The organism is Bordetella saccharivorans, assembly GCF_045862855.1.
Taxonomy (GTDB): Bacteria; Pseudomonadota; Gammaproteobacteria; order Burkholderiales; family Burkholderiaceae_B; genus Bordetella_A; species Bordetella_A petrii_F.
Map to the genome: position 1 here is coordinate 2,169,263 of NZ_BAAFZO010000001.1, position 111,225 is coordinate 2,280,487.

A 111,225-nucleotide genomic window follows, 5' to 3' on the forward strand; every position below is an offset into this window, starting at 1 on the left:
CTGCCTGTTTCCCGAGGCCGACGAAGTCGAAGACGCCAATTGCGCCACCATGGGGGTATTCGCGCCGCTGGTCGGCATCATCGGCGCCATGCAGGCGGCCGAGGCCCTGAAACTGCTGGCCGGGGTCGGCGAAAGCCTGTCCGGCCGCCTGTTGTGGCTGGACGTGCGCAGTATGCAATGGCGCAGCGTCAATGTGCAGCGCGACCCGGAATGCCCGGTCTGCGCCCGGCGCGGCCACGCCGCCGCAGCGGCCTAGCGGCCCTTTTCCTGTCTGCGGCTTGCCTGGCCGCGCGCCCCGCTATACATTCGTCCAAATAGTTGAACCCTAAACTAACGGAGACAGCGCCATGGGCTACCGCATTCCCGCATTCGAGCCGCGCAAGACGGCCTTGCTGGTCATCGACATGCAAAACGACTTCCTGTGCCCCGGCGCGCCGCTGGAAACACCGGCCGGCCGCGAACTGGTCCCCTTGCTGCGCGACACCATCGCGACGGCCCGGCAGGCCGGCGTGGCCATCATCTATACCGCCCACGTGCACCGCCGCGACGGTTGCGACATGGGGCGCTTCCGCGACATCTATCCACCCATCGCCGCCGGCCGGGCCCTGATCGACGAGACGCCGGGCGTGGATATCTACGTCGAGTGCGCGCCGCAGCCGGGCGACCTGCTCATCAAGAAACACCGCTACAGTGCGTTTTTCCAGACCGACCTGGAGATGATCCTGCGCGGCCGCGGCATCGACACTGTCGCCGTGGCGGGCGTCACCACCGAGGACTGCGTGCACGCCACCGCGCGCGACGCCATGTTCCGCGATTTCCACACCACGGTGTTGTCCGATTGCTGCGCCACCTATGATCATCCCGACCTGGGCCAGGGGGCGATGAGCTGGCGCCAGGTGCACCAGGCCACCCTGGTAGTCCTGGCGCAGTCCACCGCGGACGTGCGCACCGCGCGCGAATTCACGGCGGCATTGGGCGCCTGAGGCATCCGGGATAGCGGGCCGCGCGGCCCGCCCGAAACTCGTATCCTACGCCAAAAGTTTTCAGATAACCTGATAAATGCCTATAATCGGCGGATGCTGACCAAGTCGCTCACCCTCACCGAACAGGTCGCCGGCAAGCTTGCCGGCGATATTGCCGCGGGCGTGTACCCGGTGGGCGGCAAGCTGCCCACCGGCAAGGCGCTGGCGCAGTTGTATGGGGTCAGCGCGGCGGTCATCCGCGAGGCCACCGAGCGGCTGCGCGCCCAGGGCCTGGTGGCAAGCCGCCAAGGCGCCGGCTGCACGGTGGTGTCGCGCACCGCCAGCCGGGGGTTCCAGGTGCCCGGGCGCATTGCCCTGGACCGCGTCCAGCTGGCCAGCGTGTATGAACTGCGCATGGAACTGGAAGGCGGCGCCGCCGCCCTGGCCGCCACGCGCCGCACCGACGCCGACCTGGCCACCATGGCGCGCTGCCTGGCCGACCTGGAAAACCACCTGCGGCATCCGGACGAGGGCGTCGAGCAGGACATCGGTTTTCACGCCGCCATTGCCGTGGCAACCCACAATACCTATTACCAGCAGCTGCTGCAGTACCTGAACCTGCAGGTGCGGGCGGCTGTGCGCATGGCGCGCGAGAACACCCTGCAGCACCAGGCTGGACTGGTCGGCGACGTGCAGCGCGAACACGTCGCCCTGTACGAGGCCATCGCGGCGCGCGATCCGCAGCGCGCGCGCCAGGCCGCCGTGTTTCACCTGCAGCGCGCGGCGGCGCGCCTGCGGCTCGATTTCGCTTCCCTGGATACCCCGTCTTCGTCATGAACCCTACCGATTTTTCGCAGCGCCTGGTGCAGAAACTGGGCCCTGATACTGTTGTCACCAACCCCGCGGACATCGCGCCCTGGCTGTCCGACTGGCGCGGCCTGTACACCGGCCAGGCGCAGGCCGTGGTGCGCCCGCGCCGCACCGAAGAGGTCGCCCAATGCCTGGCGCTGTGCCAGCAGGCGGGCGTGCCGGTGGTGCCGCGCGGCGGCAACACGGGCATGTGCGGCGGCGCCACGCCGGACAGCGGCCCGGCCAACGTGGTGCTGAGCCTGGACCGCATGAACGCGGTGCGTTCCATCGATACCATCGCCAACACCATGGTGGCCGAGGCCGGCTGCATCCTGGGCAACCTGCGGCGCGCCGCCGACGAGGCGGGGCGGCTGCTGCCGCTGAGCCTGGCGGCCGAGGATTCCTGCCAGATCGGCGGCAACGTCTCGACCAATGCCGGCGGCGTGAACGTGGTGCGCTACGGCATGACGCGCGAGCTGGTGCTGGGCCTGGAGGCCGTGCTGCCCACCGGCGAGGTGTTCAACGGCCTGCGCACCCTGCGCAAGGACAACACCGGCTACGACCTGAAGCAACTGCTGATCGGCGCCGAAGGCACGCTGGGCGTGATCACCGCGGTGGCGCTGCGGCTGTTCCCCCGCACCGGCGTGCGTTCGGTCGTGCTGGCGGCCGTGCAGTCGCCCGCCCAGGCGCTGCAATTGTTCGAGCTGGTCTACGAGCAGTGCGGGCCGCGCCTGCAGGCCTATGAATTCTTCACCGGCGCATGCGTCGACCTGGTGCTGGCGCACGCCCAGGGCGTGCAGGAGCCGTTCGCGCAGCGCTATCCCGGCTATGTGCTGATGGAGCTGGCCGACACCGCCGACGAGGCCGCGTTGAACGCGCTGCTGGAAAGCGTGATCGGCGCGGCGCTCGAGCGCGAGCTGTGCCTGGATGCCGCCGTGTCGTCGTCATTGGCGCAGTTGCAGGCGCTGTGGAAGCTGCGCGAGGAGATTTCCGAAGCCCAGCGCGCCGACGGCCCGCACCTGAAGCACGATATCTCGCTGCCGATCGAGCGCATTCCCGAGTTCATGCAATCGGCCGAGCAGCGGCTGCGCGCCCTGCACGCCGGGCTGCGGCCGTTCATCTTCGGCCATTTCGGCGACGGCAACCTGCACTACAACCTGTCGCGCCCGGCCGGCGCGCCGCGCGAATGGGCGGCCGAGCATGGCGCGGCCATCACCGACGCGGTGCTGGACGAGGTCAACCGCTATGGCGGCAGCATCAGCGCCGAGCATGGCATCGGCCAGCTCAAGCGCGACCATTTCCTGCACAGCAAAGACCCGCTGGAACTGCGGCTGATGCGCGACATCAAGCGGCTGCTGGATCCGGCGGGCATCCTGAATCCCGGCAAACTGCTGTAGCCGGCCCGTTTTTCACCACCATCATTTCACGGAAGAGACACATGCATGCGAACTACATAGGCGGGAACTGGGTCGACGGCGTCGACGTCCGCGCCAACATCAACCCCTCCAACCTGGCCGACGTCGTCGGCGAGTATGCGCAGGCCGACGCCGCCCAGGCCGGCCAGGCCATCGCCGCCGCCCACGCGGCCGCCTACGAATGGGCCCGCACTACCGGCCAGCGGCGCGCCGATATCCTGGACGCGGTCGGCAACGAGATCCTGGCGCGCAAGGAAGAGCTGGGCCGGCTGCTGTCGCGCGAAGAGGGCAAGACCCTGCCGGAAGGCATCGGCGAGGCCACCCGCGCGGGCTACATCTTCAAGTTCTTCGCCGGCGAGGCGCTGCGCATCCCGGGCGAGAAGCTGCCGATGGCGCGCCCCGGCATCGAGGCCGACGTGACGCGCGAGCCGGTGGGCGTGGTGGGCATCATCGCGCCGTGGAACTTCCCCATCGCGATCCCGGCCTGGAAGATCGCGCCGGCGCTGGCCTACGGCAACACGGTGGTGTTCAAGCCGGCCGACCTAGTGCCGGGCAGCGCCTGGGCGCTGGCCGAGATCCTCAGCCGCGCCGGCCTGCCGGCCGGCGTGTTCAACCTGGTGATGGGCCGGGGCAGCATCGTCGGCCAGGCCATCCTGGACGACAAGCGCGTCGATGCCATCAGCTTCACCGGCTCGGTCGCCACCGGCCGCCGCGTGGCCCAGGCGGCCATGAACCGCATGGCCAAGGTGCAGCTCGAAATGGGCGGCAAGAACCCCATGGTGGTGCTGGACGATGCCGACCTGAAGGTGGCGGTGGAAAGCTGCGTCAACGGCGCGTATTTCTCCACCGGCCAGCGCTGCACGGCGTCCAGCCGCCTGATCGTGCAGAAGGGCATCTACCCGCGTTTCGTGGCCGCCGTGCAGGAGCGCCTGCAGGGCCTGAAGATCGACGACGCGCTGCTGCCGGGCACCGACATCGGCCCCGTGGTCGACGACAGCCAGCTGGCGCAGAACCAGAAGTACATCGGCATCGGCCGCGACGAGGGCGCCAGCCTGGCCTATGGCGGCGAGCTGGTCAAGCGCGCCACCGAGGGCTACTACATGACGCCCGCGCTGTTCGTGGACTGCGGCAATGACCTGCGCATCAGCCGCGAGGAAATCTTCGGCCCGGTGGCCGCGGTGATCCCGGCCGACTCGTTCGAGCACGCGCTGGAGCTGGCCAACGACACCGAATTCGGCCTGTCGGCGGGCATTTGCACCACGTCGCTGAAGTACGCCACCCAGTTCAAGCGCGACGCGCAGGCCGGCATGGTGATGGTCAACTGCCCGACCGCGGGGGTCGACTACCATGTGCCGTTCGGCGGCCGCAAGGGTTCCAGCTATGGGCCGCGCGAGCAGGGGCGCTACGCGGCCGAGTTCTACACCACCGTCAAGACGGCTTATACCGCGGCCTGATCGTGCCGTTGCTCGTGGCGTAGCGGGGTAGTGGGCGTTGTCGTCCTATTGACGTCGTTGCGGGCGGGCGGGGGGCGGCGGGGCTTCCGGGGCCGCCCGGGCGCCCTGCGCGCCCGGTACCGCTTCGTCAACCTCGTCGCTGCGCTCCTTCGGTTTCCCTCGCTCGGCCCCGAGGCGCCCCGCCACCCCCCGCCCGCCCGCAACGACTCACGATAGGTCGTTATCGTCACATCGCCGGGGCGAGCCGCGTTCTTCTGCTTCGTGGCCGCGGTGGGGTGAACAGGAACAATGTAGCGGGCCGCGCGGACGGGCCGCCCCGCGCGGCCCGTCCGCGCATCTGGTTTTCGCATGCTACGGCCTGGAGCCACGGCATCCCGTCTCGTTGGTAGCGCGCCGTTACCACTTCCATTCACGCCGCGCGACCACCGAATGGCCGGACCAGCCGCGCAGGGCGGCTTGTCCGGCCGGCCCCGCACCATGTTCTTCTTTTAGTTGGAGTTCCCACGAAGCTGAAGAACCCTATCCGTCCCGCCGGCGTGTGGGATTGAGTTGCAATGAGTCGAGGCGTGGCGCTGGCTGGGGCGGGGCGCCTCGGGGCCGAGCGAGCGGATGTCGAAGGGAGGGCCGGACGGCCCGGACGAGACGAGCGAAGCGGTGCCGGGCGCGCAGGGCGCCCGGACGGCCCCGGAAGCCCCGCCCCAGCCAGCGCCACGCCTCGACGCCGCAAGAACCCAACCTCAGCCCGCCCGATAGGCAGGCCTAGGCCTTACGTCTGGTGGTAAATCTCCGCCCCTTTCTTCACGAACTCCACCGCCTTCTCCTGCATGCCCTTCTGCAGGGCGTCTTTCTCGTTCACGCCTTGCGCGGCTGCGTAGTCGCGCACGTCCTGGGTGATTTTCATGCTGCAGAAGTGCGGCCCGCACATGGAGCAGAAGTGCGCCACTTTCATCGAGTCCTTGGGCAGGGTCTCGTCGTGGAACTCCTTGGCGGTGTCCGGGTCCAGGCCCAGGTTGAACTGGTCGTCCCAGCGGAACTCGAAGCGCGCCTTGGACAGCGCGTTGTCGCGGATGGCGGCGCCCGGGTGGCCCTTGGCCAGGTCGGCGGCGTGGGCGGCGATCTTGTAGGTGATGATGCCGTCCTTGACGTCCTTCTTGTTGGGCAGGCCCAGGTGTTCCTTGGGCGTCACATAACAGAGCATGGCCGTGCCGTACCAGCCGATCAGCGCCGCGCCGATGCCCGAGGTGATGTGGTCGTAGCCCGGCGCGATGTCGGTGGTCAGGGGGCCCAGCGTGTAGAACGGCGCTTCGTGGCAGTGTTCCAGCTGCAGCTCCATGTTCTCCTTGATCATCTGCATCGGCACGTGGCCCGGGCCTTCGATCATGACCTGCACATCGTGCTTCCAGGCCACCTGGGTCAGTTCGCCCAGCGTCTTGAGCTCGGCGAACTGGGCCTCGTCGTTGGCGTCATAGCCCGAACCGGGCCGCAGGCCGTCGCCCAGCGAGAAGCTGACGTCGTAGGCCTTCATGATTTCGCAGATTTCCTCGAAGCGCTCGTACAGGAAGCTTTCCTTGTGGTGCGCCAGGCACCACTTGGCCATGATCGAGCCGCCGCGCGACACGATGCCGGTCATGCGGTCGGCCGTCATGGGAATGAACGGCAGGCGCACGCCGGCGTGGATGGTGAAGTAGTCCACGCCCTGTTCGGCCTGTTCGATCAGCGTGTCGCGGAAGATCTCCCAGGTCAGTTCCTCGGCCTTGCCGTCGACTTTCTCCAGGGCCTGGTAGATGGGCACGGTGCCGATCGGCACCGGCGAGTTGCGGATGATCCACTCGCGGGTTTCGTGGATGTGCTTGCCGGTGGACAGGTCCATCACCGTGTCGCCGCCCCAGCGGATGGCCCAGGTCATTTTCTCGACTTCTTCGCCGATGCCCGAGCTGACCGCCGAGTTGCCGATGTTGGCGTTGATCTTGACCAGGAAATTGCGGCCGATGGCCATCGGCTCGACTTCCGGGTGGTTGATGTTGGCCGGGATGATGGCGCGCCCGCGCGCCACCTCGTCGCGCACGAATTCAGGCGTGATGGCGGCCGGGATGGCGGCGCCGAAGGATTGCCCCGGGTGCTGGCGCAGCAGGCGGCGCGCCAGCTTCTCGCCGTCCGGACCGCTGGCCCGTAGTGTTTCCAGATACTGCTCGCGGCGCAGGTTCTCGCGGATGGCGACGAACTCCATTTCCGGGGTGACGATGCCGCGCCGGGCATAGTGCATCTGCGACACATTGGCGCCCGGACGGGCGCGGCGCGGCGGGCGCTGCAGGTCGAAGCGCATGGCCGTCAGCTTCGGGTCGGTCAGGCGCGCCTTGCCGTAGTCGCTGGTGGGGCCGGCCAGCACTTCGGTGTCGCCGCGCTCTTCGATCCAGGCCTTGCGCAGGGCCGGCAGCCCGCGGCGGATGTCGATCTTGACGTCCGGGTCGGTGTACGGGCCGCTGGTGTCGTACACCGTCAGCGGCGGGTTGCGTTCGCCGCCGAACATGGTGGGCGTGTCGTCCTGCGAGATCTCGCGGAACGGCACGCGGATGTCCGGGCGCGAACCGGTCTCGTAGATCTTGCGGGATTTGGGCAGCGGCGCGACGGCGGCGGCATCGACCTCGGCCGTGGCTGCCAGGAACTTCGGATTGGCGTTCATGAGGAAAGCTCCAAGAAATAGTCTGGAGCCGAATCGGGATGGATTCCGGGCCGGGCGGGGCCGCGCGCGAGGCGGGGCGGGCACGGAATACGCTCCCAGCATCGGCATTATCCGTACTGGTACGAAGGGACTCTCTCAACACGTCGGGCGCGGATTGCGCCGACGAGTACCCCTGCGTGAACCCGCAGTATAGGCCGGATTGCGGCTTACATCTGTATACGCTTGGGACTATCGGGGGACGCGCTTGCCCTGTAAACTTTTTTGTAACGCCGGGAGTACGTTGCCTGGCATGCCTGTCCCCAGTCATTTGAAGAAGGAATCGAATCATGCAACTGACCCTCCGCAAGCTGGCTCCGGCTTTCGCTGCCCTGGCGCTCGTGCTGGCAGGCTGCAAGACCGCTCCCACCCAGAAGGCCGAGACCGATGCCGCCGGCACCACCCAGCCTCAACCGTCGCAGCAGGCCTCGGCCGCCGCGGTCGAGTTCTACGTGGCCCAGCCCGACCAGGCTCCGGGCCTGATGGAAGTGAAGATTCCCGACGGCGCCCTGTACATGCAGCGCCAGCCCGTGCTGACCCGCAGCGACCTCACCGAAGCCGCCGCGCTGGTCGACCGCCAGGGCCAGAATTTCGTCGGGCTGCGCTTTACCGAAGAAGGCGCGCGCAAGCTGAACGACATCAGCAGCAAGAACATCGGCAACATGCTGGCCCTGGTCATCGACCGCGAACTGGTGGCCGCGCCGCGCATCGCCGAGCCGCTGAACCGCGGCGTGCTGGCCTTCAGCGTGCCGTCGGCCCAGGCCGCCTCGGAAATCGCCGCCAAGATCCGCGGCGACCAGCCCGCGCCCGCCAATGGCGCCACGCCGGCCGCTCCCGGCGCCGGCACGGGCGCCACGCCGCCGTCGCCGGCCGCGCCCACCGCGCCGGCTTCCAAGACGCCCTGAAAGGCAGGTAATCAGTAATCAGGGATTCCCGCCCGGCGCTGCCGGGCGGGCCACCGCGCCGGGGCCCGTGGAGAACCGGCCCTAGGCGCCGCCGCGGCGCTTGCGGCCCTTGGTGTCGGCGTAGCCGCGCAGATAGCCGTCGACGATCATGCGCAGCCACTTGTCCACTTCGTTCCGGTCGCTGGTCGACAAGGTCTGGATCAGGCTGGGCGGCACCGTGGGAAACGGCCACGGGGCGGGGGTTCCGGCTGGTCCCGCGGGGGCGGCGGGCTCCGTCAGCACGTGCGGACCGGGCGCGCCGGGCAGGCTGTAGGCTTCCCGTTTTTCCATGGGGCCCTTGCCGGTTTCCAGCCAATCCAGTTCGATGCGCAGCACGCTGGCGATCTTGCGGCTCGACCGGCTGGAACGGCGCTGTCCGCTTTCGTAGCCGGCGATCGAGCTTTGCGACAGACCGCAGGCGCGCGCCAGGCTTTCCTGCGTATGGTGGCGCAGCGTCCTGGCGTATTTCAATCGGTCCGAAAATGTCTTCACGAAGCGATTGAACCGTGCGTTCAGATTACTTTGGCGATACTCGAAATTACTTTTGTGGTTTTCGCCGAGGAAATTCATGCACATTGCGTCCGACGCCATCGTCATCCAATGCGGCACATCCCGTCGCCCGCACTTGCCGGAAGCACTCTCCGCCGTCGGCTGGTCAGTTCGCGGCTGCAACGCCATTGCCCAGCTCGGAGCCCTGGCGGAGCAGGGCACTGCGCAACTGCTCGTCCTGGAAGCTGCCACCGAATTGCTGTGCACGCTGGCGGGCATCGCCCGCTTCACGGTGCCTGGCGCCGTACTCATTGCCCTGGTCGACGCCGAGGCGGTCGGGCCGCGGGTCCTTGCCCTGGAGGCTGGCGCCGACGCCTGCTGCACCGTCCAGGTCGACATCCGCGAGCTTTCCGCGCTGGCCCGGGCCCTGTACCGACGGCGCGAAGACCGTGCCCCGCGGCCAGACGGGCGCGGGCCGGCCTGGCAGTTGATTGGCGGGGGCAGGGTGCTGGCGGGGCCGGCAGGCCAGCGCCTGCCGCTGACGTTCACCGAAAGCGCCTTTCTGCTGCGCCTGTTGTCCACGCCGGGTCATCGCCTGCCGCGCGAGCGGCTGATCGCCGCCGCCAACGGAGCGGCCCATATCGGGCAGTCGCCCCGCAGCGTCGATGTCATGGTGTCGCGGCTGCGCGCCAAGGCGCAGCGGCTGGGCGTCGAGCTGCCGCTGCTGGCCGTGCGTCAATGGGGGTACATGTTTCTGGCCGACGAGCCTGGCGCGGACGGCCCGGCCACGGGCCCCGATTGCGCGGCGACTGGCGGCCGGGGCGCTTTCTAGCGGGAACAGGTCCTAGGTCACCACCAGGTTGTCGCGGTGCATCAGTTCCGGGTCGGTCATGCTGCCGAGAATCTGCGCGATGCGCGACGAAGGCTGGCGCAGGATGCGGCGCGTATCGGCGGCCGAATAATTGATCAGGCCGCGCGCGCATTCGGCGCCCTGGGCGTCCACGCAGGCGACCACGTCGCCGCGCTCGAACTCGCCCTGCACCTCGACCACCCCGATGGGCAGCAGGCTCTTGCCTTCGTGCAGCAGGGCCCGCACCGCGCCGTCGTCCAGCACCACGCGACCGCGCAGCCGCAGGTGGTCGGCCAGCCATTGCTTGCGCGCCGACCATACCGGCAGCACCGCGCGCAGTTCGGTGCCGATGCACTCGCCCTGTGCCAGGCGCGTCAGCACGTTGCGCTCGCGCCCCGAGGCAATGACGGTGTGCGCGCCGCTATGCGCCGCGCGCTTGGCCGCCAGGATCTTGGTCAGCATGCCGCCGGTGCCGATGCCCGAGCCCGCGCCGCCCGCCATGGTTTCCAGCGCGGTGTCGCCCGCCTGCGCATGCGCGACGAATACCGCGGCCGGGTTCTTGCGCGGGTCGGAATCGTACAGGCCGCGCTGGTCGGTCAGGATGACCAGCGCATCGGCCTCGATCAGGTTGGTGACCAGGGCGCCGAGCGTGTCGTTGTCGCCCAGGCGGATCTCGTCGGTGACGACCGTGTCGTTCTCGTTCACGATGGGCACCACGCCCAGGCGCAGCAGGGCAAAGATGGTGCTGCGCGCATTCAGGTAGCGGCGCCGGTCGGCCAGGTCTTCGTGGGTGAGCAGGATCTGCGCGGTGCGCAGCCCGTGCTCGGCGAAAGCTGCTTCGTAGGCCTGGCACAGCCCCATCTGCCCCACCGCGGCGGCGGCCTGCAATTCGTGCATGACCGACGGGCGCTTGCGCCAGCCCAGCCGCGCCATGCCTTCGGCGATGGCGCCGCTGGAGACCAGTACGACTTGCTTGCCCTGCTGGCGCAGCGCGGCGATCTGGGCGGCCCAGTGCGCCACGGCGGCGCGGTCCAGGCCGCGGCCTTCATTGGTGACCAGGGATGAACCCACCTTGGCCACCAGCCGGGTGGCGGAGGCGATGACGGAAACGGCGGTATTGTCGGCAGTCATGGCGATGACCGGTGTTGCGATATACGGATGCCGCGAGGCGCGGCCGGCGGTGAACGAGAGTGCGATTATGGCTTATTCGTCACCGCCATGCGGCGCATTGGGCGCCGGGCCGTCTTCGCGCGTGGCGTCGAAGCGCGGGTCTTCGGCCACGTAGGTGCCGTCGGCCTGGTCCTGCGCCAGGTGGTCCTTGCGCTGTTCGGCGTCCAGGTAGTCCTGCAGCGCCCAGATCAGGTCCTGGGTGCCGTCGCCGTTCAGGCCCGAGATGGCGAACACCGGGCCCTGCCAGTTGAACAGCTCGACGAAGCGCTGCCGCGCGGCGTCCGGGTCGGCCACCATGTCGAGTTTGTTCAGCACCAGCCAGCGCGGCTTGGCGGCCAGTTCGGGGTCGTAGCGGCGCAGTTCCTCGACGATGGCGCGCGCGTCGGCCACGGCCTGCCCGATGGGATCGGCGTCCGGGTCGGGCGAGGCGATGTCGACCAGGTGCAGCAGCACCCGGGTGCGCGCCAGGTGGCGCAGGAACAGGTGGCCCAGGCCGGCGCCTTCGGAGGCGCCTTCGATCAGGCCGGGGATGTCGGCCACCACGAAGCTGCGCGACGGCGAGGTGCGCACCACCCCCAGGTTGGGGTGCAGGGTGGTGAACGGGTAGTCGGCCACCTTGGGCCGCGCATTGGAAATGCGGCTGATGAGGGTGGACTTGCCGGCATTGGGCAGGCCCAGCAGGCCGACGTCGGCCAGCACCTTCAGCTCGAGCCGCAGGCGGCGCTGCTCGCCTTCCTTGCCGGGGGTCCACTGGCGCGGCGCGCGGTTGGTGCTGGACTTGAAATGCAGGTTGCCCAGGCCGCCCTGGCCGCCGGCGGCCAGGGTGACTTGCTGGCCATGGCGATTCAGGTCGAACAGCAATTCGCCGCTGTCGGCGTCGTGCACGATGGTGCCCACCGGCACGCGCAACGTGATGTCGGGCGCCGCGGCGCCGTATTGGTCCGAGCCCCGGCCGTTCTCGCCATTCTTGGCGCGGTGCAGGCGGGCGTAGCGGAAGTCGATCAGCGTATTGATGTTGCGGTCGGCCACGGCGTAGATGCTGCCGCCGCGCCCGCCGTCGCCGCCGTCCGGGCCGCCCTTGGGAATGAATTTTTCGCGGCGAAAGCTCGCCACGCCATTGCCGCCCTTGCCGGCGATGACCTCGATGGTGGCTTCGTCTACGAATTTCATGGAAGTACTCGAATGCTGAAGCAAAAAAGCCCTGCCGCGTGCGACAGGGCTTTTGCCGTCATGGGTAACGGCGGGCCGTTACTCGGCCGCCACGACCGACACGGTCTGCTTGTTCAATGCGCCCTTGAAGCCGAATTGAACCTTGCCGTCGACCAGCGCGAACAAGGTGTGGTCCTTGCCGATGCCGACGTTGGTGCCGGGGTGGAAACGGGTGCCGCGCTGGCGCACGATGATCGAGCCAGCCGGGATTTGTTGGCCGCCAAAAACCTTGACGCCCAGTCGCTTCGATTCTGAGTCGCGACCGTTACGCGTAGAGCCGCCGCCCTTTTTCTGTGCCATGTTGATAGCTCCTGCTAATCAATAACCGGGATGATCGTTAGGCCGTGATGGCTTCGATGCGGATCTCGGTGTAGTTCTGACGGTGGCCCTGATGCTTCTGGTAGTGCTTGCGACGGCGCATCTTGAAGATCTTGACCTTGTCGTGCCGGCCATGCGCAAGAACCGTCGCCTTGACCACGGCGCCAGCGACGAGAGGAGTGCCAACCTTGAGTTGGTCGCCTTCGCCCACCGACAGGACCTGGTCCAGGGTGATTTCTTGCCCGATGTCAGCAGGTATCTGTTCTACCTTGAGTTTTTCGCCAGCGGCAACGCGATACTGCTTGCCACCGGTTTTTACGACCGCGTACATGGGTTTTTCCTTGAGGGTTTCGTACTTAAAACGTACTAAGAACTTCGTGCCGACTTCGCCCAGCTTCGCAAGCAACGCGGGCTGCGAACGGGTTTCCGTATCGACCGAACCATAAATTCTAGCCCGTGCCTGTGGAAAAGTCAAAAACCCCTTACAGGGCAGGCGCTTAGCGGGCTTCCGGCGCCAGCGCCACGCGAGCGGCGATGGCCCGGGCGGCGCGCCGCACCCCCTGGGTCACCGCCTGCACGTGCGCGGTGTCCAGGCGGTCGGCCGGCACCGACGCGCTGACGGCCACCCGCTTGCCCAGCGCCGTCTCGCCCACGCAGGCGGCATAGCAATACAGGCCGGCGGCCACTTCTTCGCGGTCGTACGCCAGGCCGTCGGCGCGCACCTGCGCCAGTTCGCGCAGCAGGGCCTCGCGGTCGGTCTGGGTGCGCTCGCTGACCGCCGCCAGGCGGGCCGGCAGCGCCCCGGCCAGGGTGTCGTCCGGCAAGCTGGCCAGCAGGGCCTTGCCCAGGGCGCAGGCGTGAGCCGGCAGGTGCGACCCCAGTTCGGATACCAGCCGCACCGGCCGGCGCGCGTCCTCGCGCGCCAGGTAGACCACCTCGGCGCCGTCCAGCACGGCCAGTTGCATGACTTCGTTGTGGCGCTCCACGAATTCGGCGGCGGCGGCGCGGAAGGCCGCTTGCAGCCCGTCGTGGCGCAGGTAGGCCGCGCCCAGCGCCATGAGTTCCAGCCCGATGACATAGCCGTCGCCGGCGCGGTCGACCCAGCGCCGCTGTACCAGCGAGTCCAGCAGCAGGTACAGCGAGCTGCGCGGCATGGCGCAGGCGCGCGCCAGGTCGGCCGCCCGCAGCGGTTCGCGCTGGGCGGCCAGGGCCCGCAGGATGTCGTGCGCGCGGCGGATGGCGGGCACTTCGTAGTCGGTCGTTGCCATGCTGTCCAATATATTGGAATAAAAGTCATTATATTGGACATTCCCTGCCGGCGTTTCTAGACTTGCCGTCATACGACGGGGCGATCCGCCGCCCCGCGACCCGGAGACACCCGCATGCCCCTGTCCAATGATTTGCCCGTAGACCTCGACCGCGCCTTGCTGGTAGGCCGCGTCTGGCGGCCCGCCCCCATCGACGGCCCGAGCGTGGTGGCCGTGCGCGACGGCCAGGTCGTCGACCTGACGGCCATCGTGCCCACGCTGGCCGACTTGCTGGACCGCCCCGATCGCCTCGACATCGCCCGCCATGGCGAAGGGGAATCGCTGGGCCCGGCCAGCGAGTTGCTGCGGCGCAGCCTGGCCGGCGCCGCCGGCGAGGGGCCGACCCCGCTGGCGCCCTGCGACCTGCAGCCCGTCAAGGCGGCCGGCGTGACCTTCGCGGTCAGCCTGCTGGAGCGCCTGATCGAAGAGCAGGCCGGGGGCGACGCCAGCCGCGCCGAGGAGGTGCGCGCGCGCATCCATCGCCTGATCGGTTCCGACCTGTCGCAACTGCACCCGGGGTCGCCGCAGGCCATGGCCCTCAAGGCCGAGCTGCAGGCGCGCGGCCAGTGGTCGCAATACCTGGAAGTGGGCATCGGCCCCGACGCCGAGGTATTTTCCAAGGCGCCGCCCATGGCGTCGGTCGGTTCGGGGGCCTGGATCGGCCTGCTGCCGCAGTCCGAGTGGAACAACCCGGAGCCGGAAATCGTGCTGGCCGTCGACAGCCGCGGCGAGGCGGTCGGCGCCACGCTGGGCAACGACGTCAACCTGCGCGATATCGAGGGCCGCAGCGCCCTGTTGCTGACCAAGGCCAAGGACAACAACGGCTCGTGCGCCATCGGGCCGTTCGTGCGCCTGTTCGACCCGCATTTCACCCTGGACGACGTGCGCGGCGCCGATGTGTCCCTGCGCATAGAAGGGGAGGACGGCTTCGTGCTCGACGGCGTCAGCCACATGCGCGAGATCAGCCGCGACCCGCTCGACCTGGTGCGGCAGGCCTGCCAGTATCACCAGTACCCGGACGGGTTCATGCTGTTCCTGGGCACCATGTTCTCGCCCACCCAGGACCGCGCCGGGCAAGGCAGCGGCTTCACGCACCGGCAGGGCGACGTGGTGCGGATCGCCTCGCCGCGGCTGGGCGCGCTGGTCAACCGCGTCGGTTTGTGCGACGGCATTCCACCCTGGAACTTCGGCGTGCGCGCCCTCTACGCCCATTTGCGCCAGCGCGGGTTATAGCGCGATTGGCGGCGCGGACGGGGACGCATACCCCGTATAATTCGGCAGACCCCGGTTCCGGCACGGCGCGCCCGTGCCGCGGACCAAAGAGCCAAGGGTCGGCTCCCCTGTTATCTGCCGGATACGTTTTGAATCTCCCAGAGCTGATCGCCCCCATTGCCGATGACATGAAGGCCGTCGACGCGGTTATCCGCGGACGCCTCGATTCGGAAGTCGTACTCATCCGGACGATCGCCGACTACATCATCGGCGCCGGCGGCAAGCGCATGCGGCCGGCCATGGTGCTGATGATGGCGCGCGCCCTGGGCTACCAGGGCGAGAACCACCGGCTGCTGGCCGCCGTGGTGGAATTCATCCATACCGCCACGCTGCTGCACGACGACGTGGTCGACGAATCCGACCTGCGCCGCGGCCGCGAGACGGCCAACGCCATGTTCGGCAACGCCGCCAGCGTGCTGGTGGGCGATTACCTGTATTCCCGGTCGTTCGAGATGATGGTCGAGGCCGGTTCGATGCGCATCATGCAGATCCTGTCCGAGGCCACCACCGTGATCGCCGAGGGCGAGGTGCTGCAACTGCTCAACGTGCACGATCCCGACGTCTCGCAAGACCGCTACCTGCAGGTGGTGCGCTACAAGACCGCCAAGCTGTTCGAGGCCGCCGCCCAGGTGGGGGCGGTGCTGGCCGGCGCCACGCCGGCGCAGGAAGAAGCCGCCGCCGCCTACGGCCGGCACATCGGCACCGCCTTCCAACTGGTCGACGACGTGCTCGACTACAGCGGCGACGCCCACGCGCTGGGCAAGAACGTCGGCGACGACCTGCGCGAGGGCAAGCCCACGCTGCCGCTCATCCGCGTCATGGAAACCGGCACCCCGGCCCAGCGCGAACTGATCCGCAATGCCATCAAGGAAGGCGACGCCGACTTCGCCGCCGTCGCCGAGGCCATCCAGGCCACCGACGCGCTCGAACACGCGCGCCGGGCGGCCGATGCCGAGGCCGATGCGGCCCGCCAGGCGCTGGCCGCCTTCCCCATTTCCGTTTATCAGAAATCCCTGTTAGAATTCTGCGCTTTCGCGGTGAATCGTGACCGCTGAAAAACCGGGGCGTAGCTCAGCCTGGTAGAGTACTGCGTTCGGGACGCAGGAGTCGGAGGTTCGAATCCTCTCGCCCCGACCATTCATTTGGTCGAATTCCTGGCGGTGTTTCCCACGCCGCCGCAAGAAGCCGGTATCGCGCAAGCGGTGCCGGCTTTTTTGCGTGGCGGGCGCGAGGCCGCCCGCAATCAATAGCCGGCGGGGTAGCCGTCCTTGCGGTGATCCGACGCGGCCAGATAGCCGCCTTGATCCAGCCTCATGGCCAGTTGGGCGCTGCCGAACTCCAGGTCGAAGCGCGGCGCCACCTCGACGGGGTGGCCGTACTCGCGCAGTTGCTCCACCGTCTCGGGCGGGCAGTTCCATTCGACCGCCACGCCGAGGTTGTCGTCTTTCACGCGCCAGCGCGGCGCATCGCTGGCCGCCTGCGGGTTCTGGCCGAAGTCGGCGACCCGGCTGGCGATTTGTACATGGCCCTGGGCCTGCATGGAGCCGCCCATGACGCCGAAGCTCATCAAGGGCTGGCCATTCTTCATCAGGAAACCGGGAATGATGGTGTGGAACGGGCGCTTGCCGGGCGCCACTACATTGGGATGCCCGGGGCGGGTGGAGAAGCCCCAGCCGCGGTTCTGCAGCGCGATGCCGGTGCCGGGCACCACCACGCCGGAGCCGAAGCCCTTGAAGTTGGACTGGATGAACGACACCATCGTGCCGCGCCGGTCGGCGGCCGTCAGGTAGACGGTGCCGCCGCTATGCGGGTTGCCGGGGCGCGGCGCGCCGGCGCGCGCCGGGTCGATCAGCCTGGCGCGCTCGGCCAGGTAGGCGGGGTCCAGCAAGTGCGCGCTGGATATCTGCATGTGTTCCGGATCGCCCACGTGCGCATAGAGGTCGGCGAATGCCAGGCGCATGGCCTCGATCTGCAGGTGCAGGGTGCGCCCGGTGTCGCGGCCGGTGCCGGACAGGTCGAAATGTTGCAGCATGCCCAGGGCCATGAGGGCGCCGATGCCTTGGCCGTTGGGGCCGATTTCGAACAGTTCGTACTCGCGGTAGCGCATGCTGATCGGCTGCACCCAATCGGCCTGGTGACGCGCCAGGTCCGCTTCGGTAATGTAGCCGCCCGTGCCGCGCGCGTGCGCGGCGATGGCGGCGGCGAGTTCGCCGCGATAAAAACTCTCGCCTTGGCTGCGGGCGATGCTTTCCAGCGTGGCCGCTTGTCCAGGGCAGCGGAAGCGCTCGCCGGGCAGCGGCGCGCGGCCGCCCGGAGCGAACGATTCGGCGAAGCCCGGCTGGCCGCTCAACTTGGCGATTTGCTTTTGCCACTGGCGGTGTACCGTGGGCGAGACCAGGTAGCCATCGCGGGCGTAGCGGATGGCCGGCTCGAACAGGTCTTCGAAGGGCAGCGAGCCGAATTTTTCCCAGATGGCGCGCCAACCCGATACCACGCCGGGTACCGTCACGCTGCCCCAGCCGATCGGGTCCATGCTGTCGAGATGGGCGAACTTCCCGGTTTCCCAGGCGGCCGGTGCGCGGCCCGAGGCATTCAGGCCATGCATCTGCCCTTCATGCCAGACGATGGCGAACATGTCGCCGCCGATGCCGTTCATACAGGGCTCGACCACCGCCAGCGTAATCGCGGTCGCCAGCGCCGCGTCGATCGCGTTGCCGCCGCGGGCGTACATTTGCAGGCCGGCGGCGCTGGCCAGCGGCTGCGAGGTACTGACGACGTTGTCGGCCAGCAGGGGCATGCGTTGCGACGGGTAGGGCAACTGCCAGAAGGGGTCGGTGGGAATGGGCATGGATACGGGATCGTAGAGGCGGGCCGCCGCCAGGCGGCCCGGAAAAGGAATGGCGTCGCCTATTTGCCGAGCTGGATGTCCAGCGACTTGACCTTGTCGCGCCAGAATGCCTGCTGGTCCAGGATGAATTGCGGCAGCGCCTGGCCGGAGATCTCGCTCACCTGGAAACCCTGCGCCTCGATGGCCTTGCGAAATCCCGCGTCGCCCTGCGCCTGGTCCAGCGCCCGGGCGACGATGTCCAGGCGGTCGCGAGGCGTGCCCTTGGGCGCCATCAGCGCGAACAGGTTCTCGGCTTCCAGGCCCTGCACGCCCAGTTCCTTGAGGGTGGGCACCTCGGGCATGACGGGCAGCCGCTTGGCCGAGGCCACGCCCAGCACGTTGATGCGCCCGCCTTCTTTATGGGGCAGCGAGCTGGTCACACTGTCGAACATGAAGACCGAAGAGCCCGCGATCACTTCGGGCAGCGCCTGGCTGCTGCCTTTGTAGGGGATCTGCAGGGCCTGCACGCCGGCCTGTTCCTTGAATATTTCGCCTTCCAGGTTCGACAGCGTGCCGGCTCCCATCGACGCATAGTTGTATTTGCCGGGCGCGGCCTTCAGGTAGGCCACCAGGCCGGCGTAGTCCCGGATGCCCAGGCTGGACGGGGTCACCAGGATGTGCGGCGCGCTGGCGATGGCGCCCACGGCGTCGAAGTCGCCGTCCAGCGAGACCTGCTGCTTGCCGTTGACGGCCTCGTAAATGGAATTGGACATCACCGACGAGATGTACAGCGTGTAGCCATCGGCAGCCGAGCGCGCGGCCGCCTGCATGCCGATGAGCCCGCCGGCGCCAGGGCGGTTCAGCACCACCACCGATTGTCCCAGGGTATCGCCCAGTCGCTGGCTGAGTTCGCGGGCCAGCACGTCGGTGGCCCCGCCGGGCGGGAAGGACAGGATCAGCTGGATGGATCGCTGCGGAAAATCGGCGGCCCAGGCGGCGGCCGCCGCGGCCGACAGCGCGAGCGCCGCCGCGGCGCGCAGGAACCAGCCGCGTCCAGGCGCGCGCGTCACGATCCGGTCTGGTTGGTGAATTTGAATGGCCATGCGCTTTCCCCTTGATTAGTCAGTGGCGGGTCGGCGCGGGATCTGGGCCCCTTCGTCACGGCCGCCGGATAGGTCAGATCATTCTAGGAATTGCTGTTTAGGCAATCAAGTTCAATAATTAGCAGGCCAATTGCCTTTTTAGGAACCAGTGCCATGCTCAGTACGGCGCATCGTCATTTCCTGGAAGTCGTGCGTGCCGGCAGCATCAAGGATGCGGCGGCGGCGCTGCACGTGGCGCCATCGGCGGTCAGCCGCCAGATCGCCAAGCTCGAGCACGGCTGCGGCGCCGCGTTGTTCGAGCGGCGCCCGCACGGCATGGTGTTGACGCGCGCCGGCGAGATACTGGCCGACTACGTGCGGCGCGTCGCCATGGACGCCGATCACGTGCTGCGCGATATCCGCAGCCTGCGCCAGGCCGAATTGACCACCGTACGCATCGGCTCGAACGAGGCCGTGGCGCGCAATGTGCTGCCGGGCATCCTGGGTGCGTATCGTGTCGAACATCCCGATGTGGCGTTCCAGGTGCACATCGCGTCGCCAGGCGTGGTGGCGCAGCGCCTGCGCGACGGCTTGATCGACGTGGGCCTGGCGTTCAGTCTCAAGCCGGGCGGCGGCATCGACGTGCGCTACGAGATCGTCTCGCCGGTGCGCGTCATCATGGTGCCCGATCATGACCTGGCCGGACGGGCCAGCGTGTCGCTCGATGATTTGCGCCATTACCCCGTCGCCCTGACCGATTCGGGCACGACCGTGCGCCTGCTGTTCGACAATTCCGTCGCGGGCGGCGACGGCCCGCCGTTCGACGTGGCTTATTCGAGCAATTCTTCGTCCGTGATCCGGGCCATCGTCGAGGCCGGCCATGCGGTCACGCTGGCCGGGGAGATCACGCTGGCCGAGCCGTTGCGGCGCGGCGCGCTGGTGGCCGTGCCCCTGCAGCAGCCGGCATTCGCCGAACGCACCCTGCAGGTCCAGACCGCCAGCCGGACCCTGCCCGAGGCGACCGAGCGCTTCGTCCGCCGCCTGATCGCCGTGTTGTCCGGCGACGCCGGCGCGCCGGCGCGAGCCTGAGCCGCGGCGGCAGAATGGCCGGCGCGCGCCGGCGGCCTTATCATGTGCCGACAAGGAGGCGCCCCATGTCCGTCATTCAATCGGTGGAGATCTTCCAGGTCGACCTGGCTCCCAAGGTCGTGCGCACGGATGCCGTGCAGAGCTTCGAGCGGCAGGAAACTCCCATCGTCCGCATCACCGATGCCGATGGCGTGGCCGGAGTGGGCTACAGCTACACCATCGGCACGGGCGGTTCGTCGGTGCTGCGCTTGCTCGACGACCACCTGGCGCCGCTGCTGGTGGGACGCGAGGCCGATCATATCGAGCAGATCTGGCGCGACTTGTTCTTTCGCGTGCACGCCACCACGGTAGGGGCGCTGACCTCGATCGCGCTGGCCGCCATCGACACCGCGCTGTGGGATCTGCGCGCACGACGGGCCGGGCTGCCGCTGCACCGGCTGGCCGGCGGCGCCAAGGACAGTATTCCGCTTTATTCGACCGAAGGCGGCTGGCTGCACCTGGAGCAGGCGCAACTGGTGGACGAAGCGCTCAAGGCGCGCGAGGCCGGTTTTGGCGGCACCAAGCTGAAGGTGGGGCGGCCCCACGTGGCCGAAGACGTGCGGCGCATCGCAGCGGTGCGCGACGCGGTGGGCGATGGCTGGGACATCATGACCGATGCCAATCAGGGGTTCTCGCTGGACGAGGCGATTCGCCGGGTGCGCCGCTTCGAGGCGCTGGACATCGCCTGGTTCGAGGAACCCGTCCATGCCGATGATGTCGATGCCCATCGCCGGCTCAGCCAGTCGACCAGCGTGCCCATCGCGGTGGGCGAATCGCTGTACAGCCTGTCGCAGTTCAAGGATTACCTGCAATGCGGCGCGTGTTCGATCGTGCAGGTCGACGTGGGCCGCATCGGCGGCATCACGCCATGGCTGAAGGTGGCGCACCTGGCCGAGGCCCACAACGTGCCCGTCTGCCCGCACTTCTTGATGGAGATCCACGTGGCGCTGTGCTGTGCCGTGCCCAACAGCCGTTGGCTGGAATACATCCCCCAGCTCGACCTGGTCACCCTGCAGGGCATGCGCATCGAGAACGGGCGCGCCGTTCCCTCGGCCGAACCGGGCCTGGGCATTTCCTGGGACTGGCAGCGACTGGACAAGCTGACCCTGCACCGCAGCCGGCATGCCCGGACTGGCCCGCGCTGAGTATCGCCGCACTCAGCCCACGAAGGTGCGCGATTACGGCGCGCCCTGACCGGCAGTGGGCGCGCCGAGTACCTGGGGTTGTGCCCGTTGCGCCGCTTGCAGCACGCGATACGCGAAACGCACCCGCGCCTCGATCGGATGGCCCTTGTTCGCCAGCACCACGATGCCGATGCGGCGCGCCGGCACCAGCGCCGCGTAGGCGCCGAAGCCGTTGGTCGAGCCGGTCTTGTTGATCAGCACGTCCTGCCGCGGCGGTTGCGGCGGGTCCAGCGCGACGACTGGCTTGTCTTCGAACACCATGTCCGGGCCGTTGCCCCGCAGCAGGGCGTCAAGCGTGACGGGATACGCATATTGTTCCCATACCAGGTCCTGGGTCATGGGCCCGTGCCGGAAGTATCCGGCGTGCGTGGCGGCGATGGCGCGGTCGAGCGTCGGCCCGGCCGTGCGCACGCCCAGGTTCAGTTCCACGAAGCGCAGCAGGTCGCGGGCGCTGGTCTTGACGCCGTAGGCTTCGTCGGCCAGCACCGCCGGGTTCAGGCGCACCGGCGCGTCCTGGCGGTTGTATCCCTGTGCATAGCGTTCCATGGCTGCCGCCGGCACGGCGATATAGGTACTGGACAGGCCCAGTTGGCCGAACAACCCCGCCGCCGCGGCGCGATAGGGCTGGCCCAGGCTGCGCGCCGCGGCCACGCCCAGCATGCCGATGCTCGGATTGGCGTAGGTGCGGTGCGAACCGGCCGGGTAGCGCGGCTGCCATGCCCGCAAGTAGTCATAGAGCTGGGCGGTGTCCCGCACCTCATCCGGCACTTGCAGCGGAAAGCCGCCCGCCGTATGGGTGGCCAGGTGCAACAACGGTACGTCGCCGAAGCGGCTGCCGGCCAGTTCCGGCAGGTGCCTGGCGATGGGGTCGCGCAGCGACAGCTTGCCGGCGGCCTGCGCGTAGGCCGCCAGCGTGGCGGTGAAGGTCTTGCTGATCGAGCCGATCTCGAACAGCGTGTCGCCAGTCACCGGCCGGCGCGTGGCCTTCGAGGCCACGCCGTAGTGGTAGAGCCGCGCCTGGCCGCCGATGCTCACCCCGACGGCCAGGCCGGGAATATCCTGCTCGCGCATGAACTGCCGCGCCGCGTCGCGCACCGCCGCGTCGAGTGCCGCCAGGCCGGCGTCCTCGGCGGCCGCCGGCCTGGCGGCGACCCCCGTGCCGGCGATGCACAGGCACAGCGCCGCCAGCATGCACTGCCGGCGCCGCATGGCGGGCCGCGAAGATGGCGCGACACGCGACCGATCGAAGCCGGGCGCGGTCATGCGGCCTGGCGCCCGTCCGGCGGCACGCAGTAGCGGCCCTCGCGATACGCCCAGCTCGGCCACAAGGCATGGGCCAGGGCTTCTTCGGCCAGCGCCGGGTCGACGGCGACGGGCTCGTAGGTCTCCGGCACGCCGTAGCGGAACTGCACGGGCGCTTTGCCGGGCAGCAGCACCAGCAGGTCGTCGCCTTTCAGATAGCCGTAGTTGTTCTCGTACTGCATGATGGCCCGGTCGGGGATGCCGCGCGTCAGGTCGCGCCCGATCATGGGGTGCGTGCAATCCACCCCGGCCAGCGACAGCAGGGTGGGCGGCAGGTCGATCTGGCTGACCAGGCCCGCGTCGCTGCGCGCCTCGATGCCGCCGCCCAGGATGACCGCGGGAATGTGGAAGTGGCGCACCGGCACCAGCGTGTCGCCGAACACGCGCGAGTCGTGGTCGGCCACCACCAGGAACACGGTGTCGTCCCAGTAGGGCGCCTGCCGGGCCTGCTCGAAGAACTGGCCGAGCGCCCAGTCGGCATAGCGCACGGTGTTTTCCACCGTGGCGGGGTTGCCGTCCACCGTGATGCGCCCGGCCGGGTATTCCCAGGGCGAGTGGTTCGACACGCTGAAGGCCAGCGTGAACGACGGCCGGTCGCCGTCGGCGCGCAGACGGGCGTCCAGCTGGGTGAACATGTCTTCGTCCGAGGCGCCCCAGGTGCCCACGAAGGCGGGGTCGGTGAAGTCCGGGCGGTCGACGATCTCGTCGAAGCCATTGCCCAGGAAGAACGCCTTCATATTGTCGAAGTGCGACTCGCCGCCGTAGATGAAGCGCGAGTGGTAGCCATGGCGGCCCAGCACGTCGGCCAGGGTGAAAAAGCCGCGTTGCGCCGCCGGCAGCTTCAGCACGGCCTGGGCGGGCGTCGGCAGGAAGCCGGCAGTCACTGCCTCCAGGCCGCGCACCGAGCGCGTGCCGGTCGCGTAGGCGCGCGTGAAGGCCCAGCCCTCGCGTGCCAGCGCGTCCAGGCGCGGCGTCAGGTTGGCGCCGCCCAGCGCCGCGCTGTATTGGGCGCCCAGGCTTTCTTCCAGGATGATCACGATCTTGGCAGGGCGCTGGCGCGCGCGCGACGGCGCCTGGTTGTGCACGCTGGGGTGCGACGCGACGGCGGGCGGCTGCGGCAGGCCCGCGCACGACAGCACGACCTCGTGCATGCGCGCCTCGGGCATGCGGCCATAGACGGCCGCGGCGGATTTCTCGTGCTTCATGCTGTAGACCGCGTAGAACACGTTGTACAGCGAGTTCAGCGGCAGCGTGTTGAGCATGCCGTCGTTGCAATAGGCGACCGTCGACGGGTTGATGGGCCGGTGTCCCAGCGTGCCGCGTATGGCCAGGATCACCGCCGCCAGGATCGCCAGGCTGCCCAGGGCCATCTGCCACCAGGCCCAGCGCGCGCCGGCGGCCGGCGCGCCGAACAGCGCATGTCCGACGACCGCCAGCACGACCAGCGCCACCAGCGCGCCGGCCAGTTCTGCCTTGTAGCCGCGCCACAGCATGCCCGACACCTCGCGCGGATGCTTCAGGTATTCGACGAACAGGCGGTTGGGCCGGGTGTCGTATTCGTTGATGAAGGCCGGGGTGGCGACTTCGAGGAAACCCAGCAGGATCCAGCAGACCTGCAGCCAGATGCCGGTGGCCGCGGCGGCGGCAGGCAGGTGGCCCAGCCAGGGCGACAGCACCGCCGGCAAGGCCGCCAGCACGGCGATCTGGTGCGTGTCGATGCGCAGCCCGCCCAGCAGGATGGGCGCCAGCCCGCCGGCTTTCTTGACGCGGCGCCACTGCCAGGCCGCCAGCGCCAGGCGGCTGCCGGTCAGCAGCACATAGGCCGCGATGATGAACACTAAGGTCGAATATCGCATAGAGAGTCCGCGGCCCGGTCGCCTGGCGCCCGGGCGGAAGGGGCAGATTACAGGGAGGACCCGGGCGGCAGGTTGGCCCGCACCAGGCGGCCGGCGATGGACTCGCGCATGGGGATGTCGGGCAGTGCGTCGCCGGGGCCGAACCAGCGCGCCTCGGCGATTTCTTCTTGCTGCAGGCGGAGCTCGCCGCCGGCGTATTCGGCCGTGAAGGCGATCATCAGCGAATGCGGGAAGGGCCAGGACTGGCTGCCGAAATAACGCAGGTCGGTCACGCGCAGGCCCACTTCCTCATAGACCTCGCGGTGCACGGCGTCCTCGATGCTCTCGCCCGGCTCGACAAAGCCGGCCAGGGCAGTGTGGCGCGCCGTCGCATAGGTGGCGTGGCGCGCCAGCAGGATGCTGTCGCCCCGGCGCACCAGCACCATCATCGCGGGCGAAATGCGCGGATAGGACGACAGGCCGCAGGCCGGGCAGCGCATGCAGAATTCGTGGGCCGCCGGCTGCATCGGCGTGGCGCACACGCCGCAGTATTTGTGCGTCCGGGCCCATTCGGCGATCTGGAAGGCGCGTCCCGCCATCGCCGTCCGGTCGCCCAGCTCGGCCAGCAAGGCGCGCAGCTTGCGGAATGCATAGCCGGGCGGCGCTTCGGCCGAGGCCGGCACATGGGTGGTGCGGTATTGCGGGTCGCCCAGCAAGACCGGCTGCAGCGCGTCGGGCCGCAGGCCCAGCACCGCGCAGGCAGTCGCATCCGGCAGGTCCAGGCTGGCCTCGTGCACCAGCAACTCGTTGCCACGGAAGATGAAATTCAAAGGGCTTCCTTGCAAGGGGGCGTTATTTACGGAAGGCAGTTGTCGCAGTTCAGGCGCTACTTTACCGCCAGAATGCGACGCAGGCGCATCCGCCCGGCGGGCCGCCGCCGGGATCTGGCAAGCCGCGCGGGCGCGCCCGCCGGGCGGGCGCGCCCGCCGGGCGGCGCGTCCCTTGGCGGCGGTTCAGTCGGCCTCGGGCTCGCGCTGCGGCGGCTTGAGCGGATCGAAGTCGGCCCAGCGATTGTCGCGCCACACGCCTTCGGCGCGTTCGACATCATGGCCGTGCGTGGCGCGCAGCAGGCGGCAGGCCTGGCGTTCGTGCTGGCTGTCCGTATGCAGCGCCAGCAGCAAGCCGGCCGGCCGCACTTCCGCGTGTTCTTCGACGGCCTGGCCGCCGAGCCGCTTGCGCACGTGGCCGGCCACCCACAGGGCGCCGATCAGCGAACCGATATAGGCGCCGACGCCGGCGGCCGCCAGCACGGCCACGGCCGATTCGGCCAGCAGCCACACGATGAGTCCGCCGGCTACCGCGAACACCAGGCCGAAGCCGGCGCCGCCCAGCAGGGCGCCCAGGTGGGCCGGGCCGGCATCCGGGTCGGATTTGCGATCGCCTCCATAGGGGTACCTGGCATGTTCTCCCGCGCTGTTGACGTAGAACACGTGGACGTCCTGTTTCTGGAACCCTTCGGCAAACAGGCGCTCGGCGGCGCCTTCTACTTCCGGGAAGCTGTCGAAACGGGCTGCGACGATGAGGGACATGGCAATCTCCTTGCGCCTGGCTTAGGCAGATTGACATGTATTGATGCTACTACCGCGCGTTGCGCGCGGCGCAGCGTTTTGCAACGCCTTTTTTCAGGCCCGCCCCGCCAGCCGCGCCACCGCCAGTTCCAGCGGCCAGGCCAGGGTTTCGACCAGGTCGGCGACGGCCTCGCTGTCGTCCAGCGATACGCGCGGCAGCGGCGCGTGGGCCGGCGCGGTGTCGCTCGCGATGGCGCCGATGCTGGGATCGTCCGGGAACAGCCAGGGCTTGCCGTTGGCCTGCCGGTGGACTTCGATCTTGATATGGGCGTTGCGCTTGAAGCCTTCGACCAGGATGAAATCCACCGGGCTCATCCGCGCCAGCAGCTCGCCCAGTTCGGGCTCGGCGGCGCCGCGCAGTTCGTGCATCAAGGCCCAGCGCGCGGACGAGGCGACCAGCACTTCGGTGGCGCCCGCTTCGCGATGCCGGTGGGAATCCTTGCCCGGCGTGTCGATGTCGAAGGCGTGGTGCGCATGCTTGAGGGTGGAGACGCTGTAGCCGCGCGCCTTCAGGGCCGGGATCAGCTTGGCGAGCAGGGATGTCTTGCCCGCGCCGCTCCAGCCGGCAAATCCTATGATTCTGGTCATTCGGGGCTCGTGGGTGGGGGCTTCAGATCAGGCCGTCGAAGGGCAGCACGTCGACCAGTTGGCCTGCCGCGACCTCGCCCTGGTCGTGGTGCAGCACCACCAGGCCGTTGGCCTGGCTCATGCTGCGCAGGATGCCCGAGCCCTGCGAGCCCGTGACGGTGGCCTGCCAGCCGCCGTCGGGCGCCGGCGCGACGATGGCGCGCTGGTATTCGGTGCGGCCGGGCTTCTTGCGGATGGCGCGCGTGGCGGCGCAGCGCAGCAGCGGCAGGGTCTGCGGGGCGGCGCCGGCCATGGCGAGCAGGGCGTCGCGCACCAGGGCGTAGAAGGTCACCATGACCGCCACCGGGTTGCCCGGCAGCCCGAACAGGATGGCATCGCCGTGTTCGGCGCGGATGCGCCCGATGGCCATGGGCCGCCCGGGCCGCATGGCGATGCGCCAGAACAGGACGTCGCCCAGTTGCGCCATGACGGTCTTGGTGTGGTCGGCCTCGCCGACGCTGACGCCGCCCGAGGTGATGACGGCGTCCGCATTGGCGGCCGCCGTGCCGAAGGCCTCGGCCAGGGCCGCCGGGTCGTCGCGCACCACGCCCAGGTCGAGGATGTCCACCCCCAGGCGCTGCAGCATGCTGTAGAGCGTGTAGCGGTTGCTGTCGTACACGCAGCCCTCGTCGAGCGGTTCGCCGATGGAGCGCAGTTCGTTGCCGGTGGAGAAGAAGGCCACGCGCAGGCGCCGCACCACCGGCACTTCGGCCTGGCCCAGCGAGGCCAGCAAGCCGATGTCGGCGGGGCGCAGGACGCGGCCGGCCGACAGCGCGCTGTCGCCGGCGGCGAGGTCCTCGCCGGCCAGGCGCCGGTTGTCGCCGGTGCGCACCGCGCCGGCCGGGATGACGATGCGGCCGCCTTCCTGGCGCACGAATTCCTGGGGCACGACGGTGTCGAGCCCGGCCGGCATGACGGCGCCGGTCATGATGCGCACGCACTGGCCGGCGGCCGCCTGGCCGGTGAACGGCGTGCCGGCCAGGCCGCTGCCGGTTACCTGCAGCACCGTATCGGCGTCGGCGGCCAGGTCGCGACCGGCGAACGCGTAGCCGTCCATGGCGGAGTTGTCGTGGGCCGGCACGTTCAGGTGCGAGATCACGTCGCGTGCCAGCACGCGGCCCAGCGCCGAGCGCAGCGCCACCATTTCCACGGCGCGCAGGCGCGGCACGAGCTGGTCGATGAAGGCGCGGGCCTGGGCCACCGGCAGGGCGTCGGGATCGTAGCCGCTGATGCACGAGGCGATGGCGGCCAGGCTGGGAGGCAGGGGTCGGGTCATGGCTGCAGCTGTTGCAATTCGGCCAGGGTATTGGCGCCGGCGAACGCATGGGCATCGTCGAAACGGACCTCGGCGCAGCGGTGCTGGGCGGTCCAGGCGTCGATCTTGCGCTGCCCGCCGTGCAGGAAGGCCAGCAGGCTGGCCAGCAGCGAGGTCTTCAGCAGGCAGAACACCGGCTGGGTGCGCAGCGCGCCGCCTTGCGGCGTGGCCGCCATGGCGATGTCGGCGTCCTGTTCGGCGAGCCCCTGCGCCAGGCGCTCGACCAGGTCCGCCGGAAAGCGCGGGCAGTCGCAGGGGACGGTGGCCAGGTAAGGGGTTTCGCAGCGTTCCAGCCCGGCCGCGAAGCCGGCCAGGGGGCCGGCGAAGTCGGGCAGGGTGTCGGGCCAGACGGGCACGCCCATGGCTTCGTAGGCGCCCAGGTTGCGGTTGGCGTTGATCATGACCTGGCCGACCTGCGGGGCCAGCCGCAGCAGCGCATGCAGGGCCATCGGCATGCCCAGGTAGTTCTGCAGGCCCTTGTCGACGCCGCCCATGCGGCTGCCGCGCCCGCCCGCGAGTATCAGGCCCGTGATGTCGGTGGTATCGATCATGAGACTCGATAGTGTGAGGCCGCGTTCCAGCATCGCGGTACGCCGGCCAGTATAGACCAGCCCCGCGCCCTGCCCGCGCCGGCATGCGCCGGCGCATGCGGCATCGCAAAGGGCGGTGCTAAGATCGTCCGAAGGGGCCGCCGCGGGCGGCCATCATTCCATTCGCCGACTCTCATATAGAGACCCCATGGTCGCTTCCGATACGCTATTGCAGGCCTTGCAGGCCGTCATCGACCCCAACACGGGCAAGCCGCTGGCGGGCCCGAAGGCGGTCAAGAACCTCCAGATCGACGGCGCCGACGTCGCCTTCGATGTCGAACTGGGCTACCCGGCCAAGAGCCAGGTCCCGGCGCTGCGCAACGCCCTCATCGCCGCCGCCCGCGGCGTGCCCGGCGTGGGCAACGTCTCGGTCAACCTGCGCACGGCCATCGCCGCGCACGCGGTGCAGCGCGGCATCGCGCTGCTGCCCAACGTCAAGAACGTGATCGCCGTCGCCTCGGGCAAGGGCGGGGTGGGCAAGAGCACCACCGCGGTCAACCTGGCGCTGGCCCTGGCCGCCGAAGGCGCGCGCGTGGGGCTGCTGGACGCCGACATCTACGGCCCCAGCCAGTCGCTCATGATGGGCATCGACGCGCGCCCGCAGAGCGAGGACGGCAAGACCATGGAGCCGCTCGAAAACTACGGCGTGCAGGTCATGTCCATCGGCTTCCTGGTCGATGCCGACGAGGCCATGATCTGGCGCGGCCCCATGGCCGTGCAGGCGCTCGAGCAACTGCTGCGCCAGACCAACTGGAAGGACCTCGACTACCTGGTGATCGACATGCCGCCCGGCACCGGCGACATCCACCTCACGCTCAGCCAGAAAGTGCCGGTCACCGGCGCCGTCATCGTCACCACCCCGCAGGACATCGCCTTGCTGGACGCGCGAAAGGGCGTCAAAATGTTCGAAAAGGTCGGGGTACCGATCCTGGGCGTGGTCGAGAACATGGCGGTGCATGTCTGCAGCCAGTGCGGCCACGCCGAACATATCTTCGGCGCCGGCGGAGGCAGGAAAATGGCGGCTGACTACAACCTGGCCTATCTGGGCGCCTTGCCGCTGGACATCAACATCCGCCTGCAGGCCGACAGCGGCCAGCCTTCAGTGGTGGCCGACCCGGACGGCGAAGTCGCCGGCCTGTACAAGGCCGTGGCGCGCCAGGTCGCCATATCGGTGGCGGACATGGGCAAGGACTACTCCTCCAAGCTGGCGTCCATCGCCATCAGCCGCGAACGCTGAAGCCATGACAGACGCCCTGCCCACCTGCCTGGATGTCGCCGTGGTGATGCGCAAGGAGCGCGTCACCGGGCCGATGCGCCGCTGGCAGGAATGGCGCTGGGTGCTCGACGACGTGGTGGTCGACGAGCCCTCCTTCGGCGCGCAGCCGCGCCTGCTCTACAAGGACGACTCGCACGAGCGCTGGCTGCACCCCGGCCACGTGGTGCGCCTGTTCAAGGACGACGCCGAGGGCTACGTGCTGAACGCCACGACCCCGGCGCCCTGCTGGTTCGTGCTGTGGCGCATGCACGATCCCGACGACGGCGGCGAGCCGGTGGCGCGCCCCGAAATCGTCACCCTCAGCTACCACGACGCCGGCCGCTGGCTCGACGCCCAGGAAACGGTCGAGCAGGTGCCCGCGCCGCCGTTCGTGGTCGATTGGCTGAATGCCTTCATCGCGGCGCACTATGTGCCCGAGCCCAAGCGGCGCAAGCGGCCGGCCAGCTTCCAGTCGCTGCAGGACCGCTTCGGCAACCCGGCCTCGGTGTCCACGCTCAAGAAGTTCGGCGGTGGTGCGCCATGACGGCCGACGAGCGCGCCGGGTTCCTGCAACGCTGGTCGCGCCGCAAGGCCGAGGCCCGCGAAGGAGGCGTGCGCGACGACGAGCTGCCCGACCAGCCCTTGCCCGAGGCGGCGGACGCCGCCGTGCCGGCCCCTGCAGGCGAGGCGTCCGAGCCGGCCGAGCCGCCGCCGCCCACCCTGGATGACGTCCGGGCCTTGACGCCCGAGTCCGACTTCGCCCCCTTCGTGGCGCGGCGCGTCGCGCCCGAAGTCAAGAACGCCGCATTGAAGAAACTGTTCTCCGACCCCCATTACAACGTGATGGACGGGCTGGATACATATATAGACGATTATTCCAAGCTCGAGCCGCTGCCGGCGCCGCTGCTGCGACGCCTGGCCAGCGCGCGGACGCTGGCGCTGTTCGACGACGAGGCCGATCCGCCCGCCGCCGGGCCACCGGCCGGCGCCGCCGCCGCGCCGGGCGCGCCCGAACCGTCCGCCAGCGATCCCGCCGCCATGCCCGACGCCGCTTCCGGGCCCGCCCCGCTGCCCGACCCCGGCCCGGCCGGGCCGGACGCGGAGGTCGCCGACCCCGCCATGCCGCCCGCCGCGCCGGCGGACCGGCGCAACTGATCCCGCCCACGCGAGTGCCCATGACCACCCTGATCTGCGACTGCAACCGCACCATGCCGCTGGCCCCCGATGAGCTGGGGCGCGCGCTGGGCGAAACCCTGGCGCCGCATTCCCTGTTGTGCCGCGGGCAGGCGGGCGATTTCCAGCGCGCCGTGCGCGGCGCCGAGCCGGTGGTGGTCGCCTGTACCCAGGAAAAGCGCCTGTTCGGCGAGTTGGGGCAGGCCACCGAAGGCGCCGTGGCGCCGGTGCGCTTCGTCAATATCCGCGAAACCGGCGGCTGGAGCCGCGATGCGGCGCGCGCCATGCCCAAGCTGGCGGCGCTGCTGGCCGCGGCGCACCTGCCCGAGCCCGATCCGGTCGCCACGGTGACCTACCGCAGCGCGGGGCGCCTGCTGATCATCGGCCCGCTGGACCGCGCCGAGCAGGCCGCCGGCCTGCTCGACGACGCGCTGCAGGTCACCCTGTTCGTGCAGGGCGAAGGCCGCGACGGCGGCGCGCAGGCGCGCCGCTACCCCGTGCTGGCGGGACGGCTGGAGCGCCTGCAGGGCCGCCTGGGGGCATTCGAACTGACCTGGTCGCAGGACAACCCGATCGACCTGGACCTCTGCACGCGCTGCAATGCCTGCGTGGCCGCCTGCCCGGAGGGTGCCATCGGTTTCGACTACCAGGTCGACCTGGCGCGCTGCGCCTCGCACCGCGCGTGCGTGACAGCCTGTACGGTGGCGGGCGCCATCGACTTCCAGCGCCCGCCTCGCCAGTTCACCGAACAGTACGACCTGGTACTGGACCTGGGCGCCACGCCGCAACTGCGCCACCACCAGCCGCCGCAGGGCTATTTCACCTGGGACGGCCGGGACCCGGGCACGCTGCTCAAGCTGCGCGAACTGGTCGGCGAGTTCGAGAAACCCAAGTTCTTCGACTACAAGCAGTCGCTGTGCGCCCACAGCCGCAATGAAACCGTGGGGTGCAACGCCTGCGTCGACATCTGCTCGGCCGAGGCCATCCGCGGCGACCGGCGGCGCCAGCAGATCGTGGTGGACCCGCACCTGTGCGCCGGCTGCGGCGCCTGTACCACCGTGTGCCCCACCGGCGCGATGAGCTACGCCTATCCGCGCAACCCCGACCAGGCCCTGAAGCTGCGCACCTTGCTGTCCACCTATGCCCAGGCGGGCGGGCGCGACGCGGTGCTGCTGCTGCACAGCCAGCAGGGCGGCGAGCGGCTGGTCGAGACGCTGGGCCGCGCCGCGCAGCTCAAGCTGGCGCACGGCGTGCCCGCCAACGTGATCCCGGTGGCCCTGTGGCACACCGCCAGCCTGGGGCTGGATCTCTGGCTGGCCGCGCTGGCGTTCGGCGCCGCGCAGGTCGCGGTGCTGGCCACCGACGAAGAAGCGCCGCAATACCTGGACGGGCTGGAAGCCCAGATGGAAACCGCCCGGGCCATCCTGAACGGCCTGGGCTACGAAGGGCGCCACTTGCACCTGCTGCGCGCCACCACGGCCGAAGCCCTGGACGAGCAGCTCCAGCAGGTGGCCGCCGGGCAGCCGGGCGTGCCCGGACAGGCGGCGCGCTTCGCAGCGGCGCCCGAGAAGCGCGCCACGCTGGCCCTGGCGCTGGACCACCTGGCCGCGCATGCGCCGGGCCCGCTGCCGGAAGCCATCGCCCTGCCGAGCGGCGCGCCCGGCGCGGGGGCGCCGTTCGGCGCGGTGGTGGTCGACAACGCCGCCTGTACGCTGTGCATGAGTTGCGTCAGCGCCTGTCCGGCCAATGCGCTGCAAGACAACATCGCGCGCCCGCAACTGCGTTTCATAGAAAAGAATTGCGTGCAGTGCGGCTTGTGTGAAAAAACCTGTCCGGAAGATGCCATCCAGCTGGTGCCGCGCCTGCTGCTGTCCGAGCGTCGCAAGGAAGCCGTGGTGCTGAACGAAACGGCGCCCTTCCACTGTGTGCGCTGCGGCAAGGCGTTCGGCACCGAGAAGGGCGTGCAGGCGATGCTGCAGCGCCTTGGCGGCCACGCCATGTTCCAGGGCGCGGCGCTCGAACGCCTGAAAATGTGCGGTGACTGCCGCGTCATCGACCTCTATTCCTCGTCCGACGAAGTCCGCATCACCGACCTATGAACGCTACCGTGCCGACCGCAGTTGCCCCAGGTTTCGACGAAGACGCCGCGCGCGCCGAACTGTACGGCGTGCTGGCGCACTTGTTCTATGCCCCGCCGTCCGCCGACTTGCTGGCGCAATTGGGCGCCACGCCCGCCGCGCCCGACGGCTTGCTGGCGCCCGCCTGGAACGCCCTGGCGGCCAGCGCGGGCGAACTGGACGCGGCAGCGGTGCGAGCCGAGTACGACGCCCTCTTTGGCGGGGTGGGCAAGCCCGAGATCTACCTGTTCGGCTCGCACTACCTGGCGGGCTTCCTCAATGAAAAGCCGGTGGCGCGGCTGCGCGAGGACCTGGCCGGGCTGGGCCTGGCCCGCGACCCGGCCATGCCGGAGACCGAAGACCATATCGCCTACCTGTGCGAGGTCATGCGCTGCCTGATCGCCGGCGCGGGGGCGGCGCCGGCCGACCTGGCCACGCAGCGGACTTTCTTCGCCACGCATATCCAGCCGTGGGTCGAGACCCTCTGCGACACCATCGCGGCGCATCCCGCCGCCCGGTTCTACGCGCGCGCCGCCGATTTCACCCGTGCGTTCGCCAGCGTCGAGGCCCAGGGCTTCGACATGCTGCCGTAGGCCCAGCGTTCCGGAGCCGGGGCGCGGCACGGTGCAGTGCGGCAATTGGGGACATTGCCGGAACCAGGGTGTAGGGGTACAGTATGCAAAGCATTTCATATCTGGTTGCCTCCAAGGAGACGGACACATGCCGCAGAAATCTCCCCCACTTTCGCGTCGGATGTTCCTGGCCGGCACCACTACGGCTGCTGCCGCGGCGGCCGGCGCGGCGGTCCTGCCGTCCGCGCGCCCGGCCGGGCAGCCCGCCGCGGCGCCGGCGGCCGCTCCCGCCAAGGGCGGCGGCTACCGGCTGAGCGAACACGTCAAGCGGTACTACAAGACCACGCTGGTCTGAACCGGAGCCAGCCATGCTGCTTACCAAGAAAACAGACGCCGCGTGCGACGGCGTGGCCGAGTCGCATTTCGTGCAGAGCCTGCGGCGGGGCCTGTCTCAGGCGCTGCCCACCATGGACCGCCGGGCCTTCCTGCGCCGTTCCGGCATCGGCGTGGGCGCCAGCCTGGCGGCCGCGCCGCTGGCGCTGGTCAAGCGCGCCGAAGCGGCCGAAGAACGCAAGATCGCCGTGGGCGACACCAAGACCGAAGTGCGCCGCACCGTCTGTACGCACTGTTCGGTGGGCTGTGCCATCGACGCCGTGGTCGAGAACGGCGTCTGGGTGCGGCAGGAGCCGGTGTTTGATTCCCCCATCAACCTGGGCGCGCATTGCGCCAAGGGCGCCGCGATCCGCGAGCACGGCCACGGGGAACACCGCCTGCGCTATCCCATGAAGCTGGTCGACGGCAAATACCAGCGCATCAGCTGGGACACGGCGCTGGACGAGATCAGCGCCCACCTGATGAAGCTGCGCAAGGAAAGCGGGCCGGACTCGGTCTACTGGATCGGGTCGTCCAAGCATGGCAACGAGCAGTCGTACCTGATGCGCAAGTTCGTCAGCTACTGGGGCAGCAACAACTGCGACCACCAGGCGCGCATCTGCCATTCCACCACGGTGGCGGGCGTGGCGAACACGTGGGGCTACGGCGCCATGACCAACTCGTACAACGACATGCAGAACGCCAAGGTCGCCTTGTACATCGGGTCGAACGCCGCCGAGGCCCACCCGGTTTCCATGCTGCACATGCTGCATGCCAAGGAAACCGGCTGCAAGATGATCGTGGTCGACCCGCGCTTTACCCGCACCGCCGCCAAGGCCGACCAGCATATCCGCATCCGTTCCGGCACCGACATCCCGTTCCTGTTCGGGCTGCTGTACCACATCTTCAAGAACGGCTGGGAAGACCAGGCCTACATCGACGCGCGCGTCTACGGCATGGACCAGGTCAAGGCCGACGTGCTGGCCAAGTGGACGCCGGACAAGGTGCAGGAAGCCTGCGGCGTGGACGAAGCCACCATGTACGGCGTCGCCAAGACCCTGCACGAGAACCGTCCCGGCACGCTGGTGTGGTGCATGGGCCAGACCCAGCACTCGATCGGCAACGCCATGGTGCGCGCGTCCTGTATCGTGCAGCTGGCGCTGGGCAATATCGGCGTGTCGGGCGGCGGCGCCAACATCTTCCGCGGCCACGACAACGTGCAGGGCGCGACCGACATCGGCCCCAACCCGGATTCGCTGCCGGGCTACTACGGCCTGTCCGAAGGCTCCTGGAAGCACTTCGCCAAGGTCTGGGGCGTGGACTACGAATGGATCAAGAGCCGCTACGCCTCGCCCGACCTGATGACCAAGCCCGGCATCACGGTGTCGCGCTGGATCGACGGCGTGCTCGAAGACCCCGATGTCATCGACCAGCCCACCAACCTGCGGGCGGTGTTCTACTGGGGCCACGCGCCCAACTCGCAGACGCGCGGCCTGGAAATGAAGCGCGCGATGGACAAGCTCGACCTGCTGGTGGTGGTCGACCCCTACCCGTCCGCCACCGCCGCCATGGCCGCCATGCCGGGCAAGGCCGAAGACCTGAACCCGAACCGCGCGGTGTACCTGCTGCCGGCGGCCACGCAGTTCGAGACCAGCGGGTCTTGTACGGCGTCCAACCGCTCGCTGCAATGGCGCGAAAAAGTCATCGAGCCGCTCTGGGAAAGCCGCACCGACCAGATGATCATGTACCAGCTGGCCGAGAAGCTGGGCTTCGGCAAGGAGTTCGTCAAGAACTACAAGCTGCAGAAGGTCAAGGGCATGGACGAGCCCATCATCGAGGACGTGTTGCGCGAGGTCAACCGTTCCTGCTGGACCATCGGCTACACCGGCCAGAGCCCCGAGCGCCTGAAGGCGCACATGCGCAACATGCACGTGTTCGACGTCAAGACCTTGCGCGCCAAGGGCGGCAAGGACGCCGAGACCGGCTATGACCTCACCGGCGACTACTTCGGCCTGCCGTGGCCCTGCTGGGGCACGCCCGAGCTGAAACACCCGGGCACCGCCAACCTGTACAACACCAGCCTGCACGTCATGGACGGCGGCGGCAACTTCCGCGCCAACTTCGGCGTGGAGCGCGACGGCGTCAACCTGCTGGCCGAAGACGGTTCGCATTCGAAGGGCGCCGACCTGACCACCGGCTATCCGGAGTTCGACCACGTCCTGATGAAGAAGCTGGGCTGGTGGAGCGAGCTGACCGACGCCGAGAAGGCGGCGGCCGAGGGCAAGAACTGGAAGACCGACTCCTCCGGCGGCATCATTCGCGTGGTCATGAAGAACCATGGCTGCTACCCGTTCGGCAATGCCAAGGCGCGCGCGGTGGTGTGGAACTTCCCCGATGCCATCCCGCAGCACCGCGAACCCATCTACGGCACGCGGCCCGACCTGGTGGCCAAGTATCCGTCGCACGACGACCTCAAGGCGTTCTGGCGGCTGCCCACCTTGTACAAATCGCTGCAGCAGAAAAACGTGGCGGACAAGCTGTACGAGAAATTCCCCATCATCCTCACGTCGGGGCGGCTGGTGGAATACGAAGGCGGGGGCGACGAAACGCGTTCCAACCCGTGGCTGGCGGAACTGCAGCAGGAAGCCTTCGTCGAGCTCAATCCCAAGGCGGCGGCCGACCGCGGCATCCGCAACGGCGACCGGGTGTGGGTCTCCACGCCCACCGGCGCGCGGCTGAACGTGCAGGCGCTGGTCACTGAGCGGGTCGGGCCCGACACGGCTTTCATGCCGTTCCACTTCGCGGGGCGCTGGCAGGGGGCGGACCTGCTGTCCAGCTACCCGGAAGGCGCGGCGCCGATCGTGCGCGGCGAGGCGGTCAACACCGGCACCACATACGGCTACGACTCGGTGACGATGATGCAGGAAACCAAGACCACCATCTGCAACATCGCGAAGGCCTAGATCCAGGAGAGCGCCATGGCCAGAATGAAATTCGTCTGTGATGCAGAGCGCTGCATCGAATGCAATAGCTGCGTCACCGCCTGCAAGAACGAGCACGAAGTGCCGTGGGGCGTGAACCGCCGCCGGGTCGTGACGCTGAACGACGGCGTGCCGGGCGAGAAGTCCATCTCGGTCGCGTGCATGCATTGCAGCGATGCGCCGTGCATGGCGGTCTGTCCGGTGAACTGCTTCTACCGCACCGAGGAAGGCGTGGTGCTGCACAACAAGGACACCTGTATCGGCTGCGGCTACTGTTCGTACGCCTGTCCGTTCGGCGCGCCGCAGTTCCCGTCCGAAGGCACGTTCGGCGTGCGCGGCAAGATGGACAAATGCACCTTCTGCGCCGGCGGCCCGGAAGAGCACGGCAGCGCCGCCGAATTCGAGAAGTACGGTCGCAATCGCCTGGCCGAGGGCAAGCTGCCGGCCTGCGCGGAAATGTGTTCCACCAAGGCCCTGCTGGGCGGCGATGGCGATGTGATCGCCGATATTTTCCGGACCCGCGTCCTGCATCGCGGCAAGGGCGCCGAGGTGTGGGGCTGGGGCACGGCCTACGGCTCGCAACAGGCCGGCCAGCCGCCGCAGCAGCAGGCGCCGGCCGCCGACACCAAGGGGAAATCATGAGCGCGCGTACCTGGCTGATGGCGGCGCTGGCGCTGGGGCTGGCGGCCTGTACCGAACAATCGCAGGAACTTCGCACCGGCAGTTATACGGGCGAGCCGGCCTATGCCGGCACGGGAAGTCATTTCGTCGCATCGGGCTGGACGCCCGGCGACAAGAACAGTTGGCTGAGCGAGCTCAAGGTGCGCACCCAGCGCGGCCAGAACGAGTACAACAAAGTCAACTGACCGGAGGCTGCCATGGTACGGTCATTCTTCGCGATGCTCTTGATGAGCGCTTCGCTGCTGGCGCCGGCGGCGGCACAGAATGCGGCCGCGCCGGCCGACGGCGGGCTGGGCGGCATCAAGAGCGCCAACATCTTCGAAGTCAAGCCGGACGCCAATGAATTGCCCGGCTACGCCGAGCAGACCAATGCCCAGCGTGCCCGCGTGCAGCCCGGCAACAACGCCCCCATGTGGCGCCAAGTCAATTCCGGCGAGCCAGGCTACAGCAGCCTGCCGGCCAGCCAGGCGCCCGAGGCGGGTGTGCTGATCCAGCGCTTCGTGCAGTATCCGGGTTCGCACTACACCACCGCCGGGGAAGCCTGGCGCCAGGTGCGCAACCACTGGCTCATTCCGTACGGCGGGGGGCTGCTGCTGATCGTGCTGGTGGCCATTGCGCTGTTCTACCTGGCCAAGGGGCCCATCAAGATGCACGGGGCCGAGACGGGTCGCAAGATCGAGCGCTTCACCTACTTCGAGCGCGCCGCCCACTGGGTCAACGCCACTGCGTTCGTCATCCTGGCCATATCCGGCATAGTGATGGCGTTCGGCAAGTTCTTCCTGCTGCCCTGGATGGGCGGCGCAATATTCGGCTGGCTGACGTGGGTCCTGAAAACCGTGCACAATTTCGTCGGACCGGTCTTCGCCGTGTCGCTGGTGGTCGTGCTGATCACCTTCGCCAAGGACAACCTGCTGCGCCGCTATGACCTGACCTGGCTGCGCAAGGGCGGCGGCCTGCTGCGCGCGCAGCATGTGCCGGCCGGCCGCTTCAACGCCGGCGAGAAACTGATGTTCTGGGTCGGCATGTTGGTCCTGGGCCTCGTCGCCGTGGGCTCGGGCCTGTTCCTGGACCGCGTGGTCCCGGATCCCCTGCTGTACACGCGCGGCAACATGCAGATCGCGCACATGATCCACGCGGTGTCGGTGATCCTCATGATGTGCATGATCATGGGCCACATCTACCTTGGCACCATCGGCATGCAAGGCGCCTTCCGCGCCATGAAGACCGGCTACGTGGACGAGACCTGGGCGCGCGAGCACCACGACGTGTGGTACGAGGATATCCAGGCGGGCCGGGTGCCGGCCCAGCGTACCGCCGACCGGGCCGCCAAGCGGCGCGGCAAGGCCACGCCGGCCGGCGTCTGAGCCGGCATTCAAGGAGCACGCCATGAAGATCATCGTTGCCCTGTCGCTGGCCGCCCTGGCCGCCAACGCTTACGCGACCCTGCCGCCGCTCAGCCCGGAGGCCCAGGCCAAGGCAGCCGAGGCGAAGGCCAAGGCGGCCTGGAGCGCCAGCGTGGCGGCCTACCAGTTGTGCCAATCGCAGGACAAGGTCGTGGCCGAATATTTCGCGGAGGCCAAGATGGCGGGCAAGCCGCTCGGCCAGCCCGTGGCCACGCCCGAGTGCAAGGACCCCGGGCCCTTCGTGTATGCGCCGGCGCCGGTGCAGGCGCGCGAGGGGTCCGGCGCGCACTCGCCGGCCGAAACCGCCAGCCAGCCGCCCAGTTCGCCGCAGCCCGATGCCGAGGGCAAGCCCGCCAAGTGACCGCGTCCAGCCTGTCCCTGCCGCGCCTGACCCAGGCCCGCGCGCCGCTGACGCGCGCCGTCACCGTCGTCAACGAGCACGGCGCGACCGAGGCCGTGTCGATCCCGGCCGAGCGGCCGCTCACCATCTATGTGGACCGGCGTGAGCTGGTCACGCTGATGACGCTGGGCGCCATGCCGGAACTGCTGGTGCTGGGCTATTTGCGCAACCAGCGCCTGATCAGCGAAGTGAGCGACGTGCTGTCGATCATGGTCGACTGGGAAGTCAACGCCGCCGCGGTCGAGACCCGCCACGGCATTGCCGACCTGGAGGCCCGCACCGCCCAGCGCGTGGTCACCACCGGCTGCGGGCAGGGCAGCGTGTTCGGCGGCCTGATGGAAGAGCTGGACCACATCCGCCTGGCGCCGCAGGCCAGCGTCACGCAGGCGCAGCTCTATGGCCTGCTGAATGCCATCCGCGTGCAGGAAACCACCTACAAGTCGGCCGGCTCGGTGCACGGCTGCGCGCTGTTCCGCGGCGCGGACATGCTGATGTTCGTGGAGGACGTGGGGCGCCACAACGCCATCGACACGCTGGCCGGCTGGATGTGGATGCAGCCCGAGGCCGGCCAGGATGGCGCCGACAAAATCTTCTACACCACCGGGCGGCTGACCAGCGAGATGATCATGAAGTCGGCGCAGATGGGGGTGCCCATCGTGGTGTCGCGCAGCGGCATGACGCAAATGGGCTATGAGATCGCGCGCGGTCTCGGGCTGTGCGCCATCGGGCGGGCGGTGAACCGGCATTTCGTGTGCTACACCGCGCCCGAGCGGCTGCTACTGCAGCCCGAACTGGCGGCCGCGCGGGCGCCGGCGTCGGCGCCCTGAAATCCGGCAATGATGGGATGCGGCGAGGTGTCCGACACCCCGCGCGACGGTGATCGCCTGCGCAAGGCACTTTGAAAGGGTGTCAGACACCTGGCTACAACGAGCCGGATCGGCTGCGCCGTGGCTTTTTTGCGGGGAAGCTCCACCACGGCAGCACGCGCCGCATTGATAGCACCTGGCCGCTGTTGGGAGCCGGCGCGTAGCCCGGCATGGCGGCCAGCGCCGCCTGCCAGCGTTCGCTGCGCAGAATGGCCAGCAGGGCTTGGGTGGAGGGGTGGTCGAGCGAGGACTTCAGGCAGACCAGGAAGTAGTTTTCCGACACCAGCGGCACGAAATCCAGATGGTGGTGGCGCGCGGCCGGGGCGATGCCCAGGCCGGCGTCGGCGCTGCCGGCCGCGATGGCGTGCGCCACGGCGGCGTGCGAGGGTTCGGTGCGGGCATAGCCGTCGATGGCGCTGGCGGCCAGGCCGGCCTGTTCCAGCAGTTCGTCGAACAGCACCCGGGTGCCGGTGCCCAGCGCGCGGTTCACGTAGCGCACGCCGGGGCGGCGCAGGTCTTGTACGCCGGCCAGCCCCTTGGGATTGCCGCGCGCCACGATCAGCCCCTGCTGGCGCTGCGCGAAGCCGATCAGCTTGTGCAGGCCGGGCTTGAGAAGCGGCTTGTAGCTGCGCTCGGTGAGCGAGCCCGGCACGGGGTCGCGGCGCGTATGAAAGCCTGCCATCACGCAACGCCCCTCGTTCAACCCGCGGATCGCATCGACGCTGCCGGTGAAGCGGATGTCCAGGTGCAGTTTGTCGCTGGCCACCGCGTGGCCGCGCAAGGCGTCCAGCGCGTCGTCGTGGCTGGCATATAGCGACACCACGTGCGCGGCGTCGTCGAAGGCGACCGCGAAGGCGCGTTCCAGTTCGGCGCGCAGCGCGTTGATCTGCGGAGCCAGCCGCGCCTGCGCGTGGCGCTCGGCCCACAGCAGCTTTTCGCCGAACTCGTTCAGGCGCGCGGGCTGGCCCTTGTCCCAGACGATCAGGGTGCGGCCCAGGGCTTGCTCCCATTTCTTCAGCTCGCCCCAGACATGCCGGTACGACAGGTTGAGCGCCTTGGCCGCGGCCGAGATCGAGCCCTGTTCGCGCACGGCGAACAGCAGGTCCATCAGCGCGTTGCCGATGACGCTCGGAGGGGCGTCGGTGCCGCCCAGCTGGTAGGAAAGGTCGATGCGATGCACGCCAGCGAGTATGCCCGAAATGGCCGCGCCCGGGCTGCCGCGCGGCCTATGAAAAGCTATTCATATGGTTTGCATGATACTGCTGGGCTACGCTCTTCCCCAGCCCAGGGAAGAGACGCCATGAACACTATGACCGAAAGCGCGACGACAGCGCTGCGCCTGATCGCCGCTGCCGATCCGGCACTGCTTGCCATCGTGGCGCGTTCCCTGGCGGTCAGCGCCTGTGCCTGCGCGCTGGCCTGCGCGCTCGGCATGCTGGCCGGCTCGTGGCTGGCGGTGGCCCGGTTCCGGGGCCGCGGCATCGTGCTCACCCTGCTCAATACGTCGCTGGCCCTGCCCTCGGTGGTGGTGGGCCTGGCGGTCTACCTGCTGCTGTCGCATTCCGGCCCGCTGGGGTTCCTGGGCTGGCTGTTTTCGTTCCAGGCGATGGTGCTGGCCCAGGCGGTGCTGGTCTGTCCGGTGGTCACCGCGCTGGTGCGCCAGACCATCGAAGACGCCGACCGGCGCCATGGCGAACAACTGCGTTCGCTGCGCGCCCGCGCGCTGGTGCGCAGCCTGCTGCTGTTGTGGGATGAACGCTTCACGCTGCTGACCATCGTCATTACCGGCTTCGGCCGCGCCATCTCGGAAGTCGGCGCCGTCATGGTGGTGGGCGGCAACATCGAGGGCTACACGCGCGTCATGACTACCGCCATCGCGCTGGAGACCAGCAAGGGCGACCTGCCCCTGGCCTTGGCGCTGGGCCTGCTGTTGCTGCTGGTGGTGCTGCTGCTCAACACGCTGGCCGGGCTGGTGCGGCGCTGGCGCGAGCGGCGCGACGCCGGGCTTTCCGGCCTGTATGGCGGGGCGGCATCATGAAGGCGCCCGCCTGCGACACCGGGCCGGTGGCGGCCGGCGCTGCCGAACGCCGCGCGGCTCGCGTCGCGTCCGATATCCTGTTCGACCTGCGCGGCGTCGATGTCGACTACGGCGGCGTGGCCGCATTGCGAGCGGTCTCGCTGACTATCCGCGCCGGCGAATGCGTGGCGCTGGTGGGGGCCAACGGCAGCGGCAAGAGCACGCTGCTGCGCGTGCTGCACTGCCTGCTGCAGCCGACGCGCGGCCAGGCCCGCTGCGTGGCGCGCCGGCGCCAGGCCATGCTGTTCCAGCACCCTTACATGCTGCGCACCTCGGTGCTGAACAATGTCGCGCTGGGGCCGTGGCTGCGCGGCGTGCGCTGGCGCGAGGCGCGCGCCCGCGCGCTGCAGGCCCTGGCACGGGTCGACATGGACGGACTGGCCGCGCGCAATGCCAAGGCCTTGTCGGGTGGCCAGCAGCAGCGCCTGGCCATGGCGCGGGCCTGGGCGTTGGCGCCCGAGGTGCTGCTGCTGGATGAACCCACCGCCAGCCTGGACCCGCACGCCAAGCGCGAGGTCGAGCAGATGATGCAGGACTTCGCGCAGCCGGGCGCGCAGTGCGCACCCGCGATGATGTTCAGCAGCCACAACCTGGGACAGGTCAAGCGGCTGGCGCGCCGCGTCATTTACCTGGAACGGGGGCGCGTCGTGGCCGATCTGCCGGTGGACGATTTTTTCTACGGCCCGCTGCCCGAGGCGGCGAGCCTGTTCGTCAAAGGAGAACGCATACCATGAAGATCCTACCCATGCCATGGCGGCGCGCCGTCATGCCGGCCGTGCTGGCGGTGGCGGCGCTGGCCGCGCCGGCCGCGGGCGCCGAGACCATCGTCATGGCCTCGACCACGTCCACCGAGCAGTCGGGCCTGTTCTCGCACCTGCTGCCCGCCTTCAAGCAGGCCAGCGGCATCGACATCAAGGTGGTGGCGCAGGGCACCGGCCAGGCGCTCGACATGGCGCGTCGCGGCGATGCCGACGTGCTGTTCGTGCACGACCAGGCGGCCGAGGAGAAATTCGTGGCGGAAGGCTATGCCACGCGGCGTTATCCGGTCATGTACAACGATTTCGTGCTGATCGGCCCGGCCGCCGACCCGGCCGGCGTCAAGGGCAACGACATCGTGCGCGCGCTCGCCAGGCTGGCCGAAACCGACAGCCCGTTCATTTCGCGCGGCGACAAGAGCGGCACCCACGCGGCCGAGCTGCGCTTCTGGAAGGCGGCCGGCGTCCAGGATCACGGCAAGGGCTACAAGGCCTGCGGCTGCGGCATGGGGCCGGCGCTGAACATGGCATCGTCGATGGACGCCTATGTCTTGTCGGACCGCGGCACCTGGCTCAGTTTCAAGAATCCGGGCGGCCTGAAGGTGCTGGTGGAAGGCGACAAGCGGCTGTTCAACCAGTACGGGGTGATGGTGGTCAACCCCGCCAAGTACCCGCACGTCAAGGCCAAGCCGGCGCAGCAGTTCGTCGACTGGGTCACTTCCAAGGCGGGGCAGGACGCGATCGCCAGCTACAAGGTCAACGGCCAGCAGTTGTTCTTCCCGAATGCGGGCAAATAGCGCGCCGCGCGCGCTACCACGTGATGTAGAACATGGCCTTGGCCAGCAATACGATCAGCGCGACGTGGCAAAAGACGCTGATATGAATGCGCCGCGAATTGCGGGTATTGAGCCGTCCGCGGCGCTGCAGCGCCATGGCCGCGAGGAAGTGGCCAAACACGCTGAGCGCCAGCAGGATCTTGATACCGAGCAGCAGCCCGAAACTGCCGGCCAGCGGATCGGCGAGTGCGGCGCGGTGTTGCCAGGCCAGGCCGGCTCCCGCGCCGTACAGCACCAGCAATACCCAGGGGATGACGCGCCGCGCCCGGGCGCCAATGGCGCTTTCGACCAGGCGCAGCGCCTCGCGCGGCACGTGCCTGCGCACGCCGTCCAGCATCACGACTTCGAAGAACACCGTGCCGGCGAACGCGATGGCCGCGATCAGGTGCAGGGCCAGTAGAACGGGATAGCTCATGATGCTGTAACGAGAATTGTTTTCTCTCAGATGGTGGCATCATGATCGACGCTGTCCAATGACAAGAATCAAGGCCAGCGCTATTGAGGGTCTTGCGGAACAACCAAAGCGGCCGCGCCGGCCCACAGTGCGGCCCGGCGCGGCGGACTTCAGCGGCTGCCGGTCTGCTCGCTTTCGACCACCATGTCCAGCACGTAGGCGTAGCGCGAGGCGTCGGCCGGAACATTGGTGCGCTCGTAGCGCTTGATGCGCAGCACGTTGCGCACGCCGGGCTCGTGGGTGTAGCCGTCGATTTCGCTGTAGAAGGCCTGCCATTCGCCCTGGCGGGTCTTGACGCCGTTGGCGTCGTACTGGATTTCGCGCACTTGCAGACACTGCATGTTGGGGATCAGCGGATGCGAGCAGGCCACCCGCTGCGGCGCCACTTCCAGGAACATGGTCTGGCCGGCCGAGCCGTAGCGGGTTTCGTCGGTGGGCGTGCCCGTCAAGGTCCATTGCGCGCCATCGTCGAAGCCGACCGTCAGGGTGGGGTTGTCCGCGCCATCGGCGATGCGCCAGGTCGTCGCCTGCGGCAGGCGGCGGGCCACGTCGTGCTCGTACTGCATCACGGCTGCATCGCCGCAGGCCATCATGGTGCCCACCATCTGCGAAATCTTCAGGCGGTCGCCCTCGGTCTGGTAGCCGCCGCCGAGCCGGTTGCACAGGCCGGCCACCGAGACGCGCTGATCGGCGAAGGTCAGGCGCAGCGGCGCGCCGCGCAGCGTCTTGGGCGGCACCCAGCGGGTTTGCGTCGCGCCGGCGGCGTCTTGCGCCTGGGTCAGGTCCCAGTGGTAGGCCGACAAGGTGGCGGCGGCAGTGGCCGGCTTGCCGGCGTGAGTGGATGATTGATCGTTCATGGTGCAGGCGGCCAGCGCGCCCAGCGCGCCGATCAACAGGAGACGGGGGACGAGATGCTTCATGGTTCGGATCCTGGCTGGATGACCCCTGCATTATCCCCGCTGCGGCGGCCCGGCAGGCCGGCGCAATGTAAACAAACGCAAAGAGCGGCGGCGCGGGCGGGCGGCCGCCTCAGCGCGGCCAGATGCCGGAACTGCCGCGGCGGTGGCTGTCGACCAGGTGCGTGTCGATCATGCCGGTAGCTTCCATGAGCGCGTGCATGGTGGTCGGGCCGACGAACTTGAAGCCGCGCCGGCGCAGCGCCTGGCTCAGGGCGGTCGAGGCCTCGGACACCGTGGGAATGTCGCGCACCGTGCGCGGCGTTGGTGTCTGGGCCGGCTGGAACGACCAGATGAACTGCGCCAGCCCCCCGTCGGCCCGCAGCGCGATCGCGGCCGCGGCATTGTTGACAGTGGCGAGGATTTTCGCGCGGTTGCGCACGATGCCCGGGTCGGCCAGCAGCCGCTCGATGTCGCCCTGCGTGAATGCCGCCACGGTGTCCACGTCGAACTGCCGGAAGGCGGCGCGGAAGGCTTCGCGCTTGCGCAGGATAGTGGCCCATGACAGCCCCGACTGGAAGCACTCCAGGCTGAGCCGTTCAAACAGCCCGCGCTCGTCGCGCACCGGCATGCCCCATTCGGTGTCGTAGTAGTGGCGCAAAAGCGGGTCGTGCGCGGCCCAGGGCGGCCGCGCCAGGCCGTCCGCGCCGATGATGACGCCGGTGTCCGCGCTCATGCCGCCAGCTGCCCCTGTCCGCTTTCCAGCGCCAGCAGCAGCGCCTTGGCGCGCAGCCCGCCGGCGAAACCGGTCAGCTCGCCGGACGCGCCGACCACGCGATGGCAGGGCGCCACGATGGAAATCGGGTTGCGCCCGTTGGCCGCGCCTACCGCGCGCACGGCCTTGGCGCGTCCGATCTGCGCCGCGATGTCGCTGTAGCTGCGCGTCTCGCCATAGGGAATGGTCAACAGCGCCGACCACACCTGCTTCTGGAATTCCGTGCCGGCGAACTCCAGCGGCAAGTCGAACCGGTCGCGGGTCCCGGCGAAATATTCGCCGAGCTGGCGCTCGGCTTCCAGCAGGACGGGGCGCTGCGGCTCTTCCTGCATGGGACCGAGACGCACCCGGTCGGGGCGGTCGTTTTCCCAGAGGATGGCGGCGAGCTTCGCGCCGCTGGCCACCAGCTTCAACTGGCCTACCGGGGTGGCCACGGTCTTGTATGCGTATGACATGTCCGGATTCCTTCACACGAGGGTAAATGCGCCTGTCGCCGCCGTTGCCAGGCGCTGGCGGCGCCGGCGTCGAGCGCGAGGCTCCATGATGCGCAGTCTACGTCCGCGCCGGGATGTTCCGCACTCGTCTTCTTGCCCCTGAATTGCCGTTCCGGTCAGTTCACTGCCGGGGCGGCCCGAACAGCCCGTTCAGCGCGTCGCCGGACGCCGCATCGGCGAAGGCGATATCGAAGCGCCCCTGCGCGACAGCCTGGGCCGCCTGCATGAACCCCGCCCAGGCCGCGCGGGCCAGCGCGCCGCCCACGCTGATGCGGCGCACCCCCAGGGCGGCGATGTCGGCCAGGCTGAGTTCGCTGGTGGCGCCGACCAGCAGGTTCACCGGCTTGGGCGCCACCGCCGCCACCACCGCCGCGATCTGCTCGCTTGTGCGGATGCCGGGCGCGTACAGGCAGTCGGCGCCCGCTTGGGCATAGGCGCGCAAGCGGGCGATGGTGTCGTCCAGGTCGGGGCGGCCGGCGATGAAGTTCTCGGCGCGGCCCACCAGCAGGGTGCCCGTGCCCGCGGTGTCGATGGCGCCGCGCGCTGCCTTCAGGCGGGCGACCGCGACATCGATGGGAAATAGCGGATCGGCCGGGTTGCCGGTGGAGTCCTCGATCGACAGGCCGGCCACGCCGGTGTCCACGGCCAGGCGCACATTGCGCGCCACGCCTTCGGCGTCGGGCGCGTAGCCGTTCTCGAAGTCGGCGTTGACCGGCAGGTCGGTGGCCGCCACGATCTCGCGCAAGTGCTGGAGCACCAGGTCGAGCGGCGCGCCGCCATCGGGCCGGCCGTGCGACCAGGCCATGCCCGAACTGGTGGTGGCCAGTGCCTTGAACCCCAGGCTTTGCAGGTAGCGGGCGCTGCCCGTGTCCCAGGGGTTGGGCAGGATGAAGCAGCCCTGCTGGTGCAGGGCGTGGAAGGCGGCGCATTTGTCGACGGCGGGCGAGGGCATGGCGCATTGCTCCGGGCAGGATGGGGCTACACAGTCTACTGCGCGGCGGGGCGTCGGGATGCATGCTTCGGCGCGGATCGAATAATATCGACGCCATCAAGAACCACCAGGAGACAAGCGTGCGCAGGATTTCCCTCGCGTGGCCGGCATTGCTGGCGCTGGGCCTGTCGGCGGGCGCCCCGGCGGCAGCCGATACGTTCCCGTCCCAGCCGATCAAGTTCATCGTGCCGTATGCGCCGGGCGGCACGACCGACCTGGTGGCGCGCACGGTCGGCAAGCAGGTTGCCGATGCGCTCGGCCAGCCGGTCATCGTCGAGAACAAGCCGGGCGCCGGCGGCAACATCGGCATGGCGCAGGTGGCCCAGGCCGTGCCCGATGGCTATACCGTGGGCATGGGCGCCATTTCCACCAATGCGGTGAACCCGCACCTGTACCAGGAAATGAAGTTCGACCCGACCAAGGACTTCACCCCCATCACCATGCTGGGCATGTCGACCATCGTGCTCGAAGTGAACCCGTCGGTGCCGGTGGCCAATGTGCAGGAGTTCATCGCCTATGCCAGGCAGAACCCGGGCCTGATCTACGGCGCGGCGGGCACCGGCACTTCGATGCACCTGGCGGGCGTGCTGTTCGGCCAGATGACGGGCACCGAGCTGGCGCATGTGGCCTACAAGGGCAGCGCACCGGCGCTGACGGACATGATGGGCGGGCAGATCCAGGTGATGTTCGACAATCTGCCGGCCTCGCTGCCGCACATCAAGGCTGGCAAGCTCAAGGCGCTGGCGGTGGCGGGGTCGCGCCGCAATGCCCAGTTGCCCGAGGTGCCGACCATCCAGGAGGCCGGCGTGGCGGGCTATGCGGTGGATCCCTGGTTTGCGCTGTACGGGCCGGCGGGCATGGCGCCGGACGTGGTGGCCAGGCTCAACCAGGCGTTTCGCGCGGCGCTCGAGTCCGCCGAGGTGAAAACGACGCTGGAGAACGCCGGCTTCAGCCCGCAGGCGTCTACGCCGCGTGAACTGGCCGAACTGTCCAGTGCCGAATACCAGCGATGGGGCGAGATTGTCGATCGCGCGCAGCTCCGCAACTGAACCGCTGGCGCTGACCGACGGCCAGGCGCGCCGCATCGCGCTGGCGGCCCAGGGTTTCGGCGGGCCGCGCGACGGCCCGGTGGGCCGCCGGCAGTTGACGGCGTTGCTGGGCCGGCTGGGCGTGATCCAGATCGATTCGGTCAACGTGGTCTGCCGCACGCATTACCTGCCGGCCTATTCGCGGCTGGGGGCGTATCCGCAGAACCTGCTGGAAGAACTGGCCTGGGGCCGCAAGCGGCCGCTGTTCGAGTACTGGGCCCACGAAGCCTCGCTGTTGCCGCTGGCCAGCCAGCCGCTGCTGCGCTGGCGCATGCAGGATGCCCGGGCCGGCCTGGGCACCTGGAAAGGCATCGCGCGTTTCCTGCATGAGCGGCGCGGGTTCATCGACAGCGTCCTGGACGAGATCGCCGGACGCGGCCCCCTGTCGGCCTCCGAACTGCAGATGGGGCACAAGGGGCAGGGCGGCTGGTGGGGCTGGAGCGAGGCCAAGCGCGCGCTCGAATGCCTGTTCTGGGCCGGCGAGCTGACCGCCGCCACGCGCCGCGGCACCTTCGAGCGCGTCTACGACCTGCCCGACCGGGTCCTGCCCAAGGACGTGCGTGACATCCCGACCCCGCCGCGCGCCGCCGCGCAGCGCGACCTCTTGCGCATCGCCGCCCGCGCCATGGGCATCGCCACCGAGCGCGACCTGCGCGATTATTTCCGCATGGGCGTGGACGAAACCCGCGCGCGCCTGCGCGAGCTGGTCGAGGCCGGCGACCTGTTGCCGGCCTCGGTGCGCGGCTGGCGCGAGCCTGCCTACCTCGATCCGGCGGCGCGCCGGCCGCGCCGCATGGAGGCCACGGCCCTGCTGTCGCCGTTCGACAACCTCATCTGGTTCCGCGACCGCGCCGAGCGCCTGTTCGGCGTGCGCATCCGGCTCGAGATCTACACGCCGGCGCACAAGCGCGTGCATGGCTACTACGTGCTGCCCTTCCTGGAGGGCGATGCCCTCACCGCGCGGGTCGACCTCAAGGCCGACCGCAAGGGCTCGGTGCTGATCGTGCAAGCCAGCCATGCCGAACCGGGCGCGGGCACGGCGACCCCGGCGAAGCTGGCGGCCGAGCTCGAGCGCATGGCGGGCTGGCTGGGATTGCGCCGGGTGCGAGTGGAAAAGCGCGGCGACCTGGCGGCCGCGCTGGCCGCGGCGCTGTAGGCGGACGGCGGGTCGCCGGCGGCGCGGCACGGCAGCTCTGTTATTAATAACAATTCTCATTTATTATTGGGTGCGCCACAACCATGCCGAGGAGGCGTGCTTGGATAACCCGATTCACACGATCGAGGCCCTGGAGGCCCGGATCGGCGCGCGGCCCGCTGCCATTGACCTGAAGGTGATCGACCACCTGGACGCGCACGCCCGGCGCTGGCTGCAGGCGTCGCCGCTGGCGTGCGTGGCCACCAGCGATACCCGGCAGGTCGAGGTCACGCTGGCCGGAGGGTCGCCCGGTTTCGCGGCGCCGCTCGACACGCAGCGCCTGCGCCTGCCGTGCGCGGCGCTGGACGATCCGGCGCACGCGCAGCCGGGCCGTGGCGTCGGCCTGCTGTTCCTGGTTCCCGGCCTGGGCGAGACCTTGCGCGTGAACGGCCGGGTGGCGGCGCTAGAGGCCGGCGACGCCATCGTCGCGGTGGACGAATGCTATGCGCATTGCGCCAAGGCCCTGCTGCGCTCGGATTTCTGGCGGCCGGCCGCGACGCCCGCGCCCGGGGCGGCCGCGGACCCGGCCGCCTTCCTGGCGGCGAGCCGCTTCATGGCGCTGGCCACTGCGGACGACGCGCTGCGCACCGACCTGAGTCCCAAGGGCGATCCCGCCGGCCTGCTGGTCCGGCCTTGCGATGGCGGCATCTGCTTCGCCGAGCGGCCGGGCAACCGGCGCACCGACAGCCTGCGCAACATGCTGGCTCGCCCTCGCGCGGCCGTCATGTTGCTGGTGCCCGGCAGCAGCCGGGTCGCGCGCGCGCAAGGCAATGCGCAGATCAGCGCCGACGCGGCGTTGCGCGAGGAATTCGCCGTGCACGACAAGGTGCCGAAGCTGGTGACCCGCGTGGCCGCGCCATCGATCGAATGGCGCGACAGCGCGGCGCTGGCGCGCGCGCGGCCGTGGGACGCGCCGGCCCCGCCGGCCGATATCGACCCGGCCGAGATCTTCGCCGCGCATGTGCGGCTCAACAAGACGCGCGGCCTGGCGGCGGCGCTCGCCAGGAGCGCCGTGTCCGTTCCCGGACTGATGCGCAAGGGGCTGGAGCAGGACTACAAGCGCAACATGTACTAGCGCGTCGCTGCGCTGCCTTGGCAACGCCCTCAGTCGTCGCCGAAGCAGTGCAGCGCGACTTCGCGGAAGCGCTGCGCCGCCGGGCTGGACGGTTCCGGCAGCAGCAGCGCCAGGCCGATCTCGGCCGCCGGCGAAAGGTCGGCGATGGCTCGGTAGGCGACGCGCGGGCTGGGGTTGTATTGCATGACGGCCGGCACCAGCGCCACGCCCAGGCCGCTTTCGACCAGCGACAGTACGGTCTGCACCTGGGTGGCTTCCTGGGTCACGCGGGGCAGGAAGCCGGCGCGCTGGCAGGCCAGCATGGCGGTCGCGTGCAGGCCGGCGGCGTCTTCGCGCGAGTAGAAGACGAACGATTCCGCCGCCAGCTCTTCCATCTTGATCTCTGGCTTGTGCGCCAGCGGATTGCCCAGCGGCAGCGCCGCCACGAAGCCCTCCGCCAGCAGCGGCGCCAGGCGCGCGCGCGAGGGCGCCAGCAGCGGCGTGCGCACCAGCCCGACATCCAGGTCGCCGCTGTCGACCCGTTCGGCGATACGCACCGACGTGCCTTCCTTCAGCACCAGTTCGACAGCGGGATACTCGGCCCGGAACAACCGCACGATGCGCTGCAGGACGCCATTGGTGGTGGAGCCGACAAAGCCTACCCGCAGCGCGCCGCCCGTGCCGGTGGAGGCGGCGCGCGCGGCCGCCCGCAACTGCACATTGTGAAAGAGCAGGCGCCGCGCTTCGGCCAGGGCCGCCTGGCCGGCGGGCGTCAGGGACACCCCGCCCGCGCCGCCGCGCTCGAACAGGCGGGCGCCGAGGTCCGTTTCCAGTTTCTGGATCGCCACGGTCAGCGGCGGCTGCGTCATGTGCAGCCGGTCGGCGGCGCGCCGGAAATTCAGCGTCTCGGCCAGCACCACGAACTGGCGCACCCGTCGCAGGTCGAGCATGGGATCGGGCGCGGCGTCGCCCTTGCCGGCTGGCTTGGTTGGCACTGCCATGGCGTCGGCCTCAGTGGTCGAACCGGGGCGCGCGCTTTTCCAGGAACGCCGCTACCGCTTCGGCGTGTTCGGGCGTCTTGTGGGCCAGCGCCTGGTAGGCCGCCGAAAGCTCCAGCAGCGTGTCCAGCCGGGTATGCAAGGCCTCGCGCATGAGCCGCTTGGTCATGCGCATGGCCTGCGGCGGATGCACGGCGATGCGCTCGGCCAGCGCGCGCGCCGCGTCCATCAGTTCGTCGTGCGGCACCACGCGCGACACCAGCCCCCATTCCAGCGCGCGCTGGGCGTCGATTACCTCGGCGGTGAAGGCCAGTTCGGCGGCGCGCGCCATGCCCAGCAGGCGCGGCAACAGCCAGGCGCCGCCATCGCCCGGAATGATGCCGAGCTTGACGAAGCTCTCGGCGAACTTGGCCTTCTCGGACGCGATGCGCAGGTCGCACATGCAGGCCAGGTCCAGGCCGGCGCCCATGGCCGGGCCATTGACCGCGGCGATCACCGGCACTTCCAGGTTGAACAGCGCCAGCGGCAGCCGCTGGATGCCGGCGCGGTATTCGTCGCGGATGTGGGCGGGCCCGACCGACGGATCGGCCTGCCGCCGCATGGCCCGGATGTCGCCGCCGGCCGAGAAGGCCGGATCGGCGCCGGTGAGGATCACGGCGCGCACGCCCGGATCAGCCTCGATGCGGGCGATGGCGGTCACGAACTCGTCCACGGCGGTATTGCCCGTGAGCGGGTTGCGCGTCTCCGGCTGGTTCATGGTCAGCGTCACCACGTGGCCTTGCTGGGTATAGGAAAGGAAATCGCTCATGGAGAAGCCTCCAGGGGTCGACAGCATCTGCCGTGACTATCGTTTGGGTGGACTTGATATTCGCGTGGCCGCCCGGCTGCCTCAGCCCGAGCGCGGCATTGATCGTGCGAGTGTACGGGGCCCGCTATTTGATATGCAACGTATATCGAAATTCACACAAATAATATTGGACGCAGAAGAAGCCGCGACCCTAAGCTGAGCCCGAACGAATCACGGAGGCAGCGAGAAACATGAGCACGGCGCTTGGACACCTCAAGGTCCTGGACCTGACCCGCATCCTGGCAGGCCCCTGGGCGACCCAGAACCTGGCGGACCTGGGCGCCGAGGTGATCAAGGTCGAGCGTCCGCGCGTGGGCGACGACACGCGCGCCTGGGGGCCGCCGTTCCTCAAGGACGAAGCCGGCCGCGAGACCGCCGACTCGTCTTATTTCCTGGCGGCCAATCGCGGCAAGAAATCTATCACGGTCGACCTGGCGCACCCGGAGGGGCAGGCGCTGATCCGCGAACTGGCCGCCACGGCCGACGTCGTGGTCGAGAACTACAAGGTCGGCACCCTGGCGCGCTACGGCCTGGACTACGCCAGCCTGAAGGCGGTCAACCCGCGCCTGGTGTATTGCTCGATCACGGGCTTTGGCCAGGACGGCCCGTATGCCGCGCTGCCGGGCTACGACTTCGTGTTCCAGGGCATGGGCGGGCTGATGAGCATCACCGGGCAGCCCGAAGGCGCGCCGGGCGACGAGCCGATGAAAGTCGGCATCGCCATCAGCGACCTGCTGACCGGCATGTACGCCACCACCGCGATCCTGGCGGCGCTGGAGCACCGCCATGTGAGCGGGCACGGGCAATACATCGACATGTCGCTGCTCGACTGCGTGGTCGGCATCAGCTCGTACCAGGCGATCAACCATTTCCTGTCGGGCAAGGTGCCGCGCCGCATGGGCAACGCGCATTCGAACATGGTGCCGTACCAGGTCTTCCGCTGCAAAGAGGGCGACGTCATCGTGGCGGTCGGCAACGACGGCCAGTACCGCGCCTTCTGCAAGGTGATAGGGCGCGACGACCTGGCCGCGGACGAGCGCTATGCCACGCCCGGCCAGCGCAACCGCAATCGCGACACGCTGATCCCGGAGATCGCCGAGGCGATGCTGGCGCGCTCCATGCAGGAGTGGGTCGCCCTGATGGAGGCCGCCAACGTGCCGTGCGGGCCGATCTACAACATGCAGCAGGTGTTCGAGGACCCGCAGGTGCGGCATCGCGGCATGCGCCTGGCGCTGCCGCACGGGGCGGGCGTGCAGGCGCCGGCGGTGGCCAACCCCATACGCATGTCCGATACCCCCATCCAGTATGGCGGCTCCGCCCCGCTGCTGGGCGAACACACCGACAGCGTCCTGGCCGGGCAGCTTGGCCTGGCGCCGGAGCGGATCGCCGCGCTGCGCGCCGCCGGCGCGATCTGACGGCGCGGCGCCGTCGCGCGCCGGGCCGCTTTCTTTTCATAAAACAACAGGAGACAACACCATGCCGCGTCGTTCATTGTTCCATAGTGTCATCGCGCTCGCCCTGGCCGCCTGCTGCGGTGGCGCGCTGGCGCAGGCCCAGCCTTCTTCCATCCGCTACGTGGTGCCATACCCGGCCGGCGGCGCGGCCGACCAGATCACCCGCCTGGTGGCCCACGATGCCGCCGCCATCCTGGGCGTGCCGATCGTGATCGAGAACAAAGGCGGCGCGGCCGGCATGATCGCGGCCGAGACGGTCCTGCAGGCGCAGCCCGACGGCGCGACCTTCTTCGTCGGTTCCAATGCCCCGATCGTCATCAACCAGGCGATCTACAAGAAGATGTCGTACGACCCGGCCAAGGACTTCATCCCCGTGGCGGGCATGGGCAAGGCGCCGCTGCTGCTGGTGACCCGCAAGGACCTCGGCGCCGCCGACCTGCCGGCGCTGGTGGCGCTGGGCAAGCGGGAGGACGGCAAGCTGACCATGGGCTCGGCCAGCAGCGGCAACATCACCCACCTGGCGGGCGAGCACGCCGCCAGCCAGATGGGCTTCAAGGTGACCCACGTGCCGTTCAAGGGCAGCGCGCCGGCCATCACCAGCCTGATGGGCGGCAACATCGACATCATGTTCGACGCGCTGCCCTCGTGCATGGCCCAGGCCGAGGCGGGCCGCATCGTGCCGCTGGCCATCCTGGATGACCAGCGATTCCCGCAACTGGCGGACGTGCCCACCGCCCGCGAGCTGGGCTTCCCCGGGCTGGAGGCCGCCGCCTGGTTCGGCGTGATGGCGCGCGCCGGCACGCCGCAGCCGGCCATCGAGGCCATGAACCAGGCCATCAACCAGGCGCTGCGCCAGCCCGCGCTAGTCGAGAAACTGCGCCGCATCGGCGCCCAGCCCATGCCCGGTTCGCAGCAGCAGTTCGCGGGTTTCATCGATGCCGAGCGCAAGCAATGGATGCCATTGGCCAAGTCGTTGGGCGTGCAGGCGGACTGACGGCCATGGGAAAGACCAGCTTCGATTCCATTGCGGCCCTCAAGGCCTTCGTCGGCCGGCCGCCGGTGGTGGGGCGCCCCATCGTGGTCGACCAGGCCGCCATCGATACCTACGCCGAGGTGGTGCATGATCGGCAGTGGATCCACGTGGACCGCGCCCGCGCCGCGGCCGAGTCGCCGTTCGGCACCACGATTGCCCACGGCCTGCTCACGCTGTCGCTGATCACCGGCTGGTATCACCAGCTGTTCGAGTTCCCGGGCCGCAAGCTGGCGCTGAACTACGGTTTCGACAAGGTGCGCTTTCCGGCGCCGGTGCCCAGCGGCTCGCCCCTGGTGGGCAGCTTCCGGCTGGCCCGGGTCGACGACCTGGGCGATAACGAGGCGCGCTGCATGTGGCACGTGGACGTTCGCGTCGAAGGGGCCGAACGGCCCGCGATGGTGGCGGAATGGTTGATGCAGCTGCGTTATTGATGGCCCCGGGAGTGTCTGCGCCCTCCAATGCTCAGGTGTCTGACACCCTTTGCGGCAGCGCGGCAGTTTGGCGGCCGTCTCGCCAGGGTGTCAGACACCGATGAACCCGATCTGTCTATTTGAGAAACCCCATGTCCGTACTCGAACTTTCCCGCGTGGGCGCGTGCGCGGTGTTGACCATGAACCGGCCGGCTGCGCGCAATGCGCTGGACCTGGAACTGCGCGGCGCATTCGCCGCGACGTTGCCGGCCATCCGTGACGACGAGTCGGTGCGCGCGGTGGTGCTGGCCGGCGCCGGCGGGCACTTCTGCGCCGGCGGCGACATCCGCGCGATGGCGGCGGGGCAGGGCCGCACCGATGTCTTCGAGGGCCGCAACCGCATCCTCGGCATGCAGCGCTGGTTCGACGAACTGGTGGACCTGGAAAAGCCCGTCATTGCCGCCGTCGACGGCGTGGCCTACGGCGCCGGGCTGTCGCTGGCGCTGGCGGCGGACTTCGTGCTGGCCTCGCCGCGCGCCACTTTCTGCGCGGTGTTCGCCCGCATCGGCTACGTGCCGGACCTGGGCGGCATGTACTTGCTGCCGCGCGCGGTGGGCCTGGCGCGCGCCAAGGCGCTGGCCTTCTCCGCCCGCGTGGTCGATGCGCGCGAAGCGCTGCAGCTCGGCATTGTCCATGAGGTGGTCGAGCAGCAACCGGTGCTGGACGCCGCCATCGCGCTGGCCGCGCGCTTCGAGCAGGCGCCCGCGGGGGCGCTGGGCATCATGAAGTCGGTGATGAACCACGCCTTCGAGTCCGACCGCCGCACTGTCTACATGCAGGAAGCCATGGCGCAGTCGCTCTGCCGCGAAAGCGCCTTCCACCAGGAAGCGGCGCGCCGCTTCCTCTGCAAGCAACCCCCTTTGTACCAATGGCCACAGGAGCAACCATGACCGAGCACCCGCCTTCCGCATCCGGCCCGCTGCCGCAGCAGGAGTACTTCGCCCACCTGGCCGAGGGCCGCTTCATGATCCAGCGCTCGCGCGGCAGCGGCGAGTATGTGTTTTATCCGCGGGTGGCGGCGCCGCGCACCGGCGCGCTCGACCTGGAATGGGTGGCGGCGTCGGGCCGGGGCACGGTCTATGCCACCACCGTGATGCGCGTGCGGCCGCCGGCGGAACCGTACAACGTCTGCCTGGTCGAGCTGGCAGAAGGGCCGCGCATGATGAGCCGCGTGGAAGGCATTGCCCCGCAGGATGTGCGCGTCGGCATGGCGGTGCGCGCGCGCATCGCCCGCGACGCCGACGGCCAGCCGCTGGTGGTATTCGACCCGGTCAAACAGGAGCAGGCATGAACCAGGAGCATTTTCCGCGCGGCAAGACCGCTATCGTCAGTTCGGCCACCTACGGCATCGGCGAGGCCCCCGGCCTGTCGTCACTGGACCTGGCGGTGCGCGCCAGCGTGCAGGCGCTGGCCGGCGTGGGCCTGGCGCCGGCCGATGTCGACGGCCTGTTCATCGGCTTGCCGGACGATTACCTGTCGGGCCTGAGCTTCACGGAATACCTGGGCATCGCGCCGCGCCTGACCGACAACAACCGCACCGGCGGCTCGTCGTTCCTGACCCACGCCATCCACGCGGCACTGGCGCTCGAGGCGGGCCTGTGCGACGTGGCGCTGATCGCCTACGGCAGCAACCAGCGCAGCGCGGCGGGCAAGCTGGTCAGCTCGTTGCGCCCCTCGCCCTACGAAGGGCCCTACAAGCTGGCGCGGCCGCTGGGCGCCTACGCGCTGGCGGCCTCGCGCTACGCGGCCCAGTACGGGCTGAAGAAAGAACAGCTGGGCGCGGTGGCCCTGGCGGCGCGGCAATGGGCCCGCAAGAATCCCGACGCCTTCATGCGCGACCCGCTGACCATGGACGACTACCTGGCCTCGCGCCTGGTGTGCGACCCGTTCTCGGTGCGCGACTGCTGCCTGGTCACCGACGGCGCCGCCGCCGTGGTGATGGTGCGCGCCGAGCGCGCCCGCGACCTGGCGGCGCGTCCGGCCTATCTGCTGGGCGGGGCGGCGGCGGCCTGGCACAGGGACATCACCAACATGCCCGACCTGACCGTCACCGCCGCATCGCTGAGCGGCCCGCGCGCCATGGCGCAGGCGGGCGTGAGGCCGGCCGACTTCGATGTGGTCGAGCTGTACGACGCCTTCACGTTGAACACCATCCTGTTCCTCGAAGACCTGGGCTTTTGCGCCAAGGGAGAAGGCGCCGCGTTCGTCGAGGGCGGCCGCATCGCCCCGGGCGGGCAACTGCCGGTCAATACCAACGGCGGCGGACTGTCGTGCGTGCATCCCGGCATGTACGGGCTGTTCACCATGGTGGAAGCGGCCCAGCAACTCGCCGGCACGGCGGGCGAGCGGCAAGTGGCGGGCGCCCGGCTCGCCCTGGCCCACGGCAACGGCGGCGAGTTCTCCAGCCAGGCCACGCTCGTGCTGGGCGCCGAGGAAACGATCTGACCACGGAGCATACACAGATGCAGGACAAGCTTCTCACACTGGAAAACCGGCAAGTCATCGTGACCGGGGCCGGGCAGGGCATCGGACGGGCCCTGGCCACCGCCATCGCCGACCTGGGCGGCCGCGTGGTGGCGGTCGACCTGAACGCCGACGCGCTGGCCGGGCTGCGCGCCGCGCTCGGCGCGGAACGCTGCGTGACGCTGGCCGGCAACGTGGCCGACCCGGCCCTCGCACAGCAAGCCGTGGATGCCGGCGTGGCCGCCTTCGGCGAGGTCAACGCGCTGGTCAACAACGCCGGCGTCACCCGCACCGCGATGATCGACAAGATGTCGGCCGCCGACTGGCAGCAGGTCATCGACGTGCATCTGTCGGGCTCGTTCTTCTTCCTGCAGGCGCTGGGCCGGCACCTGCTGAGCCGTGCCAAGGCCGGCGGCGACGGCGCGGGCTCGATCGTCAACATCTCTTCCGACGCGGGCCGGCGCGGCACCATCGGGCAGATCAACTACGGCGCGGCCAAGGCCGGCGTGCTGGGCCTGACCATGTGCGCCGCGCGCGAATGGGCCCGCTACGGCATCCGGGTCAACACCGTGGGCTTCGGCGTGGTCGAGACGCCCATGACGGAGACCATCCGCGGCGAGAAATTCCGCGACACCTACCTGAGCCAGATCCCGCTGGGCCGCTGGGGCGAGGCCGACGAGGTGGCGCGTCCCGTCTGCTTCCTGCTCTCGGACGCGGCGTCCTACGTGACCGGGCAGCACCTGTCGGTCAATGGCGGCTACACCATCGGACTGTAATCGTGACTACTTTGATCGACCGCTTCGAGCTCGCCGCGTTGCCCCCTGCGGCGGAGGCATTCCGCCAGGATGTGCGGGCATTCCTGCGCGCCGAAATGCCGCCCCTGCCGGCCGACCAGCGGGCCCGTTCCTGGATGGGCTTCGACGCCGCCTTCAGCCGCAAGCTGGCGGCGCGCGGCTGGGTCGGCGTCACCTTGCCGCGCGCCTACGGCGGCGCCGAGATGGACGCGTTCTCGCGCTTTGTGCTGATCGAGGAACTGCTGTGCGCCGGCGCGCCGGTCTCGGCCCACTGGATCGCCGACCGCCAGAGCGGGCCCTTGATCCGCAAGTTCGGCAGCGAGGCGCAGCGCCGCTTCTACCTGCCGCGCATCTGCCGCGGCGAGGCGTTCTTCTGCATCGGCATGAGCGAACCGAACTCGGGTTCGGACCTGGCCAGCGTCGGCACGCGCGCCACGCCCCGCGCCGATGGGGGCTGGACGCTGGCGGGGCGCAAGATCTGGACGACCAATGCCCAGCATTGCCAGTACATGATCGCGCTGGTGCGCACTTCCGGCACGCCGCAGGACCGCAACCAGGGGCTGTCGCAGTTCATCATCGACCTGTCGCTGCCGGGCATAACGGTGCGCCCCATCACCGACCTGGCGGGCGATGCGCATTTCTCGGAAGTGTTCTTCGACGACGTGCAATTGTCCGAGGACGCGCTGATCGGCCGCGAGGGCGGCGGCTGGGAGCAGGTCACCGCCGAGCTGGCCTTCGAGCGCAGCGGGCCGGAGCGCATTTACTCCAGCATCGTGCTGCTGGACCGCTGGATCGAATGGCTGCGCGGCCGGGGCGAGACCGCCCTGGCGCCGGCGGTCGGCCGCTACGCCACTCACCTGGCGGCGCTGCGCAACCTGTCGCTGTCGGTCACGGCGCGGCTGGCCGCCGGCGAGAGCCCGGCGGTCGAGGCCGCGCTGGTCAAGGACCTGGGCACCACCTTCGAGCAAGAGATACCGTCCGCCATCGAGGCAGCGCTGGGCGCGGACCCGGGCGCCGATATCGATGGCGAGCTGTTGCGCACCTGCGCCTACGTGAACCAGGTGTGTCCCACTTACTCGCTGCGGGGCGGCACGCGCGAGATCCTGCGCGGCATGATCGCCCGCGGCCTGGGCCTGCGTTGAAGGCGGGAGCATGACTGCAATGTATAGCGAAGCTTTTGAAGACCTCCTGGAAGGCCAGTGCGGGCCGGCCGTGGTGCGCGCCATCGATGCCGGCGGCGCGCACGACGCGCTGTGGCGCCAGATCGGGCAGTCCGGGTTCCTGGAATTGATGGCGCCCGAAGACGCCGGCGGCGCCGGCGCGGACCTGGCCGACGCCCTGCCGCTGTTCATGGCCCTGGGCGCCCATGCCGTGCCGTTGCCGGTGGGACAGGCGATGGCGCTGCGCACCTTGCTGCCCGCCGGCATGGCGGCGCCGGACGGCCTGCCCACTTTCGCGCCCTGCCTCGCCGAGACCGCCGACGGCGCGCTGGCGGCGCCGCGCGTGCCGCATGGCATGCGCGCCGGCCTGGTGCTGGCTGAACTGGACGGCGCGCTATGGATGCTGGACGCAGGCGCCGCGCAACGCCGCGGTTGTGGCCTGCATGGCGAATCCACCGCCGATCTGCGCTGGGAGGCCGGCGCGCGCGGGCAAGCCGCCCGGCGGCTGGGCGCGGCCGGCCGGCTGGCGGCCTGGGGTGCGGCGCTGCACGCCGCGCTGCTGGCGGGCGCGATGACCCGCTGTTTCGAACTGACCCTGCAGTACGGCAACGACCGCACCCAGTTCGGGCGTTCCATTGGCAAGTTCCAGGCCATCCAGCATCAACTGGCGGTGATGGCCGAGCACGTCGCCGCCGCGCGCATGGCCACGGCGGCCGCGTTCCGCGCCGGCGCGATACAGCCCGGCCTGCTGCCCGCCGCCATCGCCAAGGCGCGCGCCAGCGAGGCCGCGGCCCTGGTCGCGGCGACCGCCCATGCGGTGCATGGCGCCATCGGCATCACTGAAGAGTACGACCTGCAGCTCTATACGCGCCGCCTGCATGCCTGGCGGCTGGCGCACGGGTCCGAGGCGCATTGGCACGGCGTGGTGGGCGCGGCCCTGCTGGACAGCCGCGCGGGCGCCGCCGAGTTCGTGCGCGCGTTGTGAGCGCGGGTGGGCCGGCCATTTCAACCTGGAGCAGGGGAGGACGATGCTGCACAAGACATATGAATCCGCCGACGAGGCGGTGAGCGTGGTGAAGAGCGGCGCGACCATCCTGGTCAGCGGGTTCGGCGATATCGGGCTGCCGTTCGGGCTGCTGCACGCGCTGGCGCGCACCGCCGTCAAGGACCTCACCATCGTCTCGAACAACGCGGGGACGGGCGAGCTGGGATTGTCGCGGCTGTTCAAGAATGGCCAGGTTTCCCGGCTGATCGCGTCTTTTCCCTCGCAGCCGGATTCGCACCATTACTTCGCCGCCCACCAGGCCGGCCAGGTAGAGGTCGAACTGGTCCCGCAAGGCACCCTGGCCGAGCGCATCCGCGCCGGCGGCGCGGGCCTGGCGGGCTTCTTCACGCCGACCGGCTACGGTACCGAGCTGGCCCAGGGCAAGGAATGCCGGACCATCGATGGCCGGGGCTACGTATACGAGGAGGCGCTGGTGGGGGATTTTGCCTTCATCAAGGCGGATATCGCCGATGGCTACGGCAACCTGCGGTACCGGCTCGCCAGCCGCAATTTCAATCCCATCATGGCCATGGCGGCGCGCACGACGATCGCCCAGGTCAAGCGGATGGTGCCGGTCGGCGCTATCGATCCCGACGATGTCCACACGCCGGGCGTCTATATCGACAGGATGGTGGAGGTGGTAGATGAATAAGGGCTGGTCGGACGATGAGCTGGCGCGCCGGGTGGCCGCGGACCTGCCGCCATGGTCGGTGGTCAACCTGGGCATTGGCCTGCCCGTGCTGGTGGCGAACCACATTCCTGCAGGCAAGACCATCTTCTTTCATTCCGAGAACGGCATCATCGGCCTGGGCGCGGCGCCGGAACCCGGGCATGCGGACCCGGATGTGGTGAACGCCGCCAAGAAGCACGCCACCCTCATCCCGGGCGCTGCCATCGTGCATCACGCGGATTCGTTTTCGCTGATCCGCGGCGGACGGCTGGATTATTCCATCCTGGGCGGCCTGCAAGTGGCGCCCAATGGCGATATCGCCAACTGGAAAGTGCCGGGCCAGAAAGGCGGGGGCGGCGTGGGGGGCGCGATGGACCTAGCCGTGGGCGCGCGCAACGTCCTGGTCATGATGCGCCACCAGGACAAGGCCGGCGCCTCGAAGCTGGTCACGTCCTGCACATTTCCGCTGACGGCGGTCAATACCGTGACGCGTGTCTATACCGAGCTGGGCGTATTCGAGTGCGCGGGGGATGCCTTCGTCGTGCGCGATTGCGCGCCCGGCATCGGCCGCGACGAGCTGGCGCAGAGGACCGATGCCGCGCTGCGGTTCCCGTAGCGGCGCGCCGGCGGCCATATAAAAAACCAAGGAGACACCATCATGATCAGAACCCTGTGCCTGGCCTTGTGCCTGTTTTCCGCGGCGGCCTGCGCGGCGCCGTTTCCCAGCAAGCCCATCAACCTGATCGTGCCCTATCCGCCGGGCGGCGCGGTCGACCCGATCGCGCGCCTGTACGCCGAGAAGATCTCGCAGAACTGGGGCGTGCCGGTCATTGTCCTGAACCGCCCGGGCGCGGGCACCACGATCGGCCTGAACCAGGCGGCCAAGGCCGAGCCGGACGGCTATACCGTCGTGCTGGCCACCGCCAGCATCACCAGCAACGCGCCGCTGTACCGGTCCCTGCCGTACGACACGCTGAAGGATTTCACCTATCTCAGCATGGCCGGCATGATCCCGCTCGCCATCACGGCCAATCCGCGCACGCCCGTGAACAGCCTGGACGAGCTGGTCGACCGGCTCAAGCGGCAACCCGGTTCGCTGACCTACTCGTCCTCGGGCAACGGCACGATCATCCACCTGGGCGGCGAGCTGTTCAAATCGCTCGCCGGCGTCGACATGGTGCATGTGCCCTACAAGGGCAGCGGGCCGTCGGTCATGGCGGGCGTGGCGGGCGAGGTCGACCTGACATTCGACTCGGTTTTCCTGATAAACCCGCAAGTGCAGGCCGGCAAGCTCAAGTACATTGCGGTGGCCAGCGCCAAGCGGCTGAAATCCCTGCCGGACGTGCCCGCCATCAGTGAAAAGTACCCCGGGTACTTCGTGACCTCGTGGGTCGGGTTCATGGGGCCGGCCGGCATACCGCAGGACATCGCCGATGCCTGGGCCAAGGAAATCGCGCGGGTCGCGGCCCTGCCGGATGTCAGCGACCGGCTGGCGTCCCTGGGCGTCGAATCCGTTTCCAGCACGCCGCGGGAGTTTGCCGCTTTCGTGGAAAGCGAAATCCGCAAATGGGAAAAGGTGGTCCGCGATGCGCGGATTCCGCCGGTGCAGTAGGCCGCCGCATGCGCGCCGGCCTGGCCAGTCATCCCGGATGTCCAATGTCAATTTATATTCACTATAAGAATAGCTTAACTTAGTCTGATTTCTCGCCTAGATTCACGTGGTTTCTTAGTATTTCCGATAGGAGACCACATGGGCGCGCTGAAGAACGATTCCAGCCTGGATATACGCATGCTGCGCATATTCGCCGCGGTGGCGGCGGCCGACAGCCTGTCGGCCGCCGCCACCGCCCTGAATGTGACGCAGTCGGCGGTATCGCAAGCCGTCACGCAGATCGAGCACATCCTCGGCATGCGGGTGCTCGACCGCAGTTGCCGGCCCTACAAGCTGACGCCGGCGGGCGTCGCGCTGCAACGGCATTCCCGCCAGATCGTCGACGACGTCGACCGCCTGATCGCCCAGGTGCGCGAAGCCGACCTCATGAACCGGCCGGCTATCCGCATCGGCATGATCGATTCGTTCGCCGCCACCACCGGCCCCGCCATCGTCAAGCGGCTGACCCAGAGCGCCAGCCAGGTGCTGGTGTGGTCCGGCCTGGCCTATGGCCATGCGCAGGCGCTACTGAACCGCCAGGTCGACATCATCGTCACCACCGACGCGCTGGAAGACGTGGACGGCCTGGCGCGCCGACCGATCCTGAGCGAGCCCTTCGTGCTGGTGGTGCCGGCGGCGCGCGCGGACGCCTTCGCGGCCATGGACCTGCGCCAGCTGGCGCAGGCGGCGCCGCTGATCCGCTTCAGCGGCCGCTCGCACTTCGGCGCCATGATCGAGCGCCACCTGCGCCGCTGCGGCGTCAGCGCGCCGCCGTACCTGGAGATCGACACCAGCGACGTGGTCATGGCGATGATCGCCGCCAACCTGGGCTGGGCCCTGGCCACGCCGCTGTGCCTGCTGCAGGGGCGCGCATGGCTGGACCAGGTGGCCGTGCTGCCGCTGCCGGGACCCGGGCTGGCGCGCACCCTGCACCAGGTGTCGCGCCACCAGGAATTCGAGGAAATGGCCGAGATGTGCTGGCAATTCAGCCGCAGCGCCCTGCAGGCCGAGATATTCCCGCAGATGACGGCCCGGCTGCCATGGCTGGGCCGGCAGATGCGGCTTTGTTGAAAGCAACGATAAGGAGAGGAGCATGGGCACAACCAGAAGACAACTCATCAAGGGCATGGCGCTGGGCGCCGCGGCGTTGGCGCTGCCGATGGCCGGCCGGGCCCTGGCGGCCGACGCACAGGCCGTGCGCTACGGCGGCTCGGCCTGGCTGGGCCACTACCCCGCCTGGCTGGCCATCAAGGCGGGCTATTTCAAGGAACAGGGCCTGGAGGTGGGCTGGGAATCGTTCGGCACCACCTCGGCGCGCGTCAGCGCGCTGTTGTCGGGCAATATCGACATGGCAGTGACCGCGGCGCCGGCGGCGCTGGCCGTGATGTCGCGCGGCTCGCGCCATTTCGCCATCATCGGCGTGCCGGAGAACTTCGGCCGGGTCGAGGGCCTGATCGTGCGCGAGAGCGTGCAGCAGCTGGCCGACCTGAAGGGCAAGAAGATCGGCGTCACCTTCGCCTCCAGCGCGCACCTGCTGGTGCTGAACCTGCTGGACCAGGCTGGCCTCAAGCCGGACCGCGACGTTACCGTGCTGAACGTGCCGGCGCCCGAAATGCCGGCCGCCTTCCAGTCGGGGCAGATCGACGCCGCCGCGGCCTGGACGCCGCAATTCAACGCCATCAAGGCCATGCCGGGCGTGAAAGTGCTGGCCGATGACACGGGTTTCGCGCTGTACAAGGCCTATGGCGTGACCCCGGGGCCCGACGTGCTGGTGGCGCGCCGCGCCTTCCTGGATGAACATCCCGAGGCGGTCAAGCGTTTCCTGAAGGCGTATTTCCGCGCCAACGAGCAGCTCAAGTCGAAGCCCGACAGCGCCGTGCCGGCGCTGGCCGAGCTGACCAAGTTGACGCCGGCCGAGCAGCTCGAGATGGTCAAGGGCGCGGACTGGTACAGCGCCGCCGAGCAGAGCCAGTTGCTGGGCGCCGGCAGCAAGTACATCGACGGCCTGCAGAAGCTGGCCGAGATGATGGTGCAGTACGGCCAGATCGACAAGGCGCCGCCCGTGCGCGAGTGGATCGACCCCGCCTACCTGTAAGCCCGCCCGCACCGACGGCGGGCCCGCGCCCGCCGTGCTCTCGTCTGGAATTCAAGCATGAATGCACAACCTCATCGGCGCCGCCCGGACCTGATGCTGATCAGCAGCGTGTCCGTGATCGTGCTGCTGCTCTTCTGGGAAATGGTCTGCCGCCTGCAGTGGGTGGACCCGCTGTTCCTGCCGCCGCCGTCGGCGGTGTTCGCGCGCATGGCCGCCATGTGGGGCCAGGACGCGCTGTTCGGCCACATCCTGGCCTCGGCCCGCCGCGTGATGGTGGGCTTTGCCGCCGCGACCGCGCTGGCCATCCCGCTGGGCATCTTCCTGGGCACCTCGCAGCGCGCGCGGGCGGCCTTCGACCCGATCCTGTCCTTCTTGCGGCCGCTGCCTTCCATGAGCTGGATCCCGCTGTCGCTGCTGTGGTTCGGCATCACCGAAACCCAGAAGTACAGCATCGTGTTCATGGGCACCTTCGCGCCAGCGCTGCTGTATGTGATCGAGGCCACCCGCAACATCGACCCGCTGCTGATCCGCGCCGCCCGCAACCTGGGCGCCAGCAGTTCGCAGGTCATGCGCTCGGTGATCCTGCCGGCCAGCCTGCCGCAGATCTTCAGCGGCTTCAAGGTGATCCTCGGCCTGTCGTGGACCTGCGTCATCTCGGCCGAGCTGGTGGCGGCCAAGGAAGGCCTGGGCTTTCTCATCATGAACGGCAAGGAATTCTTCCAGACCGACACCGTCGTGCTGGGCATGGCGCTGATCAGCGTCACGGTGCTGGTCACCGACGTGGTGTTCCGGGTCATTGAAAACAGGGTGCTGGCATGGTCGCGATGAATGACTCCATGATCTCCATCGAGGGCGTTTCCAAGGCCTTCGGATCCTTCAAGGCGCTGGACGGCGTGGATCTGCAGATCCCGCGCGGCGAGTTCCTGGTGGTGCTGGGCGCATCGGGCTGCGGCAAGTCGACGCTGCTCAACCTGATCACCGGCTTCGAGCGGCCCAGCGCCGGGCGCATCGTCGTCAATGGGCGCGAGGTGCGCGACGTCGATCCGCATTGCGGCATGGTGTTCCAGCAGTACGCGCTGTTCCCCTGGCTGACGGTGGCCGAGAACGTGGCGTTCGGCCTGAAGATGAAGGGCGTCGGCGCCGCCGAGCGCCGCGCCACGGCGCAGAAGTTCATCGAGATGGTCGGCCTGAAGGGCTTCGAGGACGCCTATCCCAAGGCGCTGTCGGGCGGCATGCGCCAGCGCGTGTCGATCGCCCGCGTGCTGGCCAACGACCCGGATGTCATCCTGCTGGACGAACCCTTCGCCGCGCTGGACGCCATGACGCGCCAGGTGCTGCAGGAGGAGTTGACCCGCATCTACGAGCAGAGCGGCAAGACTATCGTCTTCATCACGCATTCCATCGACGAGGCGCTGCTGCTGTCGACCCGCATGGTCATCATGAGCGCGCGGCCGGGTCGCGTGGCCTGCGACCTGGCCAACGACTTGCCGTACCCGCGCAATGCCAGCGTGCAGCTGTCGCCGCGCTACATCGAACTGAAGTCGCAGATCTGGGACACCGTGCAGGGCGAAGTCATGCGCAGCCTGCAGGCCCGTGCCGACCAATGATTTGTTCAACGCCACATCGCATCCATCATGTCTTCCCCCACAGGGCAATCGCGGACTTACCCCATCTACCAGAGCGGCTCCGGCTGGAATGCCATGCTGCCGCCGCGCGCGGCGCGCAGCGCGGCGCCGCCTGAGCGCCGCGTCAAGTACCTGGTCGTCGGCGCCGGGTATACGGGCCTTGCGGCGGCGCGGCGCATCGCCGAGTTGCGCCCGCAGGACCGCGTGCTGGTGGTCGACGCCACCGTCGCGGGCGAGGGCTCGGCCGGCCGCAATTCCGGCTTCCTGATCAACTTGCCGCACAACACGCGCATGAGCGGGCACCACAGCCCGCTGCAGGTCGCCCGCAAGCAGATCGCCATGTTCCAGGCCGGCCTCGACTGGCTGGCGCAGCTGTCGCGGCAGGGCGGGTTCGATTGCGGCTGGGACGTGGCCGGCAAGTATCACGCGGCGGCCACGCCGGGCGGCGAGCGCAACCTGCGCGCGGCGCTGGCGCAATACCGCGACTGGGGCGTCGACTACGCCGAGCTTGACCGCGACGCGCTGCGGGCTGCCCTGGGGACCGGCTATTACCGGTTCGGCTACCACTCCATGAACAACGTGTTCGTGCAGCCCGCCGCGCTGATCCGCGGCCTGGCCGATACGCTGCCGGAGAACGTCTGGCTGATGGAAGACAACCCCGTGCTGTCGATCGCCGGCGCGGGGCCGTATCGCGTCGGCACGCGCGCCGGCGAGTACGTGGCGGACAACGTCATCCTGGCCAACAACGCCTTCGCCCGGCGCCTCGGCTTCCTGCGCAGCCGGCTGATCACCATCTATACCTATGCCGGCGTCACGCCGGTGCTGGACCCGGCCCGCCAGGCGCAGCTGGGCCAACGGGACCAATGGGGCGTCATCCCGGCCAACCGGCTGGGCACCACGCTGCGGCGCATCCGCGGCGGGCGCTTCATGGTGCGCAGCGCCTATTCGTACGAGGCCGAGCAGCCGATGGTGCGGGTGGCGCAGATGCTGCGCGCCGCGTTCGAGCGCCGCTATCCGGACCTGGGCGCCTACGACTTCGAGTACGTGTGGAGCGGCTCCACCGCGTTGACCCGCAACGGCGCCTCGTTCGTCGGCCAGGTGCGGCCGGGCCTGTATGCCTCGGTCGGCTGCAACGGCGCGGGCGTGATCAAGGGCACCATCTACGGCAAGCTGCTGGGAGAGCTGGTGGCCGGCCAGCGCAGTTCCATGCTGGACGACCTGGCCGCCTTCGAGAAACCCAACTGGCTGCCGCCCGACCCGCTGCGCCGCCTGGGCGTGCTGGGCGCCATCGCCCTGCAGGCGCGCAAGGCGGGGCTGGAACGCTAGGCGCGGGCAGCGGCGGCGCCTTAGCCGGTGTCGCCGCCCAGCGCCTGGTAGAGGGTCGCCTGGTTGATCAGCCGGTCGAGCGTGTTCTGGTCCAGCTCGATCTCGGCGGTGCGGCGCTTTTCCTGCGCGTCGAGCCAGAAGCGCAGCGACACCGCGCCGCTGCGGTAGCGCACCTCGTACAGGTCCTCGGCCTGTCGCGCCGCGGCCAGCGACTGCCGCAGCAGCTCGCCCTGCGAGGCCAGCTGGGTGCGGTCCGACAGTGCGTTCTCCACGTCGGCCATGGCCTGGTACAGCGCCTGGCGGAACTCCACCACGCGCAGCGCGTACTCGGTTTCGGAAACGCGGATGTTCAGCCGCATCTGGTTCCAATTGAGGAACGGCAGCGTCAGCCCGGCCCCCAGCGTGGCCACCGGGTTCTGCAGCAGGCTGCTCAGCGCCGTGCTGGTGCCGCCCAGCGCGCCGGTGAGCGTCAGCGGCGGATAGAAACTGGCGCGCGTGGCGTCGGTCTGCGCCAGGGCTTGGCGCAGCCGCAGTTCGGCCGCGCGCAGATCGGGCCGGCGCGCCAGCAGGTCGGCCGGCACGCCGGCCGGCACCGTCGGCAGGGTCGTGGGCGGCAGGCGGAGCGGATCCGCCATGATGCGGTCCGGCGGGCCGTCGAACAGAATGGCGAGCGCATTGAGGTTTTCCACGCGCTGCTGCGCCATTTCGGTGCGGGCGGCCTGCTGGGCGGCCAGGTTCTGGCGCGCCTCGGCCACTTCGAGCCCCGAGGCGCCGCCCGCGTCGTACTGCGCCTGCACCAGTTCGAGCGTGCGCCGCGCATAGGCAATGCTCTGGTCCGCGCTGGCCAGCCGCTGGTTGATGAAGGCGATGCGCCAATACAGGGTGGCGGTGGTGCCAACCAGCGACAGCGCCGCGCTGGCGCGGTCCTGCTCGGTGGCGGCCGCCTCCCATTCCGCCGCGTCGCGCTGCGCTTGCAGGCGGTCCCACAGGTCGAGCTCGTAGCTCACCGACAGGCTGGCGCTATTGCTGCGCACGATCGTCTGGTCGCGGCGCAGGTCGCGCTGGCGGCTCAGGTCGACGTTGCCGCCCAGGGTGGGGAACTGGTCGGAGCGCGCCAGGCCTGCCTGCAACTGGGCCTGGCGCACCCGCAGGGCGGCGGCGGCCAGGTCGTTGTTGCGCTCGAGCGCCAGGTCGATCAGGCGCGTCAGCGTGGGGTCGTCGAAGTTGCGCCACCAGACGCCGCCGGCCGCGGCCGCGTCGCGCGCCGTGGCGTGCGTCCAGGCCGGCGGGTTCCGCACAGCCGGGCGTTCGTACGAAGTGCGCATCAGGCCGCAGCCAGCCAGCGCCAGCGGCACGGCCAGCAGGCACCAGAGGACGGGGCGGGGCATGGAGGACAGGTTATTCATTCTCTGGCCAGGGATTCGACCGGGTCTAGGCGGGCGGCATTGCGCGCCGGCAGGTAACCGAAGCCCACGCCGATCAACGTGGAGCAGACAAAGGCGGCCACCATGGAGGCGCCGGAATAAATCAGGTGGAAGCTGCCGCCGGACGCCTGCGCCACCACCACGCCCAGGCCCAGCGACAGCAGGATGCCCAGCATGCCGCCGATCAGGCAGACCAGCACCGCCTCGATCAGGAATTGCTGCATGATGTCGCTGCGGCGCGCCCCCACCGCCATGCGTACCCCGATCTCGCGGGTGCGCTCCGTGACCGACACCAGCATGATGTTCATCACGCCGATGCCGCCCACCACCAGCGAAATGATGGCAATGGCCGACACCAGCAGCGTCATGGTGGCGGTGGTGCGCTCGATGGTCTGGCGGATGGTGTCGGTATTGAAGACGAAGAAGTCCTTGGTGCCGTGGCGCTGCAGCATGAGGCGCGTGATGGCCTGCTCGGCGGCCTTGGTGGGCACGGTGTCGCTGACCCGCACCGTGATGCTGCGCAGGTGCTGCTGGCCCAGCACGCGGCTGAGCGCGGTGGTGTAGGGAATCCAGACATTGAGCGTCTGGCCGTCGCCGAACATGCTTTCCTTGCGCTCCGTCACGCCGATGACGCGCGCCGGCACCGTACCCAGGAAAATCACTTGCCCGACCGGGTCGGTGTGGTTGCCGAACAGCGTCTTGCGGGTGTTGTCGTCGATCACCACTTCCTGGGCGCGCCGGGTCACCGCCTCGCCGTCGAAGAACTGGCCTTGCGCCAGCTTCAGCCCGCGCACGCGGAAGAACTGCTCGCCCACGCCCTGGATCGAGCCGTTGACCGACACGTTCCGATAGCGCAGCGAAGCCGTGGTCGATGCCACCGGGGTGACGCTATCGACGTAGGCCTGGCGCGCCAGGGCGTCCGCGTCGGCCGGCACCAGCGTGCGGATGGTGGCGGCTTTCTCGTCGCCGAAGTCCTTGCCCGGGTAGATGTCCACCGTATTGGTGCCGATCTCGCTGATGTCGGCCAGGATCTTCTGCCGCGAGCCTTCGCCCAAGGCCACCACCGACACTACCGCGGCAATGCCGATCACGATGCCCAGCATGGTCAGGAAGGTGCGCAGCCGGTGCGCGTTCATGGCCAGCAGCGCCATGTGCAGCGACTCGTTGGCCCGTTCCAGCAGGGCCTGCCACGGGCGCGTGCGTTCGCGCGGCGCTTCGGCGCGCACCGGGTCGCCGGGCGCCGCCGGCGGCGCCGGCGGCACCTCGGCGTGGCGGCGGTCGGACACGATCCGGCCGTCGCTGATCTCGATGATGCGGCGCGCGTGCTGCGCCACGTTCATGTCGTGGGTGACGATCACCACGGTGTGGCCGGCGCCGTTGAGCTCCTCCAGGATGCGCAGCACCTCCTGGCCGGTCTGGGTGTCCAGCGCGCCGGTCGGCTCGTCGGCGAGAATGATGCGCCCGCCGTTCATCAGCGCGCGCGCGATACTTACGCGCTGCTGCTGGCCGCCGGACAACTGGCCGGGCCGGTAATCCAGCCGGTGGTCCAGCCCCAGCCGGCGCAGCAGCGCCTGGGCCCGCGCGCGCCGCGCGCCGCGGGCGGTGCCGGCATAGATCGCCGGCATTTCCACATTGCCCTGCGCGGTCAGGTCGGCCAGCAGGTGATAGCGCTGGAAGATGAAGCCGAAATGCTCGCGCCGCAGTTCGGCCAGCTCGTCCGGGTCCATCGAGTCCGTGGAGCGGCCGTCCACTTCGTACACGCCGCGGCTGGGCCGGTCCAGGCAGCCCAGGATATTCATCAGGGTGGACTTGCCCGAGCCCGACGCGCCCACGATGGCCACCATTTCGCCGGCCTCGATCCGCAGGTTGACGTCGCGCAGCACCGCCACGGTCTGGTCGCCGGCGGCGAACTCGCGCCAGACGCCGTTCAGGCTGATGAGCGGTCGGCTGTCCGCGGGCACCGGCATGACCTGCTCCGTCATTGCGGCGCCGCGGGCGCGGCGGCCTCGGCCGAGACCACCTTCTCGCCGGCCGACAGGCCTTCCAGGACCTGCGCGGTGACGTTGTTGTTCATGCCTACTTTGATCTGGCGCTCGACCGGCTGGTTGTCCGCGCCGACCACCCGCACCGTATAGCGGCCGTCCTCGCCGCGCTTGCCGAGCGCCGACGATGGAATGACCAGGGTCTGCTTGGCCTCTCCCAGCACGATGAAGACTTGCGCGGTCATGGAGATGCGCAGCGTCTCGTCCGGGTTGGGCACTTCGAACAGGCCGTTGTAGTAGACCGCCGCGCTGGTGCCGCTGGCGGTCGAGCTGGCGCCGGTCAGGACGCTGGTGCTCTCGTCGCGCTGGATCGAGTCCGGCGCCGGCTCGATCGCGCGCAGCGTGCCGTAGTAGCGCTTGTCGGGTTCGCCCAGGATGGTGAAGTACACCTTCTGGCCGGGCCGCACGCGCGTCACGTCGGCTTCGGAAATCTGCGCCTTGACCGTCATGGTGTCGACCTGCGCCACCTTGATGATGGTGGGCGCGGTCTGGATCGAGTTCACCGTCTGGCCTTCCTTGGTGACGATGGCCACCACCTTGCCATCCATTGGCGACGAGATGCGGGTGTAGCCGAGATTGACGCGCGCCTTGTCGACCTCGATCTCGGCCTGGGCGATCTGCGCGTCCAGCGCGGCGATCTCGGCGCGCGTCACCTTCAGGTTGGCCTCGGCCTGCTCGAAGTCCTCGCGCGAGCTGGCGTCGCGCGACAGCATCTGGCGCTGGCGCGCATACGCCAGCTCGGCCTGCTTGAGCGTGGCCAGCTTGGCCTGGCGCTCCGCCTTGCGGGTCGCCAGCGCCGCCTGGGCGTTGCGCAGGTCGTTCTGCTGGGTCATGTCGTCGATCTCGGCGACCAGCTGGCCTTGTTGGACTTCGTCGCCCAATTGCACCTTGAGCGACTTGAGCTGGCCCGACACCTGGGCGCCCACGCTGACCTGGCGCACCGCTTCCAGCGTGCCGGAGGCCAGCACGCTGTCCTCCATGTCGGCCAGCCTGGCCTCGGCGGTGGCGAAATCGGGCTTGGGCGGCGCGCTGAAGAACAGCACCTTGCCCAGCAACAAGATGGCCGCCACGGCCACGGCAATCCAGATATAGCGTTTTTTCCTGCTTTTGCCCGGAGGCTGTCTGGTGGGTTCGGACATGCGATGCGTTGGAGACGGTTGGAGCAGGCATGGAGGGCCGGATCGCAAGCCAGGCGGGGAGGGCCGGCAGGCGGCTCATGCCAACGCGCAATCGTACTCGATCGCGCATGACACCATGGCGTGCCGCCCTTGGGGACTGGCCGGGACATTAAAACATGCCGCCCCGGACACGCCGCCGCGCCGGCCGCGCGGCGCGCGGGTATGCAGGCCGGCCGGATCCCGATCAGGCCGGCGCGGGCCGGCGCACCAGCGGCCAGGCCAGCAAGAGCAGGGCGCCGGCCAGCAGCGTCCCGCCCGCCACATAGAAGATGAAGCGCGCGTGCGCGATCATCTCGGCCTGCCGGGCCGGCAGCGTGTCGATGTTGCGCATCAGCAGCGCCCGCAAGTCCGGCGGCGTCACGATATAGGCGAACACCAGCAGCGTGACGCCGATCAGCGCCAGAAGCAGGCCCGTCCAGCCCAGCCATGCCATGCGGCGCGGCCCGGGTTCGGCTGATGCGGCCTTGGCCGGCTTGGCCGGTTTGGCGGTTTTCGCGCTGGAGCGGCTTGCCGCCGCGGCGGTGGCCGGCTTGGCGGCTGGATCCGGCTCTTGCCTGGGCCGCAGCAGGCGCGGCAGATAGGCCAGCAGTCCCAGTGCCGCGATCGCCCCCAGCAAGGCAGCGGCCGAAATCCGGCCGTCGCCCGCCAGCCAGTGCGGCATGCTGCCGGCCAGCGCGCTGCCCAACAGGTCGTACAGAAGGTGGCCCGCCAGAAAGCAGCCCAGCAGGATGAGCACGACGGTGATGAGTATCGCGACGCCGTTGGAGACATCCTGCCGGCGCTCATCGGCTTCGGCATGCAAGGTGCGGCGGACAAAGGCCAGGCACACCGCCGTGGCGGCCAGCAGAATGGCGGCGGCGCTCAGCGTGACGCCGAAGCCGAAAAGAAAGCGCGCTAGAACCAGGAGCATGTAGGGGGACGGGGCAGCGAATCTCGCAGTCGTTGCGAATTGTGCCATGAGGCCCGCCGGCCCGTCCGGAATCGATCATGCCGCGCGCCGGCGCGCCGCTACTTCTTCGCATCGATGATGTTCAGCAGCTCGCCCAGCGAACGATAGAGCTCGTACTGCTTGCGGGTGAATTCGCGGGTCTCCTGCGGCGGCATGACGTGGGGAATGGAGCCGGTCTGCGCGGTCATGGCGCGCCACTTCGGGTCCTTGCCGATAGCCTGCATGGCCGCCACCAGCTTGGCGGTGACATCATCAGGCAGGCCGGGCGGCCCGAATATCGCGCTCCAGCCCACCACGGCTTCCATCTCGGCGTAGCCCAGTTCCCGCGCGGTCGGCACGTCCGGCAGTTCGGCGATGCGCTGTTCGGTCGTGACCATCAGCGCGCGCAGCGCGCCGGCCTTGATCTGCGACAAGAATGGCCCCAGGCTGCCGCAGGAAAACTCCGTTTCGCCGGCCAGCAGGGAGGTGACCGTGTCGCCGGTGCCCTTGTACGGAATCTGCGTGGGTGTCTGGTCGGTCAGCTTGAGCAGGCGGAACAACTGCCGCGGGCCCATGTCGTTGGTGGTCAGCACGCCCGCCGTGCCGTAGTTCAGCGACTTGCCGCGGGCCTTGATTTCCTGGACCAGGTCGCCGAAGGTCCGGTACGGCGACTTGGCGTTGACCACGCAGCCATAGGGGTTGAGCTCCAGCGTCCCGATGAATGTGTAGTCGTCCCACTTGTACTTGGTGGTGCCCGGCATGATGGCCGGCATGATCGCCTGCGAGCCGGTGCGGGCCAGCAGCAGGGTATAGCCATCGGGCGGCGCGGCGATGGCCTGCGCCGAGCCGATCACGCCGCTGGCGCCGGTCTTGTTCAGCACGACCACGGGCTGGCCCAGTACCTTGGCCGCCGCGGCGGCGAACGAACGCGCCGCCAGGTCGGCATCCCCGCCGGCGCTGAACGGCGAGATCAGGGTGATGGTCCGGTCGGGATAGGCGGCCTGCGCCGTCCCCAGGCCGGCGCCCAGCAAGGCGGCGCCGAGCAGGTGCCGAAGTACTCTGGAAAAGCGGGAATGGGTCTGCATCTTGTGTCTCCTTCATGCCTCGTGGAAGAAGGGCGCCGCCGTTGCGGCGGCGCCCGGAAGGGACTACGCCTGCGGGTCGCGCAATACCATCACACAATCGACCGCCACCGGCCCGGCGGGGCCGACGCGCACTGGATTGAGGTCGAGCTCGGCCAGCCGCGGCGTGGCCGCGGCCCAGCGCGACAGGTCCGACAGCAAGCGCGCCACCGCCCCGCGATCCACCGCCGGCTGGCCGCGCACGCCATCCAGCAATGCGCCCATGCGCAACTCGGCCAGCATGGCCAGGCCCGTGTCCAGGTCGAACGGCGCGCGCCGGAAGGCGACGTCCTTCAGCACTTCGACCAGCACGCCGCCGCTGCCGACCATGACCATGGCGCCGAACACCGGATCGCGCTGGACGCCGACCACCAGCTCGATGTGGCCGTCGGCCATGGGCTGGACCAGCACACCCTCGATGCGCGCGTCGGGGGCGTGGCGCGCGGCGTTGGCCAGCAGCGTGGCCACTCCGGCGCGCACCGCCGCCGCGTCGTCCAGCTTGAGCAGCACGCCGCCGACCTCGGTCTTGTGCGCGATGTCGGGCGACTCGATCTTGAGCGCGACCGGGCGCCCGAAGTGGCGCCAGGCGGCGATCGCTGCGTCGGCATCGCGCGCCAGCGTGGCCGGTGCCATGGGGATGCCGGCCGCCTGCAGCCAGGCGGTCGCCGGGACGCTCGGCACCATGCCGTCCCGGTCCGGGTCGAGTTCCGGCGGGCAGGGCACGGCGGCGGCGACCGGCTCCGCCGCCGCCGCACGGCCGGCGTGGTAGCGGGCCAGCGCCGCGGCGGCTTCCACTGCGCGCTCGCCGGCGCCGTAGACCGCGATGCCGAGTTCGCGCAGGCGCTGCAGCGCCGCCGGCGGGGCGGCGACCCAGCACACGAAGAAAGGCTTGTCGGTGCGCGCCTGGATTTCGGCGAAGATGGCGACCAGCGTGTCCACATGTGCCGTCATCAGTTGCAGCCAGACGATCGCCACGTGCACCTGCGGATCGTCGAGCAGGGCGATGACGGATTCGCGTAGCAGCTCCGGGCGGGCGACGAACTGGCCGGTCACGTCGACCGGGTTGCCGGCCGCGCCGAAGGCCGGCATGAACTCGGCCAGCCGGCGCTGCGTGGCGGCCTCCAGCGCGGGCACCGTCAGCCCGACCTCTTCGGCGCGGTCCGCCATCATGACGCCGGCGCCGCCCGACTGGGTGGCGATGCCCAGGCCGAAACCGGCGCAGGCGCGCGGCTGGGCCAGCGCTTCCAGCATGTCCAGCATCTGCTCCTCGTTGCGCGCGCGCAGCACGCCATATTGGCGGATGACTGCATCGAAGACCGCGTCCTGCACCGCCAGCGCGCCCGTGTGCGAGGCGGCCGCGCGCGCGCCGGCGGCCATGCGCCCGACCTTGGTCAGCACCAGCGGCTTGCCCAGTTCGCGGCAGCGCCGCGCCAGGCGCACCAGGCCGTCGCCGTCCGTCAGCCCTTCCAGGTAGCCGGCCGCCACGCGGATGCGCGGATCCTCGATGACCGCCAGCATCAGCTCCGTGAACGCCAGGTCGGCCTCGTTGCCGGTATTGATGAAATAGCCCAGGCCCAGGCCGCGCTGGCGTACCAGTGCGGCGATCGCCGTACCGAAGGCGCCCGACTGGGTGACGAACGCGATCGGGCCGGCGCCTGTCTCGCCGTCCGCATACTGGCTGAAAGTGGCGTAGACGTTCTCGAAGGCATTGATGAAGCCCAGGCAGTTCGGGCCGCACAGCAGCACCCCGGCGCGCCGGGCGGCGGCGGCCAGGCGCTGTTCGAGCGCACGGCCCGCGGTGCCCATTTCGCCGAAGCCCGAACTGAACACCACGGCGGCCGGCACGCCGCGCGCGCCGAGCGCTTCGACGCTGGCGGCCACTTCGCTGGCGGGCACCGCCACCACCGCGACATCGACGCCATCGGGCAGGCTGGCGATGTCCGGGTAACACGCCAGCCCGGCGATCTCGCGATACTTGGGGTTGACCGGCAGGATGCGGCCCGTGTAGCCCTTGTCGATCAGGTGCTTGAGCGGACGGCCGTTGACCTTGGACAGGTCGGCCGAGGCGCCGATGACCGCGATCGCGCGGGGATGGATCATGCGCTGGATTGCGTCGGTGCGAGTGGAATCGGTCAGGTTCATATCCGTGGTTCGAGGGTTGAAACGCACAAAGTGAAACCGAAAAAGCCGTCGCCGTGTCGCGCCTGCGCCGCGCGGCCGTGGCGCTGCGCGCCGGCCGCCGCCGGCGCGCGCGTCATGCAAAAGCCGAAATGCCAGTCTGCGCCCGGCCGAGCACCAGCGCGTGGATGTCGTGGGTGCCTTCCAGCGTGTTGACCGTCTCCAGGTTCAGCACATGGCGGATGACGTGGAAGCCGTCCGAAATGCCGTTGCCGCCGTGGATGTCGCGCGCCATGCGGGCGATCTCCAGCGCCTTGCCGGCGCAATTGCGTTTCATGAGCGACACCATTTCCGGGCTGGCCCGGCCGGCGTCGCGCAGGCGGCTCAACTGCAGGCAGGCGTGCAGGCCCAGCGTGATCTCGGTCTGCATGTCGGCCAGCTTCTTCTGGATCAGCTGGTTGGCGGCCAGGGGACGGCCGAACTGCTTGCGGTCCAGGGCATACTGGCGCGCCGCGTGCCAGCAGAACTCGGCGGCCCCCATGGCGCCCCAGCAGATGCCGAAGCGGGCGTTGTTCAGGCAGGCGAACGGCGCGCCGATGCCCTTGGCGGCGGGCAGGCGCTGCGACTCGGGCACGAACACCTCGTCCATCAGGATCTGGCCGGTCGGCGAGGCGCGCACCGAGAACTTGCCGTCGATCTTGGCCGTTTCCAGGCCCGGCATGCCCCGCTCCAGGATGAAGCCGCGCACCGCGCCCGCGTCGTCCTTGGCCCAGACCACCATCAGGTCGGCGATCGGCGCATGGGTGATCCAGGTCTTGGTGCCCGACAGGCGCCAGCCGCCTTCCACCTGCCGCGCGCGCGCCGCCATGGAGCCAGGGTCGGAGCCGTGGTCCGGCTCGGTCAGGCCGAAGCAGCCCAGCAGCTCGGCCCGCGCCATCGCAGGCAGGTAGCGCTCGCGCTGCGCCTGGCTGCCGAACAGGTAGATCGGCATCATCGACAGGGTGCTCTGCACCCCCAGCGCCGAGCGGAAGGCCGTGTCCACCCGCTCGAACTCGCGCGCGATCAGGCCGTAGCCCACATAACTGATTCCCGCGCAGCCGTAGCCGTCGATGGTGGCGCCGAGCAGGCCGAGTTCGGCCATTTCTTTCATTACCGCGACGTCGAAGTCTTCGTGGCGGTGCGCCAGCAGGATGCGCGGCATCAGGCGCTCCTGCGCATAGGCGCGCGCGCTGTCGCGGATCATGCGTTCCTCGCCGGTCAGCAATTCATCCAGGCACAGCGGATCCTCCCAGTTGAAGGACGCGTCGCGCATGGCGGCCTTGCGCAGCGTCTGCGGATCGGGTTCCGGGCTCATGGCGTCAGTCCAGGGGATGGAACTTGGGAATGCCGGCGTCTTCGCTGATCGTCTCGAAGTGCACGCCGACCCGCATGCCGATGCGGATGTCCTCCGGAGCGCAGCCGGTCACGTGGCCATACAGGCGCGCGCCGTCGTCCAGGTCGATCAGGCACAGGATCAGCGGCAGGTCCTGCTGCCAGCCCGGGTAGTTCATGGCGACCGAGCGCGAGACCGTATGCGAATACACCGTGCCGGTCGGCCGCGCCTCGGTCCAGCGCAGTTCGCGCGAGCCGCACTCGATGCACCAGGGCTTGGGGTGGAAGTTGAACGTGCCGCAACGCTGGCATTTCTGCAGCACCAGGCGGCCCTCGCGGGCGGCGCTCCAGAACGGGCGCGTCTGGTCGGTGATGGCGGGCAGCGGCTTGTGCAGGGGGGAATCGGTCATGGTCAAGGCCCTCAATCGTCGTTGCCGAGCACGACGGCGACGCAACTGCGCCCCGGCCGGCCATAGGGAATGCCGCCGAAGCCGCACGCCGCGCCGATGCGCGCATTCTTTACCTGGCGCTCGCCGGCTTCGCCGCGCAGCTGCGTCACCGCCTCGATCAGCGGCATGAAACCGCCGATGGCCCCGCCCGGCTGGCCGCCGGAGAGCTGGCCGCCGTCGGTGGAAAGGGGAAAGTCGCCGTCGAAGCGCAGGTCGTGCTCGTCGATGAAGCGCCCGCCTTCGCCTTTCTTGCAGAATCCCCAGTCCTCGATGGTCATCAGCGAAATAAAGGGGTAGTCGTCATAGGGCTGGAAGAAATCGATGTCGGCATGCGAGACGCCGGCCATCTTCAGCGCGGCCGGCCCGGACTGCGCAAAACCGGTGGTGGTGATGTCGGGCAAGGCGCGCGCGCCATGGTAGTAATTGTTGGCCTCGCCGAAACCGCGCAACCAGACCGGCTTGTCGCACAGGCGCCGCGCCGTCTCGCCCGAGGTCACGACATAGGCCAGCCCGCCGTTGACAATGGGCACGCAGTCCAGCAGCCGGATCGGGTCCGACAGCACGCGCGAGGCCAGGTAGTCCTCGACCGTGAAAGGCGTGCGATAGATCGCGCCGGGATGCAGCGAGGCATGGAAACGGTTGCTGGCCGCGATCTTGCCGAGCGTCTCGAAACGCAGCCCCGGGAACTGGTGCATATAGCGCGTCAGCACCAGCGCGAATTGCGCGGTGGCGCCCATGACGCCGAACGGGCCCTGGAAATCCCAGTACACGCCGCGCGAGCGCTCGGGCGACAAGGGCAGGCCGGGCGCGGCCGAAGGAATATTCAGCGGCGTGTCCGCGCCGACCACCAGCACGCGGTCCACCACCCCCGCGCGGATCAGCGCCGCCGCGCGGATCAGCATGGCCGTGGCGGAAGCGCCGCCCTGGTCGGCGCGCAGCAGGATCTGCGGGCTGATGCCCAGGTTCTCGGCCGTGGCGGCCGACCAATTGACGGTGTGCGCCGTCTCCGCGTGCGCCACGCCCAGCCCCTGGCCGTCGAAATCGTTCTTGGACATGCCGGCCTGCTGCAAGGCCAGGTCGGCTGCCCAGGCGATGTACTCGTCGACCGTGTAGAGGGTTTCGCCCGGCTTGGCGCGGCTGTAGGGCGTGCGCCCGGTGCCGATGATCGCTACATCTTGGGACATCGAGAACTTCCTCGCGTGGTGGGGGAATCTTCAGCGCCCGGTGAAGACCGGCGGGCGGCGTTCGGCGAAGGCGCGCATGCCTTCTTTCTGGTCCTGCGTGTCGAACAGCAGCTCGAACGCCTGGCGTTCGAGCTGCAGGCCGGTGGCCAGGCTGGCGTCGGCGCCGGCCAGGGCGACCCGCTTGATCTGGCGCACCGCGATCGGCGGTCGCGAGGCGATCAGCCGCGCCAGCTCCAGGGCGCGCGCATCGAGGCGGTCGTCGTCGACGACCTCGCTGGCCAGGCCGATGGCCAGCGCCTCTTCGGCCGATATCGGCTCCCCGGCGAGCATCAGCCGCATCGCGCGCCAGTACCCCAGCGCGCGCACCAGGCGCTGCGTCGCCCCGCCGCCGGGCATGATGCCCACATTGACCTCCGGCTGGCCGAAGCGCGCGCTGCGCGCCGCCAGGATGATGTCGGCATGCTGCGCCAGCTCGCAGCCCCCGCCCAGCGCGGGGCCGGCCACGGCGGCGATCAGCGGCTTGCTGAAGCCGGCGATGACCCGCCAGGTCTCCAGCACCGGCAGCCGCGCCACCGCGCCGGCGTCGAGGCCGGCGATCTCCTTGAGGTCGGCGCCGGCCGCGAAGCAGCCGTGGCTGCCCCGCAGCACCACGCAGCGCACCGCCGCGTCCTGCTCCAGCGCCTCGAACGCCTGGCGCAGCGCCTGGCGCAAGGCCGAGTTGAGCGCATTGCGCGCCGCGGGCCGGTTCAGGGTAAGCTGCGCCACGCCCTGGTCGGGGCGGTCCAGCAGCACCAGGTCGTTGTCGCGCGCCGGCCCATCCATGCCTGTCTCCCGTGTTGTGATGGGCTTCATTGTTGTAAGCTCGGGAGCCATTCGACAACTTTATATATGGAATACTGAAAATTCAGATTCCAAATAAAGGGGCGCGCATGAACCTGCGGACACTGGATCTGAACCTGTTGCTGGTCTTCGATGCGATCTTTACCGAGCGCAATATCTCCAAGGCCGCCGCCCGCTTGCACCTGTCGCAGCCCACGGTCAGCAACGCGCTGGCGCGCCTGCGCGAGCGGCTGGAAGACCCCTTGTTCGAGCGCAGCGCGCAGGGCATGGCGCCGACCGCCCGCGCCAAGGCCCTGGCCGAGCCCGTGCGCCAGGCGCTGGCGCTGCTGGAAAGCGGGTTGCGCGGCGCCGACGATTTCGATTTCGCGCGCGCCGAGCGCGAGTTCGTGGTCGCGGTGGAGGACTACGGCGAGACCGTGGTGCTGCCGCGCTTCATCGACTGGCTCGGCACGGCCGCGCCGGGCATCCGCATCACCATCCGGCCCGAGCCCGGCCTGCAACTGCAGGGGGAACTGCGCGAGGGCACCGTGGACCTGGCGCTCAACTATTTCCCGCTGCAGCAGCCGGCGGTGCACAACACCTGCGTGCTGACCGAATCGCTATTGACGCTGACGCGGCGCGACCATCCGCAGGTGTCCGAGCGGCTCAGCCTGGAGGTGTTCCTGTCGCTGCGCCACGTGGTGCTGGCGCATCACGGCAACTCGCGGCCGATGATCGACCTGGCATTGGCCAAGCGCGGCCTGGAGCGCCAGATCGCCGTGACGGTGCCGCATTTCCTGTCGATGCCGGTGCTGGTGCAGAACAGCGACCTGGTCTGCACCCTGCCGCGCCGCATGGGCCTGCTCTACGCCGACCACTTCCGGCTCAAGTCGCATGCGGTGCCGCTGCGCACGCCGCAGTTCCCGGTTTATTTATCCTGGCACCGGCACGCCGACAGCGATCCCGGGCACCGGTGGTTCCGGGAAAGGCTGGTGGATTTTTGCCAGCGGCTGTAGGGGCCCTGCCGAGGCAGGGATGCGGGACCTACCGGGCGGTTCCGCGACGGTCCCTCACGCAGTTGAAGGCCAGGGCGCGGCTAGCGTTTTGCCGCTTCGGGGTAGACCAGCTGGCTCAGCGTCTCGCGTAGCTCCTGCATGCGCCGGGCGCCCAGTTCGGCCTCGTACTCCTGCTCCACGGCCTTGATTGCCGCATGAATGCTCAGCAAGTATTCCACGCCCCGTTCAGTGAAGAAGATGACCTGGGCGCGGCCATCCGACTGGTCTTGGGAACGGGTGACCAGGCCGGCCTCTTCCAGTTCTTTCAGTAGTTTGGTGACTGCCTGCTTGGAAATACCCGAGCGTCGCGCCAACTCCGTGCTGCGCGTGCCTTCCAGGTCCAGGAAAGGCAGGATCGAGCCGCCCAGGATAGCGTTGCCGGTTTCTTCGAACTTGCCGTTCATCTTCTGGGACAAACGCGCCGAGAAATCGCGGCGCGCAAGCAGGAACAAACGCCCGATCCCGAACGATCGGGCCGAGCGCAGTTGATCCAGTTTCCGAGCAGAGATCATGTGAGTCGGCAATTAGTCAACCTGGTTGACTTTATTTTCAAAAGGGCAGAACATTCTAGCAAACGAAAAATCAGCCTTTCGGCAATGCCGCCGAGGCATGAGGAGACGAGACGTGAAGATTCTACGCACCATGGCGGGGGCTTTGCTTTGCTGCTTCTCAGCGACCGCGCTGTCGGCCGGATACCCCGATAGACCGATCCATTTGATCGTGGCGTATCCCGCCGGGGGCAGCACCGACATGATCGCCCGCGTGTTTGCAGAAAAATTGGGAGAGGAACTGCGGCAGTCGGTGGTGATCGAGAACAAGCCCGGCGCCGGCACGAATATCGGTGCCAGCGTGGTCAACAAGGCCAAGCCCGATGGCTACACCATACTGTTCGGCGGCGGCACACCTACTATCAACTCGGTATTCGGCCCCGTGCCGCCCTTTGACCCCGTCAAGGGGTTCGAGCCGGTCAGCATGATCACCCGGGTGCCGTTCATGGTAGCGGCGGGCAGCAAGGCGCCTTTTGCCTCCTTGGCGGAAATGCTGGCCAAGGCCAAGGCATCGCCAGACACCTACACCATCTCCAGCGCGCAATTGCATTTGTATGTGGAACTGATGAAGGTGCGCGCCCAGGCGCCGATCATGCACGTCCCCTACAAAGGAGGTGCGCAGGCCTCTACTGACGCCATCGGCGGGCAGGTGGATGCGGTGTTTTCCCTGGTGCCGGTATTGCTGCCGCATATCCAATCGGGACACCTGAAGGCGCTCGCGGTCTCTGCGCAGCACCGCGTGGCCGTCCTGCCGGCGGTGCCCACTTTCAAGGAAAGCGGCGTGGACTACGACATCGGTGTCTGGTTCGGGCTTCTGGCTCCTCCCGGCACCCCGCAGCCCATCGTGGACAGGCTAGCCGAGGCGACGCGGCGCATTGTGGCGCAGCCGTCCTTCGTGGCCCGGCTGGACGAAATCGGCGCCGAGGCGGTATCCACCACGCCGGCCCAACTGCGCGACCACATGGAAGCCGAGCTACAGCAATGGCGGGCGCTGGGCGATTCGGTTCCCGAGCTGCGGCGCGCCGTGGGAAAACGCTAGGCCCATTTCAGATTCATGGAAGCAGACATGTTTGAAAAAGCTATCGAAGAACATGAAAACCGTCGGCGGCAGGCGCTCGCGATGGGTGGCAAGGAAAAATTGGCCAAGCGCGCCGCCGAAGGCATCCTGAATGCGCGCGAACGCATAGACCGGCTGGTGGACCCTGGCAGTTTTCATGAGGCCGGCCTGTTCGCAACCAGCATCCGGCCGGAGATGCGCGACCGCTCTCCGGCAGACGGCAAGATCGCGGGATACGGCAAGATCGGCGGGCGGGAAGTCGCCGTGGTGTCCAATGACTTCACGGTAATGGGCGCATCCAGCAGCAAGGTCAATTCGGCCAAGATGGGGCACGTCAAGCGTATTGCCACCCAGCGCGGCCTGCCGCTGGTGTTCCTGGGCGAATCGACTGGCGCGCGCATGCCCGACGTCATGGGCGCGGAAGGCGTGGCCAGCGGAGACCGCCCCACCCAATACCGGCGCACGCGCGAAACGCCGTGGGTGTCGGCCGTGCTGGGGCACTGTTATGGTTCGTCATCCTGGTACGCGGCGCTGGCGGATTTCGTCGTGATGCGCAAGGGCGCAATTACCGCGGTGTCCAGCGTCAAGCTCACGTCCCGCGCGATAAACGAGGCTGTCGACCCAGAAGCCCTGGGCGGCTGGAAGCTGCATACCGAGGTGACCGGCATGGTCGACCTGGCTGTAGAAACCGATGAACAAGCCATCGAAGCGGTGCAGAAGTTCCTGTCTTATCTGCCCAGCCACCATAACGAGGCGCCGCCAGTGCATCCGGTGCCGGAAGGCTCGGGCGCGGAGAGCCACCGCATTCTGGATATCCTGCCTGAATCACGGACGCAGGTTTATGACGTGCGGCGGATCCTGGCGCTCATCTATGACAAGGATTCGATCTTCGAGCTCAAGCCACGCTATGGCCGTTCTGTCGTGACGGCGCTGGCGCGCCTGAATGGGCGCACCGTGGGCATCGTGGCCAGCAATCCGATGCACAAGGGTGGGGCCATCGATCCCCAGTCCTGCGAAAAAGTCGTCAGTTTCCTGGTGCTGTGCGATTCGTTCAATATCCCGCTGATATTCATGGTGGACCAGCCGGGTTTCCTGATCGGCGTGGAAGGCGAACGCCAGGGAGCTATCGGCCGCGTGATGAATTGGATGAACGCTATATCGTTGGTCACGGTGCCGAAGATATCCGTGATCATGCGCAAGACCTATGGCCAAGCGGTACTGAACATGGGCGGTGGCGGCAATGCGGATGAGGTCATCGCCTGGTTCACCGCCGAAGTGAACTTCATGGACCCGCGTTCCGCCGTTTCTATCGTACATGGCGTCGACCCGGAGACAGAACCCGAGCGCTACGCGGAACTGCTGGCGGAGATGGCCAAGGGCACCAGTGCCTACGACGCCGCCGCGGTCTACAACGCGCATGCGGTGATACATCCCGCGCAGACCCGCGATCACCTGATACGTACGCTGGAAGTGCACCAGATGCGACTGTCGGGCGGCGTGGGCGAGCACTTGATGCGGACCTGGCCCACCAGTTACTGAAATCCTTGCGCTTGTCTCCGGCATGGCACCGGCTTGCCGCTGCCAATGGGGGCCCTGCGCGCTGCGTTGCGAACTCAGGAGATTCGACCGTGTTCAAGAAGGTGCTGGTTGCGAATCGGGCCGCTATCGCCGCCCGGGTCTTGCGTGCCTTGCGCATCATGGGGATTCCCTCCGTGGCGGTGTACTCGGAAGCCGATGCCCGGTTGCCGTACTTGGCTGAGGCAGACCAGAGCTACTGTATCGGCGGAGCCGAGCCAGTCCAGAGCTATCTCAATCAAGACGCCTTGCTGCGCGTGTTGCGCGAATCGGGCGCCGATGCGGTGCATCCAGGCTATGGATTTCTTTCCGAAAATCCCGAATTCGCCCGCCGGGTGCAGGCCGCCGGCGCGGTGTTCATTGGGCCGAGCCCGCAATGGATTGACGCCATGGGCCACAAGACCCGCGCGCGGGACCTGATGAGGCGGCATGGCATGCCGATGCCGCCTTGCTCGGAACTGCTGGACGGAGATCCGGCGCAAGCCCGGCGCCTGGCGCGGCAGATCGGCTATCCGGTCATGGTCAAGCCCGCCTCGGGCGGCGGCGGAATCGGCATGATGGCCGCGCGCGACGACGCAGAGCTGCTGAAGGCCATCGACCAGGCCGCCTCGATGGCGCGCCGCAGTTTCGGCGACGCCGGCTTGTATCTGGAACAGCTGCTGGAACGACCCCGCCATATCGAGTTCCAGGTGCTCGCTGACCGTGCCGGCAACGTGTGCCATCTGTTCGAACGGGATTGCTCAGTGCAGCGCCGCCACCAAAAGGTGATCGAAGAGTCGCCGGCACCGCTGCTGCCGCGGGGCCTTGTCGAGGCCGCGGGCCAGCAGATTGCCGGCGTGCTGGGCAAAATGGGCTACGACGTCATTGGTACGGTGGAAACACTCTACGCGCAGGACGGCGGATTCCAGTTCCTCGAAACCAATACCCGGCTGCAGGTGGAACACGCGGTTACCGAGGAGATTACCGGTATCGACCTGGTGCAGGCGCAGATCCGCTTGGCTGCGGGGGAACCGCTGCATCATGTCATCGACAGGCCGGTGGCGGTCGACGGCCACGCCATCGAGGCGCGCATCTACGCGGAAGACCCAGTGCGCTTTTTTCCTTCGCCCGGCACGCTCAAGGCACTGGAGTTTCCCAGCGGCGCGGGCATCCGTATAGAGACCGGTTTCGAGCAGGGCAGTACCGTTACGCCCTACTACGACCCCATGATCGCCAAGCTCATCGTGCATGCGCCGACGCGCGGTGCGGCGATCGCGCGACTGCAGGAAGCGTTGTCCGCGACCTGCATAGAAGGCGTCAAGCACAACATTCCATTCATCCAGCGAGTGCTGCAGGATCCAGCGTTCCGGCTCGGCAACGTGCACACGGGCCTGGCTGCGCAAGTACTGGCGGCTTGAGCGCTACGCACTCGGTAGCACGAATCCTTGGGAGCAAGAAGCATGGCAACTGCCAATCTGATCGCGGAAGTGACCGGAAAAGTATGGAAGATCCTGGTTGAAGTGGGCGGCGAGGTGAGGCCGGACGAACCTGTATTGATCGTCGAGTCCATGAAAATGGAGATCCCCGTGCTGAGCACCGGCGCCGGCCGCCTGTCGGAACTGTATGTCAAAGAAGGAGACGTAGTCGAGGACGGCCAGACAGTTGGCCAGATTGTCCTGGATGGCCAAGGATAAGGGGGAACATGCCATGAATACTGACACTGCCAGTCCGGCTCGCGACCATACTCCCCTGTCCGGCATCCGCGTCGTCGAGATCTGCACCACCATTGCGGGGCCCGCCTGCGGCAGACTGCTTGCCGATTTCGGCGCGGACGTCATCAAGATCGAGCCTCCTGACGGCGACCCGGTACGGCAGTTGGGCAGCCACGTGGACGCAGTGTCGCTTTATAGCGCGTCCATTCTGCGCAATAAGCGTTCCATTGCGATCGACCTCAAGACGGAAGAGGGGCACGAACTGGCGCGAGCCCTGATCCGGCGCGCCGACGTGGTGCTGGAGAACAACCGGCCCGGCGTACTGGAGCGCCTGGGCCTGGGCTACGAAGCTATCGCGGCCATCAAGCCCGACATCATCTATGCGCGCATCAGCGGCTATGGCCAGGACGGCCCCTGCGCGCACTTGCCCGGGTACGGCGCGATCTGCGAAGCCTACGGCGGCGTCCGCCACATGACCGGGGACCCCGACCGCCCGCCCTCGCGCGTGGCGCTGGCGACCACGGATTACCTCACCTCAGTCTATACGGCATTCGGGATCCTGGCGGCGCTGCGCTATCGTGACCGGACCGGCGAGGGGCAGGTGGTTGACGCGGCGCTATACGAAGCCGCCTTTACCCAGATGGAAGCGGTCGTCACGGCCTACGACAAACTGGGCAAAGTGCCGATGCGTCAGGGGCCGAACCTGCCGTCCATGGCGCCCAACAGCCTGTATTCCACCGCCGATGGCGGTTACGTACTGATCGCCGCCAACAGTAATGCCACGTTCGAACGGCTGGCCCGGGTGATGCAGCGCCCTGATCTCTTGACCGACCCCCGCTATTCGACAATACGGGCGCGCGGCCAGGCAGACAATATGCGCGCGATGGACACCCTGGTGGCCGATTGGGCGCGCCAGTACGACGGGCGTGAACTGGAAGCCATGCTGCAAGCTGCCGGAGTCCCCGTGTCCCGCGTCCTGACCGTGAAGGACATCTTCGAAGAAGAACACTATCGCGCGCGCGACATGATCGTGCCGGTGCCGCACGCCAGACTGGGCAGCATCAGCCAGATCGGAGTCGTACCCAAGCTGAGCCAATCGCCTGGCCGCATCCGGCATACCGGGCCTGAACTGGGCGGCAATACGCGCGAGATTCTGAGTGCCGAGCTTGGTCTGGAAGCGGCCCAGATAGCGAGACTGATTCAAGCCGGCGTCGTGCGCCAGGCCGGAGGCAAGGAATAAACGGCCGGCCACATGAAATGGTCAGACGCCCCTGTCCGGCCGGCCGCGCCGCCCTTCAATCCGGCAGTGCATACGCCACCAGGTAATCGCCCATCTTGGTGCCGAACGAGCCGTGGCCGCCGGCCATGACCACCACATATTGCTTGCCGTCGACGGCATAGGTCATCGGCGTGGCCTGCCCGCCGGCTGGCAGCCGCCCCTCCCACAGCAGATCGCCATCGGTGACGTCGAACGCGCGCAGGTAGTTGTCCTGCGTGGCCGCCACGAACATCAGGTTGCCGGCGGTCGAGATGGGGCCGCCCAGGCCCGGCACGCCGATCTTCAGCGGCGGCAGTTGGAACAGGTGCGGCAGGCTGTCGCGGATGGTGCCGATGCGCTTCTTCCACACCACCTCGTTGCTCTGCAGGTCCACGCCCACGACATAGCCCCAGGCGGGCGCCTTGCACGGCAGGCCCAGCGGCGACAGGAACGGATTCAGCTCCACGCCGTATGGCGTGCCGTACATGGGCTGAACGCCGCTTTCGGTGCCGGCGCCCTTTTCCTTGATGGGGCGGTTGGCGTCCTCGGGCACCAGCTTGGACACGAACGGCAGGCCGATCGGGTTCATCAGCGCCACCTGGCGATCCCGGTTCACCGACATGCCGCCCCACTCGAACACGCCCAGGTTGCCGGGGAACACCAGGGTGCCGTTCTCCGACGGCGGCGTGTAGATGCCGTCGTAATTCAGGCGCTTGAATATCACGCGGCACATCAGCTGGTCGAGCATCGTGGCGCCCCACATGTCCTTGTCGGTGAGCTTCGCCTGGGGAGCCAGGTTCAGCGCCGAGAACGGCTGCGTGGGGGAATAATGTTCATCCCGGGTCTGGGGGCCGCGCGCCACGCTCTGCGGCACGGCCTTCTCCGTCACCGGCACGATGGGCTGGCCATTGCGGCGATCCAGCACGAATACATTGCCGGTCTTGGTCAGCACATAGATCGCCGGCACGGTCTGGCCGTTCGCCAGCTTCACGTCCATCAGCGAGGGCTGCGCCGGCACGTCCATGTCCCACAGGTCGTGGTGGGTGGTCTGGAAATGCCAGATCAGGCGCCCGGTGGTGGCGTCCAGCGCCAGGATGGCGTTGGCGTAACGCTCCTTCAGCGGATCGCGGTCGCCGCCCCAGATGTCGGGGGTGCCCACGCCGGTCGGGACATAGACCACGTCGGCCTGCGCATCGTAGGCCAGCGGCGCCCAGGCATTGGGCGAATTGTGCACGAACTTGGTGTGTTCGCCCGGCATGGCGTTCGGATCTTCCGCCCCGGTGTCGAACACCCATTTCAGTTCGCCGGTGCGCACGTCGTAGCCGCGAATCACGCCGGAGGGCTCTTTGTTGGAGAAATTGTCCGTCACCGAGCCGCCGATGACGATGGTCGTCGCCGTCACCACTGGCGGCGAAGTCGGGTTGTAGCCGCCGGGATAGGCGTGCGGCATGCTTTCCTGCAGGTCGATCTCGCCATCGTCGCCAAAATCGCCGCATTTCTGGCCGTTGTCGGCATTCACCGCGACCAGGCGGCCATCGTTGGTGGGCAGCAGCACCTTGCGCGGGCACGCAGTCGACGCGGCGCCGCCCGCCTTGGCCAGGCTGGCCGGGAACCGCTCGGTGTTGCCGGCGTCGTGATAGGACACGCCGCGGCAAGTCAGGTGCTGGAAGGTCTTGTCGGCCTTGAGTTGCGGGTCGTAGCGCCACAGGCGCTTGCCGGTGGCGGGGTCGAGCGCGTCGAGGAACTGGTGCGGCGTGCACAGGAACAGCTTGTCGCCGACCTTGATGGGCGTGACCTCGTTGGTGGTCTCGGCGGAGTCGTTCTCGGTGCGGAAGTCGCCCGTGCGATAGGTCCACGCCACCTGCAGGTTCTTGACGTTCTCGTCGTTGATCTGCGCCAGCGGCGAATAGCGCACGCCACCTTCGGTGCGCCCGTAGGACGGCCAGTCCTCATCCGCCACGCCGGGCACGGGCTGCGCCTGGGCCGGCTGCGCGCGGCTCAGCGTGCCATTGATTTCCTGCGGGTCATTGAATATGCCGTAGCCCAGCACCGCCAGCATGCCCGCCATGGCGGCGCCCATGGCGAACTTGGCGGGACGCGGCGCCGCAAAGCCGCGCGTGGCGGGCGGCAGCAAGAGCCACAGGCCGAACAGGAACAGCAGGCCGTAGCGCGGCGCCAGCGCCCAGAAATCGGCGCCGACCTCCCATACCCCCCAGGCCAGCGTGGCCGCCAGGGCCAGCGCATAAAGCCACAGCCCCGGCTCGCGGTGGCGCCAGAGATATGCCGCGCTGGCCAGTAGCCCGATGCCCAGCAGGGCGTAATACCACGAGCCCCCCAGCGCCGCCAGCCAGACGCCTCCCAGTAGCGAATAGAGTGCAATGAGGAGCAGGACCACCCAGCCTATGACCTGGGACACGCTCCTGTGTTGATTGTTGGCATTCATGGAAGTGCTCCTTAATCAACGTGCAGCAGCCTACTGGTTGCCACAATACCACCGCTAAACGCTATTTGCAGTGTCATCGGGCCGGGCGCGCGTCTCGCTGCGCGCCGCCCATGTCCGATGCCGCCGGCACAACCGAAATCCACGAAATGGCCCTGCAGGGCGATGTCATGAAAATGCGGCAGATCGATGGGCTGGACCTGCCAGCCGGACAGGATGTGGAGCTCAAGCCGGGCGGCTACCACCTGATGTTGCTGGAGCTGAAGCAACAGGTCCGGGTCGGCGAGCAGATCCCGATATCGCTGGTTCTCGAGGTCGGAGGCAAGCGCCAGACCGTGCGGCTGCAAGCGCCCGTCCGGCCGCTGGCCAGCCGCGTGCCGTCGTCCCAGCCTGGTCATGGTATGCCTGGCCATGAAAACGGGAAAGGACCCAACTGATGAGTGCGAGGCCGGCTCCTGCGGCGCGCTGGGGCCGGCGATGGTGGGTGTCCGGTTCCCCTATTTGGTCACGAATGACTGCTTCGCCCACCGATCCTTGTAAATCGCGGTCCATCCGCGATGCGGACAAGTTACTGCGGTCCGCCACCATGACCCTGGAGCGGTGTGCTGCCTCGTGCGAGACCTGCGTCAATATGCAGGACGCGGCCGCAAGACGGCTCATTTTGAACTGAGCGCCTGCGCAGCACTGATGACCAAAGGCCCGAAACGCTGGGCAAAATCTTCCGGCGTCCATTGCGACAGCTGGCCATAGATGTGAATGGCGGCTGTCGGTAGCCCGGTGTGGTCTATCACGGCCGCGGCTACGGCCAGCTCGCCCAGCAGGGATTCTTGTACGGTCATGGCATACCCGTCGAGGCGTGCCTGGGCGATTTTCTTGCGGATTTCACTAGGTTCCACAATGGTGTGCGGCGTGGCCGCTACCAGGTCGGATCGGGCAAGAATATCGTCGACGCGTTCGTCGGGCAGGCTCGCCATGATGGCCCGGCCCGAGCATGTGCGGTACACCGGCATGGTGCGGCCCACCAGGGTGGCGAAATAATAGCGGCGCCGTGTCTGGCGGCGTAGCGCATACACGATGTTCAGATCGTCGTGCAGGCTCAGGTCCACGCCTTCCTCGGCTTCTTGCTGCAGCTCGATCAGAACCGGATTCGCGCGCTCGATCAGGGGGTTGCTGCGCAGGTAGTCGAAGGTGCGGTGCAGGAACTTCTTGCCGAGCACATAGCCGCGCTGGTTCGGGCCGCGCTCCAGATAGCCCAGCGCCGTCAGCGTATGCAGCATGCGCAGGGTGGAGTTGCGGTCCAGATTGGAAATCTCCATCAGTTCATTCAGGCTCAGCGGGCCGGGCCGCACAGCGAAGGCTTCGATGATGTCGAACGCCTTGGCCACGGATTGATTGAATCGGGTGTCCATACGGACCATTGGCTTACCTCAATAGCGTTTGGCAGGGATGCCCCATGTTAGGGAAATCTCTGCCTTGTCGTGCCTTGTCAGCATCTATCTAAGACCCTATTATGTCATTAATCGACTTTTAAGTATCAATATTTGATCCTTATGGGATTGGGCCGGTAATCCACCCACGCAGTCATTGGCAGATTGCGACATGGCTGGCCGTCTCAACGGCCGACGGAGTGCGAAATGAGCGAAGTGCAAACACGTACATTACCCGCCCAGGCCATTGAGGCCGCAGTTGACGGGTTGGAGCACTACCTGACCGACACTTTGTCGCGCTTCGTCCAATGCCGCAGCCTGCCGGGACAGGAAACTCCCGCGGGCGAGTTCTTGGAGGTCGAACTGGCCAAGCTGGGTCTGCGGAGCGAACGCATTGCCTTGCGTACCGAAGATATCGAAAACCTGCCGCTTTATTCGCCCGCCTGCTGCCCCGACGGCGGCCGTTTCAATGTGCTGGCTTGCCATGAGCCTGCGCAGGTCACCGGTCGTTCGGTACTGTTCAATGGTCACCTGGACGTCGTGCCGACCGGGCCCGAAGAGTTTTGGAGCGAATCGCCTTTCAAGGGCGGCTTGCACGATGGCTGGTTGTACGGCCGCGGCGCGGGCGACATGAAAGCCGGTATCGTATGCGCGTTGGCGGCTTTCAAGGCGCTGCAAGAGCTGGGCGTGCAACCAGCCGGAGTGGTGGGGTTCAACGGCGTGCTCGAAGAAGAAAGCACGGGCAACGGCACCTTGGCAACCGTGTCGGCGCTCAAGAGCGCCATCGGGGCCGCGCGGCTCGCTTCATTCGACGCAGTTCTCATTCCCGAGCCTACGCAAGAGGGCCTGATGTCAGCCCAGCTGGGGGTGTTCTGGCTGTACGTCGAGATCGTCGGCAAGCCGGCCCACGCATCCCTGATGACAACGGGCATCAATCCGGTGAACATAGGCCTGCGCATCGTCGATGCCATCAAGGGCATAGAGCATGAATGGAACCTGCCCGAAAATCGTCATCCCGCGTACCGCGATCATGCGCACCCCATCAACTTCAACCTTGGCCAGATTCATGCCGGCGACTGGAATTCTTCGGTACCCAGCGTATGTACCCTCGGCCTGCGCCTGTCGTGTTATCCCGACATGCCTATCGAAACGGCCAAGGCACGCATCGAGGCGTGCATACGCCAAGTAGAGCAAGAGCTCGCCCAGCCCGATACCCAGGTCCGGATCCGCTATGAAGGCTTTCATGCTCCCGGTTGCGAGTACGACCTCGATGTGCCGCCGCTGCGGCTGCTGGCCGAGGCGCACCAGCGCGTCACCGGCGAGGCACCCAGGTCGGTAGCGCTCACGGGCACGACCGACGGGCGGCATTTCCGCTTGATGATGGACGTGCCCGTCACCTGCTATGGGCCGGTGTCGCGCAATTATCACGGGTTCAATGAGAGTGTCAGCGTGCATAGCATGTTGCGCGTGGCCAAGACGTATGCGTTGTTTCTGAACGATTGGTGCGGAGTTCAGCCCAGACTGGGCTGAACTCCGCCATACATCCGAGATCGTCGAGGGGGTAATCATGCAACTGGTCAATCAGGCCCGTAGGGCCATCGTCAAATGCGCGCTCGCGGCGGCGGTCGCCACCGCCACGTTCGCCAATCTGCCCGCGCAGGCTGCCGAAACGCCGCAGTACGGCGGCGTGCTCACGGCGATTCTGCATCCCGAGCCGCCCAGCCTGATTCTGGCGCTGCAGCAAGTGGCGGGCACGCAGATGGTGGGAGGCAAGATCTTCGAGAGCCTGCTGACCTATTCGTTCGACCTCAAGCCGCTGCCCAGCCTCGCCAAGTCGTGGGAAGTGTCCGACGACAGGCTCACGTACACGTTCCATCTGCAGCCTGGTGTGACCTGGCACGACGGGAAACCGTTCTCGTCGGCGGATGTGGTGTTTTCGTATGAAAAGGTGTTGTCCAAGACGCCGCGCACCCGTGGGCTGATGGAGAACGTCGAATCGCTCACCGCGCCGGACGCGGATACCGTAGTCTTCAAGCTAAAAGAGCCGTATGCGGCCTTTTTGTATGCGTTCGATATCGGCGGCGGCGCCATCTTGCCGAAGCATCTGTACGATGTGGACACGCCCATCGCCCAGAATCCGAACAATGCGCATCCCATCGGCACCGGACCGTTCAAGTTCAAGAAATGGGAGCGCGGCTCTTACATAGAACTCGTGAAGAACGAGAACTACTGGAAGCCGGGCCGGCCTTACCTCGATGGCATCACGTATCGCATGATACCCGACGCCGCCTCGCGCCGGTTGGCCATCGAGCAGGGCACCGTGATGCAGGCATGGCTGCATGACCTCGAGCCGGTGGATGTGCCTCGCGTGGCTAAGCTGCCCAACTTGAAGCACACCAACAAGGGCTACGAGTACTGGTCGACAATGCAGTGGATCGAACTGAACAACACGCGCCCACCCTTCAATGACAAGCGCTTTCGCCAGGCGCTGATGTATGCGATCAATCGCCAGTTCATCGCCGACAAAATCCTGTTCGGCCAGGGAGTGGTGGCAAGCGGGCCCATTCACCACAACACGCGCTTCTATGACGCCAACGTCAAGAAGTACGACTATGACCCCGAGAAGGCGGTGGCTCTGCTCGACGAAATGGGCCTCAAGCCGAACGCCGACGGCGTGCGCGTGTCGGTCAGCATGATTCCGACGCCGTATGGCGAGATGCACCGCCGCGTGGCCGAGTACATCAAGCAGAACTTGTCCAAGGTCGGCATCGCGCTCAATCTGGAAAGCACCGATGTGGGTGGTTGGGTATCGCGCGTGGGAAACTGGGATTTCGATATGGCCGGCAATGGCGTGTTTCAGTACGCTGATCCCGCCATAGGCGTGGCGCGCACTTATATGGGAAGCAATATCCGCAAAGGGGTGATGTTCAGCAACACCTCTCAGTACAACAACCCGAAAGTCGACGAGTTGTTCGATCTGGCGGCCAAGGCGGGTGACGATGCGGACCGGCAGAAGTATTACTCGGAAGTGCAGCGCATTCTCGTCGAGGACGTGCCGTTGGTGTGGTTGATCGACACCAAGTACGGCACCGTCCTGAACAAGCGCGTACACGGCGCCATTACCACGGCCCTGGGCGCGGCGGACACCTATAGCGACGCCTGGTTGTCGAAAGAATGAGCAAGCTGGCCGGCTTCCTGGGCAGGCGCGTGTTCAAGAGCATTTTGGTGCTCTTGATGATCGCCATGTTCAATTTCTTCCTGGTCCGGGCGGCGCCCGGCGATCCGGCCGAGATCCTGGCGGGCCAGTCGGGGGCGGCCGACGCCGAGTACATCGCCAAGCTGCGCCAGGATTTCGGGCTGGACAAGCCCTTGCCCGTGCAACTGGTGTCCTACTTGAAAGACATCGCTTCTTTCGACCTGGGTTATTCCCATCGTCAGCAGGCGCCGGTGGCGACACTCATCATGGAGCAATTGCCGGCCACCCTGGTGCTTACCCTGACCTCGTTCGCCTTCGCACTGCTCGTGGGAGTGGCGTTGGGCGTGCAGGCGGCGCTGCGGGTGGGCAAATGGGGCGACACCATCATCACCACGCTGGCCATGCTCGCCTACGCCACGCCGATTTTCTGGGTGGGGCTGATGCTGGTGCTGGTGTTTTCGGTGCAGTTGCAATGGCTGCCCGCGTTTGGCTACGAAAGTGTGGGGGCAAACCTCACGGGCTTTGCGCGGTTCGCTGATATTGCACGCCATTTGATGCTACCCGCCCTTACGCTGGGCATGTTCTATATGGCCGTCTATGCGCGCCTCACCCGCGCGTCCATGCTGGAGATCCGCCAGCTAGATTTCGTCAAGACCGCCGTCGCCAAGGGGCTGTCCGAACGCACGGTAATCGTGCGCCACGTACTGCGCAACGCCTTGCTGCCCATCATTACCTATGCGGGCATCCAGGCTGGCCATCTCATCGGCGGGTCTTTGCTGGTGGAGACGGTGTTCGCCTGGCCCGGGATCGGACGGCTGGCGTTCGATGCCCTGGTGCAGCGCGATTACAGCGTGCTGCTCGGCGTCTTCTTTGTCGCCTCCGTCGTCGTCGTGGTGGTCAACCTGTTCACCGACATTCTCTATACGATCGCCGACCCCAGGATCGAACTGAAATGAAGCGCTTCTTTCATGGATTCTGTCACAACAAGGGCGGTTTCATCGGCTTGAGCGTTCTTGTCCTCGTGACCCTGCTGGCCGTTTTCGCTCATTGGATTTTTCCGGACAGCCCTTGGGACATCGTCAACGCGCCCTACATGCCGCCGCTGTCCGACGATGCACTGCTGGGCACGGACACCTTGGGCCGGGATATTGCCACCGGCATCGCCTATGGCGCGCGGGTAACCCTGGTGCTGGCCCTGGTGTCGACTGCTGTGTCCATTCTGCTGGGCATTACCGTGGGGTCGGTCGCTGGCTTCTACGGCGGCAAGGTCGATCAGGTCATCGTCGGGTTTATCGAGCTGTTCCAGACCATTCCGGGGTTCTTTCTGGCAGTGGTGCTCGTGGCCATTCTCACCCCCAGTATCGGCACCGTGATCCTGGCGATCGCGCTGGTTTCGTGGCCGCCGCTGGCGCGCCTGGTGCGCGCCGAGTTCATGAGCATGAAACACCGCGAGTTTGTCGAAGCCGCGATACTGAGCGGCCAATCCAACGTTCGCATCATACTCACGCAGATCCTGCCCAACAGCCTTTCGCCGGTGATTGTGTCAGGATCGCTGATGGTGGCCAGCGCCATCTTGCTGGAGTCTGCGCTGAGCTTCCTGGGGCTGGGCGATCCCAACACCATGACCTGGGGATACATCATTGGCGCATCGCGAAGCGTGCTGCGTGACGCATGGTGGATGAGCGTGTTTCCGGGCATTGCCATTCTGGTGACCGTCCTGGCCCTCAACTTGGTGGGCGAAGCGCTCAACGATGCGCTCAACCCCAAACTGGCGCGCAAGCGAGCAAGCTCATGAGCGTACTGCTGGAAGTCCGCGACTTGGTTATTTCTGTCGTGCAGGATGAGCAGCCTGTTGTGAAAGGCGTTACCTACAGCGTCAACCAGAACGAAATTCTTTGCGTCGTCGGCGAGTCGGGTTCGGGCAAGTCGGTCACGGCGCATGCGCTGATGGGGTTGCTGCCAGCAGGCGAGCTGCGGGTAAAGAGCGGCAGCATCCGTTATCGCGGGCGGGAGCTGACCGGGCTCGTGTCCAAGGACTGGCAGGACCTGCGCGGCAAGTCGTTCGGCATGGTGTTCCAGGAGCCGATGACGGCCCTGAACCCCATCATGCGCATCGGCCGCCAGGTCGACGAGGTGCTCGAGCGTCATACCGATATGCCGGTCGAGGCGCGTCGCGCCAAGGTGCTGCAGCTGTTTCGAGAGGTGATGCTGCCCGATCCCGAGAAGCTCATCGACGCCTACCCTTTCCAGCTGTCGGGCGGCCAGCGCCAGCGCGTGGTGATTGCCATGGCGCTGGCGATGGAGCCCGACATACTCATTGCCGACGAACCTACCACGGCGCTCGATGTCACGACTCAGGCCCAGATCCTGGCCATGATCAAGGACATCCAGGCGCGCATGGGCATAGGGGTGATTTTCATCACTCACGATTTCGGCGTGGTGGCCGAGATCGCCGACCGCATCGTGGTAATGCGCCATGGCCAGGTGGTAGAGCAGGGCGCTGCGGCAGACATCCTGAATCGTCCGCAGGCGGCCTATACGCGCCAGTTGATTGCCGCCGTGCCGCACAAACCCGAGGGCAAGGTGGTGGCATCGCCCACTTCGGCGCTGATGGTGATCGAGAACCTGCGCAAGACTTTTCGTACCGATCGGGGGCGCCAAGTGCAGGCGTTGAAGAATATTTCGCTGGCTATTCAGCGAGGCGAAACCGTAGGTCTTGTGGGCGAATCGGGGTCGGGCAAGTCCACCCTGGGGCGCGCGCTCACCGGACTGATCCCTCCCGACGGCGGCAGCGTAAAACTGGATGGCCACGAGCTCGTGGGCCTGTCGCCCCGCGACTGGCACAAGTATCGGCGCCAGATCCAGATGGTGTTCCAGGACCCTTATGCCTCGCTGAATCCACGCCACCGCATCGTTGACGCGGTAGCCCAGGGGCCTATTGCCTACGGCGAGCCGCGTACCAAGGCCCGCGCCGATGCGCGTGCGCTGCTTGAGCTCGTGGGCTTGGGCGGGGATGCCGCCGATCGCTATCCGCACCAGTTTTCCGGGGGGCAGCGCCAGCGCGTGGGTATTGCCCGCGCGCTGGCCTTGCGCCCGCGTCTGCTGGTGGCCGACGAGGCCGTCTCGGCGCTCGACGTGTCCATTCAGGCACAGGTGCTCGACCTGCTCAAGACCGTCAGCGGGCAGTTTGACCTGGCTGTCCTGTTCATTACCCACGATTTGCGAGTCGCCGCCGAGATCTGCGACCGCATTGCCGTGATGCGCCAGGGCGAACTGGTGGAGCTGGGGCGCGCGACCGACATTTTCTATCGTCCCCAGCACGAGTACACGCGACGCCTGATCGACTCCATTCCTGGCAGGCAATGGTCCAAGCCGGACCTCGCTCAACCTGACTCCTTGCAAGGACCTATAGCTTATGCAACATGATGAGTACGAATCCCTGGACGGCCTGGGTATGGCTGCCCTGCTCAAGTCGGGCGATATCACTACCGAGGACCTGATGCGCTGCGCCGTGGAACTGGGGCGCAGCAGGGGGAGCGCCCTCAATGCGCTGTGCTACGAGCAATACGAAGGCTCGCTTGAATTGGCGCGGAACTGGCAGCCGCGCGGCGCATTTCGCGGCATTCCGTTCTTGCTGAAGGATTCGGGGCTGCCGTCCACGCGCTTTCCGTCCAGCCTAGGTTCGCGCCTGCTCAACGACACCACCTACGAGTGCAACGGCACCGTGACGGACCGCTTCGAGCAGGCGGGCCTGATTGCTTTCGCGCGCTCTACCGTGCCGGAGTTCTGCATGGGCGCCACGACCGAGGCGGTGCGCAACGGCGGGCCCACCCGCAATCCCTGGGACCTCGACCGCTCCGCGGGGGGGTCGAGCGGCGGCGCGGCGGCGGCCGTGGCTGCGCGCATCGTGCCGCTGGCTCATGGCAGCGATGGCGGCGGTTCGATCCGCATTCCGGCAGCGTGCTGCGGCGTGTATGGCCTGAAGGCCTCGCGCGGCCGCGTTCCGATGGGGCCGTTGCGCGGCGAAGGTTGGGGCGGCATGGCCACCGATGGCGTGCTGAGCCTGAGCGTGCGCGACACCGCCGCCGCCATGGACGCCATTGCGGGCTATGAGCCCGGCGCTCCCTATGCTTGCCCGCCCCAGACTGGCTCGTATCTGGATGCTGTGGCGGAAGCGCCCGTCAAGCCATTTCGCATCGCTGTCTGGCGGTCAGCCTGGAACGACATCGCGGTGGCTCCGGAGCCATTGCAGGCGGTGGAGGGTGCGGCCGAATTGTTGCGCGACCTGGGGCACACCGTCGTCGATTCCGCGCCTCCGCCCATCGATTACGAGGCATTCGTGCGCGCGCACGCGTGCATCTTGGCCAGCAATATCGTGCTGTCGGTGGATACGCGACTGAAGCTGGCCGGCAAGTCGCTGCAGGCCGACGATCTGGAACCCGCGATGATATCGGGCTACGAGTTCGGCAAAACCATCGGTGCCGACGAATACATTGCCAGCGTGAACCGGCTGCATGCCATCGGCCGAGCCATGGAAACCTATATGCAGGAGTTCGACCTGGTGTTGGCTCCGGCGCTGACCGAGCTGCCAGTGAAACTGGGCGAACTTTCCATGCAGCGCGGCGCGTTTCTCGAGCTGCGCCACAGGGTATCGCGCTATGCCACTTTCATGGCTGTCTTCAATGCATCGGGTCAGCCTGCCGCCAGTCTGCCCTTGTTTGCCACGTCCGGGGGCGTTCCCGTTGCCGCGCAATTGGTGGGCCGTTTCGGCCGTGAGGACGTGATCCTGCAGGTGTCGGCTCAGCTCGAGCGCGTGGCGCCCTGGCGGGGGCGTAAGCCGGCATTCTGATGTTGGAAGATGCCATTCTTTCGGCTCGGCTCAGGATCGCGAGCCTTCCCCATGTGGACAGGGGCTCCACGCCTTCTTGGAATAAACCCCGCCACGGGGCTCTTTGTTAATTCCCTGACACAATAAGAAAATGCCCAGCCTTTCAGGCTGGGCATCGAATCCGTGGTGGCCTGGGGCGGAATCGAACCACCGACACGCGGATTTTCAATCCGCTGCTCTACCAACTGAGCTACCAGGCCAACGAAGTCCGCAACTATACACAATTTTCTTGATCTGTGCAGGCTCGGGTAGCGCCGGCCGGCCGATCGGTTACCCCCGGGATAACCCGGAGGGGTATAATTTTGATCGACCCAATGTTACAAATGTGCCGTCGCCCCGGGGCGGCGGCCATTGTCCCGCGTTCCATGTCCGTCGCTGTTCTTGCTTTCGGTCTGAATCACACGTCCGCGCCCGTCTCGGTGCGCGAACGCGTTTCCATGCCGGTCGACCTGGTGCGGCCGGCGCTCGAAGGCCTGCGCTCGGCTTTCGGCGGGGCGGTGCGCGAAGCGGCCATCCTGTCCACCTGTAACCGCACCGAAGTCTATTGCGCCGCCGAGGCCCAGGTGGCCGAGCAGTTGCCGGCCTGGCTGGCCGACCACAACCGCATCGAGGCTGGCGCGCTCAACCCGCACCTGTACCGCCACCAGCAGGACGAGGCCGTGCGCCATGCGTTCCGCGTGGCCAGCGGGCTCGACTCCATGGTGCTGGGCGAGCCGCAGATCCTCGGCCAGATGAAGGACGCGGTGCGCGCCGCCGGCGAGGCCGGCTCGCTGGGCACGCTGCTGCACCAGTTGTTCCAGCGCACTTTCTCGGTGGCCAAGGAAGTCCGCTCGCAGACCGCCATCGGCGCGCATTCGGTGTCCATGGCGGCGGCGGCCGTGCGGCTGGCCGAGCGGGTGTTCGGCAACCTGGAAGAGGCCCGCACGCTGTTCATCGGCGCCGGCGAAATGATCGAGCTCTGTGCCACCCATTTCGCCGCGCAGCGCCCGCGCAGCATGGTGGTGGCCAACCGCACCGCGGAACGCGCGGAATTGCTGGCCGGGCGGTTCTCGGCCGGCACCATGAAGCTGGCCGACCTGCCCGAGCGCCTGGCCGAATTCGATGTCATCGTGTCCTGTACGGCCAGTTCGCTGCCCATATTGGGCCTGGGCCTGGTCGAGCGCGCCACGCGCCAGCGCCGCCACCGGCCCATCGTCATGATCGACCTGGCCGTGCCGCGCGACATCGAGCCCGAGGTCGGCCGCCTCGACGACGTCTACCTGTACTCGGTGGACGACCTGGGCCGCCTGGTGCAAAGCGGCACCGACGCGCGCCGCGCGGCGGTGGTGCAGGCCGAGGCCATCATCGAAACCCGCGTCCAGGGCTTCATGCACTGGATGCAATCGCGCGAGGTGGTGCCCGTCATCCGCGACCTGCACCAGGCCGCCGAGGACGTGCGCGCCGCCGAACTCGAACGCGCCCGCCGCCTGCTGGCGCGCGGCGAGTCGCCCGAGGCCGTGCTGGACCAGCTCGCTCACGGGCTCACCCAGAAGTACCTGCACGGCCCGCTGGCGGCGTTGAACCGCAGCGAGGGCGAGGAGCGCAAGCAGTTGCTCGCCTGGATGCCGCGCCTGTTTCCCGGCCGCGATTCGCGCCGTTAGCGCCGCTGTCCCGATGCCCGCCCCTTGGCGGGCGTTCGTTTTCCGGGCGCCCGCTTTCCGCTAATCCGCTATTCGCCTTTCTGGTATTCCCTATGAAATCTTCCATGCGCAGCCGGCTGGAACAGCTGTCCCACCGCCTGATCGAGGTCGATGCCCTGCTGGCCGAACCCGAGACCGCTGCCGATATGGAACGCTTTCGCAAGCTGTCGCGCGAGCGCGCCGAGCTGGAGCCGGTGGTGCAGGCCTACGGCCAGTTCGCCCGCACCGAGGAGGACCTGGCCACTGCGCAGGAAATGCTGGCCGACCCGGACATGAAGGCGATGGCCGAGGAAGAGCTCAAGTCCGGCCGCGAGCGCCTTGAAAAGCTCGAGGCGGAACTACAGGTGCTGCTGCTGCCGCGCGATCCCAACGACGGGCGCAGCCTGTTCCTGGAAATCCGCGCCGGCACGGGCGGCGACGAGAGCGCGCTGTTCTCGGGCGACCTGCTGCGCATGTATTCGCGCTACGCCGAGCAGCGCGGCTGGCGCGTCGAACTGATGTCGGAAAGCCCGTCCGAATTGGGCGGCTACAAGGAAGTGATCGCGCGCATCGACGGCGACGGCGCGTACGGCCGGCTGAAGTTCGAGTCGGGCGCGCACCGCGTGCAGCGAGTGCCCGCCACCGAGGCGCAGGGCCGCATCCATACCTCGGCCTGCACGGTGGCGGTGATGCCCGAGGCCGACGCGATGGGCGAGATTGTCATCAACCCGGCGGACCTGCGCATCGATACGTTCCGCGCCAGCGGGGCCGGCGGCCAGCACATCAACAAGACCGATTCGGCGGTGCGTATCACCCACTTGCCGACCGGGCTGGTGGTGGAATGCCAGGACGACCGCTCGCAGCACCGCAACAAGGACAAGGCCATGCAGGTGCTGGCCGCGCGCCTGAAGGACCGCGAGCTGCGCGAGCGCCAGAGCAAGGAAGCCGCCGAGCGCAAGAGCCTGGTGGGGTCGGGCGACCGGTCCGAGCGCATCCGCACCTATAACTTCCCGCAGGGCCGCGTCACCGATCATCGCATCAACCTGACGCTGTACAAGCTGCAGCAGATCATGGAAGGCGATCTGGAAGAACTGACCGGCGCCCTGATCGCCGAACACCAGGCCGAGCAGTTGGCGGCGCTGGGGGACGAGCTCTGACGTGGACCGCCCGATCCTGCAAACCTTCCTGCAGGACCCGCGCCTGCCGCGCCTGGAGGCGCGCATGCTGCTGGAACACGTGTTGCAAAAGCCACGCGCCTGGATGCTGGCGCACGACACCGACCCGATCGAGCCCTGGCAGGCGCAGCAGTACCAGGCCCTGGTGACGCGCCGCCTGGCCGGCGAGCCCATGGCGTACCTGGTGGGCCACCGCGAGTTCATGGGGCACGATTTCGCGGTCACGCCGGACGTGCTGATCCCGCGGCCCGAGACCGAGCTGCTGGTCGAGACCGCGCTGCAGTGGCTGGCCGGCCATCCCGAGGCCGCCGTGCTCGACCTGGGCACGGGCAGCGGGGTGATCGCCGTGTCGATCGCCCTGGGCGCGCCGCAAGTGGTGTCGGTGACCGCCACCGACGCCAGCGCGGCGGCGCTGCAGGTGGCGGTGCGCAATGCCGCGCGCCTGGGCGCGCGGGTCGATTTCGCGCAGGGCAGCTGGTATGACGCCCTGCCGGCGCGGGCCCGCTACGACCTGATCGTCTCCAACCCGCCGTACATTGCCCGCGACGACGAGCACATGCGGCGCGGCGACCTGCGCTTCGAGCCGCGCCGTGCCCTGACCGACGGCGCCGACGGCCTGCGCGACCTGGCCGCCATCGTGGCCGGCGCGGCCGCCCGGCTGCGCCCCGGCGGCGCCCTGTGGGTGGAGCACGGCTGGGACCAGGCCGCCGCGGTACGGCAGTTGCTGCTTGCCGCCGGCTTCGGCCAGGTGGCCAGTCGGCGCGACCTGGCCGGAATCGAGCGGATTTCCGGCGGGTCCCTATAATGGATTCATTCCGCTTTTCCTGTTTGTGAGACCACCATGAGCGACGTGCAAGAATTCATCCGCGAAACCGTCACGCAGCACCCCGTCGTGCTGTTCATGAAGGGCAGCGCGCAGTTTCCGCAATGCGGGTTCTCGGGCCGCGCGATCCAGATCCTGAAAGACTGTGGCGTGAAGAAACTCGTCACCGTGAACGTGCTCGAGGACGACGAAGTGCGCCAGGCCATCAAGGAATATTCCAACTGGCCGACCATTCCGCAGCTGTACGTCAGCGGCGAGTTCATCGGCGGTTCGGACATCATGACCGAGATGAACGAGAGCGGCGAACTGAAGACGCTGCTGGACGGCGCCGGCGCCACGACCGCATGACGTCCCCGCGACGGCTGGTCGTCGGCATCACGGGCGCCACCGGCGCCCTGTACGCGGTGCGCCTGCTGCAGGCGCTGCGCGGCGTCGACGACGTCGAGTCGCACCTGGTGGTGTCCGCCTCGGGCGTGCTGAACATCAAGCACGAGCTCGACATCGGCCGCCACGAAGTCCAGGCCCTGGCCGACCACGTGCACAGCGTGCGCGACGTGGGGGCCACGCTGGCCAGCGGCGCCTTCCAGACCGCCGGCATGGTGATCGTGCCGTGCTCGATGCGCACGCTGGCCGCCGTGGCGCACGGGCTGTCGGACAACCTCATCACGCGCGCGGCCGACGTCACCCTGAAAGAGCGGCGCCGCCTGGTGCTGATGGTGCGCGAAACGCCGTTCAACCTGGCGCACCTGCGCAACATGACCGCCGTCACGGAAATGGGCGGCATCATCTTCCCGCCGCTGCCGGCGTTCTATCACCGCCCCGAGTCGATCGAGCAGATGGTCGACCACACCGTCGCGCGCGTGCTGGAATTGTTCGACATCCACGTGCCCGGCCCGCATTGGGAAGGCATGTAGGCGCGTTCGCATGCCGGGTGGTTTTCCTGGCCTCCACGCAACTGTTTCAGGTGTCAGGCACCCGCAGGGTGCCTGACACCTCTCAGCCACCCGAGTGTGCGGCCGCTATTCCGACGGCATAGGTGTCAGACACCCCATGGGGTGTCTGACACCTCGGTGCGTGCGGCCCTGCGTCGGGCGCACACGCCTCGTCTGCCGTACAGGTCAGGCGGCCAGCAGTTCCGGCGGCCGGGGCTTGGGATAGGTCTTCTGGTAGTGCACCGTGAAGGTCTTGAACGCCGCCAGGGCCTGGTGCGGGTCGTGGCCCGGCTTGACCAGGAAGCTGTCGAAGCCGACGCGCGCCTGGTAGTGGATGGTGTCGATCATGACGTCGCCCAGCGCGCGCAGCTCGCCTTGCCAGCCGTGGCGCGTGCGCAGCAGTTGCGCTAGCGAGTAGCCGCGCCCGTCGGTGTAGAGGGGGAAGTCGATGGCGATGAAGGCGATGCCTTCGGGCACCCGGCCCGCCTCGCCGACCAGGTCTTGCAGGTTGGTGGCCGGCGCCAGCAGCACCGCCACCGGATGCCGGCGCTGGCGCAGCGTGTCGCGCGCCGCGTTCCAGACCGGCAGGGGGACGATCCAGCCCGGTTCGTCGGGCGGCAGCTGGGCGCCGGGCTCGCTGTCGGCTTCGGGTGCGAATACGCGCGCATCGTTGTCTTGCAGGCGGCCGTGGCGGATCAGGTGGGGCACGCCATCGTTGGCGGCAATGGCATCAGGCATGGGCAACCTCGCGGGCTTGCGCCGGGGCGGACTTGGCCACCGCCGGGTCGGAATAGACGTCTTCTTTGAACGGAGCGATGCCGACGCGGTCGACCACGTCGATGAAGCGCTCGGCGTCGCTGTCGCGCAGGCGCAGGTAGGTGCGCACCAGTTGCTCGACCACGTCGGGCACTTGCTCGCGCGCGAACGAGGGGCCGATGATGCGGCCGATGGCGGCGCCGCCGCCGCGCAGCGATTGCAGGTCGGGCAGCGGCTTGGCCGCGCCGTTCTGGCGGCCGCCGATGGTCACCTGATACCACTCCTCGCCGTTCTTGTCGACGCCGAGGATGCCGATATGGCCGACGTGGTGGTGGCCACAGGCGTTGATGCAGCCCGAGATGTTGAGGTCGAGCTCGCCGATTTCGAACAGGTAGTCCAGGTTGTCGAAGCGGCGCTGGATGGCTTCGGCCACCGGGATCGAGACGGCGTTGGCCAGGGCGCAGAAGTCGCCGCCGGGGCACGAGATGATGTTGGTCAGCAGGCCGATGTTGGGCGTGGCCATGTTGAGCGCGCGCAGTTCCTGCCACAGCTCGAACAGCTGCGCGCGGCGCACGTCGGCCAGCACCAGGTTCTGCTCGTGCGAGACGCGCACTTCGCCATGGCCGTAGCGTTCGGACAGGTCGGCCACGGCTTCCATCTGGTCGGCCGTGATGTCGCCGGGCGGCACGCCGGTGGGCTTGAGCGACAGGGTGACGGCGGCATAGCCTGGCACTTTGTGGGCATGCACGTTGCGGCGCAGCCAGTGCGCGAAGGCCGGGTGGGCCGCCGCGTGCATCTCAGTGGGGTCGGGCTCGCCGGCGGCGGCCGCGTCGTATGCGGGCCAGGTGAAGCGGCCGGCGATGGTGTCGACGTATTCCTGGGTCAGCGTGTCCGGGCCGCCCTTGATCAGCTGCCACTGTTCGTCGACTTGCCGGGCGTAGACTTCCGGCGTCAGGTCCTTGACCAGGATCTTGATGCGCGCCTTGAACTTGTTGTCGCGCCGGCCGTGCATGTTGTAGACCCGCAGCGCGGCCTGCAGGTAGGTGAGCAGGTGCTGCCATTCGACGAACGGGTTGATCAGGTGCCCGACCATGGGGGTGCGGCCCAGGCCGCCGCCCACCCAGACGCGAAAGCCCAGCACGCCGTCGCGCTCGACGGCCTGCAGGCCGATGTCGTGCACGCCGACGGCGGCGCGGTCTTCCTCGGCGCCGCTGACCGCGATCTTGAACTTGCGCGGCAGGAAGGCGAATTCGGGGTGCAGCGTGGACCACTGGCGGATGATCTCGCACCACACCAGCGGGTTCACCAGTTCGTCGGGCGCGATGCCGGCGAAGTGGTCGGAGGTGGTGTTGCGGATGCAGTTGCCGCTGGTCTGGATGGAGTGCATCTGCACCTTGGCCAGTTCGGCCAGGATGGTCGGCACGTCTTCCAGCCTGGGCCAGTTGAACTGCATGTTCTGGCGCGTGCTGAAGTGGCCGTAGCCGCGGTCCCAGGTGCGCGCGATGTGCGCCAGCGTGCGCAGCTGCCGCGCGGCCAGCAGGCCGTAGGGGATGGCGATGCGCAGCATGGGCGCGTGGCGCTGGATGTACAGGCCGTTCTGCAGGCGCAGGGTGCGGAAATCGTCTTCGCTGAGCTGGCCGTTCAGGAAGCGCTGGGTCTGGTCGGTGAACTGCGCGACGCGCTGTTCGACGAGTTGTTGATCGACGGGATCGTACACATACATGGCAGGTTGCCCTTGTGGGGGCGCCCGGTGGGGCGCTGGGGAACAACCTGCGGCGGGCAGTAGGCCGGCACGGGCGGGGCGGACGCGCGAACGCGCCGCCGCCCGGCGCCGCAGGGTTCTATGCTCATAACCGTAACAGCCGCTAGAGCGCGCTGTCTAAGTCATTCTGGTAATAAGAATAGAAGCCCGCGGCACGTGCGCCGGGGCGGCCCGGGCCGCCCCGGAACGCCGCTATGCGGGGCGCGCCTCGGGGGCGGTCGCGCGCATCGAGGGGCGCTCGCCGAAGCCTGCGTACCAGGCCGCGCAGGCCGGGTGGCTGGCGCGCCAGTCGTAGTCCGGGTAGCGGAAATCCAGGTAGCCGAGCGCGCAGCCCAGGGTGATGGTGCCGATGTCGAGGCGGTCGCCGAAGCCGGCGGCGCGGCGCTCGAACTGCGCCAGCGCGTCGGCCACCTTGCCCATCTGGCCGTCGATCCAGCCGCTCCAGCGGTTCGGCTCGGGGCGCACGGTGGTCTCGTAGCGCGCCAGCAGCGCGGCGCCGAGGATGCCGTCGGCCAGCGCCTGGTCGGCCAGCGCCTGCCAGCGCGCCGGGCCGGCGGCCGGGAACAGCTTGCCGCCGCCGAGGTGGTCCAGGTATTCGCAGATGACGCGGCTGTCGTAGAGCGCCTGGCCGTCGTCGGTGAGCAGGGTGGGCACCTGGCCGAGCGGGTTGCTGGCGATGATGACGCGGTCGCGGTTGACCGGGTGGGCGGCGCTGGGCAGCTTCTCGACACGGCCGGCCTGGCCGGTTTCGTGCGCCACCACCATGCATTTGCGCACGAACGGCGAGGCGGGGGAGAAATAGATTTTCATGCGGTCTCCTCGGGTAGGGTCGCTGGGGACGCGCCGGCCAGGTGCCGGGCGGCCAACCAGCCGAAGGTTAATGCCGGACCCAGCGTAATGCCAGGGCCGGGGTAGGCGCCGCCCATGACCGAGTGCATGTCGTTGCCGGCGGCATAGAGCCCGCCGATGGGTGCGCCATGCGGGTCCAGGACGCGCGCGTGCTCGTCGGTCGCCAGCCCCCAGGCCGTGCCGATGTCGCCCGCGACCACCTGCACGGCGTAGTAGGGGCCGGCGCCCAGCGGCGCCAGGCAGGGGTTGGGGCGGTGGTCGGGGTCGCCCAGGTAGCGGTTGTAGGCAGTGCCGCCCTTGCCGAAGTCCGGGTCGATGCCCTGGCTGGCGTGGGCGTTGTAGCGCGCCACCGTGTCCTGCAAGGCGTCGGCGGGCAGCTTCAGGCGCGCGGCCAGTTCGGCCAGGGTGGCGGCCTCGTGCAGGTAGCCGGACTCGATCAGGTGGCGGCGCGGGCGTCCGCCCGGCAGCGCCAGCCCCAGGCCCCAGGTATCGATGAACTGCCGGTCGCAGATGAGGAAGGCCGGGATCGACGGCGTCTCGCGGTGCGAGCGGTACATCGCCAGCACGAACTCATGGTACGACGCCGATTCGTTGACGAAGCGGCGGCCGGCGCCGTTGACCGCGATCAGGCCCGGCTTGGCGCGGTCCCATACCAGGTGCGGGTAGCGCACCTGGCTGCCGTCCGGGCGGGTCAGGATGGAGACCGGGGCCCAGAAGGCCGGGCTGGCCGGGCGCGGCCCGAGGGTGGCGCCGGCCTCGAGCGCCAGGCGGATGCCGTCGCCGGTATTGCCTTGCGGCGCCATCGACCAGGCGCCGGTGGGCTGCGGATAGGCCTGGGCGCGGCGTGCCCGGTCCCAGGGAAAGCCGCCAGTGGCCAGCACGATGCCGCGCCGTGCCCGCACGTGCCAGGCCTGGCCGGCGCGTCGCACCGTGAGCCCGCTGGCGCGGCCGGCGGCGTCGCGATGCAGGGCCACGGCAGGTGTGTCGAGCCAATAAGGCACCTGCCGCTGCAGCAGCGCGTGGAACAGTTGCCCGGCCAGCGCGTTGCCCAGCAACAGGCGCGTGCCGCGATGGTAGCCGCGCAGGCGGTCGGCGCCGTAGCGCAGGACCAGTGTCATGGCATGGCGCCACGACTCGAACTTGCGCGTGGCATTGAGCAGGTGGCGCACGTCGGCCACCGACACCATCATGCCGCCCAGCACCAGGAATTCCGGCAGCGGGTCGCGCAATTCGCGGAAGAGGCGGCGGCCCAGCCGCCGGCCGTCGAACTCGGCCGGGTCGAGCGAACGCCCGCCCAGCGCGGCGCCGGGGCGGTCCGGGTAATAGTCGGGCGAGGCGCGCCGGGCGACCGCCTCCAGCAGGCCGTGCCCGGCCAGGTATCGCAGCACGCGCGGCGCGGCCTCCAGGTAGGCGCGCTTGAGCACGGCGGGCGCCGCGTCGCCCACGGTCTGGTCCAGGTAGGCCCAGGCTTGTTCGTAGGTGTCGGGATGGCCGGCCGCGGCGGACTGGTCGTTCAAGGGCAGCCACAGCGCACCGCCCGAGATGGCGGTGGAGCCGCCGATGCGGCCGGTTTTTTCCACCAGCAGCACCTGCAGGCCTTCCGTATGGGAGGTGAGGGCGGCAGTCATGCCGGCGGCGCCCGAGCCGACCACGATGACATCGACTTCGCTGTTCCAGCGCGGAGTATCCATGTGCGTCAGGCTCCCGAACCGCCCAGCGACTTGCCGCCGTCCACGAACAGCACCTGGCCGGTGATGAAGTCCATGTGCGGCGCGGCCAGGAACGACACGGCGTTGGCGACGTCGCACGGCGCGCCGGCGCGCCCGGTGGGCTGCAGGGCCAGTTGCGCGGCCAGCCGCTGCGGCGTCAGGGCGCGCAGCAGCGGCGTGTCGATCAGGCCCGGCGCGATGGCGTTGACCAGGATGCCGCGCGGCGCCAGCTCCATGGCGGCGGCCCGCGTATAGCCGACCAGCGCGGCCTTGGAGGCCACGTAGTGAGGGTGGTTGCGCGCGCCCAGGCAGGCGCGCGACGCGATGTTGACGACCTTGGCGCCGGGCGCCATGGTGCGCGCCGCTTCCTGCGTCAAGGTGGCCGCCGCCACCAGGTTGACTTCATAGGCGCGCCGGAAGTCGGCGCCCGTCACGTCGAAGAAGGCGCGCTCGTCGAACACGCCGGCATTGTTGATCAGGGCCGCCAGGGGCGACAGGTCGCGCACCAGGGCGCGCGCGGCGTCCTCGTCGGTCAGGTCGACCACCCGGTGCTCGGCCCGCAGGCCCTGCGCGCGCAGGCCCTCGGCGGCGCGCGGCGCCAGTTCGGCGTTGCGGTCGGCCAGCACCACGCGGAAGCCGTCGCGCGCCAGGCGTTCGGCGATCGCCAGCCCCATGCCGCTGGCGCCGCCGGTGACCAGCGCGATTGCTGTTTCCATTTCGTCTCCTTGTCGGGGCGGCGGCCGCGCTCTACACGGCCAGGAACCCGCCATCCACCGGCAATACCGCGCCGGTCACGTAGCTGGCCAGGTCCGAGGCCAGGAACAGCACCGGGCCGGCGATCTCGTCGGCCCGGCCGGCACGGGCCATGGGCGCGCGCCGCATATACCAGTCGGTGCCTCCGGCCTGGGCGCGCTGGCCGGCGGTCATGTCGGTTTCCATCAGGCCGGGCGCCACCGCATTGACGCGGATGCCGTGCGGGGCCAAGTCGCGCGCCAGCACTTGGGTCAGCGAGCGCACACCGCCCTTGGACACCACGTAGCCCGCGGTGGAAATGCCGGCGCCGTAGGCCACGATGCTGCTCAGGTTGACGATGGCGCCGCGGGTTTCCTTGAGGGCCGGCACGAAGGCGTGGGTGACGTTGAAGACGCCTTGCAGGTTGACGTCGAGCACGCGGTCCCACACGGCGGGCGCGTCGGGGGCGTCGAAGGCGGCGCGCGCCGAGATGCCGGCATTGTTGACCAGCACGTCGATGG

At 68.4% G+C, this 111,225-nt stretch carries 106 protein-coding genes, 2 tRNA genes and 1 pseudogene (2 of these 109 only partly in view); 65 read left to right on the plus strand and 44 right to left on the minus strand.

Annotation, left to right across the window (positions count from 1 at the left end):
• The 5 genes from ACKTT0_RS10435 to ACKTT0_RS10455 all read left to right on the plus strand — a co-directional run.
• Positions 1–256, plus strand: the 3' end of a protein-coding gene (locus tag ACKTT0_RS10435) for a HesA/MoeB/ThiF family protein (protein WP_407849839.1). Its footprint begins 515 nt before the window's first position; only the last 256 of its 771 coding nucleotides appear in the window; the start codon falls outside the window, past its left edge; the stop codon is at positions 254–256.
• A gap of 91 nt (positions 257–347) precedes the next feature.
• Positions 348–983 (plus strand): cysteine hydrolase family protein, encoded by a 636-nt coding sequence (locus ACKTT0_RS10440; protein WP_407849840.1) that lies wholly within the window; start codon positions 348–350, stop codon positions 981–983.
• Between the two features lie 93 nt (positions 984–1,076).
• Entirely contained in the window at positions 1,077–1,799 is a 723-nt protein-coding gene (locus ACKTT0_RS10445; RefSeq protein WP_407849841.1) for a FadR/GntR family transcriptional regulator, read from the plus strand.
• On the plus strand, positions 1,796–3,208 hold the full coding sequence (locus ACKTT0_RS10450) for an FAD-binding oxidoreductase (RefSeq protein WP_407849842.1): 1,413 nt from the start codon (positions 1,796–1,798) through the stop codon (positions 3,206–3,208). Before ACKTT0_RS10445 ends, ACKTT0_RS10450 begins: the two co-directional genes overlap by 4 nt.
• A 41-nt stretch (positions 3,209–3,249) precedes the next feature.
• On the plus strand, positions 3,250–4,680 hold the full coding sequence (locus ACKTT0_RS10455) for an aldehyde dehydrogenase family protein (RefSeq protein WP_407849843.1): 1,431 nt from the start codon (positions 3,250–3,252) through the stop codon (positions 4,678–4,680).
• A 766-nt stretch (positions 4,681–5,446) separates the two neighbouring features.
• Here ACKTT0_RS10455 and thiC read toward each other — a convergent pair.
• Entirely contained in the window at positions 5,447–7,360 is a 1,914-nt protein-coding gene (gene thiC, locus ACKTT0_RS10460; RefSeq protein WP_094807945.1) for a phosphomethylpyrimidine synthase ThiC, read from the minus strand.
• A gap of 326 nt (positions 7,361–7,686) precedes the next feature.
• Between thiC and ACKTT0_RS10465 the strand changes: the two genes are divergently transcribed.
• On the plus strand, positions 7,687–8,301 hold the full coding sequence (locus ACKTT0_RS10465; protein ID WP_407849844.1) for a SecDF P1 head subdomain-containing protein: 615 nt from the start codon (positions 7,687–7,689) through the stop codon (positions 8,299–8,301).
• An 81-nt stretch (positions 8,302–8,382) separates the two neighbouring features.
• Here ACKTT0_RS10465 and ACKTT0_RS10470 read toward each other — a convergent pair whose 3' ends face one another.
• A complete protein-coding gene (locus tag ACKTT0_RS10470) occupies positions 8,383–8,832 on the minus strand; it encodes a helix-turn-helix domain-containing protein (RefSeq protein ID WP_407849845.1) in 450 nt (149 codons plus the stop codon).
• A 76-nt stretch (positions 8,833–8,908) separates the two neighbouring features.
• Here ACKTT0_RS10470 and ACKTT0_RS10475 point away from each other — a divergent pair, with 76 nt between their 5' ends.
• On the plus strand, positions 8,909–9,661 hold the full coding sequence (locus ACKTT0_RS10475) for a response regulator transcription factor (protein ID WP_407849846.1): 753 nt from the start codon (positions 8,909–8,911) through the stop codon (positions 9,659–9,661).
• Positions 9,662–9,673: 12 nt separating this feature from the next.
• On the opposite strand, the gene proB is transcribed toward ACKTT0_RS10475, so the two are convergent.
• The 5 genes from proB to ACKTT0_RS10500 form a co-directional block, all read right to left on the minus strand.
• A complete protein-coding gene (proB, locus tag ACKTT0_RS10480) occupies positions 9,674–10,810 on the minus strand; it encodes a glutamate 5-kinase (protein WP_407849847.1) in 1,137 nt (378 codons plus the stop codon).
• A 72-nt stretch (positions 10,811–10,882) separates the two neighbouring features.
• Positions 10,883–12,019 (minus strand): GTPase ObgE, encoded by a 1,137-nt coding sequence (gene obgE / locus ACKTT0_RS10485; RefSeq protein ID WP_407849848.1) that lies wholly within the window; start codon positions 12,017–12,019, stop codon positions 10,883–10,885.
• 78 nt (positions 12,020–12,097) lie between these two features.
• Entirely contained in the window at positions 12,098–12,358 is a 261-nt protein-coding gene (gene rpmA, locus ACKTT0_RS10490; protein ID WP_028355199.1) for a 50S ribosomal protein L27, read from the minus strand.
• 37 nt (positions 12,359–12,395) lie between these two features.
• Entirely contained in the window at positions 12,396–12,707 is a 312-nt protein-coding gene (gene rplU / locus ACKTT0_RS10495; protein WP_012251502.1) for a 50S ribosomal protein L21, read from the minus strand.
• Positions 12,708–12,873: 166 nt separating this feature from the next.
• Positions 12,874–13,644, minus strand: a complete 771-nt coding sequence (locus ACKTT0_RS10500) for an IclR family transcriptional regulator (RefSeq protein ID WP_407849849.1) — start codon at positions 13,642–13,644, stop codon at positions 12,874–12,876.
• Between the two features lie 114 nt (positions 13,645–13,758).
• Here ACKTT0_RS10500 and ACKTT0_RS10505 point away from each other — a divergent pair, with 114 nt between their 5' ends.
• From ACKTT0_RS10505 to ACKTT0_RS10515, 3 genes are all read left to right on the plus strand, one after another.
• On the plus strand, positions 13,759–14,916 hold the full coding sequence (locus tag ACKTT0_RS10505) for a fumarylacetoacetate hydrolase family protein (protein WP_407849850.1): 1,158 nt from the start codon (positions 13,759–13,761) through the stop codon (positions 14,914–14,916).
• A gap of 128 nt (positions 14,917–15,044) precedes the next feature.
• A complete protein-coding gene (gene ispB / locus ACKTT0_RS10510) occupies positions 15,045–16,010 on the plus strand; it encodes an octaprenyl diphosphate synthase (protein WP_407849852.1) in 966 nt (321 codons plus the stop codon).
• A gap of 5 nt (positions 16,011–16,015) precedes the next feature.
• A tRNA-Pro gene (locus tag ACKTT0_RS10515) sits at positions 16,016–16,092 on the plus strand.
• A 106-nt stretch (positions 16,093–16,198) separates the two neighbouring features.
• Here the strand turns inward: ACKTT0_RS10515 and ACKTT0_RS10520 are convergent.
• Together ACKTT0_RS10520 and ACKTT0_RS10525 are read right to left on the minus strand one after the other, a co-directional pair.
• Positions 16,199–17,803 (minus strand): gamma-glutamyltransferase family protein, encoded by a 1,605-nt coding sequence (locus ACKTT0_RS10520; RefSeq protein ID WP_407849853.1) that lies wholly within the window; start codon positions 17,801–17,803, stop codon positions 16,199–16,201.
• Positions 17,804–17,862: 59 nt separating this feature from the next.
• Positions 17,863–18,885 (minus strand): Bug family tripartite tricarboxylate transporter substrate binding protein, encoded by a 1,023-nt coding sequence (locus tag ACKTT0_RS10525; protein ID WP_407849855.1) that lies wholly within the window; start codon positions 18,883–18,885, stop codon positions 17,863–17,865.
• A 153-nt stretch (positions 18,886–19,038) separates the two neighbouring features.
• On the opposite strand from ACKTT0_RS10525, the gene ACKTT0_RS10530 reads away from it, so the two are divergent.
• Positions 19,039–19,953, plus strand: a complete 915-nt coding sequence (locus ACKTT0_RS10530) for a LysR family transcriptional regulator (protein WP_407849856.1) — start codon at positions 19,039–19,041, stop codon at positions 19,951–19,953.
• Positions 19,954–20,018: 65 nt separating this feature from the next.
• On the plus strand, positions 20,019–21,137 hold the full coding sequence (locus tag ACKTT0_RS10535; RefSeq protein WP_407849857.1) for a mandelate racemase/muconate lactonizing enzyme family protein: 1,119 nt from the start codon (positions 20,019–20,021) through the stop codon (positions 21,135–21,137).
• A gap of 33 nt (positions 21,138–21,170) precedes the next feature.
• Here ACKTT0_RS10535 and ampC read toward each other — a convergent pair whose 3' ends face one another.
• From ampC to mobA, 7 genes are all read right to left on the minus strand, one after another.
• Positions 21,171–22,385 carry a class C beta-lactamase gene (gene ampC, locus ACKTT0_RS10540; protein ID WP_407849858.1) on the minus strand — a complete coding sequence of 405 codons (1,215 nt, stop codon included), beginning with the start codon at positions 22,383–22,385 and terminating at the stop codon, positions 21,171–21,173.
• Positions 22,386–22,435: 50 nt separating this feature from the next.
• On the minus strand, positions 22,436–24,334 hold the full coding sequence (locus ACKTT0_RS10545) for an LTA synthase family protein (RefSeq protein ID WP_407849859.1): 1,899 nt from the start codon (positions 24,332–24,334) through the stop codon (positions 22,436–22,438).
• A gap of 47 nt (positions 24,335–24,381) precedes the next feature.
• Complete coding sequence (gene nudC, locus ACKTT0_RS10550; protein ID WP_407849860.1) at positions 24,382–25,143, minus strand: NAD(+) diphosphatase; 762 nt, start codon at positions 25,141–25,143, stop codon at positions 24,382–24,384.
• A 183-nt stretch (positions 25,144–25,326) separates the two neighbouring features.
• On the minus strand, positions 25,327–25,902 hold the full coding sequence (locus tag ACKTT0_RS10555; protein WP_407849861.1) for a hypothetical protein: 576 nt from the start codon (positions 25,900–25,902) through the stop codon (positions 25,327–25,329).
• Between the two features lie 93 nt (positions 25,903–25,995).
• A complete protein-coding gene (gene mobB / locus ACKTT0_RS10560) occupies positions 25,996–26,529 on the minus strand; it encodes a molybdopterin-guanine dinucleotide biosynthesis protein B (RefSeq protein WP_407849862.1) in 534 nt (177 codons plus the stop codon).
• A 22-nt stretch (positions 26,530–26,551) separates the two neighbouring features.
• A complete protein-coding gene (gene moeA, locus ACKTT0_RS10565; protein ID WP_407849863.1) occupies positions 26,552–27,844 on the minus strand; it encodes a molybdopterin molybdotransferase MoeA in 1,293 nt (430 codons plus the stop codon).
• Positions 27,841–28,434, minus strand: coding sequence for a molybdenum cofactor guanylyltransferase MobA (gene mobA, locus ACKTT0_RS10570; RefSeq protein WP_407849864.1), 594 nt, complete (start codon positions 28,432–28,434; stop codon positions 27,841–27,843). Before mobA ends, moeA begins: the two co-directional genes overlap by 4 nt.
• 187 nt (positions 28,435–28,621) lie before the next feature.
• Here mobA and apbC point away from each other — a divergent pair, with 187 nt between their 5' ends.
• From apbC to ACKTT0_RS10630, 12 genes are all read left to right on the plus strand, one after another.
• Positions 28,622–29,710: an iron-sulfur cluster carrier protein ApbC gene (gene apbC, locus ACKTT0_RS10575; protein ID WP_407849866.1), complete on the plus strand. Its 1,089-nt coding sequence runs from the start codon at positions 28,622–28,624 to the stop codon at positions 29,708–29,710.
• A 4-nt stretch (positions 29,711–29,714) separates the two neighbouring features.
• Positions 29,715–30,272: a DUF3305 domain-containing protein gene (locus ACKTT0_RS10580; protein ID WP_407849867.1), complete on the plus strand. Its 558-nt coding sequence runs from the start codon at positions 29,715–29,717 to the stop codon at positions 30,270–30,272.
• Positions 30,269–30,883 (plus strand): DUF3306 domain-containing protein, encoded by a 615-nt coding sequence (locus tag ACKTT0_RS10585; protein ID WP_407849868.1) that lies wholly within the window; start codon positions 30,269–30,271, stop codon positions 30,881–30,883. The genes ACKTT0_RS10580 and ACKTT0_RS10585 overlap by 4 nt, the downstream gene beginning before the upstream one ends.
• Positions 30,884–30,903: 20 nt before the next feature.
• On the plus strand, positions 30,904–33,000 hold the full coding sequence (locus ACKTT0_RS10590; RefSeq protein ID WP_407849869.1) for a 4Fe-4S dicluster domain-containing protein: 2,097 nt from the start codon (positions 30,904–30,906) through the stop codon (positions 32,998–33,000).
• Positions 32,997–33,611 carry a TorD/DmsD family molecular chaperone gene (locus ACKTT0_RS10595; protein ID WP_407849870.1) on the plus strand — a complete coding sequence of 205 codons (615 nt, stop codon included), beginning with the start codon at positions 32,997–32,999 and terminating at the stop codon, positions 33,609–33,611. The genes ACKTT0_RS10590 and ACKTT0_RS10595 overlap by 4 nt, the downstream gene beginning before the upstream one ends.
• Positions 33,612–33,738: 127 nt before the next feature.
• Positions 33,739–33,945 (plus strand): formate dehydrogenase, encoded by a 207-nt coding sequence (locus ACKTT0_RS10600; protein WP_407849871.1) that lies wholly within the window; start codon positions 33,739–33,741, stop codon positions 33,943–33,945.
• A 13-nt stretch (positions 33,946–33,958) separates the two neighbouring features.
• On the plus strand, positions 33,959–36,925 hold the full coding sequence (locus ACKTT0_RS10605; protein ID WP_407849872.1) for a formate dehydrogenase subunit alpha: 2,967 nt from the start codon (positions 33,959–33,961) through the stop codon (positions 36,923–36,925).
• 15 nt (positions 36,926–36,940) lie between these two features.
• Complete coding sequence (gene fdh3B / locus ACKTT0_RS10610) at positions 36,941–37,585, plus strand: formate dehydrogenase FDH3 subunit beta (RefSeq protein WP_028355180.1); 645 nt, start codon at positions 36,941–36,943, stop codon at positions 37,583–37,585.
• Positions 37,582–37,809 carry a hypothetical protein gene (locus ACKTT0_RS10615; RefSeq protein WP_407849873.1) on the plus strand — a complete coding sequence of 76 codons (228 nt, stop codon included), beginning with the start codon at positions 37,582–37,584 and terminating at the stop codon, positions 37,807–37,809. Before fdh3B ends, ACKTT0_RS10615 begins: the two co-directional genes overlap by 4 nt.
• A 12-nt stretch (positions 37,810–37,821) precedes the next feature.
• Positions 37,822–38,988 carry a formate dehydrogenase subunit gamma gene (locus tag ACKTT0_RS10620; RefSeq protein ID WP_407849874.1) on the plus strand — a complete coding sequence of 389 codons (1,167 nt, stop codon included), beginning with the start codon at positions 37,822–37,824 and terminating at the stop codon, positions 38,986–38,988.
• 22 nt (positions 38,989–39,010) lie between these two features.
• Positions 39,011–39,388, plus strand: a complete 378-nt coding sequence (locus ACKTT0_RS10625) for a hypothetical protein (RefSeq protein WP_407849876.1) — start codon at positions 39,011–39,013, stop codon at positions 39,386–39,388.
• Positions 39,385–40,254, plus strand: a complete 870-nt coding sequence (locus ACKTT0_RS10630; protein WP_407849877.1) for a formate dehydrogenase accessory sulfurtransferase FdhD — start codon at positions 39,385–39,387, stop codon at positions 40,252–40,254. The genes ACKTT0_RS10625 and ACKTT0_RS10630 overlap by 4 nt, the downstream gene beginning before the upstream one ends.
• Positions 40,255–40,348: 94 nt before the next feature.
• Here the strand turns inward: ACKTT0_RS10630 and ACKTT0_RS10635 are convergent, their stop codons facing one another.
• Positions 40,349–41,473 (minus strand): substrate-binding domain-containing protein, encoded by a 1,125-nt coding sequence (locus ACKTT0_RS10635; RefSeq protein ID WP_407849879.1) that lies wholly within the window; start codon positions 41,471–41,473, stop codon positions 40,349–40,351.
• A 120-nt stretch (positions 41,474–41,593) separates the two neighbouring features.
• On the opposite strand from ACKTT0_RS10635, the gene ACKTT0_RS10640 reads away from it, so the two are divergent.
• The 3 genes from ACKTT0_RS10640 to ACKTT0_RS10650 are packed head-to-tail and all read left to right on the plus strand — an operon-like array spanning position 41,594 to position 43,922.
• Positions 41,594–42,331, plus strand: coding sequence for an ABC transporter permease (locus ACKTT0_RS10640; protein ID WP_407849880.1), 738 nt, complete (start codon positions 41,594–41,596; stop codon positions 42,329–42,331).
• Complete coding sequence (locus ACKTT0_RS10645) at positions 42,328–43,104, plus strand: ABC transporter ATP-binding protein (protein ID WP_407849882.1); 777 nt, start codon at positions 42,328–42,330, stop codon at positions 43,102–43,104. The genes ACKTT0_RS10640 and ACKTT0_RS10645 overlap by 4 nt, the downstream gene beginning before the upstream one ends.
• On the plus strand, positions 43,101–43,922 hold the full coding sequence (locus ACKTT0_RS10650) for an ABC transporter substrate-binding protein (protein ID WP_407849884.1): 822 nt from the start codon (positions 43,101–43,103) through the stop codon (positions 43,920–43,922). Before ACKTT0_RS10645 ends, ACKTT0_RS10650 begins: the two co-directional genes overlap by 4 nt.
• A 13-nt stretch (positions 43,923–43,935) precedes the next feature.
• On the opposite strand, the gene ACKTT0_RS10655 is transcribed toward ACKTT0_RS10650, so the two are convergent.
• The 5 genes and pseudogenes from ACKTT0_RS10655 to ACKTT0_RS10675 all read right to left on the minus strand — a co-directional run bounded on the left by ACKTT0_RS10655 (position 43,936) and on the right by ACKTT0_RS10675 (position 47,532).
• Positions 43,936–44,376 (minus strand): CopD family copper resistance protein, encoded by a 441-nt coding sequence (locus ACKTT0_RS10655; protein ID WP_407849885.1) that lies wholly within the window; start codon positions 44,374–44,376, stop codon positions 43,936–43,938.
• Between the two features lie 149 nt (positions 44,377–44,525).
• Positions 44,526–45,335, minus strand: coding sequence for a DUF4377 domain-containing protein (locus ACKTT0_RS10660; RefSeq protein WP_407849886.1), 810 nt, complete (start codon positions 45,333–45,335; stop codon positions 44,526–44,528).
• Positions 45,336–45,444: 109 nt separating this feature from the next.
• Positions 45,445–46,047, minus strand: coding sequence for a DNA-3-methyladenine glycosylase I (locus tag ACKTT0_RS10665; protein ID WP_407849887.1), 603 nt, complete (start codon positions 46,045–46,047; stop codon positions 45,445–45,447).
• Positions 46,047–46,541 (minus strand): annotated as a pseudogene (locus ACKTT0_RS10670) (methylated-DNA--[protein]-cysteine S-methyltransferase); the annotation flags it as partial. The pseudogene ACKTT0_RS10670 and the gene ACKTT0_RS10665, both read right to left, overlap by 1 nt.
• 160 nt (positions 46,542–46,701) lie before the next feature.
• Positions 46,702–47,532, minus strand: a complete 831-nt coding sequence (locus ACKTT0_RS10675; protein WP_407849889.1) for an isocitrate lyase/PEP mutase family protein — start codon at positions 47,530–47,532, stop codon at positions 46,702–46,704.
• A gap of 62 nt (positions 47,533–47,594) precedes the next feature.
• Between ACKTT0_RS10675 and ACKTT0_RS10680 the strand changes: the two genes are divergently transcribed.
• From ACKTT0_RS10680 to ACKTT0_RS10690, 3 genes are all read left to right on the plus strand, one after another.
• A complete protein-coding gene (locus tag ACKTT0_RS10680) occupies positions 47,595–48,620 on the plus strand; it encodes a Bug family tripartite tricarboxylate transporter substrate binding protein (protein WP_407849890.1) in 1,026 nt (341 codons plus the stop codon).
• Positions 48,565–49,815, plus strand: coding sequence for a winged helix-turn-helix domain-containing protein (locus ACKTT0_RS10685; RefSeq protein WP_407849891.1), 1,251 nt, complete (start codon positions 48,565–48,567; stop codon positions 49,813–49,815). Before ACKTT0_RS10680 ends, ACKTT0_RS10685 begins: the two co-directional genes overlap by 56 nt.
• 100 nt (positions 49,816–49,915) lie before the next feature.
• Complete coding sequence (locus ACKTT0_RS10690; RefSeq protein ID WP_407849893.1) at positions 49,916–50,929, plus strand: pyridoxamine 5'-phosphate oxidase family protein; 1,014 nt, start codon at positions 49,916–49,918, stop codon at positions 50,927–50,929.
• A 29-nt stretch (positions 50,930–50,958) separates the two neighbouring features.
• On the opposite strand, the gene ACKTT0_RS10695 is transcribed toward ACKTT0_RS10690, so the two are convergent.
• Both ACKTT0_RS10695 and ACKTT0_RS10700 read right to left on the minus strand, forming a co-directional pair.
• Complete coding sequence (locus ACKTT0_RS10695) at positions 50,959–51,858, minus strand: LysR family transcriptional regulator (protein ID WP_407852412.1); 900 nt, start codon at positions 51,856–51,858, stop codon at positions 50,959–50,961.
• 61 nt (positions 51,859–51,919) lie between these two features.
• Positions 51,920–52,714: a crotonase/enoyl-CoA hydratase family protein gene (locus tag ACKTT0_RS10700; RefSeq protein WP_407849895.1), complete on the minus strand. Its 795-nt coding sequence runs from the start codon at positions 52,712–52,714 to the stop codon at positions 51,920–51,922.
• Between the two features lie 230 nt (positions 52,715–52,944).
• Here ACKTT0_RS10700 and ACKTT0_RS10705 point away from each other — a divergent pair, with 230 nt between their 5' ends.
• The 17 genes from ACKTT0_RS10705 (at position 52,945) to ACKTT0_RS10785 (ending at position 68,539) form a co-directional block, all read left to right on the plus strand.
• Positions 52,945–54,168: a CaiB/BaiF CoA transferase family protein gene (locus ACKTT0_RS10705; RefSeq protein WP_407849896.1), complete on the plus strand. Its 1,224-nt coding sequence runs from the start codon at positions 52,945–52,947 to the stop codon at positions 54,166–54,168.
• A 61-nt stretch (positions 54,169–54,229) separates the two neighbouring features.
• Positions 54,230–55,201 (plus strand): Bug family tripartite tricarboxylate transporter substrate binding protein, encoded by a 972-nt coding sequence (locus tag ACKTT0_RS10710; protein ID WP_407849898.1) that lies wholly within the window; start codon positions 54,230–54,232, stop codon positions 55,199–55,201.
• Between the two features lie 5 nt (positions 55,202–55,206).
• Positions 55,207–55,671: a MaoC family dehydratase gene (locus ACKTT0_RS10715; RefSeq protein WP_407849899.1), complete on the plus strand. Its 465-nt coding sequence runs from the start codon at positions 55,207–55,209 to the stop codon at positions 55,669–55,671.
• 131 nt (positions 55,672–55,802) lie between these two features.
• Positions 55,803–56,600, plus strand: coding sequence for an enoyl-CoA hydratase/isomerase family protein (locus ACKTT0_RS10720; protein WP_407849900.1), 798 nt, complete (start codon positions 55,803–55,805; stop codon positions 56,598–56,600).
• Positions 56,597–57,001, plus strand: coding sequence for a Zn-ribbon domain-containing OB-fold protein (locus ACKTT0_RS10725; RefSeq protein WP_407849901.1), 405 nt, complete (start codon positions 56,597–56,599; stop codon positions 56,999–57,001). The genes ACKTT0_RS10720 and ACKTT0_RS10725 overlap by 4 nt, the downstream gene beginning before the upstream one ends.
• The gene (locus tag ACKTT0_RS10730; RefSeq protein WP_407849902.1) at positions 56,998–58,155 is read left to right on the plus strand and encodes a thiolase; all 1,158 of its coding nucleotides are present in this window, start codon (positions 56,998–57,000) and stop codon (positions 58,153–58,155) included. The genes ACKTT0_RS10725 and ACKTT0_RS10730 overlap by 4 nt, the downstream gene beginning before the upstream one ends.
• Positions 58,156–58,172: 17 nt before the next feature.
• On the plus strand, positions 58,173–58,949 hold the full coding sequence (locus tag ACKTT0_RS10735; protein ID WP_407849903.1) for an SDR family NAD(P)-dependent oxidoreductase: 777 nt from the start codon (positions 58,173–58,175) through the stop codon (positions 58,947–58,949).
• A 2-nt stretch (positions 58,950–58,951) separates the two neighbouring features.
• Positions 58,952–60,109, plus strand: a complete 1,158-nt coding sequence (locus tag ACKTT0_RS10740; RefSeq protein ID WP_407849904.1) for an acyl-CoA dehydrogenase family protein — start codon at positions 58,952–58,954, stop codon at positions 60,107–60,109.
• 19 nt (positions 60,110–60,128) lie between these two features.
• Positions 60,129–61,112: an acyl-CoA dehydrogenase family protein gene (locus ACKTT0_RS10745; RefSeq protein ID WP_407852413.1), complete on the plus strand. Its 984-nt coding sequence runs from the start codon at positions 60,129–60,131 to the stop codon at positions 61,110–61,112.
• A gap of 43 nt (positions 61,113–61,155) precedes the next feature.
• Positions 61,156–61,824, plus strand: a complete 669-nt coding sequence (locus ACKTT0_RS10750; RefSeq protein WP_407849905.1) for a 3-oxoacid CoA-transferase subunit A — start codon at positions 61,156–61,158, stop codon at positions 61,822–61,824.
• Positions 61,817–62,458 (plus strand): 3-oxoacid CoA-transferase subunit B, encoded by a 642-nt coding sequence (locus ACKTT0_RS10755; RefSeq protein WP_407849906.1) that lies wholly within the window; start codon positions 61,817–61,819, stop codon positions 62,456–62,458. The genes ACKTT0_RS10750 and ACKTT0_RS10755 overlap by 8 nt, the downstream gene beginning before the upstream one ends.
• 42 nt (positions 62,459–62,500) lie before the next feature.
• Complete coding sequence (locus ACKTT0_RS10760; RefSeq protein ID WP_407849907.1) at positions 62,501–63,454, plus strand: tripartite tricarboxylate transporter substrate binding protein; 954 nt, start codon at positions 62,501–62,503, stop codon at positions 63,452–63,454.
• Positions 63,455–63,592: 138 nt separating this feature from the next.
• A complete protein-coding gene (locus ACKTT0_RS10765; protein WP_028355150.1) occupies positions 63,593–64,564 on the plus strand; it encodes a LysR family transcriptional regulator in 972 nt (323 codons plus the stop codon).
• Between the two features lie 22 nt (positions 64,565–64,586).
• Complete coding sequence (locus ACKTT0_RS10770; protein ID WP_407849908.1) at positions 64,587–65,588, plus strand: ABC transporter substrate-binding protein; 1,002 nt, start codon at positions 64,587–64,589, stop codon at positions 65,586–65,588.
• Positions 65,589–65,645: 57 nt separating this feature from the next.
• Complete coding sequence (locus ACKTT0_RS10775; protein WP_028355148.1) at positions 65,646–66,416, plus strand: ABC transporter permease; 771 nt, start codon at positions 65,646–65,648, stop codon at positions 66,414–66,416.
• The gene (locus ACKTT0_RS10780) at positions 66,404–67,195 is read left to right on the plus strand and encodes an ABC transporter ATP-binding protein (RefSeq protein ID WP_407849909.1); all 792 of its coding nucleotides are present in this window, start codon (positions 66,404–66,406) and stop codon (positions 67,193–67,195) included. Before ACKTT0_RS10775 ends, ACKTT0_RS10780 begins: the two co-directional genes overlap by 13 nt.
• A gap of 27 nt (positions 67,196–67,222) precedes the next feature.
• Positions 67,223–68,539 carry an NAD(P)/FAD-dependent oxidoreductase gene (locus ACKTT0_RS10785; RefSeq protein WP_407849910.1) on the plus strand — a complete coding sequence of 439 codons (1,317 nt, stop codon included), beginning with the start codon at positions 67,223–67,225 and terminating at the stop codon, positions 68,537–68,539.
• A 20-nt stretch (positions 68,540–68,559) separates the two neighbouring features.
• Here ACKTT0_RS10785 and ACKTT0_RS10790 read toward each other — a convergent pair whose 3' ends face one another.
• The 10 genes from ACKTT0_RS10790 to ACKTT0_RS10835 form a co-directional block, all read right to left on the minus strand.
• Complete coding sequence (locus ACKTT0_RS10790) at positions 68,560–69,927, minus strand: efflux transporter outer membrane subunit (RefSeq protein WP_407849911.1); 1,368 nt, start codon at positions 69,925–69,927, stop codon at positions 68,560–68,562.
• Between the two features lie 14 nt (positions 69,928–69,941).
• Positions 69,942–71,930: a MacB family efflux pump subunit gene (locus tag ACKTT0_RS10795; RefSeq protein ID WP_407849912.1), complete on the minus strand. Its 1,989-nt coding sequence runs from the start codon at positions 71,928–71,930 to the stop codon at positions 69,942–69,944.
• A gap of 11 nt (positions 71,931–71,941) precedes the next feature.
• Complete coding sequence (gene macA / locus ACKTT0_RS10800; RefSeq protein WP_407849913.1) at positions 71,942–73,144, minus strand: macrolide transporter subunit MacA; 1,203 nt, start codon at positions 73,142–73,144, stop codon at positions 71,942–71,944.
• Positions 73,145–73,367: 223 nt separating this feature from the next.
• Positions 73,368–74,093, minus strand: coding sequence for a hypothetical protein (locus ACKTT0_RS10805; protein WP_407849915.1), 726 nt, complete (start codon positions 74,091–74,093; stop codon positions 73,368–73,370).
• A gap of 98 nt (positions 74,094–74,191) precedes the next feature.
• Entirely contained in the window at positions 74,192–75,196 is a 1,005-nt protein-coding gene (locus tag ACKTT0_RS10810) for a tripartite tricarboxylate transporter substrate binding protein (RefSeq protein WP_407849916.1), read from the minus strand.
• A 63-nt stretch (positions 75,197–75,259) separates the two neighbouring features.
• Positions 75,260–77,374, minus strand: coding sequence for an acetate--CoA ligase family protein (locus tag ACKTT0_RS10815; RefSeq protein ID WP_407849917.1), 2,115 nt, complete (start codon positions 77,372–77,374; stop codon positions 75,260–75,262).
• A 112-nt stretch (positions 77,375–77,486) separates the two neighbouring features.
• A complete protein-coding gene (locus ACKTT0_RS10820; RefSeq protein ID WP_407849918.1) occupies positions 77,487–78,704 on the minus strand; it encodes an acyl-CoA dehydrogenase in 1,218 nt (405 codons plus the stop codon).
• Positions 78,705–78,708: 4 nt separating this feature from the next.
• Positions 78,709–79,131 (minus strand): Zn-ribbon domain-containing OB-fold protein, encoded by a 423-nt coding sequence (locus tag ACKTT0_RS10825; protein ID WP_028355252.1) that lies wholly within the window; start codon positions 79,129–79,131, stop codon positions 78,709–78,711.
• An 11-nt stretch (positions 79,132–79,142) separates the two neighbouring features.
• On the minus strand, positions 79,143–80,354 hold the full coding sequence (locus ACKTT0_RS10830; protein ID WP_407849919.1) for a thiolase family protein: 1,212 nt from the start codon (positions 80,352–80,354) through the stop codon (positions 79,143–79,145).
• Positions 80,355–80,384: 30 nt separating this feature from the next.
• Complete coding sequence (locus ACKTT0_RS10835; protein ID WP_407849920.1) at positions 80,385–81,176, minus strand: enoyl-CoA hydratase-related protein; 792 nt, start codon at positions 81,174–81,176, stop codon at positions 80,385–80,387.
• Between the two features lie 107 nt (positions 81,177–81,283).
• Between ACKTT0_RS10835 and ACKTT0_RS10840 the strand changes: the two genes are divergently transcribed.
• Positions 81,284–82,189, plus strand: a complete 906-nt coding sequence (locus tag ACKTT0_RS10840) for a LysR family transcriptional regulator (RefSeq protein ID WP_407849921.1) — start codon at positions 81,284–81,286, stop codon at positions 82,187–82,189.
• Between the two features lie 80 nt (positions 82,190–82,269).
• Here the strand turns inward: ACKTT0_RS10840 and ACKTT0_RS10845 are convergent, their stop codons facing one another.
• Positions 82,270–82,740 (minus strand): MarR family winged helix-turn-helix transcriptional regulator, encoded by a 471-nt coding sequence (locus tag ACKTT0_RS10845; RefSeq protein WP_407849922.1) that lies wholly within the window; start codon positions 82,738–82,740, stop codon positions 82,270–82,272.
• A 112-nt stretch (positions 82,741–82,852) separates the two neighbouring features.
• On the opposite strand from ACKTT0_RS10845, the gene ACKTT0_RS10850 reads away from it, so the two are divergent.
• The 5 genes from ACKTT0_RS10850 to ACKTT0_RS10870 all read left to right on the plus strand — a co-directional run bounded on the left by ACKTT0_RS10850 (position 82,853) and on the right by ACKTT0_RS10870 (position 88,339).
• Positions 82,853–83,815 carry a Bug family tripartite tricarboxylate transporter substrate binding protein gene (locus tag ACKTT0_RS10850; RefSeq protein ID WP_407849923.1) on the plus strand — a complete coding sequence of 321 codons (963 nt, stop codon included), beginning with the start codon at positions 82,853–82,855 and terminating at the stop codon, positions 83,813–83,815.
• Between the two features lie 15 nt (positions 83,816–83,830).
• The gene (locus ACKTT0_RS10855; protein WP_407849924.1) at positions 83,831–85,372 is read left to right on the plus strand and encodes an acyl-CoA carboxylase subunit beta; all 1,542 of its coding nucleotides are present in this window, start codon (positions 83,831–83,833) and stop codon (positions 85,370–85,372) included.
• Positions 85,373–85,461: 89 nt separating this feature from the next.
• Positions 85,462–86,805 (plus strand): acetyl-CoA carboxylase biotin carboxylase subunit, encoded by a 1,344-nt coding sequence (locus tag ACKTT0_RS10860; RefSeq protein ID WP_407849925.1) that lies wholly within the window; start codon positions 85,462–85,464, stop codon positions 86,803–86,805.
• A 42-nt stretch (positions 86,806–86,847) separates the two neighbouring features.
• Positions 86,848–87,081, plus strand: coding sequence for an acyl-CoA carboxylase biotin carboxyl carrier protein subunit (locus ACKTT0_RS10865; RefSeq protein WP_407849926.1), 234 nt, complete (start codon positions 86,848–86,850; stop codon positions 87,079–87,081).
• A complete protein-coding gene (locus ACKTT0_RS10870) occupies positions 87,068–88,339 on the plus strand; it encodes a CaiB/BaiF CoA transferase family protein (protein WP_407849927.1) in 1,272 nt (423 codons plus the stop codon). Before ACKTT0_RS10865 ends, ACKTT0_RS10870 begins: the two co-directional genes overlap by 14 nt.
• A 55-nt stretch (positions 88,340–88,394) precedes the next feature.
• On the opposite strand, the gene ACKTT0_RS10875 is transcribed toward ACKTT0_RS10870, so the two are convergent.
• A complete protein-coding gene (locus ACKTT0_RS10875; protein ID WP_407849928.1) occupies positions 88,395–90,800 on the minus strand; it encodes a glucose/quinate/shikimate family membrane-bound PQQ-dependent dehydrogenase in 2,406 nt (801 codons plus the stop codon).
• Positions 90,801–90,910: 110 nt separating this feature from the next.
• Between ACKTT0_RS10875 and ACKTT0_RS10880 the strand changes: the two genes are divergently transcribed.
• A complete protein-coding gene (locus tag ACKTT0_RS10880; RefSeq protein WP_407849929.1) occupies positions 90,911–91,234 on the plus strand; it encodes a copper chaperone PCu(A)C in 324 nt (107 codons plus the stop codon).
• A gap of 219 nt (positions 91,235–91,453) precedes the next feature.
• Here ACKTT0_RS10880 and ACKTT0_RS10885 read toward each other — a convergent pair whose 3' ends face one another.
• Positions 91,454–92,206 carry an IclR family transcriptional regulator gene (locus ACKTT0_RS10885; protein ID WP_231501755.1) on the minus strand — a complete coding sequence of 251 codons (753 nt, stop codon included), beginning with the start codon at positions 92,204–92,206 and terminating at the stop codon, positions 91,454–91,456.
• Between the two features lie 225 nt (positions 92,207–92,431).
• Between ACKTT0_RS10885 and ACKTT0_RS10890 the strand changes: the two genes are divergently transcribed.
• From ACKTT0_RS10890 to ACKTT0_RS10915, 6 genes are read left to right on the plus strand one after another with little or no spacing between them, the layout of a single operon-like run.
• Positions 92,432–93,754: an ArgE/DapE family deacylase gene (locus tag ACKTT0_RS10890; protein WP_407849931.1), complete on the plus strand. Its 1,323-nt coding sequence runs from the start codon at positions 92,432–92,434 to the stop codon at positions 93,752–93,754.
• A 37-nt stretch (positions 93,755–93,791) separates the two neighbouring features.
• Positions 93,792–95,402: an ABC transporter substrate-binding protein gene (locus ACKTT0_RS10895; RefSeq protein ID WP_407849932.1), complete on the plus strand. Its 1,611-nt coding sequence runs from the start codon at positions 93,792–93,794 to the stop codon at positions 95,400–95,402.
• A complete protein-coding gene (locus ACKTT0_RS10900) occupies positions 95,399–96,376 on the plus strand; it encodes an ABC transporter permease (RefSeq protein WP_028355262.1) in 978 nt (325 codons plus the stop codon). Before ACKTT0_RS10895 ends, ACKTT0_RS10900 begins: the two co-directional genes overlap by 4 nt.
• Positions 96,373–97,215 carry an ABC transporter permease gene (locus tag ACKTT0_RS10905; RefSeq protein WP_407849933.1) on the plus strand — a complete coding sequence of 281 codons (843 nt, stop codon included), beginning with the start codon at positions 96,373–96,375 and terminating at the stop codon, positions 97,213–97,215. The genes ACKTT0_RS10900 and ACKTT0_RS10905 overlap by 4 nt, the downstream gene beginning before the upstream one ends.
• Positions 97,212–98,846, plus strand: coding sequence for an ABC transporter ATP-binding protein (locus ACKTT0_RS10910; RefSeq protein WP_407849934.1), 1,635 nt, complete (start codon positions 97,212–97,214; stop codon positions 98,844–98,846). The genes ACKTT0_RS10905 and ACKTT0_RS10910 overlap by 4 nt, the downstream gene beginning before the upstream one ends.
• Positions 98,836–100,269: an amidase gene (locus ACKTT0_RS10915; RefSeq protein WP_407849935.1), complete on the plus strand. Its 1,434-nt coding sequence runs from the start codon at positions 98,836–98,838 to the stop codon at positions 100,267–100,269. Before ACKTT0_RS10910 ends, ACKTT0_RS10915 begins: the two co-directional genes overlap by 11 nt.
• Positions 100,270–100,432: 163 nt before the next feature.
• Here the strand turns inward: ACKTT0_RS10915 and ACKTT0_RS10920 are convergent.
• Positions 100,433–100,508 (minus strand) — tRNA-Phe (locus tag ACKTT0_RS10920).
• A 165-nt stretch (positions 100,509–100,673) separates the two neighbouring features.
• On the opposite strand from ACKTT0_RS10920, the gene hemA reads away from it, so the two are divergent.
• From hemA to ACKTT0_RS10945, 5 genes are all read left to right on the plus strand, one after another.
• A complete protein-coding gene (gene hemA, locus ACKTT0_RS10925; protein WP_028355265.1) occupies positions 100,674–101,948 on the plus strand; it encodes a glutamyl-tRNA reductase in 1,275 nt (424 codons plus the stop codon).
• Between the two features lie 92 nt (positions 101,949–102,040).
• A complete protein-coding gene (gene prfA / locus ACKTT0_RS10930; RefSeq protein WP_028355266.1) occupies positions 102,041–103,123 on the plus strand; it encodes a peptide chain release factor 1 in 1,083 nt (360 codons plus the stop codon).
• A 13-nt stretch (positions 103,124–103,136) separates the two neighbouring features.
• The gene (prmC, locus tag ACKTT0_RS10935; protein WP_407852414.1) at positions 103,137–103,946 is read left to right on the plus strand and encodes a peptide chain release factor N(5)-glutamine methyltransferase; all 810 of its coding nucleotides are present in this window, start codon (positions 103,137–103,139) and stop codon (positions 103,944–103,946) included.
• Positions 103,947–103,982: 36 nt separating this feature from the next.
• Complete coding sequence (grxD, locus tag ACKTT0_RS10940) at positions 103,983–104,312, plus strand: Grx4 family monothiol glutaredoxin (protein ID WP_407849936.1); 330 nt, start codon at positions 103,983–103,985, stop codon at positions 104,310–104,312.
• Positions 104,309–104,878, plus strand: a complete 570-nt coding sequence (locus tag ACKTT0_RS10945; protein ID WP_028355269.1) for a UbiX family flavin prenyltransferase — start codon at positions 104,309–104,311, stop codon at positions 104,876–104,878. The genes grxD and ACKTT0_RS10945 overlap by 4 nt, the downstream gene beginning before the upstream one ends.
• A gap of 204 nt (positions 104,879–105,082) precedes the next feature.
• On the opposite strand, the gene ACKTT0_RS10950 is transcribed toward ACKTT0_RS10945, so the two are convergent.
• The 6 genes from ACKTT0_RS10950 to ACKTT0_RS10975 form a co-directional block, all read right to left on the minus strand.
• Complete coding sequence (locus tag ACKTT0_RS10950; RefSeq protein ID WP_407849937.1) at positions 105,083–105,634, minus strand: DUF934 domain-containing protein; 552 nt, start codon at positions 105,632–105,634, stop codon at positions 105,083–105,085.
• Positions 105,627–107,375 carry a nitrite/sulfite reductase gene (locus ACKTT0_RS10955; protein ID WP_407849938.1) on the minus strand — a complete coding sequence of 583 codons (1,749 nt, stop codon included), beginning with the start codon at positions 107,373–107,375 and terminating at the stop codon, positions 105,627–105,629. The genes ACKTT0_RS10950 and ACKTT0_RS10955 overlap by 8 nt, the downstream gene beginning before the upstream one ends.
• A gap of 231 nt (positions 107,376–107,606) precedes the next feature.
• The gene (locus ACKTT0_RS10960) at positions 107,607–108,224 is read right to left on the minus strand and encodes a glutathione S-transferase (protein ID WP_407849939.1); all 618 of its coding nucleotides are present in this window, start codon (positions 108,222–108,224) and stop codon (positions 107,607–107,609) included.
• Positions 108,221–109,954 carry an FAD-binding protein gene (locus ACKTT0_RS10965; RefSeq protein WP_407849940.1) on the minus strand — a complete coding sequence of 578 codons (1,734 nt, stop codon included), beginning with the start codon at positions 109,952–109,954 and terminating at the stop codon, positions 108,221–108,223. The genes ACKTT0_RS10960 and ACKTT0_RS10965 overlap by 4 nt, the downstream gene beginning before the upstream one ends.
• Before the next feature lie 5 nt (positions 109,955–109,959).
• Positions 109,960–110,688, minus strand: a complete 729-nt coding sequence (locus ACKTT0_RS10970) for an SDR family NAD(P)-dependent oxidoreductase (protein WP_407849941.1) — start codon at positions 110,686–110,688, stop codon at positions 109,960–109,962.
• Positions 110,689–110,719: 31 nt separating this feature from the next.
• On the minus strand, positions 110,720–111,225 hold the 3' portion of the coding sequence (locus ACKTT0_RS10975) for an SDR family NAD(P)-dependent oxidoreductase (RefSeq protein ID WP_407849942.1). 250 nt of this gene lie beyond the right edge of the window; 506 of the gene's 756 nt are visible here — the last part of the coding sequence; the start codon falls outside the window, past its right edge; its stop codon occupies positions 110,720–110,722.

Bases quoted from the DNA above. Each gene is read 5' to 3' on its own strand.
- ACKTT0_RS10810 (WP_407849916.1), bottom strand. From the start codon at position 75,196: ATGCAGACCCATTCCCGCTTTTCCAGAGTACTTCGGCACCTGCTCGGC.
- ACKTT0_RS10525 (WP_407849855.1), bottom strand. From the start codon at position 18,885: ATGGCCATTCAAATTCACCAACCAGACCGGATCGTGACGCGCGCGCCT.
- ACKTT0_RS10970 (WP_407849941.1), bottom strand. From the start codon at position 110,688: ATGGAAACAGCAATCGCGCTGGTCACCGGCGGCGCCAGCGGCATGGGG.
- ACKTT0_RS10505 (WP_407849850.1), top strand. From the start codon at position 13,759: ATGCCCCTGTCCAATGATTTGCCCGTAGACCTCGACCGCGCCTTGCTG.
- fdh3B (WP_028355180.1), top strand. From the start codon at position 36,941: ATGGCCAGAATGAAATTCGTCTGTGATGCAGAGCGCTGCATCGAATGC.
- ACKTT0_RS10885 (WP_231501755.1), bottom strand. From the start codon at position 92,206: ATGGACACCCGATTCAATCAATCCGTGGCCAAGGCGTTCGACATCATC.
- ACKTT0_RS10870 (WP_407849927.1), top strand. From the start codon at position 87,068: ATGGCCAAGGATAAGGGGGAACATGCCATGAATACTGACACTGCCAGT.
- ACKTT0_RS10705 (WP_407849896.1), top strand. From the start codon at position 52,945: ATGAGCACGGCGCTTGGACACCTCAAGGTCCTGGACCTGACCCGCATC.
- ACKTT0_RS10915 (WP_407849935.1), top strand. From the start codon at position 98,836: ATGCAACATGATGAGTACGAATCCCTGGACGGCCTGGGTATGGCTGCC.
- ACKTT0_RS10835 (WP_407849920.1), bottom strand. From the start codon at position 81,176: ATGGATGGGCCGGCGCGCGACAACGACCTGGTGCTGCTGGACCGCCCC.
- ACKTT0_RS10775 (WP_028355148.1), top strand. From the start codon at position 65,646: ATGAATGCACAACCTCATCGGCGCCGCCCGGACCTGATGCTGATCAGC.
- obgE (WP_407849848.1), bottom strand. From the start codon at position 12,019: ATGAAATTCGTAGACGAAGCCACCATCGAGGTCATCGCCGGCAAGGGC.
- ACKTT0_RS10765 (WP_028355150.1), top strand. From the start codon at position 63,593: ATGGGCGCGCTGAAGAACGATTCCAGCCTGGATATACGCATGCTGCGC.
- mobB (WP_407849862.1), bottom strand. From the start codon at position 26,529: ATGACCAGAATCATAGGATTTGCCGGCTGGAGCGGCGCGGGCAAGACA.
- ACKTT0_RS10830 (WP_407849919.1), bottom strand. From the start codon at position 80,354: ATGTCCCAAGATGTAGCGATCATCGGCACCGGGCGCACGCCCTACAGC.
- ACKTT0_RS10950 (WP_407849937.1), bottom strand. From the start codon at position 105,634: ATGCCTGATGCCATTGCCGCCAACGATGGCGTGCCCCACCTGATCCGC.
- ACKTT0_RS10880 (WP_407849929.1), top strand. From the start codon at position 90,911: ATGTCCGATGCCGCCGGCACAACCGAAATCCACGAAATGGCCCTGCAG.
- ACKTT0_RS10650 (WP_407849884.1), top strand. From the start codon at position 43,101: ATGAAGATCCTACCCATGCCATGGCGGCGCGCCGTCATGCCGGCCGTG.
- ACKTT0_RS10900 (WP_028355262.1), top strand. From the start codon at position 95,399: ATGAGCAAGCTGGCCGGCTTCCTGGGCAGGCGCGTGTTCAAGAGCATT.
- ACKTT0_RS10625 (WP_407849876.1), top strand. From the start codon at position 39,011: ATGAAGATCATCGTTGCCCTGTCGCTGGCCGCCCTGGCCGCCAACGCT.
- ACKTT0_RS10730 (WP_407849902.1), top strand. From the start codon at position 56,998: ATGAACCAGGAGCATTTTCCGCGCGGCAAGACCGCTATCGTCAGTTCG.
- ACKTT0_RS10735 (WP_407849903.1), top strand. From the start codon at position 58,173: ATGCAGGACAAGCTTCTCACACTGGAAAACCGGCAAGTCATCGTGACC.
- prfA (WP_028355266.1), top strand. From the start codon at position 102,041: ATGAAATCTTCCATGCGCAGCCGGCTGGAACAGCTGTCCCACCGCCTG.
- ACKTT0_RS10455 (WP_407849843.1), top strand. From the start codon at position 3,250: ATGCATGCGAACTACATAGGCGGGAACTGGGTCGACGGCGTCGACGTC.
- mobA (WP_407849864.1), bottom strand. From the start codon at position 28,434: ATGATCGATACCACCGACATCACGGGCCTGATACTCGCGGGCGGGCGC.
- ampC (WP_407849858.1), bottom strand. From the start codon at position 22,385: ATGCGGCGCCGGCAGTGCATGCTGGCGGCGCTGTGCCTGTGCATCGCC.
- ACKTT0_RS10620 (WP_407849874.1), top strand. From the start codon at position 37,822: ATGGTACGGTCATTCTTCGCGATGCTCTTGATGAGCGCTTCGCTGCTG.
- ACKTT0_RS10590 (WP_407849869.1), top strand. From the start codon at position 30,904: ATGACCACCCTGATCTGCGACTGCAACCGCACCATGCCGCTGGCCCCC.
- hemA (WP_028355265.1), top strand. From the start codon at position 100,674: ATGTCCGTCGCTGTTCTTGCTTTCGGTCTGAATCACACGTCCGCGCCC.
- ACKTT0_RS10645 (WP_407849882.1), top strand. From the start codon at position 42,328: ATGAAGGCGCCCGCCTGCGACACCGGGCCGGTGGCGGCCGGCGCTGCC.
- proB (WP_407849847.1), bottom strand. From the start codon at position 10,810: ATGACTGCCGACAATACCGCCGTTTCCGTCATCGCCTCCGCCACCCGG.
- ACKTT0_RS10530 (WP_407849856.1), top strand. From the start codon at position 19,039: ATGCTCAGTACGGCGCATCGTCATTTCCTGGAAGTCGTGCGTGCCGGC.
- ACKTT0_RS10640 (WP_407849880.1), top strand. From the start codon at position 41,594: ATGAACACTATGACCGAAAGCGCGACGACAGCGCTGCGCCTGATCGCC.
- ACKTT0_RS10785 (WP_407849910.1), top strand. From the start codon at position 67,223: ATGTCTTCCCCCACAGGGCAATCGCGGACTTACCCCATCTACCAGAGC.
- ACKTT0_RS10500 (WP_407849849.1), bottom strand. From the start codon at position 13,644: ATGGCAACGACCGACTACGAAGTGCCCGCCATCCGCCGCGCGCACGAC.
- ACKTT0_RS10555 (WP_407849861.1), bottom strand. From the start codon at position 25,902: ATGTCCCTCATCGTCGCAGCCCGTTTCGACAGCTTCCCGGAAGTAGAA.
- ACKTT0_RS10855 (WP_407849924.1), top strand. From the start codon at position 83,831: ATGGAAGCAGACATGTTTGAAAAAGCTATCGAAGAACATGAAAACCGT.
- ACKTT0_RS10805 (WP_407849915.1), bottom strand. From the start codon at position 74,093: ATGCTCCTGGTTCTAGCGCGCTTTCTTTTCGGCTTCGGCGTCACGCTG.
- ACKTT0_RS10535 (WP_407849857.1), top strand. From the start codon at position 20,019: ATGTCCGTCATTCAATCGGTGGAGATCTTCCAGGTCGACCTGGCTCCC.
- ACKTT0_RS10770 (WP_407849908.1), top strand. From the start codon at position 64,587: ATGGGCACAACCAGAAGACAACTCATCAAGGGCATGGCGCTGGGCGCC.
- ACKTT0_RS10695 (WP_407852412.1), bottom strand. From the start codon at position 51,858: ATGCTCGACCTGCGACGGGTGCGCCAGTTCGTGGTGCTGGCCGAGACG.
- ACKTT0_RS10605 (WP_407849872.1), top strand. From the start codon at position 33,959: ATGCTGCTTACCAAGAAAACAGACGCCGCGTGCGACGGCGTGGCCGAG.
- ACKTT0_RS10780 (WP_407849909.1), top strand. From the start codon at position 66,404: ATGGTCGCGATGAATGACTCCATGATCTCCATCGAGGGCGTTTCCAAG.
- ACKTT0_RS10545 (WP_407849859.1), bottom strand. From the start codon at position 24,334: ATGCGATATTCGACCTTAGTGTTCATCATCGCGGCCTATGTGCTGCTG.
- ACKTT0_RS10790 (WP_407849911.1), bottom strand. From the start codon at position 69,927: ATGCCCCGCCCCGTCCTCTGGTGCCTGCTGGCCGTGCCGCTGGCGCTG.
- ACKTT0_RS10660 (WP_407849886.1), bottom strand. From the start codon at position 45,335: ATGAAGCATCTCGTCCCCCGTCTCCTGTTGATCGGCGCGCTGGGCGCG.
- ACKTT0_RS10600 (WP_407849871.1), top strand. From the start codon at position 33,739: ATGCCGCAGAAATCTCCCCCACTTTCGCGTCGGATGTTCCTGGCCGGC.
- ACKTT0_RS10825 (WP_028355252.1), bottom strand. From the start codon at position 79,131: ATGACCGATTCCCCCCTGCACAAGCCGCTGCCCGCCATCACCGACCAG.
- ACKTT0_RS10725 (WP_407849901.1), top strand. From the start codon at position 56,597: ATGACCGAGCACCCGCCTTCCGCATCCGGCCCGCTGCCGCAGCAGGAG.
- ACKTT0_RS10760 (WP_407849907.1), top strand. From the start codon at position 62,501: ATGATCAGAACCCTGTGCCTGGCCTTGTGCCTGTTTTCCGCGGCGGCC.
- grxD (WP_407849936.1), top strand. From the start codon at position 103,983: ATGAGCGACGTGCAAGAATTCATCCGCGAAACCGTCACGCAGCACCCC.
- rpmA (WP_028355199.1), bottom strand. From the start codon at position 12,358: ATGGCACAGAAAAAGGGCGGCGGCTCTACGCGTAACGGTCGCGACTCA.
- ACKTT0_RS10955 (WP_407849938.1), bottom strand. From the start codon at position 107,375: ATGTATGTGTACGATCCCGTCGATCAACAACTCGTCGAACAGCGCGTC.
- ACKTT0_RS10840 (WP_407849921.1), top strand. From the start codon at position 81,284: ATGAACCTGCGGACACTGGATCTGAACCTGTTGCTGGTCTTCGATGCG.
- apbC (WP_407849866.1), top strand. From the start codon at position 28,622: ATGGTCGCTTCCGATACGCTATTGCAGGCCTTGCAGGCCGTCATCGAC.
- ACKTT0_RS10960 (WP_407849939.1), bottom strand. From the start codon at position 108,224: ATGAAAATCTATTTCTCCCCCGCCTCGCCGTTCGTGCGCAAATGCATG.
- ACKTT0_RS10795 (WP_407849912.1), bottom strand. From the start codon at position 71,930: ATGCCGGTGCCCGCGGACAGCCGACCGCTCATCAGCCTGAACGGCGTC.
- ACKTT0_RS10865 (WP_407849926.1), top strand. From the start codon at position 86,848: ATGGCAACTGCCAATCTGATCGCGGAAGTGACCGGAAAAGTATGGAAG.
- ACKTT0_RS10595 (WP_407849870.1), top strand. From the start codon at position 32,997: ATGAACGCTACCGTGCCGACCGCAGTTGCCCCAGGTTTCGACGAAGAC.
- ACKTT0_RS10965 (WP_407849940.1), bottom strand. From the start codon at position 109,954: ATGGATACTCCGCGCTGGAACAGCGAAGTCGATGTCATCGTGGTCGGC.
- ACKTT0_RS10875 (WP_407849928.1), bottom strand. From the start codon at position 90,800: ATGAATGCCAACAATCAACACAGGAGCGTGTCCCAGGTCATAGGCTGG.
- ACKTT0_RS10615 (WP_407849873.1), top strand. From the start codon at position 37,582: ATGAGCGCGCGTACCTGGCTGATGGCGGCGCTGGCGCTGGGGCTGGCG.
- ACKTT0_RS10755 (WP_407849906.1), top strand. From the start codon at position 61,817: ATGAATAAGGGCTGGTCGGACGATGAGCTGGCGCGCCGGGTGGCCGCG.
- ACKTT0_RS10845 (WP_407849922.1), bottom strand. From the start codon at position 82,740: ATGATCTCTGCTCGGAAACTGGATCAACTGCGCTCGGCCCGATCGTTC.
- ACKTT0_RS10585 (WP_407849868.1), top strand. From the start codon at position 30,269: ATGACGGCCGACGAGCGCGCCGGGTTCCTGCAACGCTGGTCGCGCCGC.
- ACKTT0_RS10700 (WP_407849895.1), bottom strand. From the start codon at position 52,714: ATGAGCGATTTCCTTTCCTATACCCAGCAAGGCCACGTGGTGACGCTG.
- ACKTT0_RS10890 (WP_407849931.1), top strand. From the start codon at position 92,432: ATGAGCGAAGTGCAAACACGTACATTACCCGCCCAGGCCATTGAGGCC.
- ACKTT0_RS10945 (WP_028355269.1), top strand. From the start codon at position 104,309: ATGACGTCCCCGCGACGGCTGGTCGTCGGCATCACGGGCGCCACCGGC.
- ACKTT0_RS10745 (WP_407852413.1), top strand. From the start codon at position 60,129: ATGTATAGCGAAGCTTTTGAAGACCTCCTGGAAGGCCAGTGCGGGCCG.
- ACKTT0_RS10450 (WP_407849842.1), top strand. From the start codon at position 1,796: ATGAACCCTACCGATTTTTCGCAGCGCCTGGTGCAGAAACTGGGCCCT.
- thiC (WP_094807945.1), bottom strand. From the start codon at position 7,360: ATGAACGCCAATCCGAAGTTCCTGGCAGCCACGGCCGAGGTCGATGCC.
- ACKTT0_RS10715 (WP_407849899.1), top strand. From the start codon at position 55,207: ATGGGAAAGACCAGCTTCGATTCCATTGCGGCCCTCAAGGCCTTCGTC.
- ACKTT0_RS10665 (WP_407849887.1), bottom strand. From the start codon at position 46,047: ATGAGCGCGGACACCGGCGTCATCATCGGCGCGGACGGCCTGGCGCGG.
- ACKTT0_RS10710 (WP_407849898.1), top strand. From the start codon at position 54,230: ATGCCGCGTCGTTCATTGTTCCATAGTGTCATCGCGCTCGCCCTGGCC.
- ACKTT0_RS10580 (WP_407849867.1), top strand. From the start codon at position 29,715: ATGACAGACGCCCTGCCCACCTGCCTGGATGTCGCCGTGGTGATGCGC.
- ACKTT0_RS10520 (WP_407849853.1), bottom strand. From the start codon at position 17,803: ATGCCCATTCCCACCGACCCCTTCTGGCAGTTGCCCTACCCGTCGCAA.
- macA (WP_407849913.1), bottom strand. From the start codon at position 73,144: ATGTCCGAACCCACCAGACAGCCTCCGGGCAAAAGCAGGAAAAAACGC.
- ACKTT0_RS10895 (WP_407849932.1), top strand. From the start codon at position 93,792: ATGCAACTGGTCAATCAGGCCCGTAGGGCCATCGTCAAATGCGCGCTC.
- moeA (WP_407849863.1), bottom strand. From the start codon at position 27,844: ATGACCCGACCCCTGCCTCCCAGCCTGGCCGCCATCGCCTCGTGCATC.
- rplU (WP_012251502.1), bottom strand. From the start codon at position 12,707: ATGTACGCGGTCGTAAAAACCGGTGGCAAGCAGTATCGCGTTGCCGCT.
- ACKTT0_RS10820 (WP_407849918.1), bottom strand. From the start codon at position 78,704: ATGAGCCCGGAACCCGATCCGCAGACGCTGCGCAAGGCCGCCATGCGC.
- ACKTT0_RS10815 (WP_407849917.1), bottom strand. From the start codon at position 77,374: ATGAACCTGACCGATTCCACTCGCACCGACGCAATCCAGCGCATGATC.
- ACKTT0_RS10910 (WP_407849934.1), top strand. From the start codon at position 97,212: ATGAGCGTACTGCTGGAAGTCCGCGACTTGGTTATTTCTGTCGTGCAG.
- ACKTT0_RS10720 (WP_407849900.1), top strand. From the start codon at position 55,803: ATGTCCGTACTCGAACTTTCCCGCGTGGGCGCGTGCGCGGTGTTGACC.
- ACKTT0_RS10675 (WP_407849889.1), bottom strand. From the start codon at position 47,532: ATGCCCTCGCCCGCCGTCGACAAATGCGCCGCCTTCCACGCCCTGCAC.
- ACKTT0_RS10475 (WP_407849846.1), top strand. From the start codon at position 8,909: ATGCACATTGCGTCCGACGCCATCGTCATCCAATGCGGCACATCCCGT.
- ACKTT0_RS10440 (WP_407849840.1), top strand. From the start codon at position 348: ATGGGCTACCGCATTCCCGCATTCGAGCCGCGCAAGACGGCCTTGCTG.
- ACKTT0_RS10905 (WP_407849933.1), top strand. From the start codon at position 96,373: ATGAAGCGCTTCTTTCATGGATTCTGTCACAACAAGGGCGGTTTCATC.
- ACKTT0_RS10445 (WP_407849841.1), top strand. From the start codon at position 1,077: ATGCTGACCAAGTCGCTCACCCTCACCGAACAGGTCGCCGGCAAGCTT.
- ACKTT0_RS10655 (WP_407849885.1), bottom strand. From the start codon at position 44,376: ATGAGCTATCCCGTTCTACTGGCCCTGCACCTGATCGCGGCCATCGCG.
- ACKTT0_RS10465 (WP_407849844.1), top strand. From the start codon at position 7,687: ATGCAACTGACCCTCCGCAAGCTGGCTCCGGCTTTCGCTGCCCTGGCG.
- ACKTT0_RS10750 (WP_407849905.1), top strand. From the start codon at position 61,156: ATGCTGCACAAGACATATGAATCCGCCGACGAGGCGGTGAGCGTGGTG.
- ACKTT0_RS10680 (WP_407849890.1), top strand. From the start codon at position 47,595: ATGCTTCGGCGCGGATCGAATAATATCGACGCCATCAAGAACCACCAG.